Origin of the sequence: Arthrobacter sp. UYEF36, assembly GCF_040547025.1 — a bacterium.
Taxonomy (GTDB): Bacteria; Actinomycetota; Actinomycetes; order Actinomycetales; family Micrococcaceae; genus Arthrobacter.
The window spans coordinates 56773-169809 of record NZ_JBEPOX010000005.1 but is presented as its reverse complement, the minus strand read 5'-3'; the positions used below and the strand labels follow the sequence as shown (position 1 = coordinate 169809).

The 113037-nt window shown below is 67.0% G+C and carries 104 protein-coding genes and 3 pseudogenes (2 of these 107 cut by a window edge); 53 read left to right on the top strand and 54 right to left on the bottom strand.

The window, feature by feature from the left end; all coding sequences use genetic code 11:
- Both ABIB29_RS09870 and ABIB29_RS09865 read left to right on the top strand, forming a co-directional pair.
- Nucleotides 1-235 carry the 3' end of a sugar phosphate isomerase/epimerase family protein gene (locus tag ABIB29_RS09870; protein WP_354172311.1) on the top strand. The gene continues 641 nt to the left of window position 1, outside the view, so the window shows 235 of its 876 coding nt (coding positions 642-876); its start codon lies beyond the left edge, outside the window; its stop codon occupies nt 233-235.
- The gene (locus tag ABIB29_RS09865) at nt 232-1653 is read left to right on the top strand and encodes a sugar porter family MFS transporter (protein ID WP_354172309.1); all 1422 of its coding nucleotides are present in this window, start codon (nt 232-234) and stop codon (nt 1651-1653) included. Before ABIB29_RS09870 ends, ABIB29_RS09865 begins: the two co-directional genes overlap by 4 nt.
- A gap of 30 nt (nt 1654-1683) precedes the next feature.
- Here the strand turns inward: ABIB29_RS09865 and ABIB29_RS09860 are convergent, their stop codons facing one another.
- Nucleotides 1684-2133 carry a MarR family winged helix-turn-helix transcriptional regulator gene (locus ABIB29_RS09860; protein ID WP_354172307.1) on the bottom strand — a complete coding sequence of 150 codons (450 nt, stop codon included), beginning with the start codon at nt 2131-2133 and terminating at the stop codon, nt 1684-1686.
- 173 nt (nt 2134-2306) lie between these two features.
- On the opposite strand from ABIB29_RS09860, the gene ABIB29_RS09855 reads away from it, so the two are divergent.
- From ABIB29_RS09855 to ABIB29_RS09820, 8 genes are all read left to right on the top strand, one after another.
- On the top strand, nt 2307-3542 hold the full coding sequence (locus ABIB29_RS09855; protein ID WP_354172305.1) for an MFS transporter: 1236 nt from the start codon (nt 2307-2309) through the stop codon (nt 3540-3542).
- Between the two features lie 70 nt (nt 3543-3612).
- Nucleotides 3613-4914: a hemolysin family protein gene (locus ABIB29_RS09850; protein WP_354172303.1), complete on the top strand. Its 1302-nt coding sequence runs from the start codon at nt 3613-3615 to the stop codon at nt 4912-4914.
- A gap of 278 nt (nt 4915-5192) precedes the next feature.
- Nucleotides 5193-6188, top strand: a complete 996-nt coding sequence (locus ABIB29_RS09845; protein WP_354172301.1) for a substrate-binding domain-containing protein — start codon at nt 5193-5195, stop codon at nt 6186-6188.
- 52 nt (nt 6189-6240) lie between these two features.
- Nucleotides 6241-7290, top strand: coding sequence for an ABC transporter permease (locus ABIB29_RS09840; protein ID WP_354172299.1), 1050 nt, complete (start codon nt 6241-6243; stop codon nt 7288-7290).
- A gap of 13 nt (nt 7291-7303) precedes the next feature.
- Nucleotides 7304-8218: an ATP-binding cassette domain-containing protein gene (locus ABIB29_RS09835; RefSeq protein ID WP_354172297.1), complete on the top strand. Its 915-nt coding sequence runs from the start codon at nt 7304-7306 to the stop codon at nt 8216-8218.
- A 136-nt stretch (nt 8219-8354) separates the two neighbouring features.
- Nucleotides 8355-9470 carry a Gfo/Idh/MocA family oxidoreductase gene (locus ABIB29_RS09830; protein ID WP_354172296.1) on the top strand — a complete coding sequence of 372 codons (1116 nt, stop codon included), beginning with the start codon at nt 8355-8357 and terminating at the stop codon, nt 9468-9470.
- Nucleotides 9470-10264 (top strand): TIM barrel protein, encoded by a 795-nt coding sequence (locus ABIB29_RS09825; RefSeq protein ID WP_354172294.1) that lies wholly within the window; start codon nt 9470-9472, stop codon nt 10262-10264. Before ABIB29_RS09830 ends, ABIB29_RS09825 begins: the two co-directional genes overlap by 1 nt.
- Nucleotides 10261-11295, top strand: coding sequence for a Gfo/Idh/MocA family protein (locus tag ABIB29_RS09820; RefSeq protein WP_354172292.1), 1035 nt, complete (start codon nt 10261-10263; stop codon nt 11293-11295). Before ABIB29_RS09825 ends, ABIB29_RS09820 begins: the two co-directional genes overlap by 4 nt.
- A gap of 171 nt (nt 11296-11466) precedes the next feature.
- Here the strand turns inward: ABIB29_RS09820 and iolB are convergent, their stop codons facing one another.
- The 3 genes from iolB to ABIB29_RS09805 form a co-directional block, all read right to left on the bottom strand.
- Nucleotides 11467-12363: a 5-deoxy-glucuronate isomerase gene (gene iolB, locus ABIB29_RS09815; RefSeq protein ID WP_354172290.1), complete on the bottom strand. Its 897-nt coding sequence runs from the start codon at nt 12361-12363 to the stop codon at nt 11467-11469.
- A gap of 87 nt (nt 12364-12450) precedes the next feature.
- Nucleotides 12451-13191, bottom strand: a complete 741-nt coding sequence (locus ABIB29_RS09810; protein ID WP_354172288.1) for a GntR family transcriptional regulator — start codon at nt 13189-13191, stop codon at nt 12451-12453.
- A 131-nt stretch (nt 13192-13322) separates the two neighbouring features.
- Complete coding sequence (locus tag ABIB29_RS09805; RefSeq protein ID WP_354172286.1) at nt 13323-14126, bottom strand: gamma-glutamyl-gamma-aminobutyrate hydrolase family protein; 804 nt, start codon at nt 14124-14126, stop codon at nt 13323-13325.
- A 91-nt stretch (nt 14127-14217) separates the two neighbouring features.
- Here ABIB29_RS09805 and ABIB29_RS09800 point away from each other — a divergent pair, with 91 nt between their 5' ends.
- Together ABIB29_RS09800 and ABIB29_RS09795 are read left to right on the top strand one after the other, a co-directional pair.
- The gene (locus tag ABIB29_RS09800; protein WP_354172284.1) at nt 14218-14718 is read left to right on the top strand and encodes an SRPBCC family protein; all 501 of its coding nucleotides are present in this window, start codon (nt 14218-14220) and stop codon (nt 14716-14718) included.
- A gap of 9 nt (nt 14719-14727) precedes the next feature.
- Nucleotides 14728-15861, top strand: coding sequence for an LOG family protein (locus tag ABIB29_RS09795; RefSeq protein ID WP_354172282.1), 1134 nt, complete (start codon nt 14728-14730; stop codon nt 15859-15861).
- Between the two features lie 4 nt (nt 15862-15865).
- Here the strand turns inward: ABIB29_RS09795 and ABIB29_RS09790 are convergent, their stop codons facing one another.
- Entirely contained in the window at nt 15866-16783 is a 918-nt protein-coding gene (locus ABIB29_RS09790; protein ID WP_354172280.1) for a matrixin family metalloprotease, read from the bottom strand.
- The gene (locus ABIB29_RS09785) at nt 16783-17949 is read right to left on the bottom strand and encodes a VIT1/CCC1 transporter family protein (RefSeq protein WP_354172279.1); all 1167 of its coding nucleotides are present in this window, start codon (nt 17947-17949) and stop codon (nt 16783-16785) included. The genes ABIB29_RS09790 and ABIB29_RS09785 overlap by 1 nt, the downstream gene beginning before the upstream one ends.
- 263 nt (nt 17950-18212) lie before the next feature.
- Between ABIB29_RS09785 and ABIB29_RS09780 the strand changes: the two genes are divergently transcribed.
- Entirely contained in the window at nt 18213-18449 is a 237-nt protein-coding gene (locus tag ABIB29_RS09780) for a hypothetical protein (RefSeq protein ID WP_354172278.1), read from the top strand.
- A 112-nt stretch (nt 18450-18561) separates the two neighbouring features.
- Here the strand turns inward: ABIB29_RS09780 and ABIB29_RS09775 are convergent, their stop codons facing one another.
- Nucleotides 18562-20085 (bottom strand): sodium:solute symporter family protein, encoded by a 1524-nt coding sequence (locus ABIB29_RS09775; protein WP_354172276.1) that lies wholly within the window; start codon nt 20083-20085, stop codon nt 18562-18564.
- A gap of 308 nt (nt 20086-20393) precedes the next feature.
- Between ABIB29_RS09775 and ABIB29_RS09770 the strand changes: the two genes are divergently transcribed.
- Nucleotides 20394-20969 (top strand): helix-turn-helix domain-containing protein, encoded by a 576-nt coding sequence (locus ABIB29_RS09770; protein WP_354172274.1) that lies wholly within the window; start codon nt 20394-20396, stop codon nt 20967-20969.
- A 124-nt stretch (nt 20970-21093) separates the two neighbouring features.
- On the opposite strand, the gene ABIB29_RS09765 is transcribed toward ABIB29_RS09770, so the two are convergent.
- The gene (locus ABIB29_RS09765; RefSeq protein ID WP_354172272.1) at nt 21094-21918 is read right to left on the bottom strand and encodes a DUF559 domain-containing protein; all 825 of its coding nucleotides are present in this window, start codon (nt 21916-21918) and stop codon (nt 21094-21096) included.
- 308 nt (nt 21919-22226) lie between these two features.
- Here ABIB29_RS09765 and speB point away from each other — a divergent pair, with 308 nt between their 5' ends.
- The 4 genes from speB (at nt 22227) to ABIB29_RS09745 (ending at nt 27337) form a co-directional block, all read left to right on the top strand.
- Nucleotides 22227-23315 carry an agmatinase gene (speB, locus tag ABIB29_RS09760; protein WP_354172270.1) on the top strand — a complete coding sequence of 363 codons (1089 nt, stop codon included), beginning with the start codon at nt 22227-22229 and terminating at the stop codon, nt 23313-23315.
- A complete protein-coding gene (locus ABIB29_RS09755) occupies nt 23312-24988 on the top strand; it encodes a thiamine pyrophosphate-binding protein (protein ID WP_354172268.1) in 1677 nt (558 codons plus the stop codon). The genes speB and ABIB29_RS09755 overlap by 4 nt, the downstream gene beginning before the upstream one ends.
- Nucleotides 24989-25155: 167 nt before the next feature.
- A complete protein-coding gene (locus ABIB29_RS09750; RefSeq protein ID WP_354172266.1) occupies nt 25156-25635 on the top strand; it encodes a MarR family winged helix-turn-helix transcriptional regulator in 480 nt (159 codons plus the stop codon).
- Between the two features lie 10 nt (nt 25636-25645).
- On the top strand, nt 25646-27337 hold the full coding sequence (locus tag ABIB29_RS09745; protein WP_354172264.1) for an MFS transporter: 1692 nt from the start codon (nt 25646-25648) through the stop codon (nt 27335-27337).
- Between the two features lie 44 nt (nt 27338-27381).
- Here ABIB29_RS09745 and ABIB29_RS09740 read toward each other — a convergent pair whose 3' ends face one another.
- Both ABIB29_RS09740 and ABIB29_RS09735 read right to left on the bottom strand, forming a co-directional pair.
- Nucleotides 27382-28152, bottom strand: coding sequence for a class F sortase (locus ABIB29_RS09740; RefSeq protein WP_354172262.1), 771 nt, complete (start codon nt 28150-28152; stop codon nt 27382-27384).
- A gap of 74 nt (nt 28153-28226) precedes the next feature.
- Entirely contained in the window at nt 28227-28958 is a 732-nt protein-coding gene (locus ABIB29_RS09735) for a hypothetical protein (protein ID WP_354172260.1), read from the bottom strand.
- Between the two features lie 443 nt (nt 28959-29401).
- Here ABIB29_RS09735 and ABIB29_RS09730 point away from each other — a divergent pair, with 443 nt between their 5' ends.
- The 6 genes from ABIB29_RS09730 to ABIB29_RS09705 all read left to right on the top strand — a co-directional run bounded on the left by ABIB29_RS09730 (nt 29402) and on the right by ABIB29_RS09705 (nt 37702).
- The gene (locus tag ABIB29_RS09730; RefSeq protein ID WP_354172258.1) at nt 29402-31135 is read left to right on the top strand and encodes an ABC transporter ATP-binding protein; all 1734 of its coding nucleotides are present in this window, start codon (nt 29402-29404) and stop codon (nt 31133-31135) included.
- A gap of 179 nt (nt 31136-31314) precedes the next feature.
- Entirely contained in the window at nt 31315-33258 is a 1944-nt protein-coding gene (locus tag ABIB29_RS09725; protein WP_354172451.1) for an ABC transporter ATP-binding protein, read from the top strand.
- 59 nt (nt 33259-33317) lie between these two features.
- Nucleotides 33318-33746, top strand: coding sequence for an acyl-CoA thioesterase (locus tag ABIB29_RS09720; RefSeq protein ID WP_354172450.1), 429 nt, complete (start codon nt 33318-33320; stop codon nt 33744-33746).
- Between the two features lie 95 nt (nt 33747-33841).
- Complete coding sequence (locus ABIB29_RS09715) at nt 33842-34120, top strand: hypothetical protein (RefSeq protein ID WP_354172256.1); 279 nt, start codon at nt 33842-33844, stop codon at nt 34118-34120.
- Between the two features lie 92 nt (nt 34121-34212).
- Nucleotides 34213-36444 carry an McrB family protein gene (locus tag ABIB29_RS09710; RefSeq protein WP_354172254.1) on the top strand — a complete coding sequence of 744 codons (2232 nt, stop codon included), beginning with the start codon at nt 34213-34215 and terminating at the stop codon, nt 36442-36444.
- Nucleotides 36431-37702, top strand: a complete 1272-nt coding sequence (locus ABIB29_RS09705; protein ID WP_354172448.1) for a 5-methylcytosine restriction system specificity protein McrC — start codon at nt 36431-36433, stop codon at nt 37700-37702. Before ABIB29_RS09710 ends, ABIB29_RS09705 begins: the two co-directional genes overlap by 14 nt.
- A 21-nt stretch (nt 37703-37723) precedes the next feature.
- On the opposite strand, the gene ABIB29_RS09700 is transcribed toward ABIB29_RS09705, so the two are convergent.
- From ABIB29_RS09700 to ABIB29_RS09690, 3 genes are all read right to left on the bottom strand, one after another.
- Entirely contained in the window at nt 37724-38026 is a 303-nt protein-coding gene (locus ABIB29_RS09700; RefSeq protein WP_354172252.1) for a hypothetical protein, read from the bottom strand.
- A 161-nt stretch (nt 38027-38187) separates the two neighbouring features.
- Nucleotides 38188-38619, bottom strand: coding sequence for a very short patch repair endonuclease (locus tag ABIB29_RS09695; protein ID WP_354172250.1), 432 nt, complete (start codon nt 38617-38619; stop codon nt 38188-38190).
- Between the two features lie 51 nt (nt 38620-38670).
- Nucleotides 38671-39105, bottom strand: a complete 435-nt coding sequence (locus tag ABIB29_RS09690; RefSeq protein ID WP_354172249.1) for a pyridoxamine 5'-phosphate oxidase family protein — start codon at nt 39103-39105, stop codon at nt 38671-38673.
- 221 nt (nt 39106-39326) lie between these two features.
- On the opposite strand from ABIB29_RS09690, the gene ABIB29_RS09685 reads away from it, so the two are divergent.
- Both ABIB29_RS09685 and ABIB29_RS09680 read left to right on the top strand, forming a co-directional pair.
- Nucleotides 39327-39980: a DUF6318 family protein gene (locus tag ABIB29_RS09685; protein WP_354172247.1), complete on the top strand. Its 654-nt coding sequence runs from the start codon at nt 39327-39329 to the stop codon at nt 39978-39980.
- On the top strand, nt 39977-40927 hold the full coding sequence (locus tag ABIB29_RS09680; RefSeq protein WP_354172245.1) for a hypothetical protein: 951 nt from the start codon (nt 39977-39979) through the stop codon (nt 40925-40927). The genes ABIB29_RS09685 and ABIB29_RS09680 overlap by 4 nt, the downstream gene beginning before the upstream one ends.
- 46 nt (nt 40928-40973) lie before the next feature.
- Here the strand turns inward: ABIB29_RS09680 and ABIB29_RS09675 are convergent, their stop codons facing one another.
- Nucleotides 40974-42311 carry a GAF domain-containing protein gene (locus ABIB29_RS09675; protein WP_502915586.1) on the bottom strand — a complete coding sequence of 446 codons (1338 nt, stop codon included), beginning with the start codon at nt 42309-42311 and terminating at the stop codon, nt 40974-40976.
- 204 nt (nt 42312-42515) lie between these two features.
- Here ABIB29_RS09675 and ABIB29_RS09670 point away from each other — a divergent pair, with 204 nt between their 5' ends.
- From ABIB29_RS09670 to ABIB29_RS09660, 3 genes are all read left to right on the top strand, one after another.
- On the top strand, nt 42516-44306 hold the full coding sequence (locus ABIB29_RS09670) for an NAD(P)-binding domain-containing protein (protein WP_354172241.1): 1791 nt from the start codon (nt 42516-42518) through the stop codon (nt 44304-44306).
- Between the two features lie 136 nt (nt 44307-44442).
- Complete coding sequence (locus tag ABIB29_RS09665; protein WP_354172239.1) at nt 44443-45498, top strand: 2,3-butanediol dehydrogenase; 1056 nt, start codon at nt 44443-44445, stop codon at nt 45496-45498.
- 82 nt (nt 45499-45580) lie between these two features.
- Nucleotides 45581-46654 (top strand): alkene reductase, encoded by a 1074-nt coding sequence (locus ABIB29_RS09660; RefSeq protein ID WP_354172237.1) that lies wholly within the window; start codon nt 45581-45583, stop codon nt 46652-46654.
- A 268-nt stretch (nt 46655-46922) separates the two neighbouring features.
- On the opposite strand, the gene ABIB29_RS09655 is transcribed toward ABIB29_RS09660, so the two are convergent.
- Nucleotides 46923-50540: a TM0106 family RecB-like putative nuclease gene (locus ABIB29_RS09655; protein WP_354172236.1), complete on the bottom strand. Its 3618-nt coding sequence runs from the start codon at nt 50538-50540 to the stop codon at nt 46923-46925.
- Between the two features lie 255 nt (nt 50541-50795).
- Between ABIB29_RS09655 and ABIB29_RS09650 the strand changes: the two genes are divergently transcribed.
- The 5 genes from ABIB29_RS09650 to ABIB29_RS09630 all read left to right on the top strand — a co-directional run bounded on the left by ABIB29_RS09650 (nt 50796) and on the right by ABIB29_RS09630 (nt 57544).
- A complete protein-coding gene (locus ABIB29_RS09650; protein ID WP_354172234.1) occupies nt 50796-51401 on the top strand; it encodes an SOUL family heme-binding protein in 606 nt (201 codons plus the stop codon).
- 152 nt (nt 51402-51553) lie between these two features.
- The gene (locus ABIB29_RS09645) at nt 51554-53989 is read left to right on the top strand and encodes a Tex family protein (protein ID WP_354172447.1); all 2436 of its coding nucleotides are present in this window, start codon (nt 51554-51556) and stop codon (nt 53987-53989) included.
- Nucleotides 53990-54158: 169 nt separating this feature from the next.
- Nucleotides 54159-55553, top strand: a complete 1395-nt coding sequence (locus ABIB29_RS09640; protein ID WP_354172232.1) for an OFA family MFS transporter — start codon at nt 54159-54161, stop codon at nt 55551-55553.
- A gap of 1 nt (nt 55554) precedes the next feature.
- Nucleotides 55555-55683 (top strand): MFS transporter small subunit, encoded by a 129-nt coding sequence (locus ABIB29_RS09635; protein WP_354172230.1) that lies wholly within the window; start codon nt 55555-55557, stop codon nt 55681-55683.
- Nucleotides 55684-55783: 100 nt separating this feature from the next.
- The gene (locus tag ABIB29_RS09630; RefSeq protein WP_354172446.1) at nt 55784-57544 is read left to right on the top strand and encodes a gamma-glutamyltransferase family protein; all 1761 of its coding nucleotides are present in this window, start codon (nt 55784-55786) and stop codon (nt 57542-57544) included.
- Between the two features lie 78 nt (nt 57545-57622).
- Here the strand turns inward: ABIB29_RS09630 and ABIB29_RS09625 are convergent, their stop codons facing one another.
- The 8 genes from ABIB29_RS09625 to ABIB29_RS09590 form a co-directional block, all read right to left on the bottom strand.
- Entirely contained in the window at nt 57623-58552 is a 930-nt protein-coding gene (locus ABIB29_RS09625) for an alpha/beta hydrolase (RefSeq protein ID WP_354172228.1), read from the bottom strand.
- Between the two features lie 351 nt (nt 58553-58903).
- Nucleotides 58904-60844 carry an HNH endonuclease signature motif containing protein gene (locus ABIB29_RS09620; protein WP_354172226.1) on the bottom strand — a complete coding sequence of 647 codons (1941 nt, stop codon included), beginning with the start codon at nt 60842-60844 and terminating at the stop codon, nt 58904-58906.
- 95 nt (nt 60845-60939) lie between these two features.
- Complete coding sequence (locus ABIB29_RS09615; protein WP_354172225.1) at nt 60940-61815, bottom strand: YqjF family protein; 876 nt, start codon at nt 61813-61815, stop codon at nt 60940-60942.
- A 13-nt stretch (nt 61816-61828) separates the two neighbouring features.
- Nucleotides 61829-62617 carry an isocitrate lyase/PEP mutase family protein gene (locus ABIB29_RS09610; RefSeq protein ID WP_354172223.1) on the bottom strand — a complete coding sequence of 263 codons (789 nt, stop codon included), beginning with the start codon at nt 62615-62617 and terminating at the stop codon, nt 61829-61831.
- Nucleotides 62618-62657: 40 nt separating this feature from the next.
- Nucleotides 62658-63047, bottom strand: a complete 390-nt coding sequence (locus ABIB29_RS09605; protein ID WP_354172222.1) for a DUF1622 domain-containing protein — start codon at nt 63045-63047, stop codon at nt 62658-62660.
- 42 nt (nt 63048-63089) lie between these two features.
- Entirely contained in the window at nt 63090-64016 is a 927-nt protein-coding gene (locus tag ABIB29_RS09600) for an SDR family oxidoreductase (protein ID WP_354172220.1), read from the bottom strand.
- A 47-nt stretch (nt 64017-64063) separates the two neighbouring features.
- Nucleotides 64064-64786, bottom strand: a complete 723-nt coding sequence (locus tag ABIB29_RS09595) for a nuclease-related domain-containing protein (RefSeq protein ID WP_354172218.1) — start codon at nt 64784-64786, stop codon at nt 64064-64066.
- Nucleotides 64787-65078: 292 nt separating this feature from the next.
- On the bottom strand, nt 65079-65981 hold the full coding sequence (locus ABIB29_RS09590) for an MSMEG_6728 family protein (protein ID WP_354172216.1): 903 nt from the start codon (nt 65979-65981) through the stop codon (nt 65079-65081).
- A gap of 216 nt (nt 65982-66197) precedes the next feature.
- Here ABIB29_RS09590 and ABIB29_RS09585 point away from each other — a divergent pair, with 216 nt between their 5' ends.
- Nucleotides 66198-66725: a hypothetical protein gene (locus ABIB29_RS09585; protein ID WP_354172214.1), complete on the top strand. Its 528-nt coding sequence runs from the start codon at nt 66198-66200 to the stop codon at nt 66723-66725.
- Between the two features lie 174 nt (nt 66726-66899).
- On the opposite strand, the gene ABIB29_RS09580 is transcribed toward ABIB29_RS09585, so the two are convergent.
- Nucleotides 66900-67571: a transglycosylase family protein gene (locus ABIB29_RS09580; RefSeq protein ID WP_354172212.1), complete on the bottom strand. Its 672-nt coding sequence runs from the start codon at nt 67569-67571 to the stop codon at nt 66900-66902.
- A gap of 226 nt (nt 67572-67797) precedes the next feature.
- A complete protein-coding gene (locus ABIB29_RS09575; RefSeq protein WP_354172210.1) occupies nt 67798-70407 on the bottom strand; it encodes an excinuclease ABC subunit UvrA in 2610 nt (869 codons plus the stop codon).
- A 48-nt stretch (nt 70408-70455) separates the two neighbouring features.
- Between ABIB29_RS09575 and ABIB29_RS09570 the strand changes: the two genes are divergently transcribed.
- Nucleotides 70456-71547, top strand: a complete 1092-nt coding sequence (locus tag ABIB29_RS09570; RefSeq protein WP_354172208.1) for an adenosine deaminase — start codon at nt 70456-70458, stop codon at nt 71545-71547.
- 74 nt (nt 71548-71621) lie between these two features.
- Here ABIB29_RS09570 and ABIB29_RS09565 read toward each other — a convergent pair whose 3' ends face one another.
- From ABIB29_RS09565 to ABIB29_RS09545, 5 genes are all read right to left on the bottom strand, one after another.
- On the bottom strand, nt 71622-72026 hold the full coding sequence (locus tag ABIB29_RS09565; RefSeq protein WP_354172207.1) for a helix-turn-helix transcriptional regulator: 405 nt from the start codon (nt 72024-72026) through the stop codon (nt 71622-71624).
- 9 nt (nt 72027-72035) lie between these two features.
- The gene (locus ABIB29_RS09560; protein WP_354172205.1) at nt 72036-73076 is read right to left on the bottom strand and encodes a TerC family protein; all 1041 of its coding nucleotides are present in this window, start codon (nt 73074-73076) and stop codon (nt 72036-72038) included.
- Nucleotides 73077-73377: 301 nt separating this feature from the next.
- Nucleotides 73378-73812, bottom strand: coding sequence for a DUF2177 family protein (locus ABIB29_RS09555; RefSeq protein WP_354172204.1), 435 nt, complete (start codon nt 73810-73812; stop codon nt 73378-73380).
- A complete protein-coding gene (locus ABIB29_RS09550; protein ID WP_354172203.1) occupies nt 73809-75677 on the bottom strand; it encodes an AMP-dependent synthetase/ligase in 1869 nt (622 codons plus the stop codon). The genes ABIB29_RS09555 and ABIB29_RS09550 overlap by 4 nt, the downstream gene beginning before the upstream one ends.
- Entirely contained in the window at nt 75674-76135 is a 462-nt protein-coding gene (locus ABIB29_RS09545) for a MarR family winged helix-turn-helix transcriptional regulator (RefSeq protein WP_354172202.1), read from the bottom strand. The genes ABIB29_RS09550 and ABIB29_RS09545 overlap by 4 nt, the downstream gene beginning before the upstream one ends.
- A 166-nt stretch (nt 76136-76301) precedes the next feature.
- Between ABIB29_RS09545 and ABIB29_RS09540 the strand changes: the two genes are divergently transcribed.
- From ABIB29_RS09540 to ABIB29_RS09530, 3 genes are all read left to right on the top strand, one after another.
- The gene (locus tag ABIB29_RS09540) at nt 76302-77168 is read left to right on the top strand and encodes a DUF1295 domain-containing protein (protein WP_354172200.1); all 867 of its coding nucleotides are present in this window, start codon (nt 76302-76304) and stop codon (nt 77166-77168) included.
- A gap of 250 nt (nt 77169-77418) precedes the next feature.
- Nucleotides 77419-78324 (top strand): pullulanase X25 domain-containing protein, encoded by a 906-nt coding sequence (locus ABIB29_RS09535; RefSeq protein WP_354172198.1) that lies wholly within the window; start codon nt 77419-77421, stop codon nt 78322-78324.
- Between the two features lie 149 nt (nt 78325-78473).
- Nucleotides 78474-79268 (top strand): alpha/beta fold hydrolase, encoded by a 795-nt coding sequence (locus ABIB29_RS09530; RefSeq protein ID WP_354172196.1) that lies wholly within the window; start codon nt 78474-78476, stop codon nt 79266-79268.
- 269 nt (nt 79269-79537) lie between these two features.
- On the opposite strand, the gene ABIB29_RS09525 is transcribed toward ABIB29_RS09530, so the two are convergent.
- Both ABIB29_RS09525 and ABIB29_RS09520 read right to left on the bottom strand, forming a co-directional pair.
- Nucleotides 79538-81322 carry a glycoside hydrolase family 13 protein gene (locus ABIB29_RS09525; RefSeq protein ID WP_354172194.1) on the bottom strand — a complete coding sequence of 595 codons (1785 nt, stop codon included), beginning with the start codon at nt 81320-81322 and terminating at the stop codon, nt 79538-79540.
- 113 nt (nt 81323-81435) lie between these two features.
- Nucleotides 81436-82713 carry a mechanosensitive ion channel family protein gene (locus ABIB29_RS09520; RefSeq protein ID WP_354172193.1) on the bottom strand — a complete coding sequence of 426 codons (1278 nt, stop codon included), beginning with the start codon at nt 82711-82713 and terminating at the stop codon, nt 81436-81438.
- A gap of 187 nt (nt 82714-82900) precedes the next feature.
- On the opposite strand from ABIB29_RS09520, the gene ABIB29_RS09515 reads away from it, so the two are divergent.
- Entirely contained in the window at nt 82901-83632 is a 732-nt protein-coding gene (locus ABIB29_RS09515) for a hypothetical protein (RefSeq protein WP_354172191.1), read from the top strand.
- 1 nt (nt 83633) lies between these two features.
- Nucleotides 83634-84428 (top strand): hypothetical protein, encoded by a 795-nt coding sequence (locus ABIB29_RS09510; RefSeq protein WP_354172190.1) that lies wholly within the window; start codon nt 83634-83636, stop codon nt 84426-84428.
- A 15-nt stretch (nt 84429-84443) separates the two neighbouring features.
- Here the strand turns inward: ABIB29_RS09510 and ABIB29_RS09505 are convergent, their stop codons facing one another.
- Genes ABIB29_RS09505 through ABIB29_RS09495 form a run of 3 tightly spaced genes read right to left on the bottom strand, consistent with a single transcriptional unit; the run spans nt 84444 to nt 86996 of the window.
- Nucleotides 84444-85718, bottom strand: coding sequence for an ABC transporter permease (locus ABIB29_RS09505; RefSeq protein WP_354172188.1), 1275 nt, complete (start codon nt 85716-85718; stop codon nt 84444-84446).
- Nucleotides 85719-85722: 4 nt separating this feature from the next.
- Nucleotides 85723-86679, bottom strand: coding sequence for an ABC transporter ATP-binding protein (locus tag ABIB29_RS09500; RefSeq protein WP_354172186.1), 957 nt, complete (start codon nt 86677-86679; stop codon nt 85723-85725).
- A gap of 53 nt (nt 86680-86732) precedes the next feature.
- Nucleotides 86733-86996, bottom strand: a complete 264-nt coding sequence (locus ABIB29_RS09495; protein ID WP_354172185.1) for a YegP family protein — start codon at nt 86994-86996, stop codon at nt 86733-86735.
- Between the two features lie 202 nt (nt 86997-87198).
- Between ABIB29_RS09495 and ABIB29_RS09490 the strand changes: the two genes are divergently transcribed.
- The gene (locus ABIB29_RS09490) at nt 87199-87504 is read left to right on the top strand and encodes an acylphosphatase (RefSeq protein WP_354172183.1); all 306 of its coding nucleotides are present in this window, start codon (nt 87199-87201) and stop codon (nt 87502-87504) included.
- An 80-nt stretch (nt 87505-87584) separates the two neighbouring features.
- Here ABIB29_RS09490 and ABIB29_RS09485 read toward each other — a convergent pair whose 3' ends face one another.
- Nucleotides 87585-89312, bottom strand: coding sequence for a RecQ family ATP-dependent DNA helicase (locus ABIB29_RS09485; protein ID WP_354172181.1), 1728 nt, complete (start codon nt 89310-89312; stop codon nt 87585-87587).
- Between the two features lie 199 nt (nt 89313-89511).
- On the opposite strand from ABIB29_RS09485, the gene ABIB29_RS09480 reads away from it, so the two are divergent.
- Together ABIB29_RS09480 and ABIB29_RS09475 are read left to right on the top strand one after the other, a co-directional pair.
- A complete protein-coding gene (locus tag ABIB29_RS09480) occupies nt 89512-89847 on the top strand; it encodes a cupin domain-containing protein (protein WP_354172180.1) in 336 nt (111 codons plus the stop codon).
- An 89-nt stretch (nt 89848-89936) separates the two neighbouring features.
- On the top strand, nt 89937-91289 hold the full coding sequence (locus tag ABIB29_RS09475) for a diacylglycerol/lipid kinase family protein (protein WP_354172178.1): 1353 nt from the start codon (nt 89937-89939) through the stop codon (nt 91287-91289).
- Nucleotides 91290-91301: 12 nt separating this feature from the next.
- Here the strand turns inward: ABIB29_RS09475 and ABIB29_RS09470 are convergent, their stop codons facing one another.
- On the bottom strand, nt 91302-92939 hold the full coding sequence (locus ABIB29_RS09470; protein ID WP_354172177.1) for a PucR family transcriptional regulator: 1638 nt from the start codon (nt 92937-92939) through the stop codon (nt 91302-91304).
- A 133-nt stretch (nt 92940-93072) separates the two neighbouring features.
- Between ABIB29_RS09470 and ABIB29_RS09465 the strand changes: the two genes are divergently transcribed.
- The 6 genes from ABIB29_RS09465 to ABIB29_RS09440 all read left to right on the top strand — a co-directional run bounded on the left by ABIB29_RS09465 (nt 93073) and on the right by ABIB29_RS09440 (nt 99370).
- Complete coding sequence (locus ABIB29_RS09465) at nt 93073-94344, top strand: alpha-hydroxy acid oxidase (protein WP_354172176.1); 1272 nt, start codon at nt 93073-93075, stop codon at nt 94342-94344.
- An 84-nt stretch (nt 94345-94428) separates the two neighbouring features.
- A complete protein-coding gene (locus ABIB29_RS09460; protein ID WP_354172175.1) occupies nt 94429-95331 on the top strand; it encodes an ABC transporter substrate-binding protein in 903 nt (300 codons plus the stop codon).
- A 6-nt stretch (nt 95332-95337) separates the two neighbouring features.
- Complete coding sequence (locus ABIB29_RS09455) at nt 95338-96375, top strand: amino acid ABC transporter permease (RefSeq protein ID WP_354172173.1); 1038 nt, start codon at nt 95338-95340, stop codon at nt 96373-96375.
- Nucleotides 96372-97139, top strand: coding sequence for an amino acid ABC transporter ATP-binding protein (locus ABIB29_RS09450; protein ID WP_354172171.1), 768 nt, complete (start codon nt 96372-96374; stop codon nt 97137-97139). The genes ABIB29_RS09455 and ABIB29_RS09450 overlap by 4 nt, the downstream gene beginning before the upstream one ends.
- 86 nt (nt 97140-97225) lie before the next feature.
- Nucleotides 97226-97828, top strand: a complete 603-nt coding sequence (locus ABIB29_RS09445; RefSeq protein WP_354172169.1) for a class I SAM-dependent methyltransferase — start codon at nt 97226-97228, stop codon at nt 97826-97828.
- Nucleotides 97829-98008: 180 nt separating this feature from the next.
- Entirely contained in the window at nt 98009-99370 is a 1362-nt protein-coding gene (locus tag ABIB29_RS09440; RefSeq protein WP_354172167.1) for an MFS transporter, read from the top strand.
- On the opposite strand, the gene ABIB29_RS09435 is transcribed toward ABIB29_RS09440, so the two are convergent.
- Complete coding sequence (locus tag ABIB29_RS09435; protein WP_354172165.1) at nt 99306-100460, bottom strand: sigma-70 family RNA polymerase sigma factor; 1155 nt, start codon at nt 100458-100460, stop codon at nt 99306-99308. The genes ABIB29_RS09440 and ABIB29_RS09435 overlap by 65 nt on opposite strands.
- Before the next feature lie 338 nt (nt 100461-100798).
- Between ABIB29_RS09435 and ABIB29_RS09430 the strand changes: the two genes are divergently transcribed.
- Entirely contained in the window at nt 100799-101218 is a 420-nt protein-coding gene (locus ABIB29_RS09430; RefSeq protein ID WP_354172163.1) for an ester cyclase, read from the top strand.
- A gap of 179 nt (nt 101219-101397) precedes the next feature.
- Here ABIB29_RS09430 and ABIB29_RS09425 read toward each other — a convergent pair whose 3' ends face one another.
- From ABIB29_RS09425 to ABIB29_RS09375, 11 genes are all read right to left on the bottom strand, one after another.
- Nucleotides 101398-101979 carry a histidine phosphatase family protein gene (locus ABIB29_RS09425; RefSeq protein WP_354172162.1) on the bottom strand — a complete coding sequence of 194 codons (582 nt, stop codon included), beginning with the start codon at nt 101977-101979 and terminating at the stop codon, nt 101398-101400.
- Between the two features lie 47 nt (nt 101980-102026).
- Complete coding sequence (locus tag ABIB29_RS09420; protein ID WP_354172160.1) at nt 102027-102494, bottom strand: SRPBCC family protein; 468 nt, start codon at nt 102492-102494, stop codon at nt 102027-102029.
- A gap of 156 nt (nt 102495-102650) precedes the next feature.
- Nucleotides 102651-103730 carry a glycerophosphodiester phosphodiesterase family protein gene (locus ABIB29_RS09415; protein ID WP_354172158.1) on the bottom strand — a complete coding sequence of 360 codons (1080 nt, stop codon included), beginning with the start codon at nt 103728-103730 and terminating at the stop codon, nt 102651-102653.
- A 176-nt stretch (nt 103731-103906) separates the two neighbouring features.
- Nucleotides 103907-104110: a PhzF family phenazine biosynthesis protein gene (locus ABIB29_RS09410; RefSeq protein ID WP_354172156.1), complete on the bottom strand. Its 204-nt coding sequence runs from the start codon at nt 104108-104110 to the stop codon at nt 103907-103909.
- Nucleotides 104111-104153: 43 nt separating this feature from the next.
- Nucleotides 104154-105299, bottom strand: a complete 1146-nt coding sequence (locus ABIB29_RS09405) for a flavin-containing monooxygenase (RefSeq protein WP_354172154.1) — start codon at nt 105297-105299, stop codon at nt 104154-104156.
- Nucleotides 105300-105338: 39 nt separating this feature from the next.
- Nucleotides 105339-105638, bottom strand: coding sequence for a hypothetical protein (locus ABIB29_RS09400; protein ID WP_354172152.1), 300 nt, complete (start codon nt 105636-105638; stop codon nt 105339-105341).
- Between the two features lie 164 nt (nt 105639-105802).
- Nucleotides 105803-107503 (bottom strand): helix-turn-helix transcriptional regulator, encoded by a 1701-nt coding sequence (locus ABIB29_RS09395; protein ID WP_354172150.1) that lies wholly within the window; start codon nt 107501-107503, stop codon nt 105803-105805.
- Nucleotides 107504-107676: 173 nt separating this feature from the next.
- Nucleotides 107677-108426: an ArsR/SmtB family transcription factor gene (locus tag ABIB29_RS09390; RefSeq protein ID WP_354172148.1), complete on the bottom strand. Its 750-nt coding sequence runs from the start codon at nt 108424-108426 to the stop codon at nt 107677-107679.
- A 33-nt stretch (nt 108427-108459) separates the two neighbouring features.
- Nucleotides 108460-109359: a potassium channel family protein gene (locus tag ABIB29_RS09385; protein ID WP_354172146.1), complete on the bottom strand. Its 900-nt coding sequence runs from the start codon at nt 109357-109359 to the stop codon at nt 108460-108462.
- 94 nt (nt 109360-109453) lie between these two features.
- Nucleotides 109454-109807 carry an MATH domain-containing protein gene (locus tag ABIB29_RS09380; RefSeq protein WP_354172145.1) on the bottom strand — a complete coding sequence of 118 codons (354 nt, stop codon included), beginning with the start codon at nt 109805-109807 and terminating at the stop codon, nt 109454-109456.
- A 117-nt stretch (nt 109808-109924) separates the two neighbouring features.
- Nucleotides 109925-110134 (bottom strand): hypothetical protein, encoded by a 210-nt coding sequence (locus ABIB29_RS09375; protein WP_354172143.1) that lies wholly within the window; start codon nt 110132-110134, stop codon nt 109925-109927.
- Between the two features lie 160 nt (nt 110135-110294).
- On the opposite strand from ABIB29_RS09375, the gene ABIB29_RS09370 reads away from it, so the two are divergent.
- Nucleotides 110295-110654, top strand: a complete 360-nt coding sequence (locus ABIB29_RS09370) for a ParB family protein (protein WP_354172444.1) — start codon at nt 110295-110297, stop codon at nt 110652-110654.
- Here the strand turns inward: ABIB29_RS09370 and ABIB29_RS09365 are convergent.
- The 3 genes and pseudogenes from ABIB29_RS09365 to ABIB29_RS09355 form a co-directional block, all read right to left on the bottom strand.
- Nucleotides 110630-111139, bottom strand: coding sequence for a hypothetical protein (locus ABIB29_RS09365; RefSeq protein ID WP_354172142.1), 510 nt, complete (start codon nt 111137-111139; stop codon nt 110630-110632). The genes ABIB29_RS09370 and ABIB29_RS09365 overlap by 25 nt on opposite strands.
- Nucleotides 111140-111414: 275 nt before the next feature.
- Nucleotides 111415-111729: pseudogene (locus ABIB29_RS09360) on the bottom strand (transposase); the annotation flags it as partial.
- Nucleotides 111725-111901, bottom strand: a pseudogene (locus ABIB29_RS09355) (transposase); the annotation flags it as partial. The pseudogenes ABIB29_RS09360 and ABIB29_RS09355, both read right to left, overlap by 5 nt.
- 83 nt (nt 111902-111984) lie before the next feature.
- Here ABIB29_RS09355 and ABIB29_RS19980 point away from each other — a divergent pair.
- Nucleotides 111985-112260: pseudogene (locus tag ABIB29_RS19980) on the top strand (DUF4357 domain-containing protein); the annotation flags it as partial.
- Here ABIB29_RS19980 and ABIB29_RS09345 read toward each other — a convergent pair.
- Both ABIB29_RS09345 and ABIB29_RS09340 read right to left on the bottom strand, forming a co-directional pair.
- Nucleotides 112200-112487, bottom strand: coding sequence for a cold shock domain-containing protein (locus tag ABIB29_RS09345; RefSeq protein WP_354172443.1), 288 nt, complete (start codon nt 112485-112487; stop codon nt 112200-112202). The pseudogene ABIB29_RS19980 and the gene ABIB29_RS09345 sit on opposite strands and share 61 nt — an antisense overlap.
- Before the next feature lie 417 nt (nt 112488-112904).
- Nucleotides 112905-113037, bottom strand: the 3' end of a protein-coding gene (locus tag ABIB29_RS09340) for a hypothetical protein (protein WP_354172140.1). Its footprint extends 182 nt past the window's final position; the window shows 133 of its 315 coding nt (coding positions 183-315); its start codon lies off the right edge, out of view; it ends in the stop codon at nt 112905-112907.

Below are 113037 nucleotides of genomic sequence, written 5' to 3'. Positions count from 1 at the left end.
GCGCTACATCACCAACCCGCCCGGCAACCCGGTCCGGGTGCACCAGCACCTGAAGATCGGCGACGGCGACGTCAACTGGGACGAGTTCTTCGGCGGTCTGAAGGAAATCGGCTTCCTCGACCGGGAGGACACCGTGATGGTCTCCAGTGTCTTCGCCGAGGACGACAACGCCGCCGAGGTCTCCCGCTACCAGCTGGAGACCATGAAGCAGCAGATCCAGAAGGTGAGCGTATGACGTCGGCGGCAGCCGCCCAACAGCGGAAGGCGCCCGGAAACCACAAACGGGCACTGCGCACCGCGACCATCATCTCCACCTTCGGCGGGTTGCTCTTCGGCTACGACACCGGCGTCATCAACGGCGCCCTGCCGTACATGCAGGAGGACCTGGGCCTCACGCCGCTCACCGAAGGGCTCGTGACCTCCTCGCTGCTCTTCGGCGCAGCCTTCGGCGCCCTGTTCGGCGGGCGGCTCGCGGACCGTAACGGACGACGCAAAATGATCATGGTGCTCGCGGTCATCTTCCTGATCGGCACCCTGGCCTGCACCTTCGCCCCGAACACCGAAGTGATGATCCTGGCCCGCTTCGTCCTCGGCCTTGCCGTCGGCGGCGCGTCCGTCACCGTCCCGGTGTACCTCGCCGAAGTCTCGCCGAGCGCCCGGCGCGGCCGGATCGTGACCCAGAACGAGCTGATGATCGTCACCGGCCAGCTGCTGGCCTTCATCTTCAACGCCTACCTCGGCAACACCTTCGGCGAATCCGGCGGGATCTGGCGCTGGATGCTGGTGATCGCCACTCTTCCGGCGATCGCGCTCTGGATCGGCATGAACTTCATGCCCGAAAGCCCCCGCTGGCTGGCCTCGATGGGCAGCTTCGGCGAAACCCTCAGCGTGCTGCAGCGGATCCGCTCCCAGTCCGAGGCCCGGGCCGAGTTCGAGGAAGTCAAGGCCATGGCCGTGGAGGACTACAAGTCCAAGATGGGTTCCTGGAAGGACCTCGGCGTCCCCTGGCTGCGCCGCATCTTCGTGGTGGGCGTCGGCCTCGCCGTCATCCAACAGATCACCGGCGTGAACTCGATCATGTACTACGGCACCCAGATCCTCGCTGAGTCCGGCTTCGGCAGGGAGGCTGCGTTGACGGCGAACATCGCCAACGGCGTCACCTCCGTCGTTGCCACCTTCGTGGGGATCTGGCTGCTGGGCAAGGTGGGCCGGCGCAGGATGCTCATCACCGGCCAGCTCGGCACGACGGCGGCGCTGCTGTTGATCGGCTTCTTCTCGCTCATCCTGCCCGAAGGTACAGCCCGCGGCTTCGTGATCCTCGCCCTGACCGTGACGTTCCTGGCGTTCCAGCAGGGCGCGATCTCCCCGGTCACCTGGCTGATGCTCTCCGAGATCTTCCCGCTGAAGATCCGCGGCCTGGGCATGGGCGCCTCAGCCTTCGTGCTGTGGACAGTGAACTTCCTGGTGGGGTTCGGCTTCCCGCAGCTCCTTGCCGCGATCGGGCTCTCCAACACCTTCTTCGTCTTTGCCGTGCTGGGCGTCGGTGCCATCGCGTTCGCCGCGAAGTACATTCCGGAAACCAAGGACAAGAGCCTGGAAGACGTGGAGCACTACTTCAAGAACGTGGGCGGCAGGCAGCCCGCCACCGCGTAGCTGTCCGTGTCCGGAAGCCGGGCGGCGGCCCTACACGTGCGAGTGCAGCTTCGGGAGCGCATCGACCAGCGGCGCCAGCTCCGGCACCTCCTGCGCCTCGGCCAGCGCCCGCTCCAGCGTGGCATCATGGCTGGGCCGGGCCTCCTCCAGCAGCTTGATGCCGCCGGGCGTGAGCTCGGTGTAGATTCCGCGGCGGTCATCGGCGCACAGGATCCGGGTCAGCAGGCCCCGGTCCTCGAGCCGGTTGACCAGGCGGGTGGTGGCGCTGGCGCTCAGCGCGGTGGCGCGGGCCAACTGCTGCATCCGCATGTGCCAGCCGTCCTGGCGGCTCAGCGCATCCAGCACGGTGTACTCCACGACGGACAGCTGCGCCACCGCCTGCAGCGAGCGTTCCAGCTCCGCCTCGATCAGTGCGTGCAAGGCCGCCAGGGTCCGCCAGCCTTGCGCCCGGACCTCGACGGCGTCGTCCTTGATGCCCATCAGTTCTTCCCTTCAGATCGGCCTGCCCCGCCCCGACAAATCCCGGAACACCGACAGTCCACAATTTAGTTGCTTGCGCGGCATAGTTGCTTGTGCAACAATAAATAACGCGTCTGCAACTAATAGCTTACGCTTCGACTTTCTTTCCGTACAGTTTTTGAAGGAGCTCCGCCATGCCCATTGGCCTGATAGCACTCGCCCTCGGCGGGTTCGGGATCGGACTCACCGAGTTCGTCATCATGGGCCTGCTGCCCGAAGTGGCCGCGGACTTCCAGGTCAGCGAGGCCACCGCGGGCTGGCTCATCTCCGGTTACGCGCTCGCTGTCGTCGTCGGGGCCCTGCTACTGACCGCCGCCGTAACGCGCTTCGAGCGCAAGCCCGTCCTGGCCGTACTGATGGTGCTGTTCATCGCCGGCAACCTGGTCTCCGCCGTCGCGCCCGACTATTCGCTGATGATGATCGGCCGCATCATCGCCGCGCTCGCGCACGGCGCCTTCTTCGGCATCGGCGCGGTGGTCGCCGCGAGTATGGTCGCCCCCACCAAAAAGGCCGGCGCGATCGCCATTATGTTCACCGGGCTCACGGCGGCCAACGTCCTGGGCGTTCCCTTCGGCACCATGCTGGGACAGGCTGCCGGCTGGCGGTCCACCTTCTGGGCGATCACCGGCATCGGCATCATTTCCCTCGCGGGCATTTTGACCCTCGTCCCCAAAACAGGGGCAGGGGAGGTCGCCCCCGGCGGCCTGCGCGGGGAACTCCGGGCCTTCCGCTCCGGCCAGGTCTGGCTCTCCATCCTGGTCACCATCCTCGGCTACGGAGGCATGTTCGGCGCCTTCACCTACATCGCCTTCACCCTCACCGAGGTCACCGGCTTCTCCGCCTCCACCGTCCCGTGGCTGCTCATCCTCTTCGGCGTAGGCCTCTTTGTCGGCAACACCGTGGGCGGTAAAGCTGCGGACCGGAACGTGGACCGCACCCTGCTGGTCGCACTCGCCGTGCTGGTAGTGGTCCTCGTGGTCTTCGCCCTCACCGCGGGCAACCAGCCGATGACCATCGCCTCCATGGTGCTGCTCGGGGGCTTCGGCTTCGCCACGGTCCCCGGGCTGCAGATGCGCGTCATGAAGTACGCCACGACCGCCCCCACCCTGGCATCCGGCGCCAACATCGGAGCCTTCAACGTGGGCAACGCGCTCGGCGCGTGGATGGGCGGCGTGACCATCACAGCCGGCCTCGGCTACACCTCGCCCATCTGGGCCGGCGCCGGGATCACCCTGCTGGGCCTGGGGGTTATGGTCTTCGCGGCGGCCGCTGCGAAGCGGCACGACGCCGGACGTGCCGGCGGCACGTCCGGAACCGGCGTCGCCGGTGCAGACAGCGAGCGGGAAAGCGTGGAACTCCAGCGGGCCTAGCACTGACCGGTCCGGCACTTTGCCTCAGACCGGCTGTCAGCTAGGCGTGGGGGTTCGGTAGTGTCGGTTCATGGACAGCGGCACCTTGGTCAATTTCTTGTTGGTTCTCTTTTTTGTGCTGTTGGGAGGGGTCTTCGCCGGAACGGAAATGGCGTTGGTGTCCCTTCGCGAGAGTCAGGTGCGTCAGATAGAGAAGCTGGGGAAGGGCGGGGCCAGGACTGCCGCTTTGGCCCGGAATCCCAATCGGTTCCTCTCAACCGTGCAGATTGGTGTCACGCTTTCGGGCTTCTTCTCAGCCGCCTACGGGGCTTCCACGATCGCACCCGATATAGAACCCCTCCTGGAAGGCTTGGGGTTGGGCCCCACGGCAGAGCCGGTGTCCTTTATAGGAATGACGTTGCTGGTGGCATATCTGTCCCTGGTGCTGGGTGAACTGGTGCCCAAGAGGTTGGCGATGCAGAACGCGGTTGGCTTCACGAAGGTTCTGGCCCCGCCGCTGATCATCCTTTCGCAGATTATGCGACCGGTCATCTGGATGCTGTCCGTTTCAACTAATGCGGTGGTGAAGCTGTTGGGCGGGGATCCCCATGCAAAACAGGACAGTGTCAGCTCCGAGGAACTTTGGGACATGGTTGCGGAGAGCGACATGCTGGAGGAACACAGCCGAAGCATCCTCAACGATGTATTTGGGGCAGGAGACCGTTCGCTGCAGGAAGTCATGCGCCCCCGCACTGAGGTTGCTTTCATCGACGGCACACTGAGCATTGCGGCCGCACGCAGTATGGTCAGGGACGGCCCATACTCGCGTTATCCCGTGATTGGCCGGACCCCGGACGACGTCCTCGGTTTCGTCCACATCCGTGACCTGATGTCCCGGGGTGACGAGAGTGACAAGGGGACAGTGAAAAACATTGTCCGCGAGATTCTTCCGCTGCCGGGAACGAACAGGGTGCTGCCTTCGCTGGCCAGAATGCGCAGACTGGGTCATCACATAGCGCTGGTGGTTGATGAGTATGGGGGCACGGACGGCATCGTCACCCTGGAGGACCTGGTCGAGGAACTGGTGGGTGAAATCTACGACGAGTACGACACCGGGGCCGACCACGAGGACCGCGTTACCGTGGCCAACGGATCCGTCGAGGTCGACGGCGGCCTGATTCTGCAGGAGTTTGAGTCAGTGACCGGCATAGCACTGCCTGACGGGCATTACGAAACAGTCGCCGGATTTGTCCTGGATCGTCTCGGCCGCCTGCCCCGGAGTGGGGACCGGGTGAAAGTGCCGGGGCACGTGTTGGCGGTGGTCGCGATGGACGGCCTGCGCATCGGACGGATTCGGGTGACACCCGCGAACTCTCAGGCGGAGGAACTTTGAGAAACTTCGGGCCAGGTAAACGCAACGGGCGATAGCCCCAGTGAAGACGACGACGGCGGCCCCCGGCTGCCGTCGTCGTCGTTCTTGGGCCGCGGACGCCCTGGCGGCGCCCGAAAACCGGCGGTTCTTTACGCCGACAATCACCATCATTACGTGATTACATCCTAATGTCAGGACAAACTATTGACATGAGTGAGCTAAGTCACCATGATCGGAGTAGGCATTATTCCGGCGGCTGCAAGATAGCAGCCCGGAGCTGAAATCAAAGGAGATTCACGGTGGCTAAATTTTCCTGGCGCAAGGCGACCCTGGTGGCGGCTGTTGTGCCGATGCTGGCAATGAGTGCGTGTTCAAGCACCGGCGGCAAGCCCGGAGATTCCGGCAACGCGGCCGGCGGCGGGCAGGTCGCCACGACGGAACGGATGAAGATTGCCCTGATCACCCACGCCGCAGCGGGTGACACCTTCTGGGACATCGTTCGCAAGGGTGCCGAGGAGGCGGCGGCGAAGGACAACGTCGAACTCCTCTACACGTCCGATCCCGAAGCCGGGCGCCAAGCCCAGCTCATCCAGCAGGCTATCGACCAGAAGGTTGACGGCATCGCGGTCACGCTCGCCAAGCCCGAAGCCCTCAATGACTCACTGAAGAAGGCCGCCGACGCAGGCATCCCGATTGTGAGCCTCAACGCCGGCGAATCAGTCGCCACCCAGCTCGGGGCCTTCACGCACTTCGGCTCGAACGAAAAGCTCGCCGGTGAGGCCGTCGGCACGCGGCTCGCGGCGGAGAACTTCAAACACCCGGTCTGCGTGATTCAGGAACAGGGCCACGTTGGCCTGGAAGCACGTTGCGCCGGCGTCAAGGCGAAGGTGCCTGGAACGGAGATCCTTTACGTCGAGGGCAAGGACATGACGTCCGTCCAGTCCACCGCGACGGCCAAGCTCCAGGCTACGAATGATGCAGACGTCATCATCGGACTCGGCGCGCCCATCACCCTGACGCTCCTCAAGTCGGTCGCGGACGCCGGCAGCTCTGCGAAGGTGGCAAGTTTTGACCTGAACGCGGATCTCGCCCAGAAGATCGTGGATGGTGCAGTTCTGTTCACCGTGGACCAGCAGCCGTGGCTGCAGGGCTACGGCGCCATCGATGCGCTGTGGCAGAACAAGCGCGGCGGATTCAGCATCGGCGGCGGCCAGTCGGTCCTCACCGGCCCGAGCCTCGTCGACAAGTCCAATGCGGCCGATGTCCTGACCTTCGCCCAGCAGGGTATCCGCTAACAGCCCGCTGGCCGGGCCGGCTCAGGCCGGTCCGGCAGCAAGGAGATCTATCATGACCATGACCCAGGCCAAGACAAAGTCACCGGCGCCCGATGAGCGCGTCGCCAAGCGCAGTCCGTTCCAGAAGCTTCTCGGACGCCCCGAGGTCGGTGCCCTGGTCGGCGCCATCGTCCTTTTCGTTTTCTTCGCGGCAGTTTCCCCGACCTTCACCCAGCCCAATGCGCTGGCAACCATTCTGTACGGTTCCTCCACAATCGGCATCATGGCCGTGGGGGTGTCCTTGCTGATGATCGGCGGGGAGTTCGATCTGTCCACCGGGGTGGCCGTAATCAGCTCCGCGCTGACGGCGTCGATGTTCAGCTGGTACTTCAGCACGAACGTCTGGGTCGGAGTCCTCCTGGCGCTGGTGGTCTCCCTGGGCATCGGCTACATCAACGGCTGGATCCTGATGAAGACCAAGCTGCCCAGCTTCATCGTCACCCTGGCCACCTTCCTGATGCTGACCGGCCTGAACCTGGGCTTGACCCGCCTGATCGGCGGCTCGGTGTCCTCACCGTCCATCTCCAACATGGACGGTTTCGCCTCGGCCCGGGCCGTGTTCGCCTCCTCGGTGACCATCGGCGGCGTCGACGTCAAAATCACGGTGTTCATCTGGATCGCGCTCGTCGCGGTCGCCACCTGGGTGCTGATGCGGACCCGGGTGGGGAACTGGATCTTCGCCGTCGGCGGGGACGAGAACGCCGCCCGCGCCGTGGGTGTGCCGGTCAAGGCCACCAAGATCGGGCTGTTCATGGGCGTGGGCTTCTGCGGCTGGATCCTGGGCATGCATAACCTCTTCGCCTTCGACACCGTGCAGTCCGGTGAAGGCGTGGGCAACGAATTCCTCTACATCATCGCCGCGGTCATCGGCGGCTGCCTCCTGACCGGCGGCTACGGCTCGGCGATCGGCGGCGCGATCGGCGCGTTCATCTTCGGCATGGCCAACAAGGGCATTGTCTACGCCCAGTGGAACCCGGACTGGTTCAAGTTCTTCCTGGGCCTGATGCTGCTGCTGGCCACCATCGTCAACCTCATCGTCAAGCGCCGCGCGGAACTCAAGTAAAGGGGCCTGAGAAATGAATGCCAACGAAATCGACCAGCAAACGCTGCTCCAGAACGAAAAAGACCCCCTCACCCACACCCCCGTCCACCTGCTCTCCCTCGAGCGTGTCGGCAAGCACTACGGCAACATCATCGCCCTGTCCGATGTCACGATGGCCGTGGACAACGGCCGCGTCACCTGCGTCCTCGGCGACAACGGCGCCGGCAAGTCCACACTGATCAAGATCATCGCCGGCCTGCACCAGCACGACGCCGGAGTCCTGAACATCATGGGCGAGGAACGGAAGTTCGCCTCCCCCCGCGACGCCCTGGATGCCGGCATCGCCACCGTTTACCAGGACCTCGCGGTGGTGCCCCTGATGCCGATCTGGCGCAACTTCTTCCTCGGCTCGGAACTGACCTCCGGCTTTGGCCCGTTCAAGAGCATGGACGTCGAGAAGATGAAGGAGATCACGCTCAAGGAACTCGCCGCGATGGGCATCGACCTCCGCGACGTGGAACAGCCCATCGGCCAGCTCTCCGGCGGTGAACGCCAGTGCGTCGCGATCGCCCGGGCCGTGTACTTCGGCGCGAAAGTCCTGATCCTGGACGAGCCCACCGCCGCCCTGGGCGTGAAGCAGTCCGGCGTGGTGCTCCGCTACATCCTGCAGGCCCGCGACCGCGGCCTCGGCGTCATCTTCATCACCCACAACCCGCACCACGCCTTCCCCGTCGGCGACCGGTTCCTGCTGCTCAAACGCGGCAAGTCAATCGGCTACTACGACAAGAAGGACATCACCCTCGACGAACTCACCGCCCAGATGGCCGGCGGTGCCGAACTCGCCGAACTCGCCCACGAACTGGAACAGCTCGGCGGTCACGGCGACGTGGTCAAGGAAGTCCAGAGCGAAGTGGCCGGGGTGGCCCAGACCACCGGCAAGACCTACTAGCAGCACAGGGGAGCCGGCCCGCCCGTCCGGGCACGGTCCTGCTCTTTCCTGCCGGCCAAGGAAATGCCTGGTCCGCGGCCCGACACGGGCCGGCTCCGCCCCCACCCAGTTGTGAAAAAATCGAAAGGACGAGCCCATGGCTTACCTGAACCGGAACTCCACCGAACTTCCCCTGCCCGTGCGGATCGGGCTCATCGGCTCGGGCTGGATGGGCGCTTTCCACGCCGAGAGCATTGCCCGCCGGGTTCCCGGCGCCGAGCTAGCGGCCATCGCTGATCCCAATGTGGAGTCCGCCGAGGCACTGGCCTCTGTCCTGGGCGCCGGCAAGGTGACGGCAGACGCCGCCGACATCCTGGCCGACCCGGAAATCGACGCCGTAATCATCGCGAGCCCGGCGCGTTTCCATTCCTCGCTGATCGCCCAGGCCGCCGCCGCCGGAAAGCATGTGTTCTGCGAGAAGCCGGCCGGCCTGGGGCTCGACGAGCTCGACGCCGCACTGTCCGCCGTGGAGACCGCCGGTGTGCATTTCCAGATCGGCTTCAACCGCCGGTACTCGGAGGACTTCCAGGCAGCCAAGAGGGACCTAGCCGCCGGCACCGTCGGGACGCCGCAACTGCTGCGCTCCCTGACCCGGGATCCGGGAACGGGACGCATTCCCAACGCGGCCCGGGTCCCGGCCTGGACCGTGTTCCTGGAAACCCTGATCCACGACTTCGACACCCTGAACTGGTTCAACGAAGGCGCCGAACCGGTGGAGGTCTACGCCATTGCCGATGCACTGGTGGAACCCGGGCTGCGCGACCAGGGCTTCCTGGACACCGCCGTCGTGACCATCCGCTACAGCAACGGTGCCATCGCCGTGGCCGAGGCGAACTTCAGCGCCCTCTACGGCTACGACATCCGTGGGGAAGTCTTCGGCTCCAAGGGCATGGTGCAGGCCGGCCGGGCCACGGAAACCGCGGCCAGCCGCTACACCGCCGACGGGATGTCAGCCGACACCCCGCGGCTTAACGTGGAGCTCTTCCGGCAGGCGTACACGGATGAACTCGTCGACTTCGCCGATGCCGTGCGCGCGCGGCGGGACGGCCGCAGTGACAAAACGGCGCCGTCGTCAACCGCGTACTCACTCACGCCCGGCGCGGCGGACGCCCGGCGCGCACTGGCCATGGCGCTGGCCTGCATCGAATCGGTCCAGCGCGGGACTCGGGTCACCGTCAACACGGTTACCGCCAACGAGACGGCTGTCCTCTGATGCGCCTTGCCGTCTGCGCCGAGATGGTCTTCACCGAGCTGCCATTCACGGAGCGGGTGCGCCGGATCCACGAAGCCGGCTTCGACGTCGAACTCTGGGATTCGCGGACCAAGGACATCGGCGCGCTCAAGGCCACCGGGGCGGTGTTTTCCTCCATGACCGGCTATACCGCCGGCAGCCTGGTGGATCCAGACACGGCAGATGACGTGGTGCGGACGGCAGAGTCGCTCATCCCGACCGCACTGGAGCTCGGGGTGAGCCGGATGGTGGTGCACCCGGCTGAACTTATCGACGGCCAGGCGGCCCGTCCGGTCTACCGGTCCAGCGGCATCATGTGGTCCACCGGTGCCCGGACCCTGGAACGGCTCGGCAAGCTCGGCGAGAAATACGGGGTGACGTTCTGCCTCGAGAACCTCAATACCATCCTCGACCACCCCGGGATCCCGCTGGCGCGCGCCAAGGACACCCTGGCGCTCGTGCAGTCCGCCGGGCACCCGAACGCCAGGCTCATGCTGGACCTTTACCACGCCCAAATGGGGGAGGGGAACCTGATCGAGCTCGTCCGGAGCGCCCTGCCGTACCTCGGCGAAATCCAGGTGGCGGATGTTCCGGGCCGCTGCGAACCCGGTACCGGGGAAATCAACTACGCTGCTGTCGCCAAGGCGCTCGCGGAGGCCGGCTACGACGGGACCGTGGGCATGGAGGCCTGGGCCAGCGGTGACAGCGATGCGGCGCTGGAGGCGTTCCGGGCAGCCTTCACCGTGCCCGCGCTGCACTTGAAAGTTGGAGTATGAAAGAGGTCATCCTCGGACTGGTCGGGGTGGGGCGGATCGGCGTGATGCACGCCAACAACATCGCCGCGCTCAACGACGTCCTGAATCCGCAGGGCGTCAACGTCCGGCTCCGGCTCACAGACGTCGCCGGGGACCACGCCCGGGCTATCGCCGCCGGCCTCGGCGCCGAGTTCCTGCCGTCGGTGGAGGCGCTCCTCGCTTCCGGGCTGGACGGACTCGTCATCGCCACCGGAACCGGGACCCACCCGGAGCTGATCAAGGCCGGGGTCGACGCCGGCATCCCGGTGTTCTGCGAAAAACCCGTCGCCCTGAACGTGGCGGACGCCCTGCCCGTGCTCGACTACATCCGGGACCGGAACGGTGTGGTCCAGATCGGGCACCAGCGCCGCTTCGACGCCGGCTACCAGGAAGCCCGGCGTGCCTACCAGGCCGGGGAACTGGGCTGGATCCACTCGCTGCGCGCCGTGACCTGCGATATGGCACCGCCGCCGGTCGAATTCCTGGCCGGCTCCGGCGGGCTGTTCCGGGACTGCTCGGTGCACGATTTCGATATCCTGCGCTGGCTCACCGGCCGGGAAATCGTCGAGGTCTACGCCCGGGGCTCCAACAACGGGGACCCGGCCATCGGGGAAGCCGGCGACGTGGACACCGCCCTGGCGCTGGTGACGTTCGACGACGGCACTGTGGGAACGGTCTCGGCCACGCGGTACAACGGGGCTGGCCACGACGTGCGGCTGGAAATCCAGGGCTCCCGGAGTTCGCTCATGGTCGGCCTGGACAACAAAACGGCCCTGGCCTCGGCCGAAGCCGGGGTCCCGTTCCCGGCCGGGGAACCGCACCGGACCTTCGCCGAGCGGTTCGAGGCTGCCTACCGTTCCGAGATGTCTGCCTTCGTCGAGCTGATTCTGGGCCGCCGGGACAATCCCTGCACGCCGGAGGATGCCGTGGCCGCTTCCCGCGTGGCGGATGCCGCCCAGGAATCCCTCGTGAGCGGTGTGCCGGTCCGGGTCGTCCAGCCCGTGGCCGGCTGAACGGACGCTCCGCCCCGGTTCCGTCACCGGGTGGAGTTGCCAAAGAACCCGGGGCCCAAGGGCCCCGGGTTCTTTTTGTCTGGACTGGGCGGACTTGTCTGGACAGCGCGGTCTTCTCTGGACTGCGCGGTCTTCTGGTTAGCGGTGCCGTCAAAAAAATCCGCGGTGCCGTCAGGCGCCGAAGGGCAGCCGCGGGTCGAGGTCCTGGCCGTCCCAGGTCTGGCGGATCCAGCCGTGGTGCGGGTCGTCGCTGATGAGCCAGTCGCGGACCGGGCCGGGGCCCGCCATCACGTTGAGGTAATACAAGTCGTAGCCCGGGGCTGCCATGGCCGGGCCGTGCCAGCCGTAGGGCACTAGGACGACGTCGCCGGTCCGCACTTCCGCGGAGACATCGATGGGGCGCTCGTCCGAGGCGTACACGCGCTGGTAGCCGATCGCATCGTCGGATCCCGGCCTGGCCGGAGCCCCGGGCGTCACCCGGGTCTCGAAGTAGTAGATTTCCTCGAGTCGGGTCTCGCCGTCCTTCTCCTCGTCGTGCTTATGCGGGGGGTAGGAGGACCAGTTGCCAGCCGGCGTCAGGACCTCGCACACAATGAAACGGTCCGCCTCCAGCGCGGCGGGGGTCCCGAAATTGTGGACCTGGCGGGAGCAGTTGCCGGCCCCGCGCAGCTCGACCGGCGTCTCCGCGGCCGTGATCAGGCGCGTCGGGTAGGCCGCTTTGGCCGGGGCGGTGGCCACGGCGACGCGTCCGCCGTCGGCCGAACTGATGGTCACGGCCTTGCCGGTCCCCGTGTAGAGGACGTCGCTGGGGCCGCCGAAGACGCTCTCCCGGCCGGCCAGCCGGTACTCCTCGCCGTCGACGGACACCGTGAAGGACCCATTGAGCGGGACCACGATGCGTTCCTCGTCCGCGGCGGGAAGTTCGACGGCGGCCGCGGCCCGCAGTGCGGTGACCTTCAGCCCGGTGTGGGCCCAGCCCTCCACCTCCAGGGTGGAATCGGAGGTGCCCAGGGACACGTCCCACGTGCCTTGGGCGGCGGTGCCGAGCGGATAGACCCAGTTGGCCATGAGTTCAGCCCTTTCGTTGTCGCGCCGGAGGAAGGCGCGGGTGTGGACGGGGGGAGGTTCGCGCTGATGCCTGCGCCCTGGTGGCGCCTAGCGCTGGACCAGCGTCATTTCGAAGCTGTAGGAATCCGCGCGGTAGACGTGGTGGCCGGTCTCCACCTGGCGCCCGGTGTCGTCCACGGCGGTGCGCTCCATGGTGACAAGGGCCGAGCCGGGGGTGGTTTCCAGCAGGGTCGCCTGGTAGTCGTTGGCGATCATGGCGCCGATCCGCTGTGAGGCGAGCCGGAAGTTCACGCCGCCGTTGCGGAGGATCGCGTAGAGGCCTTGTGAGCCCAGGAGCGCTTCGTCGATGGGGGTGATGTCGTCGCGGACCCAGTTCTCCATCAGCGCCAGCGGTTTTCCGCCGACCTTCCGGAGCCGGGTGAAGTGGTAGACCTTCGAGCCCTCGGGAATCTGGAGTGCTGCCCGGGTGGCGGCGTCGGCCTCGTCGTGGGAGAAGCTCAGTACCTCCGTGGTGGGCTTGCTGCCGTTGTTGCTGAGGTCGTCGAAGAGGCTGGAAAGTTCAAGGGGGCGCCGGACCTGGCTGGAGACGACCTGGGTGCCGACGCCGCGCTTGCGCACCAGCAGTCCGGCGCGGACCAGCTCGTCCATGGCCTTGCGCATGGTGGGGCGGGAGAGGTTCAGCTGTGCGGCAAGGTCGATCTCATTGTCGAGACGGCTGCCGGGGGGAAGGACCCCGCCGTGGATCGCGGCCTCGATGCCCTGGACCACCTGGTGGTAGAGCGGCACCGGTGAGGACCGGTCGATGTTGAGATTGAGTTGATTCGCCACTTTTTGCATAACCACTGTTGAAGCGCTCCCTTGTGCCCCGGACCCGGGCCCAAGCAGGGCAGCAGGTCACATTCTTCAGCATATGTTCGCTTGATAGGACATACTGCCTAAGTTCATGATAGCAGGGCCGTTCAGGCCTGGGGAGAGCCGCGACACACCTCAACGAAGGCGCGGAACGGGGCTAGCCGTTCTTCGGCCGGGAGTTCCAGGGCCTCGGGATGCCACTGCACAGACGTCACCCAGCGCTCCGGGTCCTCCAGCGCCTCCACCGTCCCGTCCTCGGCCACCGCTGTCACCACGAGCCCAGCGGCCACCCGCGCCACGGCCTGGTGGTGACCGGAGGCAATCTTGACCGTGACAGCTGGAGAAGTGCTGCCGTCGCCTTTCCCGCCGTCGCCATTGCCGCTGACCCCATCCCCGCCGTACAGGCCGGCAACCTTGCTTCCGCCCTGCACCTCAACCTCATGCCAGGCCCATGGTCCGGCACCGTGCACCGGTGCGGGTTCCCGGTGCGCCACGGTCCCCGGATCCATGTCCTGGATCAGCGTTCCGCCATAGAGGACGTTGAGCAGCTGATGCCCCCGGCAGACCCCCAACAGCGGCAGCCCGGCATCGATCGACCGCCGCGCTATGTCCAGGTCCAGCTCGTCCTGGGCCTCGCTGACGTCGTAGCAGGCGTCGCCGGGTATCTCGTCGTAGCGCCGGGGGTCCAGGTCGCCGCCGCCCGGAAGGACGACGCCGTCGAGCGACTCAAGCGGCTCTCCGGGCGCGGTGAGCAGCACCGGGTCGCCGCCGCCGTCGCGCACCAGTTCCACGATGTAGTCGAAGAGCGCATTGGCCTCCGCCACCCGGGGATCCGGGTCCGCGGAACTGCTGAGCCGGACGGGAATTCCGATGCGGGGACGTCTGCTGCGGGGGAGGGGCGGAGTCTGCATGATTTATTCTGCAACACATCTTCTCTGTTACATCCCAGGGCCGCTTCCCGCCGTCCTCTTGACAGCATCGATGACATATTAGGATTGCCGGATGACCAACAGATATCTCGTGTCCCGCAGCCGCTTCATCGCTGCCACTCCGGAAGCCATCTTCGAGGTGCTCGCCACCCCGGCGCTGCACAGCGTGATCGACGGTTCCGACACCGTGAAGGGTGCCCAGCCGCGCGGCCCCGAGCGGCTCGCCCTCGGTGCGAAGTTTGGCATGGAAATGAACATCAAGATGGACTACAAGATCCTCAACACGGTCTGCGAGTTTGAGGAGGGCCGGCGGATCGCGTGGCGGCACTTCGGCGGCCATGTCTGGCGCTATCTGCTGGAGCCCGCGGCCGACGACGCCGGCAACCCGGGCACCCTCGTCACCGAGCAGTGGGACGCACGGGAAGTGCGCGCCAGGATCCTCCTGCGCCTGGCCGGATACGTCCGGCGCCACCCGGCCAACATCGAGCAGACCCTGGCCAAGCTTGACGCCTACCTGAATTCCGACGCCGTACCCGGCACCGGGACCGGTTCCGCCCCGGACCACCACCACTAGGCGCGCCCGATGAGCGCTGCCCGCAGCCTGCACCCGAGCCCGCGCACGCTGGACGTCGAAAGCCTGGACAGCTTCGACCGGCTGGTCGCCGCCGGGGCCAGGACCATGCAGGGCTGGCACGCCCAGTCGCTGGACCTGCGCGGACGGACGGCACAGCTGGAGGGCATGCAGGCGCAGGGCGGGATCTTCCTCGGATGTACCTTCGACGACGGTGTGGAGGAGTCGCTGCGCAGCCGCGGCGCCCTCATCTTTCCCAAGCTGGAGGCCGTGCCGTTCAACCCGTACCGCGGGGGGCTGTACACCCCGCAGGAGCTGTACGCAGGAATCTCCGACTCGCGCTATGAGGACACTCCCGACGCCAGGGTGTACCAGTGGAGTATCCGGCCGGGACAGCGCCACCGCCTGGATGCCACCCTGGCCGCGGCCCTGCACGACCATTCGATCGGCGATGCCCTCGATGACCTGACCCGCTCGGAACTTTGCGCCGGCCGGACCATGGTGGGCGTCATGGGCGGGCATGCCGCAAGCCGCGGATCCGCCGTTTTCGAGGAGGCCGCGCTGCTGGGGAGGTTGCTGGCCAGGGACGGCCGGGTCGTTGCCACCGGCGGCGGTCCCGGCGCCATGGAGGGCGCCAACCTCGGCGCCTACCTGAGTGAGGCACCGGACAGGGACTTCCGGCGGGCCTTGGCCGACATTGCCTCGGTTCCCGGTTTCCTGCCCTCCGTGTCGGCGTGGGCGCGGTCCGCCGCCGCCGTCGTCGAACGCCATCCTGAGGGGACGCCGTCCCTGGGGGTCCCCACCTGGTTCTACGGGCACGAGCCGCCGAATTTCTTCGCCACCCACATTGCCAAGTACTTCGCCAACGCCATCCGCGAGGCCATCCTGCTGGAACTGTGCAACGGTGGCATAGTGTTCCTGCCCGGTTCCGCGGGCACCGTGCAGGAAATCTTCCAGGATGCCTGCGAGAACTACTACGGCACCCCGGCGACCATCATGCCGATGGTGCTGGTGGGGCAGGAGCACTGGCTGCGGCGCTACCCGGCGTGGCCCCTGCTGCAGAGCCTCGCCGCCGGACGGCAGATGGAGAGCCGGATCTTCCTGGTGGACACCGTGGAGGAAGCGCTCGCCGTCCTGGACCGCTGAGGGCTTAAAGGTCCTTGCGGCACTGCGCCGAGCCCAGCTCGTACAGGCCGTTCAGGTCCCCGGCGGCCAGACCGTCCGGGGTGCCGATCTCGGGGTACATCAGCTGCGTAGGGTCGTCCACATGCTCCAGGCCCATGACATGGCTGAGCTCGTGCAGGATCACCGCGGTAGCGTACGCGGCCCCGTCCGTCCGGCTGAGGTCCTCGCCGATCTGCGGCGCATCGAGTTCCAGGCTGCCGGTGACGAAGCTCTTGGGCCCGTTGCCGAAGCTGAAGTGGGTGCTGCCTCCGGTGCCGATCACCGGTCCCGCGAGCTGCGAGGCCTGCTCCGGGGTGGTCCACGCGATCAGCAGCGGCGCCCAGCGGTCCCCGTAGACGTCCTGCTGGTACGGGACGCGGGACGGCGAAGGCTCTTCGGTGGTGGGCCCGTCGTCGATGAACCTGATCCCGGTCGCGCGGGATATCGTCCCGATCGCCTCCCCGACCAGACGCTCGGCGCCCTCCGGAGCGAGCGCCGCGTTCACCACGTAGTGCAACGGACGGCACGGCGAGTAACCCACCGGAGTGCCGTCGTCGTTCAGGGCCAGGAACCGGTAGGAGCTGCTGGCAACCGCCGGTTTCTGCGGGCGCCCCAGCGGCTCGTCCTGCTCCCCGACTCCGGGCGGGGGAGTGTCCGGGCGCACGGCCTCGACAGCCGCCGGCTGCCCGGGCTGGCCGGGCTGGCCCGCCGTGGCCTGGCCCGGCCCGGGTCCGCGGCTGACTTCGAAGAGCCCGTCGAAGCGCGGATCCGCGTAGATGACGCCGGCGGCCAGGAACGCGGCGCCGGCGATCAGGGCGGCGGCGGCGAGGCCGCGGACGATCCGCCACGCCGTGCGGGAGCGGCTGTGCCGCGGTGTCCGGTCCCGGAACTCAGGACCGTCCACTAGGCGACCACGGCGCCGAAGGCCAGGCCCAGCAGATACGTCACGCCCGCCGCACCCATGCCGATGGCCAGCTGGCGGAGCCCGCGGGAGGTGGGGGAAGTGCCGGAGAGGAGCCCGACGACGCCGCCGGTGAACAGGAGCGCCACGCCCACCAGGACGGCCGACAGCACGAGCGCCGCGACGCCGGTCATGCCCAGCACGAAGGGCAGGATCGGCACGATCGCGCCGGAGGCGAAGAAGCAGAAGCTCGACGCCGCCGCGCCCCAGGCGGTCCCGACGGCTTCGTGCTCGTCACGGGCTTCCGGCAGTCCAGGCTGCAGCGAGAGGCTGGGATCGCAGTCGCAGTCGCGCAGGCCCATCCGCTCCGCGACGCGGTGTTCGGCGGCCTCCCGGGACATGCCGCGGGCCAGGTAGACCAAGAGGAGTTCGTTGTGTTCGATGTCCAGGGACGGCGCGGCGGCAAGGGTGATCTGGGTGGGGCGGGTCGCGGCGAGGAGTTCGCGCTGGGAGCGCACGGAAATGAATTCGCCCGCTCCCATGGACAGCGCCCCGGCCAGGAGCCCGGCGACGCCGCTGAGGAGCACCACGGAACTGCCCACGCCGGAGGCGGCCATGCCCATCACGAGCGACAGGTTGCTGACCAGCCCGTCGTTGGCGCCGAAGACGGCCGCGCGGAAGGTGCCCGCCAGCCGGTTGCGGCCCCGGGTGGCGAGCCCGCGTACGACTTCCTCGTGGATCTGTTCGTCGGCGACCATGGCCGGGGTGGCGGTGGGGTCGGTGGCGTACGGCGATCGGCTTTCGGCCCGCTGGGCGAGGGCCAGGACGAACACCGAGCCGAAGTGGCGGGCCAGGAAGCCCAGGAGCTGGCTCCGGAGCGAGGCGGGGCGGGGCCGGCCGGCGTGGTCGCCGAGCAGTTGGAGCCAGTGCGCCTCGTGGCGTCCCTCGGCTTCGGCCAGGGCGAGCAGGATCTCGCGCTCCTCGCCGCGGCGGTTCTGGGCCAGGTCGCGGTAGACGGCTGCTTCGGCGCGTTCGTCGGCGAGGTACTGCCGCCACCGCTTGATGTCCCCGGGGCCGGGTGTCGTGGCGGGCGCCGCGTGGCGGGGTTCGGGCCGGTGGGATTCGCGGGGTTCGCGGTCGAATGAGTCAGATGTGGCGTGCTGGGACACGGAAGCTCCTGGGCTGGAAAGGGCATGGTTCGGCCCCATTGCGTATCCAGCGTACCCCGTCTTTCCGCGGATTTTCGGCTGGCCATCCTCAGTGCAGAGTTTAGGCAAACCGTAAAAAACGCCTGCGCCGCGGAGGCAGTCACAGCCGTCGGAGTTCCGCCCGGGGGGAGACCTTGACCGCCCGGGCTCGCGGTGTTCGAATGAAACCCAGGGCGGGCTCTTCGGGGCCCCTGCCGCCACCCCAGTCACACGGAGGTTGCATCATGGACAACATCGGCTCACGCCCCATCCAGCCGGCCCGGGATTCCCTCGAGTCCGATCCCGCGTACGACTACGCCGAGGACGCGCCCGTGAGTGATGGCGGGGAGACCGAGGAAGAGGAGCTTCTCGAAGAGGCAGATCGGCTCGTTCCCCTGGACGAGGAGGACTTCCTCGGCGACGAGACGCCCGTGGTGCCCCTCGACGGTGAAGAATTCCTGGCGCCCGAGGAAAACGAATGATGCTTCGAGCGGCTTAGTGGTCGACGGCTTAAATCTCCGACGGCGGCGCCCCTCAGTGGGAGCGCCGCCGTCGACCTTTAACTTGCCGTCAGGACCCTGGTTGGTGGGGGTCTCAATGGGTCAGGACGGGGACCTGTTCTTCCTCGGCAGCGCCGCCGGCGACCCGGCGGTGCCAGTTGGCCATGACGGCCGGATCTGTCGGCTTGGTCAGCAATGACACCGCGATGTAGACCACTGCGGAGGCCAGCAGGCCGTAATAGATCGGTTCATTGGCGTAGATGCCGTCCAGCGGGACCTCGGCGTTGATCTCCAGGATGATCATGGTGCCGAGGGTGATGACCGAGCCCACGGCCATGGAGGCAGCCGCGGCGACACCGGTGCCGCGCTTCCAGAGGAGCCCGCCGAGGATGGCGACGAGGAGCCCGCCGACGAGGATGTCGTAGGCGATGGTGAGCGCCGCGACGACGTCCTTGGTGATGATGGCGATGACGATCGCGACGATGCCGAGGCCCAGGACCCACATGCGGTTGGCCTTGACGTCGTGCTCCGGGTTGTCCGTGTCATCGGTGTTGATGTCCTTGCCGAACCAGCTGGCGACGAACGGCAGGACATCCGCGCGGGCCACGGTGGCGGCGGCGATCAGGGCGCCGGAGGCCGTGGACATCATGGCGGCGACGGCCGCGGCGAGCACCAGGCCGCCGATGCCGATCGGCAGCAGGTTGGTGGCGACCTCGGCGTAGACCACGTCTTTGCCGAGTGCCTTGACGTCGATATCCGGCAGCGCAACACGGGCGCCGAGGCCGATCAGGGCGCCGGCCGCACCGTAGAGGATGCAGTAGATGCCGGCGGTGGCGCCGCCCCAGCGGGCGACTGTGGGGGTCTTGGCGGTGAATACGCGCTGCCAGATGTCCTGGCCGATGAGCAGGCCCAGGGTGTAGACGACGAAGTAGGTGATGATCGTCTGGATCCCGATGCCGTCGATCTGGAAGAAGCTGGCGTCGACGCGGGCACGGATGCCCTCAAAGCCGCCGGCGGCGTTGAGCGTGAACGGCAGCATCAGGAAGAAGATGCCGATCGTCTTGATGACGAACTGGACTTGGTCGGCCAGGGTGATCGACCACATGCCGCCGATAGTCGAATAAACCAGGACGATCGCGCCGCCGATGGCGATGGCGAGGGCGCGGTCCCAGCCAAAGAGCACCACAAAAATGGTGGCGTAGGCGCCGGTGGAGGTGGCGCAGAGCATCAGCGTGTAGGCGAGCATCACGATGCCCGAGGTCTGGGTGGCGTTGCTGCCGTACCGCAGGCTCAGCATCTGGGACACTGTGTAGATCTTGAGCTTCTGGATGGTGCTGGCGAAAAGCAGGCTGAGCAGCAGCACGCCGGCGCCGATCGCGACCACGAGCCACATGCCGGAGATGCCGAACTTGTAGCCCAGGCCGACGCCGCCCACGGTGGAGGCGCCACCGAGCACGACGGCGGCCATGGTCCCGGTGTAGAGGAACGGGCCGAGGCGGCGGCCGGCCACCAGGAAGTCGCTGTTGTTCTTGGTGCGGGATTTACCCCACCACCCGAACGCCAGCATGGCGATCAAATACACCACCACGATGGCGATATTGACGAAACTTGCGTCCATTGAGGGCTCCTCGGAGCTGTTCGGAGCAGGGCTGAACCGGCCGGGACTCGATAGGGTGCCGGGGTCAGATGCTCCATGACGGGTACGGAGACGAGTTGCCGGTGGGGGCCCTGGAACAGGTGGTTCCAGTGCATCCACGTGGCGATAATTGCCCTATAGGCAACGCTTGTTGCCAAACAGTATGTTGTGACCCGGGTAACAGTCAAGACGCATTACGCGGCGCGGGTGGATCCGGCCTCCGGGGCATGCCGTCCCGCTAGTATTGCTCCAACGATGGGGCCAAGCGGCCGGCCGTGAAAGGTTCCAAAATGAAGGCTCTACCAGTTGAACCGAGCAACGTTCCCGTTGCTATCGGTTCCAGGATCCGTGCCGCCCGGCAGTCGCAGCGGCTTACCATCGAGCAGGTGGCCGACGCCACCGGGCTGACCAAGGGCTTCCTGAGCCGGGTCGAGCGGGACCTTACCTCACCCTCGGTCGCGTCCCTGGTGACGCTGTGCCAGGTGCTCTCCATTTCGATCGGCGACCTTTTTGCCGCCCCGGAAACGCATCTGACCAAGAAGAACGAGGGCCCGCGGATCTCGCTGGGCGGCGAGGGGATCGTGGAGCGGCTGCTGACTGCCCGGTCGGAGCGCCGCGTCCAGATCATCCAGGCCGTGATCGAGCCCCACGGGCGCGGCGAATCGGAACTCTATGCCGTGGACTGCGACGTCGACGTGCTGCACGTGGTCAAAGGCAGCATCCGGCTGATCCTCACCAACGAGGAATACGAGCTCCACACCGGCGACACCGTGACCTTCCCGGGCCGCGAGCCGCACACGTGGGTCAATCCGACGGACGACGCCGTCGAGGTCCTCTGGGTGCTGGTCCCCGCCGCGAGCCGTTAAGTCCCCATGGGTCGGGGCCGCGTTCCCGCCCAGTTACTTGTTCCCTGGCTGCCTGTTGGACGTGGCGAACCCCGGAAATCCGCGGGGGCCCCGGCGGGAGCGTGCCGGTAACTGGGCTGGAGAGTCAGGGCATTGGCCGCGGGCGCTGATCCAGCACCGCCCGGATCTCGGCCAGGACGCGCTGGGGTTCGAACCAGATGTGCTCGGGCATGTACCGGAGCACCGCAAAACCGCTCAACGTCGAGGCATTGTTCCGGCCCAGGTCCCGGCGCATGGCCTCGCGGCTGGAGTGGAACGCGAAGCCGTCCACCTCGACGATCAGGAACCCTTCGATGAGGAAGTCGACCCGGCCGATCCCGGGCAGGTAGACCTGGGCGTCGTAGCCAATTCCGTTGGCACGGAACAAATGCTGGGCGTCGACCTCCACGATGGATTCGGCCCGCAGGTCCAGCTGGTGCAGCGCCTTGCGGACTTGGCCGGACCGGTCAGCCGTGAGCTGGGCCTTCAACAATTCCAGCGGCACTCCATGCAGGCGCATCGCCGATGTCGCGATGGCCGTTGACGCCGGGGGCGCAAGGCACGACATGGCATGCAGCACCACATCCTCGACCGCGGCCAGCGGCAGCGTCGGATGCCCGTCAAACCGCACCGTGCGGTGCCGAACGAAGCCCGCCCCATGGCCGTGGTTGCAGGCCAGGTGGTGCTGCGCCGGCGGCTCACGGAGCCAGAGCCCATAGTGCCCGGCCGCGCTGGCGCACGTGACGCGGGCGTTGTGCCGAAGCGCTGCCTCGAATTCCGGGCGGCATTCCGGGAGGGCCAGCACACCGCGTCGCGGTCGGCGGACAAGTGCGGCCAGCTGGGCAATATCCGTCCGGGAAAAGCCGGCTGCCAATAGTTGGCCGGTCCGGGCGACGCCGCCGAGCTGGGTCAGGTAGTCCAAGGGGTCCATCAAGCCAGTACAGGGGGTGGCGGATGCCCGCGAAACCCGGGAACCGGGCTATCTGGACAACCGGGATTGAGGCCGGCCTGCGCTCCTGCCCAGTTACCCGCCGCGGCACCGGGCCGGTCTGCGGTGGAGGCCCCTATGTCCGCGGTTCCGCGGCGTGGAGGCGTGCTCCGTAGGGAAGTAACTGGGCTGGAACGCACAGGCCCGCCGGCGCTCGCACTGTCAGGTAAACATTTGATGCACACGGGGCAACTTCGAGTGTATGATGGCTGTCACACCCGTCGGTCAATCCTCGAAGGAGAGGCTTTCTTTTGGAAGAGCTGCGCATCGAGGCCAATGGCAACCTTGGCCCCATCGATTCATCCCGCATTCCGCGCTACGCGGGAGCCGCCACCTATGCGCGCCTGCCGCGGCTGGACCAGGTCGCCAAAGCGGACGTCACCGTTGTCGGGGTGCCGTTTGATTCGGGCGTCTCGTACCGCCCCGGTGCCCGCTTCGGGTCCAACCACATCCGTGAGGCCAGCCGGCTGCTGCGTCCGTACAACCCGGCCTGGGATGTCAGCCCCTTCGAGAACATCCAGGTGGCTGACGCGGGCGACATGGCCGTCAACCCGTTCAACATCCACGAAGCGATCGAGACCATCCAGCAGAACGCGCTGGACCTGACCGCCTCCGGCAGCAAGCTGGTGACCCTCGGCGGAGACCACACCATTGCGCTGCCGCTGCTGCGCGCCGCCGCCGAACGTGCCGGCCAGCCCATCGCCATGCTGCACTTCGATGCGCACCTGGACACCTGGGACACCTACTTCGGCGCTGAATACACCCACGGCACCCCCTTCCGCCGCGCCGTCGAGGAAGGCATCCTGGACACCGAGGCCATCAGCCACATCGGCACCCGCGGTCCGCTTTACGGCAAAAAGGACCTCGACGACGACCACCGCTTCGGCTTCGGCATCGTCACCTCCGCCGACGTCTACTACCAGGGCGTCCTGGAAACCGTCGCCAAGGTTCGCGACCGAATCGGCAACCGACCGCTCTACATCTCCGTGGACATCGACGTGCTGGATCCCGCCCACGCCCCCGGCACCGGAACCCCGGAAGCCGGCGGCATCACCAGCCGTGAGCTGCTGGAAATCATCCGCGGCTTCCGTGGCATGAACCTGGTCGGCGCCGACGTCGTCGAGGTCGCCCCCGCCTACGACCATGCCGAGATCACCGGCGTCGCCGCCAGCCACGTGGCCTACGAACTGGTCACCCTGATGGCGGACCGCGCGGTGGAAGGCGACCGTTTCGGCACGGCCAACGGTTACGCCGCCCAGGCCCTCGGGCAGGAATCCCGTCGACCGGCCGGCTTCGCGGCTCCGGCGGACCAGCGCGTCGATAACGGGCTCTCCCGGTGACCGGCGTGCGCAACGGCGGCGACCTTGTTGTCGAAACCCTTGAGGCGCTCGGCGCGAAAACCGTCTTCGGCATTCCGGGCCAGCACGCCCTGGGTCTCTTCGACGCGATGGGCCGCGGCAATCTGCACTTCGTCTCCTCCCGGGTGGAGAACAACTCGGCCTTCGCCGCGGACGGCTACTCCCGGGCCACCGGCGAGGTCGGGGTCCTCTTCCTCTCCACCGGCCCCGGCGCGCTGACGTCCCTGGCCGGGCTGCAGGAGGCCTACGCGACCGGCGTTCCCATGGTGGTGATTGCGAGCCAGATCCCGCTCGAGGGACTCGGCGCGCGCCGCAAGGGCATGCTGCACCAGCTCGATGACCAGAAGGCCTCCGCCGCCAACGTCACCAAGAGCCAGCGGCTGATCCAGCACGCGTCCGGCATTCCCTCCGCCATCCAGGACGCGTGGACCGAAGCGATTTCCTCGCCGCAGGGCCCCGTGTGGCTGGAAATCCCGCAGAACGTGCTGCTGGACCCCATTATGGTGCCGCCGGTGGAGGACGCGCTCGCCGAAGCAGCCGACAATCCGCCGCGCGTCGAACTGGTCCGGGAGGCCGTGAAATGGCTCGCGACGGCGGAACGTCCCGCCATCATCGCCGGCGGTGGCACCCGCCGCGGCCAGGCCGAGAAATCGCTGCTCTCCATCGCCGAGAAGCTGCGCGCGCCCGTTATCTGCACCCCCGGCGGCAACGGCGCGTTCCCGTGGAACCACGAGCTCTCACTGCAGTCCTGGATCGAGGACCAGTACATGACGGAGATGCTCGAGGATGCCGACGTGCTGATCGTGGTCGGCTCCTCGCTGGGCGAGGTCACATCCAACTACTTCACCTTCGAACCGCGCGGCAGGATCATCCAGATCGACGCCGAACCGCGCGTCCTCGAATCCAACCGCCCCGGCCTGGGCATCCGGGCCGATGCCGGCCAGGCGCTCGCCGCCCTCGACGCCGAGCTCGACGCCGCCCTGACGCAGCCGCACGGAAAACGCGCGGACTGGCACGGCACCCCACCCGAAACCCTGGTCAAGGACACCCTGGCCAAGGTCAAGGACCGGCTGGAATCCCAGGATCTTGGCAAGGAACTGAAGTTCATGGCGGACATCCGCGAGGCCGTTCCCGCCACCATGCAGACGTTCTGGGACATGACCATCTCCGCGTATTGGGCCTGGAGCTGCTGGGACGCCCGCGAGGGCCAGTTCCACTCCGCCCAGGGCGCCGGCGGGCTCGGCTTCGGCTTCCCCGCGGCGATCGGCGGCGCCGTCGGCCTGGAAACCACCGGTAATCCCGGCGGCTCGGCCCGGGTTCTCGCGGTCTCCGGCGACGGCTCGGCGATGTACTCCATCTCCGAACTTGCCACGGCCAAGCAGCACAACGTTCCCGTCACCTGGCTGATTGTCGACGACGGCGGCTACGGCATCCTGCGCGAATACATGGTCGGTGCCTTCGGCAAGGCCACGGCCACGGAACTCGCCCGTCCTGATTTCGTCAAGCTGGCCGAGGCTTTCGGGGTGCCGGCCGTCCGGGTCGCCCCCGACGGTGTCGGGGACGCACTCAGGGCGGGGTTCGCTGCGGACGGACCCAACGTCGTCGTCGTCGAGACGCTGCTCAAGATGTTCGCCCCCACCCACCTGGAGGCATAAGCACCACGCTCCCCGCCCCCGCGAGGACAAGCAAGCGCGGCCCGGCAGCACTGCTGCCGGGCCGCGCTTGGCATTTAAACCGAAAGTGCCGCCGGAAAGGGTTAGTTTCCCAAAGTAACTAAATTCCTGATATATTGTTGCCTTAGGCAAGCAAAGAGGGGGCTCTCATGGCAGTTGCGCCGGACACCGCAGCCAGACTCGTCCACCAAATCTTCGATCTGCAGCGCGCCGTGCGGTGCGTTGCCGCGGTCAAGCTCCGCGGGGAGGACACCGGCGTGGCGCTCCAGGGTGTGCTGCGCTTCGTGGGGGAGGGGGAAACCCGCGCCACCGCACTGGCGGAACGGCTCGGGGTCAGCGCGCCCGTCCTCAGCCGGCACATTGCCGAGCTGGAGGAACAGGGCTATGTGGTCCGCCGGCCCGACCCGCTGGACGGGCGGGCCCAGCTGATCGCGCTCTCCGCCTCAGGCGTCGCGAAGCTTCGCTCCATCGAGGACCAGCGCGCCGCAACGCTCCTTGGCTTCCTGCAGGACTGGAGCGAGCAGGACGTCGAAGAGACAACGAACACCCTGCAGAAACTTGCTGAGTCCCTGCGGACCTCAGCCCGGGCAACGACGGCCGGATCCACCCATACGACCGACATTGTTTGAGGAGCGCCCCATGGCAGTAACCGCAGAAAAGCCCCCCGCCCCGCCGGCGGTAATGACCCACCGCCAGATCATGGAGGCCCTCACCGGCCTGCTGGCCGCGTTCTTCACGGCCATTATCAGCAGCACGATCGTCGCGAACGCACTGCCCACGATCATGTCCGAGCTCAACGGCACCCAGACGGACTTCGCCTGGGTCATCACCGCGGCCCTGCTGGCCAACGCCGCGACCACCCCGATCTGGGGCAAGCTCGCCGATCTCTTCGACAAGAAGTTCCTGGTCCAGCTCAGCATCGTGATCTTCGTGGCCGGGTCCGTCATGGCGGGCCTGTCTGGGACGATCCCGCTGCTGCTGACCGCCCGCGTTATCCAGGGTGTCGCCATGGGCGGGCTCACCGCACTGGCCATGGCCATCATCGGCTCCATCATCCCGCCCCGCGACCGCGGCAAGTACTCCGGCTACATGGGCGCGGTGATGGCCGTGGGCACAGCCGGCGGCCCGCTGCTCGGCGGCTTCATCGTGGACAGCCCGCTGGGCTGGCGCTGGACCTTCTTCGTCTGCGTTCCGCTGGCCGTTGTTGCGCTCATCCTGCTGCAGGTCACCCTGAAGCTGCCGCACGTCCGGCGCCCCGCCAAGATCGACTGGCTCGGCTCCATCCTGCTGACCTTTGGCGTGAGCCTGCTGCTGATCTGGGTGTCCTTCGCCGGCAACCCGGACTACTTCGACTGGTGGTCCTGGCAGACCGTGGCCATGGTCGGCGGCGGCATTGCCCTGCTGGGCCTGCTGGTGCTGGTCGAATCCAAGGTGCCGCAGCCGATTATTCCGCTGAAGATCATTTCGCAGCGCACCACCGCCCTCGCCATCCTTGCCTCGATCGCCGTCGGTGTTGGGATGTTCGGTTCCTCCACGTTCCTGGGCCAGTACTTCCAGGTTGCCCGCGGCGCATCACCCACCGAGGCAGGGCTTCTGACCCTTCCGATGATCGCCGGCAACCTGATCGGGTCCGTCGTCTCCGGGCAGCTGATCAGCCGGACCGGGAAGTGGAAGCGCTACCTGATTGCGGGCTCCATCCTGCTGGTCGGCGGCCTCGGACTGACCGGAACCATCGATCACACCACCGACCTGTGGCTGACCGGTCTCTACACCGCGATCCTGGGCCTCGGCCTGGGCCTGCTGATGCAGAACCTCGTCCTGGCGGTGCAGAACACCGTGCGGGCCAGCGACATCGGAACCGCCAGCGCCTCGGTGGCATTCTTCCGGTCGGTCGGCGGCGCCATCGGTGTCTCCGTGCTGGGCGCCATCATGGCCAACCGGGTCAAGGAACTCGCCGCCGAGGCCCTGGCCGCCGCGGGGATTCCCGCCAGCGGCGGAGCCGGCGCCAGCATGGACCTCAAGGACATGCCGGAGCCCGTTCGCGAGATCATGCGGGCCGCCTACGGTGACGCAACCGCGCAGATCTTTATGGTCTCCGCGATCGTCGGCCTGGTCGCCCTGGTTGCAATCCTCTTCATCAAGGAAGAGCCGCTGCGGCGCACCGTGGACATCGTCAGCCCCTCTGCCAAAGCCGACGACGGCGGCCCGGCCGCCGGGTCCGGCCTGGCCGCCGGGTCCGGCCCCGTGGCCGGGACCGGAATCGTCGACCTCGACCGGGAATTTGTCGAGGTGCTCAGCCAGCAGCGTGAAAGCCAGCGCCGGGGCCAGTAATCGACGGGGCCAGTAAACGGGCCCAGCAAAGCGGCGGGGCGGACTTATGGTGCTGACGCCGGGGCGGGAGATGCCACAAGCACAACGTTTTTCCCGAACAGATCTTCCGTGTAGCAACTGATGAGGACCAGACGGTTGGGGACGACCTGCCAGATCTGATGGTCCTTGAGCGTGGACTTGTTCTCGGTGGAAATGGAATCCACCCGGTAGCTGATCCTCCCCGCGGTTGTCCTCACGTCGAGAATGTCCCCGGGGGCGGCGGCTGAACTGAGCCGATTGAACGGGGCGTCCTGGTCTTCCCAGCTGTGGCCCATGATGTAGGTGGTATTGACGGATCCCGCACCTGGCGCGCCGAAAGTCGTCACCCAGTATCCATCGAAGGAGACGGGCGGAACGATGGTCTGGGATGCGATGTCGCCCGGGCTCGGTTCCAGCGGGTGGACGGCGACGTCAATGCCGGCGGCGGGATAAACGATGCGCAGGGGTGCTGCCGCAGGGGGCAGTGCGGGCGGTTGCCCCGCTCCCGCTTCCGCTGCGGCTTCCGCTTGCGATCCGGCGGTGCCGGGGACGCCATTGCCCAGTCCCGCGACGCCGGCCTCTGGCGCGCCGCGGGTGGGGCTTTCTGCAACTACGGCCGACGCGGCCGCCGGCGGGGCGCCGGCCACGCCGGACCGGACGGAAGGGCCCGGGCCGGACAGGAAAGCCAGGATGAGGAAAGCGACGAGACCGCACGCCAGAATCAGCAGATCGCCGCGGTTCCAGGTGCGCGGCTTCGCGGTGGTTGAACCGCTGGCCGGGGAGGGGTGGAAGGGCATCGGAGCTCCTTCGTGGGTTCGGAAAGGTCGGGGCACCGGTCCATAAGGTCCGGTGCCCCTTAGTCATGCAGCCCCTAGACGGTTGGGTCCGCGCCCTGGCTGCGTCCTCTTCGCCGCAGGGCGACCACCGCACCGGCCGTGAGCAGTGCCGCCAGGCCTCCCACCCATCCGGGAAGACCGGCATCAGAGTGGCTGGCCACCGCGGTCTGGGCATTGAATCCCCGGTTCACCGCAGCCGCAGCACCGGCGCCGGCAGGTACTACGGCTGCTGTTCCAGCTCCGGACGGAACCACTGCGCCCTCCGCGGGCGGCACCGCTGCACCCTCGCCGGGCGGAACGACAGCGGGCGGCGCCGTGGTGTCTTCGCCCGGATTCTCCCCGTCGTGGTCGTCGTCAGCTCCGCCGCAACCCTTCGCCGGGAGCGGGTAGATGTCGGCATTGCCGTTGTGCCCGTCCTTGTGACCGTTAACCCACGCCTGTTCGGCAATGGTGATGACAACGTAAGGATTCTTCTCAGATCCCGTCGCATGACAAATGGTGACCTTCTTCGAATCCGATCCGTTGCCCCCGTGCTCGGCCCCGGGGCAGCCCCCGGACGGCGCCGGAACGATGTCGCCGTCGTGCCCTCCCTGGGCGTAGTGTCCGTTGAGTCCGTTCTCGCTGATCGCGATCTCAACGTACGGATTCGAGGCCGAGCCGGTCGCATGGCAGATGCCGATTTTGTCGTCTGGGCCGGCACTTGCGGGGGCGCTGGTAGCTAGTAGGGCCAGGCCGGCAATGCCGGCCGCTGCAAGGACTTTCTTCATGGCGGTGCTCCATCTGGATCATTGTTCATTGACCAGACTGCGGGAGATGGCGGATCTTGGCAGAGCCGGCCGTTAACGCGGGTTCCCAGATAACCTCTGTTTCCCCAGCAGCGTTGTCCAGTAACTGACAACTTCACGCTAGGCGGAAGAGCGCCGGCGGGCACGAGTAATCGCTACCCGGGGGACTACGGGTTCTTTTCCGGCACTACTGTGGCCGCGGGTGATTACTGTGACCAAAGGTGACGACGTTAGTCCCAGCGTTCGAAATGTACGCCGTATGGATGATTTTCAGTGTCCGATGTTCCACGCAGGCCGGTCGTTTCGTAGAGTTGGATGGCTACGGCTGTCAGCCCCCTCTGCTAGAACTGGGGCATCCGGTTGATGTTCCCCACCAGACTCTTCTCCAGCCTCATTTACTCGGTATTTCCTAAGGACTCGTGGGCATGCTTGTCACTCTCATACGGCGCTATTCGAAGCCGTATCTGCCATATATCTGGGCAGTCATTTTCTTCCAGCTCGCCTCCACTATCGCGGCGCTGTATCTTCCCAGCCTGAACGCCCAGATCATTGACGAGGGCGTCTCCCGCGGCGACACGGATTACATCTGGCGGACCGGTGGCGTGATGCTCGTCGTCGCCCTGATCCAGGTCGCCACGGCGATCGCCGGGGTCTATTTCGGGTCCAAGGCCGCCATGGCGTTCGGCCGCGACCTGCGCCGTGGGGTCTTCCGCCAGGTCACGAGTTTCTCCGCCAAAGACGTCAACGTCTTCGGCGCCCCCACCCTCATCACCCGCGGCACCAACGACGTGCAGCAGGTGCAGATGCTGATGCTGATGGGGCTGAACTTCATGGTCGCCACGCCCATCATGTGCATCGGCGGCATCTTCATGGCACTCCGCGAGGATCTCAACCTGTCCTGGCTGGTCTGGGTTTCCGTTCCGGTGCTGGTAGTGGTGGTGGGCTACCTGGTGGTCCGCCTGATGCCGCTCTTCCGGTCCATGCAAAAGAAGATCGACCGGCTCAACGGCATCCTCCGCGAGCAGATCATCGGCATCCGCGTGGTCCGGGCCTTCGTCCGCGAGCCCCACGAAGCCGAGCGCTTCGGTGCCGCGAACAAGGACCTCACCGATGTTTCATTGAAAATCGGTGCCCTGTTTGTCCTCATGTTCCCCGCCATCGGCATGATCCTGCACGTCTCCACCGCCGCCGTGCTGTGGTTCGGCGGGCAGCGGGTCGAAGCCGGCGAAATGCAGGTCGGCGCCCTGACAGCCTTCCTGCAGTACCTGTTGCAGATCCTGATGGCCGTCATGATGGGCACCTTCATGGCCATGATGATTCCTCGCGCCTCGGTCTGCGCGGACCGCATCGGCGAGGTGCTCGACGTCGAGCCCTCCATCCACGAGACGCTGACCCCGGTGGCGCCGGCTGAAAAGGCCGGCCGCGTCGAGTTCCGGAACGTCTCCTTCGCCTACCCCGGCGCCGAAGCGCCCGTCCTGAGCGACATCAGCTTCACCGCCGAGCCCGGCCAGACCGTGGCCATCATCGGTTCCACCGGCGCCGGCAAGACCAGCCTGCTGGCCCTGCTGCCCCGTCTGTACGACGCCGCTTCCGGCGAAGTGCTGCTCGACGGCGTCCCCGTCACCGAGCTGGACCGTTCGGAGATCACGCAGCGAGTGGCGATGGTTCCGCAGCGGCCGTATCTGTTCTCCGGAACCATCGAGCACAACCTGCGCTTCGGAAAGCCGGAAGCCACCGACGAACAGCTCTGGGACGCGCTGACCGTGGCCCAGGCCGCGGACTTCGTCCGCGAGAAGAAGAACGGGCTCGGCTCACGGATCTCCCAGGGCGGCACCAACGTCTCGGGCGGGCAGCGCCAGCGCCTCTGCATCGCCCGGGCCCTCGTCACCGAGCCCAAGGTGTTCCTCTTTGATGATTCCTTCTCCGCCCTCGACGTCGCCACTGACGCACGGCTCCGCCGCGCCCTCAAAGCGAAAACCGCGGACGCCACCGTCATCATCGTCGGGCAGCGCGTCTCCACCATCGCCGACGCCGACCAGATCCTGGTGCTCGACAACGGCCGGATCGTGGACCGCGGCACACACGAGGAACTGTTGCAGAGCTCCAGCACTTACCAGGAAATTGTTGAATCCCAGCTGACCGCGGAGGCCGTGGCATGAGCACCAACGAGAAGACCAAGCATCAGCCCATGGGTGCCGAACCCTCCTCCGCCGGGACCTCCGGCACGGAACCATCGGGCACAGGGCCCTCCACCGGGCCGGCCCGCGAGTCCTCCGCCACCGAGCCTGACGATGATTTCTACGAAGAGGAGTACACGCCCGGCGAAGCCGACGGCGGTATGTTCGGCGACTTGCCGGCGAAGAAGGCCCAGCACTTCTGGCCCTCCGCGAAGCGGCTGATGGGCCTGCTGAAGCCTGAACGGGCCGGCATCGTCGCCGTGCTCGCGATGGTGACGGTCGCCGTCGTCCTCAACGTGGTGGCGCCCCGGATCCTCGGCCAGGCGATGGACGTGATTTTCGGCGGCGTCGTCGGCAAACAGCTGCCGGCCGGCGGCACCAAGGAGGAGTTCGTCGAAGGCCTGCGCGCCCAGGGCCAGGACAACTTCGCGGACATGCTCTCCAAAATGGACGTTATCCCCGGCGCCGGCATCGACTTCCAGCAGCTCGCCTTCCTGATCAGCGTGGTGCTGGTGATGTACTTCGTCGCCAACATCTTCCTCTGGCTGCAGGGCTATGTCCTGAACATCCTGGTCATGCGGGTGGTCCGCCAGCTGCGCGACGACACCGAAAAGAAGCTGAACAGGCTCCCGCTGAACTACTTCGACACCCGCCAGCGCGGCGACATCCTCTCCCGGGTCACGAACGACGTGGACAACATCCAGCAGGCGCTGCAGCAGGCCTTTGCGCAGCTTGTGAACTCGGCGCTGACGGTGATCGGCATCGTCATCATGATGTTCATCGTGTCCTGGCAGCTGGCCCTCATTGCCCTGGTCGCCCTGCCGCTCTCGGCGGTCGCCGCCGGCATCATCGGCTCGCGCAGCCAGAAGCTCTTCGCAGCCCAATGGAAGAACACCGGCGAGCTCAACGGCCAGATCGAGGAGTCCTTCTCCGGCCACGACCTCGTCCGGATCTTCGGCCGCGACGCCGACATACTGGACCGCTTCGACGAACGGAACGAGGCCCTCTACAAGGCCAGCTTTGGGGCGCAGTTCGTATCCGGCATGATCATGCCGGTCATGCAGTTCGTGTCGTACCTCAGCTACGTGGGCATCGCCGTCGTCGGCGGGCTGCGGGTGGCTTCCGGCGGGATGAGTCTGGGCGACGCCACCGCGTTCATCCAGTATTCGCGCGAGTTCACCCAGCCGCTGGGCCAGATGGCGGGCATGGCGAACATGCTGCAGTCCGGCGTCGCCTCGGCGGAGCGGGTCTTTGAATTCCTCGACGCCGAGGAACAGGACGCCGAGACCGCCACGGAGCGGTTGCCGGCCAAGACCGACGGCCACGTCGAGTTCCGGCGCGTCACCTTCAGCTATACCCCGGACAAGCCGCTGATCGAGGACCTGTCCTTCACCGCTGAGCCCGGGCACACCGTCGCGATCGTCGGCCCCACCGGTGCCGGCAAGACCACCCTGGTGAACCTCGTGATGCGCTTCTATGAGCTCCAGGGCGGCAGCATCACCCTGGACGGCGTGGACATCACCCACCTGAGCCGTGCGGAACTGCGGGCCAAGGTGGGCATGGTGCTGCAGGACGCGTGGCTCTTCGGCGGGACCATCTACGACAACATCCGCTACGGCAAGCTGGACGCCACCGAGGAACAGGTGATGGAAGCGGCGAAGGCCACCTTCGTGGACCGCTTCGTCCGCGCGCTCCCGGACGGCTACAACACCATCATCGACGAGGAAGGCAACAACGTCAGCGCCGGCGAGAAGCAGTTGATCACCATCGCCCGGGCTTTTGTGGCGAACCCCTCGCTGCTGATCCTGGACGAGGCCACCAGCTCGGTGGACACCCGCACGGAAGTGCTCGTCCAGAAAGCGATGGCCGCCCTGCGCACCGATCGCACGAGCTTCGTGATTGCCCACCGCCTCTCGACCATCCGCGACGCCGACACCATCCTGGTGATGGAGGCCGGCCGGATCGTGGAGCAGGGCGCCCACGCCCGGCTGCTGGACCTCAAGGGGGCTTACTACCGCCTGTACATGTCGCAGTTCGCCGGGGAAGACGCCGAGACGGCCTTTTCGGAAAACACGGCCAACGACGCGACGGCGGTGCACAGTTGAGCGCCTCCGGCCGTGCCGCAGAGCCCGCAGAGTCCCGGCGCATCGAGGTGCAGATCCCCATGCGCTGGGGCGACATGGACGCCTACGGCCACATCAACAACGTCCAGGTCGTCCGGATCCTGGAGGAGGCCCGCATCGCGGCCTTTGGGCCGCCGCGCGGTCCCGGGCTGCCCGGGATCGAGCCCCCCGTACCGCTCTTCAGCGAGGTCCCGGAGGGGACCCTGGCCCTGATCGTGGAACACAAGATCCGCTACGTCCGCACGCTCGAATACCGCAACGTGCCGGCCCTGGTACAGCTGTGGATCGGCGCGGTCAAGGGCGCCAGCTTCGACATCCACTACCTCGTCCAGGACCCTGTGACCCGCGAGGACTGTGTCAGGGCCACCAGCCATCTGGCATTCGTGGAGGAGTCCACCGGGCGGGTGCTGCGGCTGTCCCCGGAGCAGAAGGAGAAGCTGGCCCGGTTCACGCCGGTTCCTGCGGGCTGAGCCAACCGGTCCGATAGCCTCTACCTCGGCCCACCCATCGTCCCTAGAATGAACAACCCGCGGGCAGTCAGCCCCGAGACCAAGGAGCACAGATCATGGTGAACAAACGAGCACAGATGATGGCGAACAAGCGCAAGAAAAACGCGCGGAAGAAGTCCTGGAAGGAACTTTCGCCGATGGCGAAGTTCGGCACCATCACCGCCGCCGTCGTCCAGCTCTCGCTCCTGATCGCCGCGCAGCGGGACATTTCGCACCGGCCGGCGGAGCAGATCCGCGGCAGCAAGATGTTGTGGCGGGTGGCGACGCTGGTCAACTTCGTCGGCCCGGGCAGCTACTTCACTTTCGGCGTCAAGCGGGGCCCGGCGGCCAAGTAGCAGCAGGCTCCGCCTCCGCGCCGGGCTACCGGACAGTAACTTTGGAGCTCCCGCTAATGCGGGCGTCCAGCTTAAGCCTGTAAATTGAACGCATGACCCCAGCCAAAAAGCCTGCCATGCACCGCGCCCTCGGCATCTCCAAGGAGATTGAGGACGCGGCGTGGTTTGTTTTGGGGCCAGGGCTGTTGGGCAAGGCATCAGCCCTGGACGGCCGCACCAAAACGTGGTCGGTGCAGGCCGCCGCGGAGCTGCTTGGCCGCCTCGAACGGGGCGTGCCGGATCCCAAAGCTCCCATGATGACCAACCTGCGGCAGAACCTGGCGGACGCCTCCCGGGGCGCCAAGCAGTTGGCCGTCGAGCTCCTCTTCCTGCAGTCCCTGCCGTTGGCCCACGAGGTGAAATCCCTCAAGGTCAAGCGCGCGCGGGTGGCCGAAGCCGCATCCTGGCTGGAACCGCCGCTGGAACTCCCGGAGGAGCTGTTCGCCGGCATCACGGACCACGGCGTCATCCGGGACCGCACCGCGGAGTTCAACTGGACCATCTGGGACCACCTGAAATGGTTGTGCCGGCTGGTGCAGCACGTCGCCCGGCGTCCGGCCGGGGAAGTCGCGGCCGCCGTCAAGGATCCCCTGGCCTTCCACCGGCTGGTTGCCGGCACGCCCGATGATCAGCCAGCCATCCGCCGCAGCATCGAATTCCTGGTCTGGCCCAGCTACTTCGAGCCCGTTGTGGCCGACGTCGAGCGCCAGGAGATCCGCGACGCCTTTGCCTCCCTCGTCGGCGGCGCGAAGGGCGACAGCGACGAGGACATCTCCGCCGACATCCACCGCATCCGGCTGCACCTCGACGAACAGGCCGGCCAGCGGATCGACTGGTACTCCCGTCAGCTTGTGAGCCAGTGGCGCAAGGTGGGCGACCCCGGGCGGCGGGCGTGGCTGCTGCGCACCCACCACGACAACACCGAACTGCTGAGCTCCTGGCAGGCCGAGGAATCGGTAACGCTCGACGTCGAGCACCTGCGCCTGCTGGACCCGGGCGTCACCGCCGGGCTGGTCCAGCATGCCGTCGATGAGGACTATAAACACCTCGGCTACGTGGAGCGCGAGGACACCAAAACCGCCGTCTTCGCCTTCTTGACCGTGATGAAGCCCGGAGACCTCGCCCTGTATCAGAGTTCCGGGACCGTCCGGGTGGGCGTGGTCCTCGGTGAGCCTGAGCATTGCGAGGACAACCGCCGGCTGCGCCGCAAGGTCCGCTGGTTCGACGAAACCCACAACATGACGGAACTGCCGCGCCACGTGCAGCGGCAGCTTGCCACCTCCGGCATCGTTGTGGACGTTACCCGCGTGATCCAGGCCCTCGAAGCGCTGCTGCCCGCCGAAGCGGAAGCACAGCCGGGCGACGGCACCGAGCCGGCCGCCGTCGTCGAACCTGCCTGCGAAGGCTTCCGCCCCTTAACGCAAGAGTTCGCCGCGTCGCTACACATGGACCTGGAGCCGCTGCAGGAGATCGCCGAACTGCTGGAGGAGAACCGTCAGCTGGTGCTGTACGGCCCGCCCGGTACCGGCAAGACGTACCTCGCCAAGCACCTGGCCGCCCAGCTCGCCGGCGACACCACTGACGAACGCGTCAAGCTGGTCCAGTTCCACCCCTCGTACGCCTATGAGGACTTCTTCGAGGGCTTCCGGCCGGACAAGACAGAAGAAGGCCAGGTGTCCTTCAAACTCGTGGCCGGGCCGCTGCGCCGGATCGCCGAGGAGGCCGCCAAGCCCGGCAACGAGAGCAAGCCGTATTTCCTGATCATCGATGAGATGAACCGGGCGAACCTGGCGAAGGTCTTCGGTGAGCTGTACTTCCTGCTCGAATACCGCGACGACCGGATCTACCTGCAGTACAGCCCCAACGAGCCCTTCACGCTGCCGGACAACCTCTACATCATCGGCACGATGAACACCGCCGACCGGTCCATCGCGATGATGGACGCCGCCATCCGCCGCCGCTTCTCCTTCATCGAGCTCCACCCCAAGACTGAACCCGTGCAGGGATCGCTGTTGCGGTTTCTGCAGGCCCGGGACCTGGACACGACGCCGGCCCTGCTGATGGACGCGCTCAACGATGCCATCGATGAATGGGACCGCGACCTGATGATCGGCCCGTCGTACTTTATGAAGCCGTCCGCGCAGACGGCCAAGGGCCTGCGCCGGATCTGGAAGTACGAGCTGATGCCGCTGCTGGAGGAGCACTACCACGGCCAGCTGAACCGCGCGCAGCTGGAGGAGCGGTTCGGACTGGAACAACTGCTTGACCGCCTTGCGCGCGTCTAGCCAGCAGAGACCGGCCGGCCGGTACGGGGCGCCGGGGTCACGGGCGGTCCGCCGGGTCGTCCTCGACGAGCTTTCCGGCGGCGTCGTCGAGCGGCTCGACCCTGCCAGCGCGGCCTTCCTCAACGGCAGCGGCCTGGCCAGGGCGTCGCCGATGGGCATGGGCTTGTACCGGATCGAGCCCGTGGGGAAGGTCGGCTCGGTGCGCACCCCGACGGTGCAGCTTGAGGTGCGGCCCAAGGATCGGCTCGGCCTGGACCGGCTCCTGTTCCTGCTGGGCTACGCGGGGGACCAGGGCTTCCGGGGGGATTCCGTCGCCGCGGTCGAGGAAGCGGATTTGTGGAGTGCACTGGCCGAATCAATGGCCCAACTGGCTGACCGGGCGCTCAGCCGCGGTGTGCTGCAGGGCTACCTGACGGTCGACGAAGCGCTGCGGACGGTCAAGGGGCGGATCCGTATTTCGGACCAGATCTCGCGACGGCCCGGCATGCTCGTGCCACTCGAGGTTTCTTACGACGAATACACCGAAGACATTGCGGAGAACCGGATCCTGCGGGCGGCGCTGGAACGGATGTCCCAGGTCCCGGGCGTGCGGCCGGAGGTGCTCAGTCGGCTCCGCCAGCTCAAAGGCAAGCTCGGCGCCGTGACCCGTCTGCAGTCCGGTGCGCCCCTGCCGGTGTGGCGGGCCAGCCGGATGAACACCAGGTACCAGGGCGCACTGCGGCTCGCCGAGGCGATCCTGCGCCACTCTTCGGCGGAGGCCGGCGACGGCACGCAGCAGTCGGCGTCGTTTGTGGTGGACATGTCCATTGTCTTCGAAGACTTCGTTGGGACGGCGCTCCGCGAGGCCATGGCGGCCTACCCGGGGGAGATGCGGCTGCGGTACAACGCCCTGCTCAACGAAGCTGTGCGCGACTCGGACCGGATCGTGGTGCAGCCCGGCGCCGTGCACCTGCTGGGCGGGCGGCCGGTGATGGTCTACGACGCCAGGTACCAGGCCGCGGCCGACGCCGGGGCGTCACTTTCGGGGGACCACTACCGGATGTTGGCCTACTGCACCTCGTTGCGGGTGCCGACGGCCTGGCTGGTGTATCCGGGCGCCGGGGAGATCAAACTGCGCCGGATCCTCAATACTGACATTGACGTGGTGGAGTTCCCGCTGGACCTGTCGAGGCCGCCGTCGGAGATCCTGGCCTCCGTTGCCGACCTCGCGCAGCAGTCGTGGGGCGAAGTGGTGCGTCAGGCAACGATCAGCCGCTGACTCCGCCCCCGCGGGTCGCTGCTAGCCGGCGGCCTGTTCCACGGAAACGGACAGCAGGTGGCTCAAGAGAGCCTTCTCCGGCTGGCCTGGATTGTTGGCGACGTGCCAGCGGAGCTTCTCGCGAACCTGTGCCTCTTCGGGCTTGGTGTCGGAGAGAATCGCATCGATGATCGCTGATACCTGCCCGCGCAGGGGGGCAAGATCGGGATCGACATGGTCGGCCTCGGTGGATCGCCGATGTTCCGGTGGCCGGGAACCGGGGGATGACTTCGAGGGCCGAGTTGCAGGCCTCAGCGACGTGGTGGACCTCAGCAAGTGCGGCATCTGGCGCTCTCCCGTGGAGTAGAAGTACGAGTAAGTACGGACCCGATAGAGTCCTTGTCCCCAGAATCGGATAATACCCGAGACAGCCCAGTCTGTCTCGGCTAGCGCTGAGACATTTTTATGTCGCTGAGAACCAAGTCCGGTCGTTCAGTGGCGCCGGCCTATTCGGCTCTTCCCTGCAGGAAGTCATCCAGGTGCTGCTCCAGCGCAGAAACATCTTTGAGTTCGCACTCCCAGACGGTCAGCACTTCCCAGCCCGAGTGCTCCAGCTGACGGCGTTGTTCGGCGTCGCGGGTTCGTGTCCGGGTGCGCTTGGTTTCCCAGAACTCCGCGTTGGCCTTGGGCGCGTGCTGCCCGACCCGGCAGTCATGGAAATGCCAGAAGCAGCCATTAACGAAGATGACTTTGTGGCGGCCGGCGAACACCAGATCCGGGTTGCCCGGGAGCCGCCCACCGCGGGCGGTTCCGTGCAACCGGTAGCGGTAGCCCTTGGCATGGAGCAACTTTCGGACCAGGAGTTCGGGCTTGGTGTTCTTCCCGCGGATGCGGGACATGTTCCAGCTGCGCCTCTCGGGGGTCAGCTTGTCCGCCATGGATTAAGTCTAGGCGGCGCTGGGCGGCAAGGCCGCGGCCGCTAAAGGCTCCTAGATCTCACGCTCCGGGTGCTCGCCGAACTGGAAATGGCGCCCGCTGACCGAGATGGGCTCGATCTCGACGTAGAAGTCCTTCAGGGTCGGCACCCACGGCTTGAGCCCCAGGGATTCTGCCGCTGCGATGTCGGCAGACTGGTCCAGGACCCGGGCCGTGCCGCGCAGGACAACCGACCAAGCCTCGTCGGAGAGGATGCCGTCGGTTTCGAACAGCACTTTGGAATTGATGGTCACTTCAGCGAGTTTGTTGCCGGGGGCTGTACGGAGGTAGAGCTTCCTATCGCTCACGGCGTAGTTCACCGGAAAGATATCGGGTTCGCCGCCCACGATAACCACGAGCCTGCCGTGTTTGGTTCCTTCAATCAGCTTCCAGCTCTGATCTTCATCGAGGACAAGGATGGGGTTTTCGTCTGCATGTTCGAACATCATGGGTTCATTGTTCTGGGCGGTGTAGAAAAACGCCAGAGGCTTAGGCGGGAAAGTCGGTGTGTGTCGGTCCGAGAGGGTGTGGGGCGAACTGACCTGGAGCCGTGGCGCTGGGCAATCGAGTGCCTGTGGATAACTTAGATGCCCAAAATGTGATGTCGGTTACCCTTAAGGCATTGTTTGGCTTCAGGCGTCTTGATTTCTATCGGGGGGAATAGCTGACCATGACATCCCGCACTCCAACTTTCGACCGCCGCAGACGCATTTTTGCCGCCGCGGTTGCTCTCAGCCTGTTGTCGGTCACGGCCTGCACCGGCGGGGGAACAACGCCCGGCGCAACGGCTGCACCCGAATCTTCGAGTCCCACGGCGTCGCCAACACCGACCGCAACCCCCGCCCCAACGGCGAGCTACAAACCCGCCGATGCCTCGGGCAGGGCCCAAAACGTTCCGGTTCCCGTGCTGCCGGAAGCTGCGAAGGCGGAGACGAAGGAAGGGTTAGAGGCGTTCGCGCGGTACTGGTTCAGCCAGTTGAACTTCGCTTACGAAACGGGAAATTCTTCGGGATTGGAATCCGTAACATCTCCTAGCTGTGAGTTCTGTTCCAACATAACTAGATCTTTGGCCGCGAACTATGAGGGCGATCGCTGGCTGGCCGGGGGACGCATCGAAACCCCAGCAATCAGCACGACATTCGAAGCTGAAGAGAGTGGCCAATACCAGGTCATAGTGCAGGTACAGCAGGCGACAATAATCTATTTTGAGCCGCCGGGGACCGAATTCCGTGAACCAACGCAGGCTTCCGATACCGGAAACGTCATGCTCGTGACATATAAGAGCGGCGCATGGCAGCTCGTCGGTCTACATCCAATCCGATGAACGAAACGGGCTTGCTTGGTCGGCGCCACGTCCGCCGGTTCCTTGCGGTTGCGTGCTTAGCCGTGGGATTTGGCTTTTTTCCTCACGCTGCACTCGCTGAGGGTGATGGCATCGACGCCGGTTTCGGCAATCAGGGTGTCAATGTCGGAGGCTGGAGGCTGGATCCAGCAACAGGGAAGTTTGTTGCGCTTCAACCGGGCGTCCCACGAGCCGATCCCTACCAATACAAGTACGAACTGCAGTGCCACCTGGGTGGCGGCGACTTCGACACGGAATGCCTTGCTGTCCTCGTGGACTGCAAGAACGGTCCGGACGGCGAGGACGGCATTCCGGTTGTGTGGCTGAAAGCTCCGGCGGGCGTGCCGAATCCAACGTGGAGCTTTCACTCCGGGCCCACGTGTCTCTTCGATCCCAGACCTGAAGACTTGCTGCCCCGGATCGCGGCCACGATCAAAACGGAGTTCCAGCGGTTGCCGATCGCCGCAGGTTCTGTCACGGCCCAGCCCAGTCCGCACACACTTCGGGGAGCTGAGACCAATTTCTTCGCGGAGGCCGTCGAACAGCAATTCGATATCACCATCCTGGCCCAGGACGTGCGCGTCGTCGCCAAGCCTGTCCAGTACACCTGGAGTTACGGCGACGGAACCTCTCTTGGGCCGCAGACGGCAGCCGGTGGACCCCTCCCGCAGGAACGCTGGGGCGAAAAGACCGCCACCAGCCACGTCTACACCCAGACCGGCGATTTCTCGGTGGTGCTGACGACCCATTTCCAGGGCACGTACTCGGTCAATGGCGGGCCGCCGCTGCCCATCCCGGGGCAGGGCCAATTCAGTTCGCCGGCGCAGACCGTGAGCGTCTGGCGCTCTATCACCCGGAACTACGCTGACGACTGCCTCCGCAACCCGCAAGGCCAAGGATGCCCCGGCGTCGTACCTCCCGCTCCCTAGCGTGGGGCCCGGCTGTCAACACGCAAGGGCGCCGATGGCACCGGATCTACGCTCGCAGCTCCCGGTCGAGCCGTTCCATCCGGGCGCTCACCAGTTGACAGCGTGGATCCTGCGGCCCCATCAGTGTGGCCGCCGTTACTGCGGCTGCCGTGTCCGAGGAGCCCATGTCGCTGGTGCACCACTTCAGCATCAACCCGGCGTCACCGCTGGCCCGGACGGACGCGCCGACGGCTTCATTCAGCTCGTCACGCATGAACCCGATCGCAAGGTTGGTCGAACGGTTGAGGAATTTGGCCCGATACGCCGCAAAGGCCTCGGCAACCCGGCCGTCGCGCAAATGGCCAGCCACGCGTGAGGCATCCGTAACCACCCGGACGGCCGACAAGAAACGGTAGGGGTTCGCTTCCACCACGTTGCCCAGGATGCTGCGAATCCGGTGCATCTCGGTCCGGATCGCCGCAGCCGTACCGGAGTCGCCATGAATTTCGTAGGCGAGTTCATCGGCGCTCCACCCCTGGGTCCGGGAGGCCAGCAGGGCCAGGATCTCGGCACGGCGCAGTGTCAGCGGCCGGCTGGGACCGCCGTCGAGCGCCGCAGACGGCTCGTCACCCAGCAGCCGAAGGGTCAGCTGCGAGCGGACCCCTGCTTCGGAGGGCCCCGTAGCAGCAAACCCTGCGGACCTTCCGGGCCCGGGGCCGGTCCAACCGGGAGGGGTGGCGGATTTCAACAGCTCCTCCGCCAGCCGCACCCCACAGCGCACCAACCGCAGACTGTCGGGCGTGACGGATTCGAACGGGCCGGAAACATCCAACACGCCGATGACTTCCCCCGTCAGAGGGTCACGAATCGGAGAGGCGGTGCAGGCCCAGTCGTGATGCGTCCGCACCAGGTGCTCGGCCGAGAAGAGTTGCGCCGGGGCACCCGTCACGAGGGCTTCGCTGATGGCGTTGGTGCCAACGCCCGATTCGGACCAGTCGGCCCCCTCCACGAATTCCAGGGAGTCCGCAAGTTTCAACGCCTGCTTGCTGCCAACCCGCCACAGCACTTCGCCCTCATGATCGGTCACGATCAACAAGTGGCGCCCGGTTGCGGTCTCGTCGGCCAGCAGCTGTGACAGCGCGGGCATCACGGCGGCCAGCCGGTGGCCGGCACTGAGCGAGCGTGCCTCGGAAACCTCATGCCGGTGGATCGGACGATGCTGGTCCGGATTGATGCCCAGCGCGAGCGAACGCTGCCAGGACTTGACGAGGGACGGCGACAAGTGCGGGTTCGGAGTGCCGGACACCGTGGCCTCGTGTGCTTTCCTCAGGGCGCGCGCATACTCCGCGGGAGCCGAAAACCTCAGGTCCGAGAGCTGCGTGATCGAGCGACTGCCCTGCCGCATGCTCATTGTCCCAACTCGCCATCGCATCGTCGCGCTCGGTCAGCTACCGCCCACCCCGACCAGCGTAGGCACCGGCCAAGAGCTTGAGAGCTCTGTGTAACCCGATTGTAACCCCCTGCGGACTTTACTTGTGATGCGGGTCACTTCATGGTCTGGACGCCATGCAACGGGACCGGCCCACAGTTAGCAACGGAAAGAGGAAACATGCCTGAGACTCCAAACGGCGTGGTCGAGGCGTGGCTGGCGCAGTTCGATGCGGCGCTGCGCAGCCACAACACGGACGACGTGCTTGAGCTATTCGACGACGATTCGTACTGGCGCGACTTCGTCTCCTTCACCTGGAACCTCAAGACACTTGAAGGCAAAGAGGACATCCGGCGCATGCTGGATGCGACCCTGGATGACGTGCAGCCCAGCAACTGGACGCTGGCCGAGGACGCCACCGGGGACGCTGCCAACGCCGAGGCGTGGGTGAACTTCGAGACCGCCCAGGCCCGGGGCTACGCCCATCTGCGCCTCCGGAACGGCAAATGCTGGACGCTGCTCACCACCATGCAGGAGCTCAAGGGCTTCGAGGAAAAGAAGGGCGTCAACCGGGAGAAAGGGGTCGCCCACCAGATCACCAAGGGCCGCAAGTCCTGGCTGGAGCTGAAGGAAGAGCAGGAAGCCCGGCTCGGCTACGAGGACCAGCCGTACACCGTCATTATCGGCGGCGGCCAGGGCGGGATCGGGCTGGGCGCACGGCTGCGCCGGCTCGGCGTACCCACCATCATCATCGAGAAAAACGACCGCCCGGGCGACTCCTGGCGCAACCGCTACAAGTCCCTGCACCTCCACGACCCGGTCTGGTACGACCACCTGCCCTACATCAAGTTCCCCGACGACTGGCCGGTTTTCGCGGCCAAGGACAAGATCGGCGACTGGCTGGAAAACTACACGCGGATCATGGAACTGAACTACTGGTCCAAGACCGAATGCACCAACGCACGTTTCGACGAGACCTCGCAGGAGTGGGTGGTGGAGGTGGTGCGCGACGGCGAACCGGTCACCTTGCGCCCCAAGCAGCTCATCTTCGCCCTGGGCGTCTCGGGATATCCCAGCGTTCCCGCGTTCGACGGCGCCGAATCCTTCCAAGGTGAGCAGTACCACTCGTCCAAGCACCCGGGCGGCGGAGACTGGACCGGGAAGAAGGCCGTGGTCATCGGATCCAACAATTCGGCACACGATATCTGCGCCGATCTCTGGGAACACGGCGCAGACGTCACCATGGTCCAGCGGTCCTCGACGCACATCGCCCGCAGTGAATCCCTTATGGACCTGGCCCTCGGCGGCCTGTACTCCGAGCAGGCACTCGCCAACGGGGTCACCACCGAGAAAGCCGATCTGCTGTTCGCCTCGCTGCCGTACCGGATCCTGCCCGAAGCCCAGATCCCGGTCTACGCGGAGATGGCCGAGCGGGACGCGGAGTTTTACTCCCAGCTGGAGGCCGCCGGCTTTGACCTGGACTTCGGCGTCGACGGCTCCGGCCTGTTCCTCAAGTACCTGCGGCGCGGCTCCGGCTACTACATCGACGTCGGCGCCTCGCAGCTGATCATTGACGGGCGGGTCAAGCTCGCCAACGGCGAGGTCGGCAAGATCACCGGAAATGCCGTCGTGCTGGCCAACGGGACCGAGCTGGAAGCAGACGCCATCATCTACGCCACCGGCTACGGGTCGATGAACGGCTGGCTGGCCGATCTGGTCTCACCCGAGGTGGCCGACGCCGTCGGGAAGTGCTGGGGCTTTGGCTCCGACACTCCCAAGGACCCGGGGCCGTGGGAAGGCGAACTGCGCAACATGTGGAAACCCACCAACGTGGACAATCTGTGGATCCACGGCGGCAATTTGCACCAAAGCCGGCACTACTCCAGCTATCTGGCGCTGCAGCTCAAAGCCAGGATGGAAGGGCTGCCGACGCCGGTCTTCGAGCGTCAGCCCACGCACCACACGCGCTGACCTGGACGGGCCGTGACAATCACAGCCCTGGGAACCACACTGGGGGTGACGGCCCCCTTGTGAGAATCCAACGACATGCCGTGGATGCGCCTGACCGGGCGCATCCACGGCCCGTAATGCGAAGGAACAAATCACCATGAAAGCAGCACGATTCCACGCCCGTGAGGACCTCCGGATTGAAGACATTCCGGCGCCGGAGCTGCGCCCCGGGACGGTGAAGATCGCCGTCGCCTGGTGCGGGATCTGCGGGACTGACCTCCACGAGTTCCTGGAAGGGCCGATCTTCACGCCGCCGCCCGGCCACCCCCACCCGATTTCCCACGAGGAAGCACCCGTCACCCTGGGTCATGAGTTCTCGGGCACTGTCGAGGAACTGGGGGAGGGAGTGACCGGGCTCGCCGTCGGCGACAGCGTGGTGGTGGAACCCTATATCGTCTGCAATGAATGCGGCCCGTGCCTCAGCGGCCACTACAACCTGTGCACCAAACTCGGCTTCATCGGCCTTGCCGGCGGCGGCGGGGGCCTGAGTGAGAAGGTCGTCGTCGACACCCGGTGGGTCCACCCCGTCGGCGACATCCCGCTGGACGAAGCCGCCCTCATCGAACCCCTCGCGGTGGCCTATCACGCAGTCGGCCGGAGCGACGTCAAAGCCGGGGACGTCGCCGTCGTCGGCGGTGCGGGCCCCATTGGGCTGCTGACCGCAGCGGTCCTCAAGGGCCTCGGCGTCACCACGATCGTGACTGAGCTCTCGGCGGCCCGGAAGGACAAGGCGGTTTCCTCGGGAGTCGCGGATCATGTGCTGGACCCCAGCTCCGATGACATCAAGGCGCGGGTGCTGGAACTGACCGAAGGCGCGGGGGCAGACGCGGCCTTCGAATGCGCCGGCGTGAATGCCGTGCTGGACACGATGCTCGACGTCGTGAAGCCGGCTGGCGTCGTCGTCAACGTATCGATCTGGGGACGTCCGGCCACCGTCGACATGCAGAAGGTCGTCCTGAAGGAGATCGACCTCCGCGGCACCATCGCGTACTGCGGCGATCACGCGGCCGCGATCAAGCTCGTCCAGGAGGGAAAAGTCGATCTGAAACCCTTCATCACGGGAAGAATCGCCCTGGATGATCTCGTGGACAAAGGTTTCGATACCTTGATCCACCACAACGACACCGCGGTCAAGATCATCGTCCACCCGTAGTGATCCGGGCCTCACCCGGAATAGTTGCAGGCGCCGTGAAGTTGTAGCCAGCGAACCCAATCCCTGGTGAAAGGAACTGCGCATGCTGTTTTCCCCGATGACTCTCGGCGAGCTGGAACTGCCCAATCGACTGGTGATGGCGCCGCTGACCCGCGTCCGCTCCGGCAAGAAAGGCATTCCTGGCCCGCTGGTTGTCGAGCACTACCGGCAGCGGGCATCCCTCGGCCTGATCGTCAGTGAGGGCACGTATCCCAGCCCCGCCGGCCGGGGATTCCCGGGCCAGCCCGGCTTGGTCACCGAGGAACAGCTCAAGGGCTGGGCCGACGTCACCGCTGCCGTGCATGCCGAGGGTGGCCGCATCTTCGCCCAAGTCATGCACGCCGGACGCGTCACTCACGAGGACACCAACGGTGGCTACCAGGTGGTGGCGCCCAGCGCCATCGCGATCGACGGCGAGACCCGCACCTACCAGGGGAAGAAGCCGTTCCCCGTGCCGCATGCCCTGACCACCGAGGAACTGCCGGGCATCGTCCAGGAGTTCGTCACGGCGTCCCGCAACGCGATCGAGGCCGGGTTCGACGGCGTCGAGCTGCACTCCGCCAATGGCTACCTGCTGCACGAATTCCTGGCACCGTCCGCGAACCAGCGCGACGACGTCTACGGCGGCTCGCCTGCCAACCGTGCGCGCTTCGTCATTGAAGTGACCCGGGCCGTGGTGGATGCGGTGGGCGCCGACCGGGTCGGCATCCGCATCTCGCCCGAGCACAACGTCCAGGGCGCCACCGAACTTGACGCAGCCGATGTCAACGAGACCTACAAGGTTCTGGTGGATGCCTTGGCGCCCCTGAAGCTCGCCTACCTGAGCGTGCTGCACAAGGACCCGACCACCAGCGAGTTGGTGCAGGATCTGCGCACCCGTTTCGGCGGAACTTTCCTGCTGAACTCGGGCTTCGGCGTCATCACCACCCGCGAGGAGGCCACGACGCTGGTCGCGGACGGCCACGCCGACGCCGTCGTGGTGGGACGCCCGGCCATCGCCAACCCGGACCTGGTCCGCCGCTGGCGTGAAGGGCTCCCCACCAACGAGCCGGACCCGTCGACCTTCTACACCGACGACGCCAAGGGCTACACGGACTACCCCGCGTACCAGAACTAGCACCGGCCGGCGGTACCCGCACCGCTGGACATGCCCCGCCGGAGCCCCGGTTCCCACTGGACATGTCCCTCCTGGGCCACCCGCACCGCTGGACATGCCCCGCCGTAACCACGAACAGTGGACAGAATGCCATTCTGTCCACTGTTCGTGTTTAAGAATGGATATGTCCCGTGGAGGCGGGGGTGAAGAATGGGCATGTCCCGTGGAGGCGGGGGTGAAGAATGGGCATGTCCTGTGGGTGGGAGCGCGAAGAATGGGCATGTCCCGTTTAGCTGGCTGCGACCGACCTCTGGCACAGCCCGATGAATCCGCCCAGCTGCTCCAGGCCCTCGGGATGGGTGGGGAGGTAGTTGGTCAGCTCGGGCGCGCGGACGACGACCGCGCGCCATTGGCCGCGGGACACCGCGACATTGATCCGGTTGCGTGAGAGCAGGAATTCCATGCCGCGTGGAGCTTCGGCCACCGCTGAACATGCCATGGACACGATCACGACGGCGGCCTCCTGGCCCTGGAACTTGTCCACAGTTCCCACCCGGACGCCGGCCAGGGAAGCGGCATCGAGCGTCTCGCGGATCACGTTGACCTGTGCGTTGTAGGCGGCGACCACCAGGATGTCCGCCACGTCGAGCGGCCGGGTGCCCTGTTCCGAGTGCCAGCTCAGCCCCAGATGCCGGCGCACCTGGCGGACGACCTCGGCGGCCTCCTCTGTGGACGACGTGACGTTGCCGCCGTGCTCCACCATGACGGTTTCGATCCCGGCCGGTACTCCGTCGAGCCGCCGGAGGTCCGCCGCCGGAGCGGAGCGCAGCTTCCCCTCATAGGAGAGCTCGGAGACGGCGCGGCACAGCTCGGAATTCATCCGCCACGAGTCGGCCAGGAAATAGCCCAGCTCCGGCGGCAGCGTGGCATGACCGGCGGAAACCCAGCCCAGAGCTGACTCGTCCACGGGCTCGGGGTGCGCGCCCTGGCTGACCTGCGGCAACTGCTGGGGATCACCGAGCAGCAGCAGGCGGCTGCTGGCCTGCGCCACGGCCAGGGTATTGGCCAGCGAGAACTGCCCGGCCTCATCAATCACCAGCAGGTCCAGCGACCCCGCAGGGACGTTGGCGCCCGTCATGGTCCACGCGGTCCCACCGATGAGCGCCCCGCCCGGCGAGCCCAGCAGGCGTGCGACATCCCTCGCCGAGCGCTGCTCCCAGGGGAGTGGCTCCGCGTGTTTCACTTCCTTGGCGACCAGGGACGGATCGACGCCGGCTTTGGCCACAGCGGTCTTCAGCAGATTCTCCACCACCGCATGGGACTGCCCGACGACGCCGACTTTCCACCCCCGGTCCACCAACCGGGCAATAACATGCGACCCCACATGGGTCTTGCCGGTCCCGGGCGGCCCCTGGACCGCGACGTAGGAATGATCCAGGGCCCCGACGGCCTCGGTAATCGCGTCGACGAACCTGTCCGGACCCTCACCCGGCACCGGAAGCGACGCCCCGGCGGCGAGCCGCGGCGGAACCCGGCGGATGAGATCCAGCGCCGGATGGCGCGGGAAACCGGAGGGCCCGCCCCGCACTCCCGCGGCGACGCCGGAGGCCAGGGCGGCCAGCGCGTCCTCGAGGCTCTGGGTCCGGATCGGTTGGTCCTCGGTCAGCGCGACAGGAACCTGGAAATACGGTTCGATGTTCTTGCGGAGCTTGTCCCGGATGATGACGGTGTCCTTGCCGTCCTCATGGCCCAACTCCAGGACCTCGGTGCCGAACCACCCGTTGCGTCCGGTCCCGTTGATCCCCGTGCCCTCCAGCCCGGCCGGCAGCGGCGGCTCATACATGCGGAACCACGTGCTGCCTTCACGAAGGTCCGAGCCCGGACTGACCGTGCCGATCAGCTTCACTTTCCGCTCCGGAAGCTTGGCGCCGTCCTTCCACCAGTCCTCCAGCACCTCCGCATCCTCGACGAGGAAGACGTTGCGGTCCTGCAAGTGATGCGTGTCGGGACCGTTCTCGCAGCGGTCGAAGTGCGCCCACCAGAACGCCTTGCGTTCCCGGCGGTGATAGCTGACCGCCGCCGCCAGCATGGAAACCGCCTTCCGGTCATCCTCTGACAGCCCGTCGTCGGCACTTGCCAGCCCGGCCAGCGCCACTTCCAGCGGGTCCAGGTCAGCAACACCCAGCGCGGCGTCCGCACCGGTGTCGACTGCCTGGGTGGTTACGGCGGACGCGACGCCGTCGCCGCCCGGCTTGATCCCGCGCTCCCGGGCCAGGCGCAGAAGCCAGTTCCGCAGCTCCAGTGTGGAGAGGCAATCGTATTCGTTGTAGTCGGAGATCCCCGCGAGGATGGTGGCCGCTTCCTCAGCCCGGCCGTCGTCGCGCGCGTCGCAGTAGTGGGCGTAGGCAACCACCGAGGCGCCGGCGTCCTTCACATCCCCGGAGCGCAGATTCGTCCCCATGTAGAGCGGTTCGAGTTTTTTGATGCTGTAGGAATTCTCCGAGATCCGGATGCTGGTGCGGACCGTCTGGTAGAGATCCACCAGGAGGCCTTGGCGCAGCCACTCGTCCACGGTGTCCTCGCCCGCCACGTGCATCACGGAGAGCTTCCGGAGCGCGGTTTTCTCGTAAGCCGCGTAGTGGTAGACCTTCATGTCCGGGTACTCCAGCCGGCGTTTTTCCACATAGTCGAGGAAATCGAGGAAGGCCTGCTTCTCCGCTTCCCGGCTGTGCGCCCAGAACGGCCGGAACACCCCCGGGTCGCCGGGACCTGTCGGCTCTTCGACGACCCCGAACAGATACTCCAGTCCCCACACCCCTGTGGCGCTTTCCTGCCACAGGGGATCACCCTCGAAGTCGAAGAAGATGTCGCCGGCGCTGGGCGGTGGCAGTTCGGCGAGCGAGTTTTCCGGGACCACCTTGTAGCTGATGGTGTGTTCGATGCTGTCCTTGACGTACCGGACACCGCCGTCGGCAGCACCAACCCCACTCTGCATCCGGGCCTGGTCCTGCAAGCGAAGCAGTGCCCCGTTCGCCCCGGGCAGCTGGGCTTCCGCGAGTTCTTTTACCGTGAAGATGCTCCGCACATGGAGTGCCTTGCGCTGTGCCGAGTTTATCCGCGCCACGAGCAGCAGATCGTCGGTGGCCACGACCTGCTCGTGGCAGTAGTCGCAACGGCCACAGACGCTCAGCCCGGGCGTGCCCCACTGCACGGTGCCGGGCTGCGCCAGATGCGCCGAGGTCAATGCCAGGAAGCGGTCCCGCCGTTCGCGGAAGACCGGCAGGATTTCCGAAAGTTTGTGGTGGCTTCGGACGTAGTCGAAGCCGCCGCCCGGGAGCGGGACCGTGGCGCCGAGGACCAGGGTCACAACCGGGGACGGTGTTATCCCGGCCTTGAACAGCTGATCGCCGTAGGCGGCAAGCTGGAGCAGCGCGGTCACCTTCGCATGGCGGGCCAGCTTGGTGTCGAACACGGCGTAGCTGCCGTCGGCCTGGCGGACCAGGAAGTCGGAACGGCCATGGAACTGGCCGTCAAAGAAAGCGGCCTGGAACACCACGTCGGCGCCGGATTGCAGGGCGTCGAGGGATTCCCGGTGCTTGGCCTGCAGGGTGGTGCGGTCCATGGACTGTGCCGGTATGACGTCGTACACGCCGCGCCCGGAGGCCGGATCCCAGGGTCCGAACTCCTCGACGAAACCCTCAAGGACTTTGTGCTCGTGGCGGTCACCCAACACGGCTGCATGCTTGAGCATCTCATCGTCGTCGAAGGCAGCCTTGGGCGAGCGGCCGAGCTTCTCGTCGAGTTTTCGCAGCAGCTGGTACTCGCAACTGGCGGCCGTGACGAGGTCGCTCGCGGAGAAGACCAGGTCCTGCGCGGTACCTGCTACTTCCGGTTCAAGAAAAAACACTGTGCCCCCGATGTTGATGCCCCGCGGTTGCAGCGGCTTGCCGCCTGAGACTTGCCGCCTGAGACTTGCCGCCTGAGACTTGCCGCCTGAGACTTGCCGCCTGAGACTTGCCGCCTGAGACTTGCCGCCTGAGACTTGCCGCCAGCGAAACCTGGCCTTGTGTTCTTCAAGCTATCAAAGCCCTCTGACAACCAAGCAGGAAGCAGGAACCGCCCGCTGGTTCCCGCCGCAGGATCGGCGTATGGTCTGAGGACCATGACCGAACAGCAACCCTTCGAGCTGGTCCAGCGCTTCGCGCACTTCGAGCTGCGCCGCTATCCCGCGCACGTTGTGGCCGAAATACAGGTCCACGCGACGTTTGACCGAGCCGGGAATGCTGCCTTCCGGCACCTGTTCAACTACATCAGCGGCAGCAACAACGCCCGTCAGAAGATTGCGATGACGGCCCCGGTGATCCAGGAGCTCGGTCCTTCGCAGAAGCTGGCGATGACCGCCCCGGTGATCCAGAGCGGTCCGCTGCCGGGAAGCGACGAAACCGCTGATTTTGTGATTGCCTTTGTGCTCCCCGCAGGTTTGACGGCGGAGACGGCCCCGGTCCCGTCGAACCCCCAGGTCAGGATCCGGACCATCCCCGAGTCTCTGACTGCTGCTCTTCGGTTTTCGGGCAGCGGATCGCGAGCTTCCTTTGAACGGCGCAACAGTGGCCTCCAGGCGGCACTGATGCTGGCCGGGCTGAGGGCCGTGGGGCCGCCGCGATTCGCCGGCTTTGACCCTCCGTTCAAACCTTGGTTCCTGCGACGCAACGAGGTCGTCCAGGACGTGGAGCAGCCCCCTCCCGCGGCCGGCACCGCGGGCCCCTGACCCCGGTAAGGCAAAATGGCAGGGTGACCCAACTCCCGCAGCGCCCCGCCAGTTCAGCCTCCGCACCGCCGCCCCGGACTCCGTCCGGCAAGACCCCGGCTCCGCACACCCCGGCTCCGCACACCCCGGCTCCGCACACGCAGGAGTCCGGCATCGCCGCCCAGATCGCCGCCGAGCTCGGCGTGCAGACCTGGCAGGTGAAGGCGGCCGTGGACTTGCTCGACGCCGGCTCCACCGTGCCGTTCATCGCCCGCTACCGCAAGGAAGCCACCGGGACGCTCGACGACACCCAGCTCCGCGAGCTGGACGAACGGCTGCGCTACCTCCGCGAGCTGGAGGACCGCCGTCGGACCGTTCTGGAGGCGATCGCCGCGCAGGGTGCCCTGACTCCGGAACTGCAGGCCGCCGTCGTCGGTGCCGATACGAAGTCGCGGCTGGAAGACATATACCTGCCGTTCAAGACCAAGCGGCGGACCAAAGCGCAGATCGCCCGCGAGGCCGGGCTGGAGCCGCTCGCCGACGCCCTGCTGAAGCGGCCGGACCTGGATCCGGAACGTGAAGCCGCCCGGTACCTCAACACCGAACACTCCATCGGCGACGCCGCCACGGCACTCGCCGGCGCCCGCTCCATCCTGGTGGAGCGCGTCGCGCAGGACCCTGACCTGGCCGCCACACTGCGGGAGCGGCTTTGGACCCAGGGCCGGATGGTGTCCCGCGTGAAGAAGGGCAAGGACGCCGAGGGGCAGAAGTTCAAGGACTATTTCGAGTTCTCCCAGCAGCCGTCCGGGATGCCCTCGCACCGCGTCCTGGCGCTGCTGCGCGGCGAGAAGGACGGGGTGCTGGAGCTGGATCTGGCCGAGGCTGAACCGAACGACGACGCCGCGCTCACCGCCGCGCGCGGCCGCTACGAAGCCGCCGTGGCCCGGTTCCTCGGGGTTGCCGACCGCGGCCGGCCCGCCGACGCGTGGCTGCTGCAGACCGCGCAGCTGGCCTGGCGCTCGCGGGTGCTGGCCCGGCTGACCGCAGACCTCCGGAGCCGGATGTTCGCCGCCGCCGAGGACGAAGCAGTCAGGGTCTTCGCCGCCAACCTCCGCGACGTGCTCCTCGCGGCGCCGGCCGGGAACCGCGCCACCCTGGGCCTGGACCCGGGACTGCGCACCGGGGTGAAGGTCGCGGTGGTGGACGGCACCGGCAAGGTGGTTGCGACGGACACGATCTACCCGCACGCCCCGGCGCGGAAATGGGATGAGGCGCTGCGGACGCTCGTGAACCTGGCGCGGAAACACAACGTCGAACTCGTGGCCATCGGCAACGGCACGGCGTCGCGGGAGACGGACAAACTCGCCGCGGAACTGCTCAAGCAGCTCACGGCATCGGGCGCTGACGCCGGCGCTTCGAACGATGGAGCCAAACCCCAGAAAATTGTGGTCTCCGAAGCCGGCGCCTCGGTGTATTCCGCGTCGGCGCTGGCCTCCGCGGAGCTGCCCGGCATGGATGTGTCCCTGCGGGGTGCCGTGTCCATCGCGCGGCGCCTGCAGGATCCGCTGGCGGAGCTCGTGAAGATCGAGCCGAAGTCGATCGGCGTCGGGCAGTACCAGCACGACGTCACCGCCGCCAAGCTCGACCGCAGCCTCGATGCCGTCGTCGAGGACTGCGTGAACGCGGTGGGCGTGGACGTCAACACCGCCTCCCCGGCGCTGCTGAGCCGGGTGGCCGGCGTCGGGCCGCTGCTGAGCGAGAACATCGTGGCGTACCGGAACGAGCACGGTCCGTTCAACAAACGCAGCGAGCTGAAGAAGGTGCCCCGGCTCGGCGCCAAGGCGTTCGAACAGTGCGCCGGCTTCCTGCGGATCACCGGGGGAGCGGAGCCGATGGACGCCTCCAGTGTGCACCCGGAGGCGTACCCGGTGGCGCGGATGATCAAGGCTGCCGCCGGCGGGAAGGGGGCGGCTGCGGGAAGCTACGCCGCCCTGGACCCGCAGGACTTCGTCGATGGGTCCTTCGGCCTGCCCACGGTGCAGGACATCATCGCCGAGCTCGAGAAGCCCGGCCGTGACCCGCGTCCGGCGTTTGCGGCGGCAACGTTCTCGGAGGGCATCGAGAAGATCTCTGACCTCAGGCCGGGGATGGTGCTGGAGGGGACCGTGACCAATGTGGCGGCGTTCGGCGCATTTGTGGATGTCGGCGTTCACCAGGACGGCCTGGTGCACGTCTCCGCACTGGCCAACCGCTTCGTCTCCGATCCGCGGGAAGTGGTCAAATCCGGCCAGGTGGTGCGGGTGAAGGTGCTGGAGGCCGATCCGGACCGGAAGCGGATCTCGCTGACGTTGCGGCTCGATGACGAACCGGCTGTCTCGGGTGGAGCTGCCTCGGGTGGACGGGCCACGGGTGGACGTGCGGCTGAGCGGCCGGAACGTCCGGGACAGGCGGCTCCTCAGGCGGCTAAGCAGCCGTCCGGCAAGCCGGCGGCCGGACGGGGGGCTTCCGCCAGGCAGCCGCAGAAGCAGCCACCGAGGCAGGCGCCGGTTCCGGCGCCGGCCAACACCGCGATGGCCGAGGCGCTGCGGAAGGCGGGACTCGGCACGTAGGGCCTGCAAGTGACGCGACCGTTCATCGCGGATTTCCTACCGCTCGTCGCACAGATAGTACGTTTGCTGACTTTCTGCACCATGATTGCCGGAGGCACCGGCCCACTTTGGGGCCCTTCGCCTCTACGCCGTTGGGACACCGACGTCTTCGACAAGCAAGGGAGCACTTATGGGCTGGCTGGACCGAGAACGAACGATCGCCCCACCCGGGTTCAACCGGTGGCTGGTGCCGCCCGCAGCGCTCGCCGTGCACCTGTGCATCGGCCAGGCCTACGCCACGAGCGTCTACAAAACGGCGCTGGTGAAGCACTTCGGCGCCAGCCTGACCGAAATCGGCGTGATCTTCTCGATCGCCATCGTGATGCTGGGCCTCTCCGCCGCCATTATGGGCACCTGGGTGGACAAGAACGGCCCGCGCAAGGCGATGTTCACCTCGGCGATGTTCTGGGCCAGCGGCTTCCTGATCGGTTCGCTCGGGATCTTCAGCAGCCAACTCTGGCTGGTCTACCTGGGCTATGGCTTCATCGGCGGCATCGGCCTGGGCATCGGCTACATCTCACCGGTCTCCACCCTGATCAAGTGGTTCCCCGACCGCCCGGGCCTCGCGACAGGCATGGCCATCATGGGCTTCGGCGGCGGCGCCCTGATCGCCAGCCCGGTCTCCACCGCACTGCTGAAAATGTACGACCCCAACTCCGGCGCCAAGGGCTGGGTGGCCAGCGGGGACTCCGTCGGCAAGCTCTTCCTGACCCTCGCCGTCGTGTACCTCGCCTACATGCTGTTCGGCGCGTTCACCATCAAGGTCCCGGCCGAGGGGTGGAAGCCGGCCGGCTTTGACCCGGCCAAGGTCAAGACCGCCACACTCGTCACCACCGACAACGTGTCCGCCAAGAACGCGGTCAAGACCAGGCAGTTCTGGCTCGTCTGGATCGCCCTCTTCTGCAACGTCACCGCCGGCATCGGCATCCTGGAACAGGCCGCCCCCATGATCCAGGACTTCTTCCGCCAGTCCGACGGCGTGTCCCTGGTCAGTGCCGCCGTCGCCTCCGGCTTCGTCGGGCTGCTTTCGATCGGCAACATGTCCGGCCGCTTCGCCTGGTCCGCCACCTCGGATGTGACCGGCCGCAAGCGCATCTACATGATGTACCTCGGGGTCGGCGCCGTGCTCTACCTGGTGCTGGCACTGGCCGGCTCCACCAGCACCTTCCTCTACGTGGCGCTCGCGTTTGTCATCATCTCCTTCTACGGCGGCGGCTTCGCGACCGTCCCGGCCTACCTGCGCGACCTCTTCGGCACGTTCCAGGTCGGAGCGATCCACGGCCGGCTCCTCACCGCATGGTCCGCGGCCGGGATCGCCGGGCCACTGATCGTCAACGCGTTCCTGGATGCCCAGGGCAAGCCCGGCCAGCTGACCGCCGCGTCCTACCAGCCCGCGCTGCTGACCATGGTTGGGCTGCTGGTCATCGGCTTTGTGGCCAACCTGCTGGTCAAGCCGGTCGATGCCCGGTTCCACGAACCACGCCCGGACAGCGTCCGGGCCGACGAACCCGCCATGGAGGCCTGAGATGAGTACTGCACAAACAGCGGTGAAACCGTCCACCGGAAAACTGGTCGTGGCCTGGGCACTGGTCGGCGTGCCCCTGGGGTACGGCGTGTACGAGACCCTGACCCGAGTGGCGGCCCTGTTTGGCTGACATCGCTGTAGGTTCAGGGTCACCCGGACAAGCCGTTTCCGCGGCGTTCACGAGCCCGGCGACGTTCACCACCCGTCCCACGCTGCAGGGCACCTTCGGGATGAGTACCTCCACGCATTGGCTTGCGACGGCGGCTGCCCAGGCCGTGCTGGAACGCGGCGGGAACGCGTTCGACGCCGCGACGGCGGGTGCCTTCGTGCTGCACGTTGTGGAGCCGCACCTGAACGGTCCCGGCGGGGACATGACAGGCGTCTTCGTCACCGCGGAGGAACCGGGCACGCCGGTTGTCCTCATGGGACAGGGCCCGGCCCCGGCCGGGGCTAGCGTGGAGCACTTTCTCGCCGAGGGCCTCGAACTCGTGCCAGGCTCGGGGGCGCTGGCCGCCGCGGTGCCCGCCGCCGTCGACGCCTGGCTCCTGCTCCTGCGCGACCACGGGACCTGGGAACTGGATGAGGTGCTGGAATTCGCGATCGGCTATAGCCGGGACGGGCACCCGATGCTGGGCAGGGTCGGGGCAACGATCGCGGCCGTGGCAGAGCTGTTCCAGACGCATTGGCCCACCTCGGCCGAACTCTGGATGCCCGGCGGACGGATCCCGGCCGAGGGGGAGCTGGTCCGGAACCCGGCCTACGCCCGGACGTTGCAACGGCTGATCGACGCCGGGGGAGCCGACGCGGGTGGGCAGTCCCGCGAGGGCAGGATCGACGCCGCCCGCCGCGAATGGCGCGAGGGCTTTGTGGCCAAAGCCATGGTGGACTCCGTCCAGACCCCGCACCGGCATTCCTCCGGCACGGACCACCGCGGTGTCCTCACGTTGCAGGATCTCGCGGGGTTCGAGGCCGGCTACGAACCGGCAGCCACCGTGGAGTTCTGGGAGCACACCATCGCCAAGACGGGTCCGTGGGGCCAAGGCCCGGCGCTGCTTCAGACGCTCGCGTTGCTCGAGGGGTTCGACGACGAGTACCTCGACCCGTCCACCGAGCTCGGGGCGCACACCATCCTGGAAGCCCAGAAACTGGCGCTCGCGGACCGGGAAGCGTACTACGGCGACACGGACGTGCCGCTGGAGTACCTCCTGTCCGAGGAGTACTGCGCCGCCCGCCGGGCCCTGATCGGCGAGCGGGCCTCGCACGAGTTCCGGCCCGGTTCGGTACCCGGGCGTGAGCCGTTCCTGCCGCCGCTGCGAACCCATTACACGCTGCCGGCGCTCGCAGCCGAGGGCTCTGCAGGGCTCGGGGCGGGGGAACCCACCGTGGCGCCGAGCGGGGAGACCCGCGGTGACACGTGCCATATCGACGTCGTGGACCGCTGGGGCAACATGGTCTCGGCCACGCCGTCGGGCGGCTGGCTACAGTCTTCGCCCGCCATCCCGGAGTTGGGCTTCTGCCTCGGTACCCGGCTGCAAATGACCTGGCTGGAACCGGGCACACCGTCCACGCTGACGCCGGGCAAACGGCCGCGCACCACGCTGACGCCGACTCTCGTGCTGCGGGACGGCACGGCCGTCACCGCGCTCGGTTCGCCGGGCGGTGACCAGCAGGATCAGTGGCAGTTGCCGTACCTGCTGCGCACGATCGTCGGCGGCTACTCGCCGCAGCAGGCCATTGACGCCCCCACCTTCCATACGACGTCGATGCCCGGTTCGTTCTGGCCGCGCACTTGGGAGCCCGGCGGGGCCGTCGTCGAGGACCGGCTGGGCGAGGACGTTATTGCCGGACTCGAACGCCGCGGTCATGTCGTCACCCGCGCGGGCGGCTGGACGCTGGGACGGCTCTCGGCGGTGGTGCGGGATCCTTCAACCGGTGTCCTGCAGGCGGCGGCTAATCCCCGGGGCGCGCAGGGGTACGCGGCGGGGCGTTAGCGCGTGGAGTCCTGAGGTCTGCCATACGCTGCTTGCAGCCGGTCGCAGTATCGCTGGCGTGGGCCTGACCCTCGCGGGTCAGCCGGTCGACACGTGCCGGTCCATAAAGCGGACCGACTCCGCGGCGATCTGCTGCTGGGCCTGTTCGCGGGAGATGCCCGGCACGCCGTCCCCGGGTTGCTCGCCATAGTCTCCGAAGAAGGCGTGCACGCCACCCACCACGGTTGCGTGGATGGTGATCGGCGGGAGCAGGGGCTTCGACGCCGCGATCTTGTCCGGAGTGGAGAGGCCGTCGTTTGAGCCGAAGATGGAGAGCACCGAAAGGTCGCCGGACTCCGCCATGCTGTCCGCGGGGTACGAGGCAAACAGCAGGAGTCCGGAGACGTCGGGGTTCGACTTCGCGAAGGCGGACGCGCTCACTCCTCCCAGCGAGTGGCCCCCCACCGACCAGGTGGTGATCCCGGGATGTCGGTCCATGGCTCCGCGGGCCTGGTCTGTGTGCAGCAGGGAGGTGCCCAGCGGTACTTTCAGGATCACCACTAGATGCCCTGCGTTCGCGAGCGGGCGCAGGATGTCCTGGTAGGCGCGTGCATCAACCCGTGCCCCGGGGTAGAAGACGAGGCCCGCACTGGCTGTACCTTGCGGGGCGAGGGTGATGGTGGTGGCGTCTTCGGTGGTGGTTGTCCTCGTGGTCCCGGTCGTCCCCATGGCCTGGCCGGGAGGAACCCCGGGCTGGTACGTGAACGGGTTGAGCCACGCGAGAGCCGCGACGAGGCCCAGGGCAGCGATCCGGCCCGCGAGGCCGCGGAGCAGTTGCCAACGTGACACCCTGCGCTGTGGCCGTTGGTGTTTAGTCGCGTATTGGTGGTTATGCAGGCCCAAACGCTCGAGCAGGGCCGAGCGTTTGACCAGTCTGAACATCCAGAAGCTGCCCAGTACGACGGCGGCCCCCAGCAGGAGGGGCAGCGCGGGATGGCCGCCGAGGACTGCGCTGTTGCCAAGTAACATCCAGAGCGGGACCAGAATCATCGCCAGAGCGGTTAGGGCGCCGCTCCGGTCCAGGACCGCAGATCTGAGGCGCGTCGACTTGGGACCCTCGGATGGGAAGTGCGCGGACTTCAAATCCGCGGTAGTCAGCGGCAAGCCCGGGGCTCCCAGCCTGCGTGGTCCATGCCCGGGGGCTTCCGTCGAGTCGTCCGGCAGGGCGGCACTACCGGAGTGGCCGGGGTCCTCCGGTCTCGCATCCTTCACAGTTCGATGATATCTCCATGATCGAGATATCTGGACCATGAGGGTCCCCCCACGTCACCTTTGCTCTGTCTGGCCCGTTGCCTGCTATCACTCTTTCTCGACCGCAGGTCAGGCGGCGCGGCCGAGGTCTGCGGGGCGGAAGTAGTAGTTGCGGCGGGGATTTTGGCGTGGGTCGATGTGGGGTGGCGGGATGAACCAGGGGATGCCGGTACGGACCTGGATGGTCCATTGTTCTTTGTGGATCAGATGGTGGTGGTGGTAGCAGAGCAGGGTGCCATTCTCGGTGCCGGTGGTTCCGCCGCGGGACCAGTAGGTGATGTGGTGGGCTTCGCACCAGGGCGCCGGGATGGTGCAGCCGGGGAACGCGCAGCCCTGGTCGCGGGCGGTGAGGGCTTTGCGGATGTGCGGCGGGAAGACCCGGGAGGCCCGGCCGATGTCCAGGATCCGGCCTTCGCTGCCGAGCAGGACCGGGATGATGTCCGCATCGCAGGCGATCTTGCGCACCGTGGACGCGGTGATGGGTCCGGTGAACAGCAACGTTCCGGTCTGCCCCGTCGCCTGGCCGGCGCGGAAGGGACCTATGGCGGCAGTGCCCTGACTGGCCGTCGTGTCGTCGTGGCTGTCTCCGGGCCGGCCCGGTTGGGCCAGTTGGCCGAGCCGGGCTAGGAGGTCGCTGTCGCCGCTTCCGAGCCGGGCAAGGAGGTCGCGGTAGTCGATGGTGACCATGACCTGCGGGCGGAGCCCTCCCGCGGCCGGGAGGGTGCCGGCGGCGAGGGCGGCCTTGCAGGCGCCGACGAGGCCGTCGAGGTGTTTCTGCGGGCGCGAACGGAGATCCAGCGGGACGTCCACCCCAGCACTTCCGCCGTCATTCCCGCCGTCATTCCCGGCGTCGGCCCAGGGGCTGGCTTCGGTGGAGGCTCCGGCGGAGAGGGTGGCCGCCGCTGCGGCAGGCCCGCCCGCGGACCCCTCACCGGCGGCCGCGGTTCCGGGTGCCTCCGGGGTTCCGGGTGTCTGGGGTGCGCCGGTGCGCGGGTTGGTCGCGGTGTTCATGACGGTGAGGAGGTGTTCGAACTGTTCGGCGGTCGCGAAGATCTCCAGGTGCTGGAGGCCGTGGCGGGGCTTGCGGATGAAGGCGCCCTGGAGCTGGCGCAGGAGTTCCTCGGAGGGCTCGGCGCCGTCCTGGTCCAGCGCATCGGTCCAGCTCCGGGCCACCCGGGCCAGGAAGTCCGGATCGTTCTCGGCCGCGGTCCGGGTCAGGGCGTGCTCCATCCGGGCGGACGCCTCGGCGTCGCAGACGTGCCGGACCCGGTCCAGCGCCAGGGTGACGAGGGTCGCGGCCCGGGACGCGACCTCCCCGGCGGCGACGGCGGCACTGAGTTCCCCATGCACGGGCGGGAGGGGTTCGCCGGTGAATCCCTCCCGCGGCAGGAGGCTCCCGGCCAAGGCCAGCCGGCGCCGGGCCTCGGCGGCGCTGATCCGCAACCGCGCCCGCAGGAACTCCGTGGTGTTCCGGTACCCGTCATCCACAGCCACACCAACAGCAATGGCAACAACCTGTGCCTCAGCGTCAGCCGGGGCGTTCACAGCAACGGCAACCGCCGGGGAGTCAGTGTCAGCCGGGGCGTTCACAGCTTCCGATGCCGCCGCGGACACGCTGACGGGCCCGACACTCCCGGCCCCGGTCCCGGCCTCCGTGAAAGCGCCGGGGCCGGAGCTCTCACGCCAGCCGGTGGTCCACGAGGTGCTGGCCTTCGAGGGGGCGGCCGTGGCCTGTTTCCGGGTCCGGTCCACGGCTCCGGCGGCCACGAGCTGCAGGTACTCCACGACCCGCGCGGCCTCCTCCACCGTGCCGGCGAAATCCGACGCGGCCTGGAAGCCCAGCAGCGCCGCGTCGTCGACCGCCGTCAACCCCACGTTCCGGAGTATGGTGAGGGCGTCTTCCATACCGTCCATGCCGGGCTGTCCGGCCCGGGAGGTACCGCGGCCGGTGCTGTGTTCAGCGTCCCGCGCCGTGTCCTCGAAAGCAATGAAATCCCTCACGGTTTCCATGAATCAAAATTTACCGCCGAGCTCCGACATTATTGGCGGCCATTACCTAGCCTCAGAATCCCGTCGCCAAGAGATTCAGGAAGACTCAGGGAGGCTCAGGACCCGCCATCCAGGAACCGCGGCCGGCCAAACTGGGTGCGAACCCCGGGCGAGAAGAGCACCGATTCGGGCGGACCCGTGACGTTGATGCCGGCCGCGGCGACCAGCTGATCCTCAAGGACAGTCAGTTGTGCCCGGTACAGCGGCCACGCAGTGTGGGTGTTGGGGACGTACAGGGTCCTGCCGCGGAATCGGGTGTGCAGGCCGAACCGGGCAGTGAGGTGGAGAGACAGCGGATCGGTGGCTTCGACGTCGAACTCAGGGGCAACCGCAAAGTCGCTCCGGGCGCTGCCCCGGAACCGCCGCACCCAGTACCCGGCTCGGGGGTCCGCCGCGCCCGCCGGCACTGTCTGCCGGGCTGCCGCCCCCGCCGGCGGCACGGACGCTGCCCCCGGCGGCGACACCGCCTGCCGGGCTGCCGGACCAGCCGCCTCAGCCGGACGTCCGCCCTCCAAAGAAGCCAAAGGATCCAAATCGCCCACCCCGCGGAAGCCCGCCCGCGACCACACATAAGGAATCCCTGCCGCCCGCGCAGCCAGCACTACCGCCAACCGCGTCGCATCCAGGCTGAGGAAAACCACACCCCGGGTGCCGTCCGGCTCCCGGGAGTAGAGGCGCACATTAATCTCGTTGAAGCTCCCGAAGTAGGGGATCCCGGGCCCGCGGCCCAGGCCGGCGCCCTGCATGCGGAACCCGATCAGCCCCACCCACGCGGATCCGTCGAAGTCGTCCGGCACCACCCCCGGGGGCATAAACGGCGCCGCGACGGCATGAGGGATGCGCCAGTGGAGAAAGACCGCGTCCGTCCACCGCTGATCCATGATGATCGGGGTCGGAAGTTCAGGGGCATCAGGCCAGGGGTCAACGACCATGAGTCGGCGCCGGCTAGTTCAGGGGCCGGGTGTTGTCCGGAAGGGCCCCGCCAGCGAGGAGCTCTCCGGTCGCATCGGCCAGAGCCGTCAGCGCGACGCGCTGGGTCCACGGGCCGTAGGAAATCCGCGCCACCCCAAGCTCCTGGAGTTTGACCGGAGCCAGCGAACCGGGCACGTTGATGACGGACACCTTGTTCCAGCCGATACCGTCCACCAGGGCGGCGACTGTGGCCTCGTCCAGCAGGCCAGGCACAAACACGGTGGTCGCGCCGACGTCGAGGAAGGCGCGGCAGCGCTCGATGGCGTCAGCCAGCACCGCAGCGGGGTCTCGGTCTTTGCCTTTCAAAAAGGCGTCGGTGCGGGCATTGAGGACGAAATCGATGCCCTCGGCCTCGGCTGCGCGCACAACCGAGCTCATCTGCGCCACGGCGTCGCCGAGCGGGCGCATCTGGTCCTCGATGTTGGACCCAACAATCCCGGCACCAATGGCTTGGCGTACCGTCTCGCCGGGGTTGCCGTAGCCCGCTTCGAGGTCGGCACTCACCGGAAGTGTTGTAGCGGCGGCGATCCGCCGGACGGCGTCGATCATTTCTTCCAACGGAATATTCTCGCCGTCCGGGTAGCCCTGCGACGCGGCGATGGAGTGGCTGGCCGTGGCTAACGCGGCGGTGCCTGGTACGTCCGTCACCACCTTGGCGGAGACGGCGTCCCAGACATTGATGACCTGCAGGATTTCGGGCGCCTGGTGGAGCCTGAGCAACTCGGTGGCTTTGGGCGCAAGGGAAGCAACGGATTCAGTCATGCCCTGAGCCTAACGGGAGCCCGTGACACCCGGAAGCGGTTCAGCCCGCTGTAGAAACGGACGGGGAGTCCTCGGGCTGTTTCTCCCAGGGCCAGCGGCCGGTAATTTCGAGCTCCAAGGAGAAACTCAGGAAGGTCCGGATCAGCACGATAATGGCGAGCACGCCGACGCTTTCGAACGTCGGTGTGACGGCGACGGTCCGGATAATGTCCGCCGCGACCAGAAGCTCCAGACCGAGCAGGATCGAACGGCCCAGCAATTGCCGGTAGGAACGGTAGACGGAGAGCGGCTCTTCCCCTTCCGGCCGCCTGCGCGGCTGGAAGCCACGCAAAGCCATGGGCACGGACACGACGGCGCCGATCACCATAACGGCCACACCGGCGACGTCCATGTACCCGCCAACTGCCTGAATCATTTCCTGAAAATCCATGGTTCCCCTCAAAGAAATGTGTGGTGAAACCGCAGCACCCGCCTAAGGGTGCCGGACCCCCGCTCCGGCAAGAATAGCGCGGTAACCCTCGCGGTAGGTGGGGTACCGGAACTCGAATCCCGTGCTCCGCAGCAGCGCATTGCTGCAGCGTTTGTTGCCGCCGCGGGACGGCTCGCCGCCGCCCTTCGGCGAGGCGCCGCTCGGGCCGCCGTCAGAGACGCCGCCCTTCCGGCCGCCTTCAGCTGTGCCCGACGGCGGCTGGGGAAGTCCCAGCTCGGCGGCCAGGAAGCTCAGCACGTCGCCGAGCTCGGCGGGCTCGTTGTCCACGCCCAGGTACACCGGTCCCGGGACGGGTTCCATGGTGCACAGGTGGACGATTGCGGCCGCGGCGTCGTCACGGTGGATCCGGTTGGTAAACCGTGACTCGGCGGGAATGACGGCGGACCCGCCGCGCACCTGGTCTATGAGCCGGGTCCGCCCGGGACCATAGATGCCGCCGAGCCGAAGCACCACCGGGGTGATCCCGGCGCCGCTCAACCGGCTGGCGAGGAGGTCCTCCGCCTCGCGGATGGTGCGGCCGGAAAACCCGCCGGGTGCCGGCGTCGTGGTTTCATCAATCCAGCCACCGTCGGCGTCGCCGTAGACGGCGGTGGAGGAGACGAACAGCAGGCGCCGGACCGGGGCACCGGAATCCAGCACGGCGTCCACAACGTTCGATAACCCGTCCACATACGCCGCACGGTAGGCAGCCTCGGTGGGGGAGTCCGCCGCAATCGCGACGACGACGGCGGTGGTGTCCGCTGGAATGGGCGGCAGTTCACCGGCGCTCAGGTCAGCCGCGGCACCATCGATGGCGGCGGGAAGCTTCTCGGGCGAACGCCGCCAGCCCACCACCCGGTGGCCGGACGCGGCGAACCGCAGCCCGGCCTCGGTGCCCAGATCGCCGCAACCGGCCATAAGTACAGTCATGCTGGCCAGTCTGCCAGTATTCGGCGGCCAGAGCCGCCGCACCCGGGTTAGCGCGCCGGAATAGTCTGGCTGATGCTCGGAGCTGGGCGGGGTTCCGTCGGATTAACCGGACGGTAGTTTGCAGCGAAATTCATGAGTATTGATACGCCTACGATCAACAATGCCATCTGCAGCAATACCTTTGCGCAGCCCGGACCTTTCGACCGCTGTCGAGGTTTCCGCGGGGGAGCGGCGTCGCGGGCCACCGTCAGTGGCCGCGTCCGCCACTGCGCCAAGGACGCGGAAGGGGCGTCGTGCCGATCAAGGTGCGCCGTGGTCAGAAGCCGGGGACTCAGCCTGCCGCCCAATAGCCCCTGCAAGTAGGCGTGGACAGTAGGAATGAGGCCCGGATCGAGGACAGGCGGCAGTCCAGCCACCGCACTGCTCAGAGCGTTAAGGCCAAGGATTCTAATTCCACTGCTTGTAGTGCCCTGGAACTCCGGCTGGCCGACCAAGCAAATCCATCCTTGGACCATGCACCGGTGATGCGGTTCCAGGACCGCTGCCACCGCAGCGCACTGGTCCAGGATTCCCGAAAGCTCTTGTTCCCTGGAATAGCCGTTTTGGCGAAGGACTCCATCCCGCAACCGGACGTCGCCGCTCCAGTTCTTAGCATCAACAATCAAGACACCGCCGGGACCGACCAGGATGTGATCAATGTTGGCCTTCGGCCGTCCCGGCCAATGAACGTCATGAAGGGCAAGCCAGCCAGCGGGCTCCAGCTCGGTCATTCTGTCCGCGACCATGGCCTCGCCGGCAGCACCTACCGACCACGCGTGCGCATTCCGCTCAGCCTGTGCCAGCTGTTTCCGCAGTCGCTGAACGCGTTCCGCGGCCAGTCTCGACTGCTCGGCAGCCCTGTCACCTGCAGCCATGTATTCCCCCAATTAATGATGGCCTTTCCGCGCTGCAGCGAATCGACGCATACGGATGGCAGCCACCCTAATCCAGCGGACGGCCGAATTCCCGGAAATCCAGCCCGCTCATTCTGAAACAGGAGCGAACCGACACGCCTCTCCCGGGTTAGCGCGCCGGAATCGGGAAGAAGACCCGCGGATCCTGCAGCAGCGCCGGGTAATCAAAGTCCGATCGGTTCAGGATCTCGTCGACCTTGAAATTGCGCGCGAAGCGGCCCTCCACGGTGATCGGGCGGCCCAGGACCTTGCCCACGGCGAAGGACGCGCCGCCGTCGAACGGGATGGCGACGGTTGAGTTGCCGGGAAGCGTGGTGAACGCTTCCTCCTGCTGCTGGCGCTTGCGTGTGGGCTTTTTGACAAGCTGCTTCGGCGGGAGCTTGCGCTGCTTCGCCGGCCGGCGGGCACCAGAGTCGGCGTACACGAACTGGTAGTCGTCTTCCCCGGCGGCGGCGGCCTTCGCCTTTCCCACGAGGGGCAGGCTGACGGTGTCCAGTTTTTCCGGCTCGACGTCATCGAGCGGCAGGCGAAGGACCCACATGCGGTCGCCCGAAGGATCCTCCGGCACCAGCTCGAGTTTGGGCTCGGGCCAGACGTATTCCAGGTCAGGCTCGGTATCCGGGAACAGCTCCGTATAGAACCGCGGGTCCTTGGCGATCAGCCGGGAGCGATGGCTCAGGTGCAGTTCGGGAGCACCGAGCCACGGCGGCATGGGGATCTTCGCGGCGTAGTCGGGGTGCGCAGCCTGGGGTGCGAATTCCATGATCTTCTCGCGGGTGGTGTCCTCGCCGCCGCGGGCGGTCCATTCATCGACCATGGCCAGGCCGTAGAGGGTCAGCGCGGGAACGTACCCCATCCACATCCGGATGGCCGGGTGCGACTGCCAGCCGTACTCCGGAATCACCAGCGCACGCAGGGTCTGCAGCGCTTCAACGCGCTGCTTGCCGAGCCGTGCGCGGTCCAAAGCCGCGGCGCTCTGCTGGAAATCGGGGAACGGGAGAAAAGTCTGCATCTCTCCAGTTTGAGGCCAAGATGCCAATGCACCAATTGCGGGCGGCTGCGGGTGTGCGTGTTCACATTTTGGAATGGGACAGACAGTCCGCAACATCGGCGCGTAAACTAGCACAAACCAGCCCTGCTGCACGGAAGACACGCGCCCATGTCGACGAATCACGTACTTGCACCTGCGGCGCCGACTGCGCCCGCCCACCTGCCCAAATATGGACAAATGCTGAGCCCCGACGCGCATGGCGTCCTGGTCCTGGAGGAGTTCACCATCGACCCGGCGGCTGCGCGCAAGGAGCAGAACGGGTTCCGGAACGCACTGGCCTCCGTGGCCCTGACCATGCGCCGTCTGCTAGCGCTCAGGTTGTTCATCGCGGTGGTGGCGATCGGTAATCTGCCCCTGTTCCTGCTCTCCAGCGGCTGGGAGATCTACGTCATCTCGCTGACCCTCGTGGTGGCGGTCCATGCCGCGGTGTCCTGGCTGAACCGGCACGAGCCGAAGATCCGCCAGCAACGGATGCTGGAGCTGCACCTCAACCGCGAAAAAAGCGACAACTACCGCAAAGTCCGCGATGCCGTGAAGTATGTCATCGACGCCCCGGCCCGCATGAACGAAAGCCTGTACCTCGAGCTGCTCGCGGCCAAGCGGGTGGCGCTGCACCTCGCCATGGGCACCGTGGCCCTGCTGGACACCAGCGACGACACCGCGTGGAAAGTGCGGATCGTCCGCGAGATTCCGGGGACCGCCTAGGCCTGGCGGTTAGGGCGCACGCAGCATCACCAGCGAGCGGCAACACCGGCCAGAACCCACAGCAGGACTTACAAAAGAAGACAGCACGACGCCGGAGGCTCCCCCTGGGGAACGCTCCGGCGTCGTGGGTTAAGCGTTGCTGCCAGAACCGGCCAAAAGCCTGCCGGGCACCGATCAGGCAGGCAGCTGCAGCACCTGGCCCGCGAACACCACATCAGGATCGCTGATGGTGGACGCGTTGGCATCGGCCAGCAGCTGCCAGCCGCCGGCGATGTTGAGCTTCTCGGCGACCTTGCTCAAGGTGTCGCCGCTCTGGAGCGTGTAAGTCTCGCCGCTCAAGGGAACTTCCGCCACGTGGCGCGCTGCCGGGGCGGCTGCTTTGGGCGCGGCGGCCTTCGGGGCTACGGCCTTGGCCGGCGCTTTGGCCGCCGGGGCAGGAACGGCAGCGGGCGCCTGCGGCACCGGCACGCTCTGCGGAGCGACTGCGCCGCCGGTCAGGCCCAGCTTCGCGGCGCAGGACGGCCACGCTCCCCAGCCCTGGCCGGCCTGAACCCGCTCGGCTACGGCGATCTGCTGCTCACGGCTGGCGTTGGCCGCCGAGCCGGTGCCGCCGTACGCGGCCCAGGTGCTGGGGCTGAACTGCAGCCCGCCCGCGTAGCCGTTACCCGTGTTGATGCCCCAGTTGCCGCTGCTTTCGCACTGCGCCAGGGAATCCCAGACGGTACTGGACGTGGCGCTGGGGACGGCTGCGTTGGCAGCCGAGGCGGACAGTGCGACGCCGGCGATCGAGACGGCGGCAAGAGTGGCGCCGCGGCGCGCGACAGTGCTGTAGGTGGATTTCTTCATGGGGTAGATGCTCCTGAGGGCCACCGGTGCTCGGTCCGTCCCCGGACGTTGTCGCACTACTGCCCGCCCCTGACAATAGAGGTCGTTGCGGTGGCTACCGGTCGGGCAGTATGTGGTGGTGGTAGCACCGGGCATTCATGCCCGGTGTCCGGGCATGACCACTAGGCTAATTCAGGCTGGCGCCGTTATCAAGCCGTTATTTTTGTGAGGTCCTGACGATGAGCCGTCAGCCGCCGAGCACCGCGGCCAGATACGGCGCGGTCCGGCTCTTCTTGGACCGGGCGACGACGGCGGGTGTCCCCACCGCGATGATCTTGCCGCCGGCGTCACCACCGGCCGGGCCCAGGTCAATCACCCAGTCGGCGGCGGCTACCACGTCCATCTCGTGCTCCACTACGATCACGGTGTTCCCCGCATCGACCAGCCGGTGGAGCTGGGCCATGAGGAGTTCGACGTCGGCCGGGTGCAGCCCGGTGGTGGGCTCGTCCAGCAGGTAGAGCGAGTGCCCGCGCTGGGCACGCTGCAGCTCCGTGGCGAGCTTGATGCGCTGGGCTTCGCCGCCGGAGAGCTCGGTGGCGGGCTGGCCGAGCCGGAGGTAGCCCAGGCCCACCTCGCGGAGGGTCTGCAGGCTGCGTGCGGCAGCGGGGACCGCGTCCAGGAACTCGGCGGCGGCGTTGACGGTCATGCCGAGGACCTCTGCCACGGTCTTGCCGCGGTAGGTGACCTCGAGGGTTTCCGGGTTGTAGCGCGAGCCGTGGCATTCCGGGCAGGGGCCGTAGCTGCCGGGCAGGAACAGCAGCTCGACGGCGACGAAACCCTCGCCCTGGCAGGTCTCGCAGCGTCCGCCCGCGACGTTGAAGGAGAAGCGCCCGGCGCCGAAACCGCGGGCCCGGGCCTCGTCGGTGGCCGCGAACTCCTTGCGGACCGCGTCGAAGAGCCCCGTGTAGGTGGCGAGGTTGGAACGCGGGGTGCGGCCGATCGGCTTCTGGTCCACCTTGACAAGGCGGTCCAGCTGGTCCACTCCGGAGACCGGGCCAACGCTGAGCGGACCGGCGGACTCGGTGGCCGCCGACTCGAGGTCCACGGTGGCCTGCGCGGCGGCGTCCGCCTCCGGATGCAGCCGGGCTCCGACGACCTCGGCGAGGACCTGGCTGACCAGCGTCGACTTGCCGGAGCCGGAGACGCCGGTGACAGCGGTCAGCACGCCAAGCGGGAAGTCGGCGTCGAGTTCACGCAGGTTGTGGCGGGTGATGTCGCGCAGCTCCAGCCAGCCGGCAGCTTCCCGTCGGGCGGCTTCCCGCCGTGCTCCAGCCGCGGAGGAACCGCCGTCGTCCGCTTTCTTCGGCCCGTCCGGTTTTCCTGGCCCGTCCGGGAACAGGAACGGCCGGGTGACGGACTCGTCCACCTCGGCGAGCCCGGCGACGGGGCCGCTGTAGAGCACTTCGCCGCCGCCTTCGCCGGCGCGCGGGCCGACGTCGACCAGCCAGTCCGCGCGTCGGACGACGTCCATGTTGTGCTCCACCACGAACACCGAGTTGCCGGAGGACTTGAGCTGGTCCAGGACCGCGAGGAGGGGCTCGGCGTCGGCCGGGTGCAGACCGGCGGAGGGCTCGTCGAGCACGTAGATCACGCCGAACAGGCCGGAGCGCAGTTGGGTGGCGATCCGGAGCCGCTGCATCTCGCCGGGGGAGAGCGTCGGGGTGGACCGGCCCAGCGCGAGGTAGCCCAGGCCGAGGTCCAGCAGCACAGTGACCCGTTGCAGCAGGTCGCGGGTGATGGCGACCGCCACCTCGTTGGATTCGCCGGAGCTCTGTTTACGCGAGGCGGTCCCGGCCTCCGTGAGCTCGGTGGTGGGACGGATGATCTCGGCCAGCTCCGCCATGGGGACGGCGTTGAGTTCGGCGATGGTGCGGCCGGCGAACGTCACGTCCAGCGCGGCCGGGGTCAGGCCGCTGCCGCCGCAGACCGGGCAGGGGCCGGTTTCCATGAAGCGCAGCACCTTCTCGCGCATTGTGGTGCTCTTGGAATCGGCGAGGGTGTGGAGCACGTAGCTCTTGGCGCTCCAGAAGCGGCCCTTGTAGGGCTTCGCGACCCGGTCGCGCTGGGGTGTCACTTCCACCACGGGCTGTTCCTCGGTGAAGAGGATCCAGTCGCGGTCCTTCCTGGGCAGTTTCCGCCAGGGGGTGTCGACGTCGTAGCCCAGATGGGTGAGGATGTCGCGCAGGTTCTTGCCCTGCCAGGCGCCAGGCCACGCGGCGATCGCGCCGTCGCGGACGCTCAGTGAGGTGTCGGGGACCAACGAGGACTCGGTGACGGTGTGCGCGATGCCGAGGCCATGGCACTCCGGGCAGGCGCCGGCGGCGGTGTTGGGGGAGAACGCGTCCGAATCGAGCTGGCTGGCGCCCTCCGGGTAGCTGCCGGCGCGGGAGAAGAGCATCCGGAGCGAGTTCGACAGCGTGGTGACCGTGCCGACCGTGGAGCGGGAACTGGGCGTCCCGCGGCGCTGCTGGAGTGCGACGGCGGGCGGCAGCCCGGTGATCATTTCCACCTTGGGGTTGTGGCCCTGCTGGATCAGCCGGCGGGCGTAGGGTGCCACGGACTCGAAGTAGCGGCGCTGCGCCTCGGCGTAGATGGTGCCGAACGCCAGCGAGGACTTGCCGGAGCCGGAAACCCCGGTGAACGCGACGATCGCGTCGCGGGGCACGTCGACGTCCACGTTCCGCAGGTTGTTCTCCCGGGCGCCGCGCACCCGGACAAAGCCGTCCGTGGAAGGGTCGGCGCCCAACCCTGGAAGGGTCGGGCCGGAAAGATCGGAAGCATGCTGATCACTGTGCATCAGATCGACTCTATCGGTGTCTGCGGTTCACGGGCATATCCTTACCGAATGGAAACTAACGACGGCGTCGCTGCCACCGGGGACGCTGCACCGGACAGCCCAGTACCTCCCACCCCCGAGAGTCCCGCCTTCGCCGAGGTTCCCGAGGAAGTGCACGGTCCGCTGCCGGTCGCTGAACTCCACCTGCACATCGAGGGAACCCTCGAGCCCGAGCTGATCTTCGCCCTGGCGGAACGCAACGGCATCCAGCTGCCGTACGCGGACCTGGACGAGCTGCGTTCCCGTTACGAGTTCACGGACCTGCAGTCCTTCCTGGACCTCTACTACGCCAACATGGCGGTGCTGCGGACGGAGCAGGACTTCGCGGACATGACCCGGGCCTACCTGACCCGGGCCGCGCTCGCCGGCGTCCGGCATGCCGAGATCATGCTGGATCCGCAGGCGCACCTGTCCCGCGGCGTGGCCCTGGAGACCTGCGTGAACGGCGTGGCGTCCGTGCTGGCAGGTTCGGAGCAGGAATTCGGGATCTCAACCCTGCTCATCGCCGCGTTCCTGCGGGACCTGTCCGAGGACTCAGCCCTGGAGGTGCTGGACAAGCTGATCGCCATGGACGCGCCGATTGCGGGCATCGGCCTCGACTCGGCCGAGGTGGGCAACCCGCCGGCCAAGTTCGAGCGGCTGTTCGCCCGGGCGAAGGACGCCGGGCTGCACCGGATCGCGCACGCCGGCGAGGAGGGCCCGCCGTCGTACATCATCGATGCGCTGGACATCCTGGACGTCGAGCGGATCGACCACGGGATCCGCTGCATGGAGGACCCCGACCTGGTGGAACGGCTGGTGCACGAGCTCATGCCGCTGACCGTGTGCCCGCTGTCCAACGTCCGGCTCCGCGCCGTGGACACCCTGCAGGAGCACCCGCTGCCGGCCATGCTCGCTGCGGGGCTGAACGTCAGCGTGAACTCGGATGACCCGGCGTACTTCGGCGGGTACGTGGACGACAACTTTGCGCAGCTGAAATCGGTGATCGGCCTGTCCGAGTTCGACTGCGTGCGGATGGCGGCGAACTCGATCCGCTCCTCCTTCGCGAGCGAGGAACGCAAGGCGGAGCTGCTGGCCGGACTGGCCGCGTCCGGGCACTGACCCCGCAGTTGCCCCATCACTCCTGGTGGTTAAAACCGGGGAATGGGAACCATAACTGACATGGCAACGCGGGGTCACTTACGGGGTGAGGGGGCCTCCTTCGGTGGCACCGCTTCGGCTGACGGCGCGAAGAGGCCGATCATTTCGTCGACTTCCCGGGTTGCGGTGGTGGGGTGACGGAAGTGCTGGTGGGGTTCAATGGCGTAGCGGGTTCGTCGGCCGTCCCGGATGCGGTGAAGGTATCCGCCCTCTTCGAGATCCTTGAGGATTTGGAGGGTTGAGCGCGGGGTGATGCCGACCCTCGCGGCGATGTCGGTAATGCGGGCCTGAGGGTCGGCGGCCACCGAAAGCAGGACGTGCCCGTGGTTCGTGAGAAAGGTCCACGTGGGACGTGGGGGTGCCGGAGGAACGGGTGGATCCGTGCCCTTTCCCGGGCCCTTGTCCGGTCCCTTGTCCGGTCCCTGCGGGGAGGCTGTCATGGTGGTTCCTTACTGACGTTTCGACGACGACGCTTTCGTGTCGGGGCGTTTGCGCCACAGTGGCTCCAGATCGGCGATCTCCTCGGGTGAGGCGGTTCCGAACGGGGAGTGCGACGGCCCCTCGGGAGCCCTGCGTTCTTGGCCGCGGGTGGCCCAGAGGCTTGCGCCGATGGACACCCCAAGGATAGTGGCGATGACGGCCAGGGACAGCGGGGTGGGGATGTAGTAGATGTCGATTTTGAGGAGCATTTTGATGCCGACCCAGATCAGGACGAGTGCGAGTCCGATCTTGAGGTAGATGAAGCGGTGGATCATGTCGGCGAGCAGGAAGTACATGGCCCGCAGGCCCAGGATCGCGAAGGCGTTGGCGGTGAAAACCAGGAACACTTCGTCGGTGACGGCGAAGATCGCGGGGATGGAGTCCACGGCGAAGATGATGTCCGTGACCTCGATGAGGACCAGCACCGCGAGCAAGGGGGTGGCCAGCAGGACGCCGTTCTTGCGGATCAGGAAACGCTGGCCGTGGAAGTCGTCGGTCATGGGCACACGCCGGCGGAAGAGTTTCAGGGCCCGGGACTTCTCCGGGTCCAGCATGTCGTTGCGGTGGCGGATCATCCGGTAGCCGGTGAGGAGCAGGAACGCCGCGAAGATGTACAGCACCCACCCGGCGCTGGCGATGATGGCGGAGCCCGCGGCGATGAAGACGCCCCGGAAGACCAGGGCGCCCAGGACCCCGAAGAACAGCACCCGGTGCTGGTATTCGCGGGGTACTGCGAAGTACGTGAAGATGATCGCCCAGATGAACACGTTGTCCACTGCCAGGGATTTCTCGATCAGGTATCCGGCGAAGTATTGCTGGCCGAACTCCGCTCCGTAGATTTGCCAGATCAGGGCGCCGAAGCCCACTCCGAAGGCAACCCAGAGGCCGGACCACAACGCGGCTTCACGGACACCGATGACGTGCGCCCTGCGGTGGGCGAACAGGTCCACGGCCAGCATCAGGACAATGACAGCAAGAACGGCCAACCAGGCCCAAAAAGGAACATTCATCAGGGAGCACCCGTTTCCAGTCAGTTCAAACCAACTGGAGGTCTTTCCCGGCCCAAGGGACCTGTTCCGCCGGGCCGCTCAGGGTCGGCCGTACTGACGACGGGACATCTCGGGGATACTCCCCTCCGTCCAATTAGTGAAACATATTTCACCTATGACGACAAGGGGGTGGCGGTCGGCCGGCGTCGCCGAACCCGCCCGTCCGGCACTAACGGCCAGCAACGCGGGGTCACGTACGGCCCATCCCAGGGTCCGGGATGGGCCGTTAGTGACCCCTCGTTGCTATGGCTGCCCGCGGGCGCTACGTTGCCTTGACGGACCGCGTGAGCATGCGCCGCAGGAGGGTGGCCGTCAGCCAGGTGACGGCGCTGCATACCGCGACGCCCCAGGCAATGTCGGTCAGCGCCACCACGGCGGGGAAATCCTTGAGGACGGCGAGCGCGGTCAGGGCCCAGGTTGCGTAGGTGAAGAAGCCGAACAGGGCGGCTCCCGTCACCCGTTGCCGCAGGGTGGCGTCCGGGTCGTTGGGCCGGATGCCGTAGTGCACGATTCCCACGACATAGATCAGGTAGAAGACGACCGCGCCGGCGAGGTTGACGCTGGGCGCCAGCAGCTCGCCGATCTGGCTTTCGTACTGGTTGTTCGCCACGGTGCCGATCCAGACCACGTCGACGACGGCAAAGATGACGGCGGCGACCGCGTAGGAAAGCAGCCACCTCTTGACGTGGGTGCTCATGCCTGGCTCCTTTTGTCCGCGTAGAGGTTGTCGACGATGTGGCGGGCGCGTTCGGTGAAAGCGCCGCGCTTGAGCTTCATGGTGGGGGTAACGATGCCATTGGACTCACTGAGATCGGTGAGCAGCAGCACGAAACGGCGTACCTGCTCGGAGCGCGCGATCTTCGCGTTGGCGGCGCTGACCGCCTCGCCGATCGCGGTGAGGAGCCGCGCGTCGTCGATCTGGACGGCGCCGCCGTCGTCCGGAATCCGCAGGCCGGCCAGATCGGCGATGCCCTCGCGTTCCGCCCATGCCGCGACGGATTCCGGGTCCAGCAGCACGAGCCCGCCGAGGAAGGGTTTGCCCTCTCCCACCATCACGGCGTGCGCCACGAGGGGGTCGCCCTCGACATAGCCTTCCCAGATGGCGGGGGAGACAGTCTTGCCGCCCGCGGTGACGATGACGTCCTTGATCCGGCCCTTGAGGGTGAGCCGTCCCAGCTCGTCGAGCTCCCCGAGGTCGCCGGTGCGGAAGAACCCGTCCGTGAAGGCGTCCGTGTTGTCAGCCGGTTTGCGGTAGCCGGCGAACACGCCGACGCCGCGGGCGAGCACCTCGCCCCGGTCCGAAAGGCGCACGGTCGTTCCCGGCATAGGGACTCCCACCGTGCCGGCCCTGATCGATCCGGGCATATTCCCGGTCAGCGGTGCGGTCGTTTCCGTGAGCCCGTAACCCTCGATGACCGGCAGGCCAAGGCCGCGGAAGAAGAGGGCCAGTTCGGCGTCGAGCGCGGCTGCGCCGGAGAGCAGGTAGTCGAGGCGGCCGCCCATCAGCTTCCGGAGCCGGGCGTAGAACAGCCGGTCGAACAGCGCGTGCCTGACCCGCAGCCCCAGCGCGGCCCTGGCCGCAGGGTCGGCGTCGCGGGCTTCGGCGAACCGGCCCCATGCGACCGCGGTGCCCTGCGCTGCCGCCCACACCGGTCCGAGGTGTTTCTTCGTCGCGGCGGCCGCGGCGGACGCCTGGATTTTCTGCAACACGCGGGGGACCACTACGAGGAAGGTGGGCTTCAGGACGCCGAGGGCGGGCACCACGTCCCGGGGGTCGGACAGGTGCGCAATGCGCATGCCGTTGGCCAGGCAGGTCAGCTGCAGTCCGCGGGCCAGCACATGGGCCATCGGCAGGAAGATAATCGTGTTGCCGCTCTCACGGACCACCCCGGTGTAGGCGGCGGCCACGTTCAGCACCTGCCCCACGAAATTGCCGTGGGTGATCAGGGCACCCTTGGGCGCGGCCGTGGTGCCTGAGGTGTAGACGATGGTCGCCACCGAGTCGAGATCTGCCAGCAGGCGCCGCTCCTCGACCGCACTGTCGGAGATCCCGGCGCCGCGGAGCACAAGGTCGGACAGGTCCGCTCCCGGGCGGGCGTCCATCGTCCAGATCCCCAGGCTTGGCATCCCGGCCTGTTCGAATCCCTGCTCCAAGAGGAGGGCATGCTCGGTGGTGCCGGCGATCGCGAGGCGCACGTCGGCGTCGGCGAGGATTGCGATCACCTGGGGAGCGGCCGAGGTCTCATAGATCGGGACGACGACGGCGCCGGCGAACCACGCTGCCATGTCCGCCAGTGCCCACTCGTACCGGGTGGGGGACATGATGGCGAGCGACTTTCCGGGCTGGAGGCCGGCCGCGATCAGGCCCCTGGCCAGGGCGCGGACCTCGTCAACGAACTGCCGGGTGGTCACCTGGCGCCAGGGATCCGTGATCGCGGCATCCGCGGCCCGGACCTCGAAGGCAACGTGTTCGGGGTAGGTCCGGAACCGCTGCATGAGCAGTTCGGTCGCGTTCCGGTGACCCGACGCCTCAGCCAGCAGCGGGGTGGTGAACTCTCTCATCGGGCGTCCTTCTCCGAAAGTGTGTGCAAGTGGTCTCGCATCAGGTGCTGGGCGACGTCGAGGAAGTCCGCGACGACGGCCCGGTGGTCGGCGGGCAGGGCCTTGATGTGTTCGTTGGTGGCGGTCATAAGAGGCCGGATCAGGTTCATGATTCCACGGTTGGCTGCGGGGGTGACGCTCACCTGGACGTGGCGCCGGTCATCGGTGCTGCGGTGGCGTTCCACGTAGCCGCGGGACTCCATCCGGCTCACGATCGCGGTGGTGGTGGCCGGGGTGGCACCCAGATCCTCCGCGAGCTTGCCCACCGTCACCGGTCCCGTCTGTGCGAGCGCCGACAAAGCGCGGTAATCGGTGAGATTCAGCCCCAGTATCCGCGCGACCTCACGCTCGGTCTCGTTGGCCAGCGTGAACAGGCCCTGCAAGGCCGACGCGGCCGGGTGTTGCTGCGGCGCGGTCATGTCCACTCCTTCGGTTCCGATTTCCGTTATTAATCAATCTTGTTCGATGATCTATTATTCAATCTTATTTGATCATCTAATAGGATTGCCACAACTGCTGATGCCCGGCGGTACCACTTGTGTCGTGCCGGCCGCGGCTTGCCCCGCGTGTGAAAGGAACTTCCTGATGAAGGAATCAGACCGTAAGGCGCTCATCGCCCTCCCCGTGGTAGTGCTGATCGGAGCGCTCGTCGCCGTGGCCGGGAGCCAGGGCGGCGCCACCCTGGGCGGGATACCCATGTTCGCGATGGCGGTCGGGGCGGCGTTCCTCATTCAGTGGCTGGCGTTCATCCCGTCATTCAAAGCCCAGACCGAGAAGTTCTACGACCTGACCGGCACCCTGACCTACACCGCCATCACGCTGCTGCTCATCGTGCTCACGCCGGGAGTCGACGCCCGCGCCGTGCTGCTGGCTGCCATGGTGCTCGCCTGGACCCTGCGGCTGGGCACCTTCTTGTTCCGCCGCATCAGCAAGGCCGGCAAGGATGACCGCTTTGACGAGATCACGCCCTCCTTCGTCCGGTTCCTCAACGTGTGGACCATCCAGGGACTCTGGGTCATCTTCACCGCGGCCGCAGCGTGGGTGGCGATTACTTCTTCGACCAGGGTGGCGCTGGACTGGTTCGCGCTGGTCGGTTTCCTGGTGTGGGCCGTCGGTTTCGGCATCGAGATCGTCGCTGACGGGCAGAAGAGCCGCTTCAACGCCGACCCCGCCAACAAGGGCAAATTCATCTCCACCGGGCTGTGGTCCAAATCCCGCCACCCGAACTACTTCGGCGAGATCCTGCTCTGGATCGGTGTCGCGATCGTCGCCGTGCCCGCGCTGCAGGGATGGCAGTGGGTCGCGCTGATCTCCCCGGTGTTCGTCACCCTGCTGCTCACCAAGGTCAGCGGTGTGCCGCTGCTGGAGAAGAAGTCCGACACAAAATGGGGCGGCCAGGCCGATTACGAGGCCTACAAGAAGGACACCCCCGTCCTGATCCCCAAGCTCTGACCCCAGCGGGCCAGCCGTCAGCAACCAGCAACGCGGGGTCATTTACGGCCCATCCCGGAGGCCGGGATGGGCCGGAAGTGACCCCGCGTTGCTTTTACTACCCGCGAGTACCCCTGTTCAGGGCCCTCGCGCCCGACGCCATGGGGTGTAATAGTGGGTCACGACACACGGAGTTAACCGTTACCGACTCGCGGAAACTCGACGATCCTTGGCAAAATGCAGGTGGATCAATTGCTTCTAAAGGAGACCCATGGGCGAGAACACTGCCGAAAACACCACCCGTCGACTGAAAGCCGTACTGGACGTTCTGGCAGAGGGGGTGTGGACGGGCGAGAAGCTGAACGCCGGAGCGGTGCTGGGCGAGGCCATCGCACGCGTGCCGCTCAACGAGTTCGAGCGTGAATTGCTCAGCGGGGGAATTCCCCGCGGCCACAAGACCCTGACCACCGCCACCGCGAAGCTGGTCAAGGCAGGCTGGCTGGTTAAGGGCCGTGCCGGCTGGACCATCACCGAGGACGGCCAGCGCGCCACCGTCGCGTTCGCGGACCCTGCCGCGTTCGCCGCAGCGCTCGACGCCGGAACTCCCGTTCCCGCCGACACCCCGCTTCCGTCGGCGCCCCCCGCCGGAACCCCGGCTCCGAAGGCTGCCGCTCCCAAGGCTGCTCCGAAGGCCGCCAAGGTGGCCGAAAAGGTCGCCGGCAAGGCGGCCAAACTGGTCGAAGAAGCCGTTGCTCCGGTCGCCAAGGCGGTCCGCAAGCGCAAGGCAGCCGATCAGCCCGCCGAGGCACCCGCCGCGGCCCCGGCTGCCGCGGCCCCCGCAGCTGCCGCCGCCCCCGCCACCAGCGTGGAAACCGTCGAGCAGCCTGAGGCAGTCGCCGTCGCAGGTGACTTCAACATCCTGCTGGGCGCCCCCGCCAACTGGGCTCCGCAGTACGACGAATCCCAGATGGAACTGGACCTTGTCGATCAGCTCTGGAAGCTCGCGGCGGATCTGCCGGCTGGCACGTACAGCTTCAAGATCGCGCTCAACCGCTCCTGGGATGAGAACTTCGGTGCTTTCGGTGCCTTCGATGGCGCCAACCACCAGGTGCACCACTCCGGCGGCCAGCTGGTCATCCACTACGATCACCGGACCCGCGACATCGTCCTGCCGTAGCCCGGCGACGCGCATTTTTCCTGCCGAGGCGTAAAAGACCCTTCGACACCGGACTTCGGGTGTCGAGGGGTCTTTCGCGCGTCGCGGGCGGTTTTGCGCGTCGTGAACCTTCCCTGACCGGCGACCGCGGACCGGCCTAGCATTGGATTATGGAAACCGTCGAGGTTGATGGCCTGCGGATTGCGTACCAGCGAATCGGCCAGGGACCGGCGCTCGTCCTGTTCCACGGGGCCGGGGAAGACAGCCGGATCTGGCGCGCCCAGCTGGAGGGTCTCTCGGACGAGTTCACGGTGTTCGCCTGGGACGCTCCCGGGTGCGGCCAATCGGACGACCCCGCCCCGGAGTTGTCCGCCGAGGAACTCGGAGCCATCACCGCCGGCTTCCTGCGCGCAGCCGTCCCCGCGAAGCCACACCTACTGGGGCTGTCGTGGGGGTCCATGGTCGCCCTGGAGCTGTACCGCGGCTATCCGGGGATACCCGCGTCCTTGGTGCTGGCCTCCGCCTATGCGGGCTGGGCGGGATCGTTGCCTCCCGAGGAAGTGGAGCGGCGCTACGCCCAGGTGCTGGCCGAGATCGATCAGCCCCCGGAGAAGTTCATCGACGAGTGGCTGCCGACGCTGTTCACCGGCAAGGCCGATCCCGCCGTGGTGGCCGAAGCCAGCAGGATCATGGCGGACGTGCGCCCGGCCGGGATGCGGGCGCTGCTCTCCGCCAGCGGCCGGGCCGACTACCGCCCGGTGCTGCCCACCATCAGCATTCCCACGCTCCTGCTCTACGGCGCAGACGACCAGCGGTCCCCGTTGAACGTCGCCCACGAGCTGAACCGCCGGATTCCGGGCTCAACACTCGCGGTGATTCCCGACGTCGGGCACCTGGCCCAGCTGGAAGCGCCCGAGGCCTTCAACACGGAAGTGCGGAGCTTCCTGCACGGCATCGCGGAGTGAGCCGGCCGGGGGCTGGCCCCATTAGAACCGCGTCGGGTCCGGCCGTGGTGGCGGGAACGGGCCGGGGTCGGGAATCGGCAGCGGCCCCGGCGTAGGGAACGGGCCGGGAGTTGGTGCGGGGCCCGGCTCCGGAATCGGCGCCGGGGGCGGGACCGGGCCGGGTTCCGGCGGAAACGGGTCCCCGGGCTGGGGCTCGGGCGTGGTCGGCCCGGGTTCCGGCGGAAACGGCTCGGGTTCTTGTGGCGGTGGGATGGTCATGCCGGGCTCCCTCACTCGTGGTGGATGATGCGTGTTGCTCCGGCGCGCAGAACCTTCAGCTCCCACGGCCGCAGATGCAGGCGGGGCACCGCGGCATCGGCAGGGTAGTTGCCCAGGACCAGTTCCGCGCTGTCCCACACCACGGGAACATCGGCGTCGTCGAGCGCCACCTCCTGGTCCTGGCCGGAAAAGTTGCCCAGCACCAGCAGCTTGGACTCCGGCAGCGAACGGACGAAGGCGTAGACGTGTTCGTCCCGCGGCAGCAGCATGGTGAAGTCGCCGTGCGACACCACGGGTTCGCGGTGCCGCAGCGCGATCACCGCCCGGTGGAAGCTGTACACCGAGTCCGGGTCGTCCACCTGCGCGGCGGCGTTGATGTGGTTGGCGTTCGGGTTCACCGCGATCCAGGGGGAACCGGTGGTGAAGCCTGCGTGCCGCGAGGCGTCCCATTGGACCGGGGTGCGCGCGTTGTCGCGGTTCAGCGGCGCGAGTGCGGCGAGGACGTCGGCGTCGGTGTGGCCCAGATGCGTGGTGGCCTCGCGGTGGTGGTTGAGGACCTCGATGTCCCGGTAATCGCTGATCGCCCCGAAGGTCATGTTGGTCATACCGAGTTCTTCACCCTGATAGACGTAGGGCGTGCCGCGGTGCAGGTGCAGGACGCCGGCGAGCATCTTGGCGGAGAGCTCGCGGTACTTCCCGTCGTCGCCGAAGCGCGAGACCGCCCTTGCCTGGTCGTGGTTGCCCCAGTAAAGGCTGTTCCAGCCGCGCTCCGCCAGGCCGGTCTGCCAGTGGCCCAGGGACTTCTTGAGGTCCGTGAGTTTGAGTTTCTTGGGCCGCCACTTGTTGCCGTCCTCCTGGTCCAGGGCGACATGCTCGAACTGGAAGACCATGTCCACCTCGGCGCGCTCCGGATCGGTGAACAGGACGGCCTCCTCCACGGTGACGCCGGGCATTTCGCCCACGGTCAGCAGCGGGCCGGGGCGGCCGGCGAAGACCTCGCGGTGCATCTCCTGCAGGAATTCATGGATCCGGGGCCCGCCGATGTAGAACGGGGTACCGTCGCCGTAAAGCTTGCCGGCGGCGATCGGCCCGTCCGGCAGGGCGGCGTCCTTGGAGATGAAATTGATGACGTCCATCCGGAAGCCGTCCACACCCCGGTCCAGCCACCAGTTCATCATCTCGTAGACCGCCGCCCGGACCTCCGGGTTTTCCCAGTTCAGGTCCGGCTGCTTCCGGGAGAAGAGGTGGAGGTAGTACTCGCCGGTGGCCTGGTCGAACTCCCAGGCCGGGCCGGAGAATGCAGAACCCCAGTTGTTCGGCTCCGCGCCCGGGCCACCGGCGGAGCCCTCAGTGGATGCCTCACGCGGGGGACGCCACCAGTACCAGTCCCGCTTGGGGTTGTCCTTCGAGGAGCGTGACTCCACAAACCAGGGATGCTCATCCGAGGTGTGGTTGACCACCAGGTCCATGACCAGCTTCATGCCCCGGGCGTGCAGCCCGTCCGTCAGTTCCCGCAGTTCCTCCAGGGTGCCGAAGATCGGGTCCACGTTGCGGTAGTCGCTGATGTCGTAGCCGTTGTCGTCCTGCGGGGAGGTGTAGATAGGGGACAGCCAGACGACGTCGACGCCGAGCCGGTGCAGGTAGTCCAGCTTGCTGATGATGCCGCGCAGGTCCCCGATGCCGTCCCCGTTGGAATCGGCGAAGCTGCGCGGATAGATCTGATAGACGACGGCGCTTTGGAACCAATCGCGGGCAGGAACCTCCACGGATTCTTCTGTCGGCTGTTCTACCGTCATGGGGACTCCTCAGCTGCTCCGGCGGCCAGCACCGACGCTGACCCACCAACGTCTGATTATTGAACAGTTCCCGCGGGCAGGGAAGACCCCGGCGGTGCTATGTGGACGGCGCCCTAGTTCTGCGAAGCGATGCTCTTGTCCCGGTCCTCGAACACTTCCTCGCCGGGGCCGGTGAAGGCCCGGGAGCGCTGGATTGCCTCGATTGATCCGGTGAACAGCTGGGAGTCGTGCGGATCGGCCGGGTGCCGGCCGGGCTCGTCCGCGGCCGGGACCTTGCCCCGCGGCTTCGCGGCGGGGGACATGCCGGACGGGTCCGGGGTACCGAGAGTGCCGGACCCCAGCGCAGCGGCGCCGAGCGGTTCGAGCCGGACGTGGGGGAGCGCCGTCGGGTGTTCCTGCTGCAGGAACAGCACCAGCTCCTCGCGGATCAGGCAGCGCAGGTCAAAGAGGGTGGCGCTGTCCGCGGCGCTGACCAGGATGCGGACCCGGACGAAGCCAGCGGTCGCGTCGGTGATTTGCAGGATGCCCACGCGCTCATCCCAGAGTTCGGTGCCGGCAAGGACCCGCTTGAGTTCGGCGCGCATGTCCTCCACCGGGGCGCGCCAGTCGAGGTCGAACTCCACGGTGCCCATGACCTCGGACTGCCGCCGGGTCCAGTTCTCGAAGGGGGTGGTGGTGAAGTAGGTGGACGGCAGGATCATCCGCCGGTCGTCCCAGATGTGGACCACCACGTAGGTCAGGGTGATCTCCTCGATCCGGCCCCACTCCTTCTGCACCACCACAACGTCGTCCACCCGGATCGCGTCGGTGAAAGCGAGCTGGATACCGGCAAAGACGTTGACCAGGGACGTCTGCGCGGCGAGGCCGGCGACGATCGAGATCACGCCGGCGGAGGCCAGCAGCCCGGCACCGAGGGCCTGGATCGCGGGGAAGGTCAGCATCGCGATGCCCAGCGCCACGATGACGATCAGCGCGACGCCGATCCTCCGGGCGAGGATGACCTGGGTGCGGAGCCGGCGGGCGCGGCGGTTATCCGCGACGTCCACCCGGTAGCGGGTGAGCACCATGGTCTCGATGATGAGGAAGACGGCGATGGCCAGCCACGCGAGTGATCCGATGAGTGCGATCTGGAGCGCGTGGTCCAGGTCGCGGCGCCAGTCGGCGTCCTCGGTGGTGAGGCCCAGTGCGATCCGGACGAAGATCAGGCAGAGCGCCAGCCGCAACGGCACGCGCGCCACCCGGGAGGTCTCGCGGAGGGCGGGCTGGTTCCGGTTGAGCCGGAGCACAACCCGGCGCACCAGCCAGGAAGCGAGGAGGCCGCCGGCCACGGCGAGGGCCACTGCGAGGACGGGGGCCAGGAAAGGCATGGCGGGATCGAGGACGTCTTGCATTACTTAAGCTCTAGCAAGCTTCCGCGGGCAATTGAAATTGTCAGGGGGCAACGTGGGAAGCATCACGGCGGGGCGGCAGGACCGGCGCCCGGGAAGGCCGGGGCGCCAAGGGCCCAAAGGCCCTAGTTTCCTCGCGGAAAGATCCGAGAATTGTCCAACCACTTTATTTTCCCAGGGGGAGGGTGCCATGCGACGCGTCGCGTCGTTCGCCACAGCTTTTTCCGCGTTCTGCGCTGTTGCCGTTCTGACCGGATGCGGGTCGCCCGCAGCAGCCCCGGCCACCAGTTCCCCGCCGGCCCCGCCGGCCACGACGGCCACCGCCACCGCCACCGCCCCGCCGAGCACAGCAACCCCGCCCGCCGTCACGGCGCCGGCAGGGTGGAAAACCTTCACGACGTCGGACGGCTCGCTGGCGTTCGACTACCCGGACTCGTGGACCATCAAGGACCCGGCCGGCCAGCCCGCTGAGGGCGGCGCCTTTGTGGAGCTGGTGAGTGACTACGGCAAGACGATGGCCACCCTGCGGACCAACATGGTCACAGGCGCCGAATGCATGGAAAAGTTCCCCTTCATGATGTACGACTCCGAGCCCGTCCCCGCGCTGGCCCGGGGCGGGGCGACGCCGCGGTTCGTCTACGAGGGCCGGACCAACCCGGCGTCGAGTGATCCGTCGGCCTCCCTCACCCTGGCCTACGGCCTCACCGCCGCGCCGGAGCCCACCGGGGACACCGCTTGCCCGATCTTCCACTTCTTCACCTGGCCGCCGAGCGGCGCCATGTTCGGCGGGGTCTACGACCCGTTCGACACGACCCCCGGAGGTCCCATACACGTGGATACCCCCGAGGTGTACATGGACACCACCGAGTACAAGTACGTCAAGCAGGCCATCACCTCACTGCGGCCGGCCGGAAAGCCATGACGTGAGGAGGCCGCCGGGCTCACCCGGCACTGTCCCCGGCACCACCGCAGCCGCCACCCTGTGCACCTCGCTGGGGCTGGTCCTGCTGCTGACGTCTTGCGGATTGCTCCCGGCCGCGCCGGACGGCCCCGCAGTTTCGGCGAGCCAGACCCAGGGCGGCACCCCGGCTCCGTCCTTAACGCCGTCCACCACGACGTCGGAGGGGCCGTCGGCGTCGGAGGGGCCGACGTCGGGCTGGAAGACGTTTACGACGACGGACGGGGGACTGTCGTTCGACTACCCCGCGGGCTGGACGGTGAAGGACCCCGGCGGCGCCCTCGGTGGCGAGTTCGTGGACGTGCTCAACGCTGAGGGGAAGCCGATGGCGGGCCTGCGGACCAACATCGTCACCGGGTCCGAATGCGTCGGCAAGACCCCGTACGAGGTCTACGATTCCGAGCCGATGGTCGCCCTCGCCGAGGGCGGGGGCGCCGACGGCGGGGTGCCCCGCTACGTGTTCGAGTCCCGGGGTGACGATACCGATCCGGTGGCCACACAGTCCACCATCGCGGCGTACGGCATCACCATGGTCGCCGAGGAGGCCGGCGAGCTGGCGTGCCCCATGTTCCACCTGTTCCTGTGGCCGCCCAGCGGCGCCTTCTTCGGCGGGACGTACAACCCGGAGCACAACGAAACGCCCGGGGGCCCGGCGCTGCCGTACCTGGAGAAGGCCGACCTGTACGCGTCCACCCCGGAATACCAGGACGTCCGGACGATGATCACGTCCCTGCGGCCGGCGGAGACGCCGGCGGGTTAGGAGCCGGGACCGCCCTTAGCGGGACGTCGTCGTCGGGGGCTGATCCGCAACAGGGTGCCGCGACCCGGCACGCAGCGCGGTCCGGACGTTGACCTTCGAGGTGTAAGAGATCGAGCCGTACTGGAAGAGCCGCACGGCGAGGCGGAGCATCACGGCCGCACCGACGAAGAGGATCGCGATCACAATGCCGGCCTCGGGCAGGCTCAGGGAGCCGAAGCCGTTGCGCAGCAGGGCGGTCACCGGGGCGGAGAACGGGAAAAAGGTGAAGATCTGCACGATCACGGACTGCGGATCGGACACCACCAGGGCCACGGCGTAGAACGGCACAAAGATCAGCGCCATCATCACGCCCATGAAGTTCCCGGCCTCTTTGGCGTTGGGCATCACGGCGCCGATGGCCACGAGGGTGGTGGTGAACAGGGCGAAGCCGCCGACCAGGATCAGCAGGCCCACGGTCATCCGGACCGGGTCCAGAATCAGCGGCGGCAGGTCCAGGGCCGCGAGGCTGAGCTCCTCCGGGAAGAACAGCCGGGCGATCATGATGGGGGAGAGGAACACAATCATCTGCACCAGGCCGATCGCGAACAGCGCGATGACCTTGCCCGCGATGAGGGTCGTCGGTTTGAGCGTGGTCAGGATCATCTCGGTGACGCGGTTTTCCTTCTCTTCCAGCGTGGAGTTGAGCATCTGACCGGCCAGGAGCACGATCAGCCCGTAGAAGATGACCAGGAAGACCAGCGGCGGGATCACCGAGCCCAGGCCGCCGGATTCCTCGGCGCCGTCATAGGTTACCGTCTCGATCTGCACCCGACCGGCAGCGATGGCGGACAGTTGCGGGGAGCCGATCCTCTGTTCGACGGCGTGCGTCAGCATGGCCTGCGCGACGGCGGCGTACTTGCCGTTCTCGAAGAGGCCCTGGTCGGCGCCGTAGACGCGCACGGCCGTCACCTCGGGCTGGGCCGGGTAGTCGAAGTACGCGTCCACGGCGCCGGACTGCACGGCGCCGATCCCGGCGTCGGGGGAATCCGCGCCGGTGGCACCGAAGAGCGCCGCGTCCGCGGCGGTGATCAGTCCCGAAGCGTCCGTGTAGGAAATGCTGAACTGGGCGCGACTCTGCGCCGCGGCGGCGGTGTCCGTGGTGGTGTTGCTGAGGAAGATCAGCCCGAAGACCACGGCAATGATGAGCGGGACGGACAAGGTGCCGATCCAGAACCGGCGTTTGGTCACGGTGCGGATGAACTCGAAGCTCAGAACCGTACCTAGATTGTGATGCGGATTGTGCTGAGCCACGGCACTACGCCCCGTCCCGGGCGGGGGACCGTGCGGTGCCGAAGGTCCCTGCCGTGGCGGGCTTGTTCTGGTCGCCGTAGACCCGGATGAAAATGTCCTCGAGGGAGATTTTGGTGGTGGTAAAGCTCCGGACGGTCACGCCGGCGTCGATCAGGTCCTTGAGGATGGCGGCTTCGTCGGTGGCGTCGGTGATGGAGAGCTCGGTGTAGTTCGTTTCCTGGAGCATCGCCTCATAGTGCGGTGAGGGCGGGATGGCGCCACTGTGCCTGATCCGGATGATGCGGCCGCCGTACTTGTTCTGCACCTCGTCGATAGTCCCGTAAGCCTCGGCGGTCCCGTCCTTGAGCAGGATGACCCGGTCGCAGAGCCGCTCCACTTCCTCCATCTGGTGGGTCACCATGACCACGGTGGCACCGCCCTGCTTCTGCTCGGCGATGATGTCCATCAGCAGGCGCCGGTTGACGGGGTCGAAGCCTTTCGTGGGTTCGTCCAGGATGAGCAGTTCGGGGTTGTTCATGATGGTGACTCCGAGCTGGACCTTTTGCTGCTGCCCGCTGGAGAGCTTGTCCAGCACCGCGGAGGCCCGGTCCGCCAGCGCCACCCGGTCCAGGTATTCGAGCGACCACTGCCTCGCGGTGCGCCGCTCCATCCCCTTGAGCCGGCCGAAGTAGGTCATGATGTCGATGACCTTTTCCTTCTTGTAGAGCCCGCGCTCTTCGGGAAGATAGCCCAGCCGGTCGCCGTGCTCGGGTTTGAAGTCCCGGCCGTTGATGTGGAGGATCCCGGCGGTGGGCTCGTAGATGCCCAGCAGGGCCCGGATGGTGGTGGTCTTGCCGGAGCCGTTGCTGCCGAGGAAACCGAAGGTCTCGCCGGCGTGCACGTCAAAGGACAGGTCGCGGACCACGGTGGTGTCGTCGAAGTCCATTCGGAAGCCGCTGATGTGGACCCGTGCCTCGTCCATTGCGGCTCCCGATAGTGCCGGGCTGCCCGCCCGGGGTGTTGCTTCTTCGCCGTCTAGACGGCGGGGATATGCCGGTGCCGGCGGTGCGCCGGTTTCGGCAGGCCTGCCCTGGTGTTGCCGGTGCCGCCCCAGGCGCTGGAGCGGGCTTCTTTGATCAGACCGGTGCCGGCGCATTCGCGGACCGCCATGATGCCGTCCGCGGCGGACTGCTTGTCCTCAAAAGCCTTGGATATCGCCAGAACCGTGCCGTCGGCGCCGAGGAGCCGGAATCGGACGTTGGCCTCAGCGTCCGTGAAGATCTCGAATTGTCCTGCCATCTTGTATGTCCTTTCGGGCATTGCAGTACGGCGGGAGGGTGAGGCACTTCCATGTGCCATGCCGTTTTCTCGACACGTCCCCGCAGCGCACCTAACTATCCTTCCCGCTGGGGTCGGCGGAAGGTAAGGGGCGAAGGTCCCTATGTGGAAAGTGCACGATTCCTCTGGCGGCGGGCTCCGCGATGGGCGCTAGATTGGGAGCATGGCTGAGTTTCCGAAGGGTGATTCCGGCGAGTGGGTCCGGTTGACGGCGCGGGTGGACGGTGTGGTGCAGGCCGTTGGCTTCCGCTACTGGACGGTGAACCAGGCCGGTGAGCTGGGGCTGACCGGCTCGGTCCGGAACAACACCGACGGCTCGGTGGGCATCGTGGCGGAGGGACCCCAGTCGGTGGTGCTGGAGTTCCGGCGCTGGCTGCGCTCACCGGAAGCGCCGGGACGGGTGGAGAACGTGGAGGAGTCGATCTCCCGGGCCACGGGGGCGTTCAGCAATTTCCGGGTGGTGTACTAGGCGCCGTAAACCGTCCCAAAAAACCTAAGTCCGTCGCCGCGTGGGGTCGGTCCGCCCCGCTGTTCGGGCCCCGCCGGGCGTCAGGCGCGGGTGAGCAGGCCGTGGCCCAGGACGGCTTTGCGGGACAGCGTCCGGTAGCCCTCGCGGTCGAACAACACGGTGAGGACGTCGCCGTCGTGCCCCATCACCAGTCCCGGGCCCCAGAGGGCATGCTCCACGCGGGAGTTCAGCGGGAACGCACCGGCCCCGACGCCGGCAGCACCGTCACCGGCAGCACCGCCTACGGCAGCCCCGACACCGGCAGCCCCGCCGTCGTGCCCGCCGCTGTGCTCCTGCAACGCGGTCCCGTCGGTGCAGGTGTCGCAGTTCCCGCAGGGCGCGGGCAGGTCCTCGCCGAAGTAGCCGAGCAGGAACTGGCGGCGGCAGCGGTGTGTTTCGGCATAGCTGCGGATCATCGCGATGCGCGACTTGTCGACGCGCTCGCGGGCGGCAGCGAGACCGACGGCGCGTTCCACCACCAGGGCGGGCTCCGCCGCGGGGTCAAGCCGGACGCCGTCGGGGGTTACCGTGACGGCGCCGGTCTCCTGCAACAGGTTCAGCAGGCCGGTGATCCGCCGGGCGGGGAAGACAGTCCATACGGCCAGTGTCCGTGGCGGGAGCGGCCGGCCTGCCTCGCGCAGCATGGTGAGGACCGCCAGCAGTGCGGCTTTGTCGGGGGTGTGGGTGGCGAAGAACCGCCGCAGGCCGAGGTCCTCGGAACGGTAATGCAGCACGGCGACGGCGGGCTGGCCGTCCCGTCCGGCCCGGCCGATCTGCTGGTAATAGCTGTCCAGGGATTCGGGGATGTCCGCGTGCACGACGAAACGGACGTCGGGTTTGTCGATGCCCATGCCGAACGCGGTGGTGGCCACCACCACGTCCAGGCCGCCGTCGAGGAACTGCTGGTGGACAAGCTCCCGCTCGGTGGGCGTGCGGCCGGCGTGATAGGCCGCGGCGCGCAGGCCGCTCCGGGCCAGTCGCGCGGCGTACTTTTCGGTGTCCTTCCGCTTGGCGGCGTACACCAGCCCGGGCCCGCGCCTCCCGGTGACCAGCTCGGTGACCTGGCTGACGACCGCCCGGCGTTTCTCCTTGTCCTCGTGGTGGCGGAGCACCTCCAGCCGGATGTTGGGCCGGTCGAAGCCGTGAACCAGGACCAGCGGGCCGGCCATGCCGAGGCGGGCCAGGATTTCCTCGCGCACCGGGGGAGAGGCGGTGGCCGTCAGCGCGGCGGTGGCCGGGTTCCCCAGGCGCTCGCGGACCTCGCCCAGACGCAGGTAGTCGGGCCGGAAATCGTGGCCCCAGGACGAGACACAGTGGGCCTCGTCCACCACGAACAGGGCGATGTTCAGCGCCGCGATCCGTTCCACCGTGCGGGGTTTCGCCAGCTGCTCCGGGGCGAGGAAGAGGAACGCCGCCTCCCCGCTTTCCACCGCCTGCCAGGCGCGTTCCTGCTCCGCGGCGCTGTGCGAGGAGTTGACGGCGACGGCGGCGCCCGGCCCCGCCGCTTCCCGCAGCCCGTCCAGCTGGTCCTCCTGCAGGGAGATCAGCGGGGACACGACGACGGTGGGCCGCTGCTGGTGGCGGTGCAGCAGGAGGGCGGGAACCTGGTAGATGGCCGACTTCCCGTAACCGGTGGGCATAACGGCGAGGACGTCCCGGCCGGCGGCGAGGGCGCGCATCCCGGTGAGCTGGCCCTCGCGGAGGTGCGGCAGGCCAAAGGTGACGTCCGCGAGCCGGCGGAGTTCGGCGTCGTCGTGCGCCTCGGTCATGAGTGCGGCTCCGTTGCGACAGGTTGAAGTGAGTGAGTGAGTGAGGCGAGGCGGGGCGGGCTGGTGCCGGCCGTTGGTTTCAGGGTAGGACTTCCCGGAAAAGTTACAAAAATTTCTGGGAGTCGCAGCACACCACGTCCAGGCCCGACCGGGGCAAAGGTCCCTCGGCAGTGGGCCTGATTATGGGTAGGGTGGCCCCATGCAGAAGATATCGCTCGATGCCCTTGCCCGTCAGCAGCTCGCGGCGGCGGTGGCGGCACCCAGCGGGCGTGCTGCGGATACGGCCTTTGGCGGCCATGAGAAGACGCTCCGCCAGACGGTGATGGCGTTTCGGGCCGGGACACGGCTGAGCGAGCACCAGAACCCCGGCGAAGCGACCGTTTTTGTGCTCCGCGGCTGCGTGCGGCTTCGTGCGGGCAATGAATCCTGGCAGGGCAAAACCGGGGACCTGCTGATCGTGCCGGACGGCCTGCACAGCCTGGAAGCGGAAGAGGACTCGGCGATCCTGATGACCGTCGCGAAAATCAAGACCTGACGAACCGGCCGCAGGCTGCTGGCCTCGGCGGGGGCCGGGACACCAGTCGAAGCGATCGGCCCGGGCCGGATTACCGCAAGGAGCTGGATATGACTGTCGTTCCCTTTGACGAGGTTCCACAGATCCGGCGGTGGTGGGCGCGGGCCGCCTATCTCGCGGTCTTCTGTGCAGCGGTGGTCCCGCTGGTGGCTGCGGGATTGGCAGGCACCGTGGCACTGCTCCTGACCGGTGCCGGCGGCGTCGTGGTGACCGTGGTCGGGATCTACTGGTTCCTCATCAGCCGCGGTTTTCTGCGCTGGTGTGCTCTTGCGCTGGGGGTGCTCGCGCCGCTGGTGGTCCTGTTCCTTTTCCTTCAAGCGGGCCTGCTGTGGGAGGTCATGGTCACCGTGGGACTGGTGTTTGTGGCGTTGGTCTGTGCCCGCGTTGCCCTCCGGGAACGCCGGGAGGGCTCAAAGATGGTCGAGTACCCGGCCCCCACCCCGCGGCGTCCCTTTGTCGTGATGAATCCGCGCTCCGGTGGGGGGAAGGTGGTGAAGTTCGAGCTGCAGCGGAAGGCGGAGGAACTCGGCGCCGAGGTGGCGTTGCTGGAGGGGCCGGGCAAGGTGGATGTCGCGGCACTGGCCCGGGATGCGGTGGAGCGGGGAGCCGACCTGCTCGGCGTCGCCGGCGGTGACGGAACCCAGGCGCTGGTGGCCGGCATCGCGGCCGAGCACAATCTTCCGTTCCTGGTGATCAGCGCCGGCACCCGCAACCATTTCGCCCTGGATCTTGGCCTGGACCGGGAGGACCCCACGGGCTGCCTGGATGCCCTCCGCGACGGGGTGGAGCTCCACGTCGACCTGGGCAGGATCAATGGCCGCACCTTCGTCAACAATTCCTCCTTCGGGGTCTACGCCGAGGTGGTGCAGAGCCCGGAGTACCGGGATGACAAGGCCGGTACCGTGCTGCAGATGCTCCCGGATTTGATCAAGGGCGATAAGGGTGCGCGGCTGCACGCCACGCTTGACGGCACCACGGTGGACGGGCCGCAGGCGGTGCTGGTGAGCAATGGCCCGTACGGCAGCCACGACCTCGCCGGCCTGGGCCGCCGCACCCGGCTGGACCGCGGCGTGCTCGGTGCGGTGGCGCTCTCTGCGTCCAGCACCCGGGAAGCTGTCGGCCTGCTGCGCCGGGCGACGAATCGTGGCCTGATCCAGCGCGCCGCGGTGGAGGTGGTGGTCGACGCCGATGTGCCCGAGATCCCGGTCGGAGTGGACGGTGAGGCGCTGCTGCTTCCCACCCCGGTGCGGTGCACCATCGAACCTGCCGCCCTGCGCGTCCTGGTTCCGCGGAATCGTCCCGGTGTACCGCCCGCCCAGCCGGCGCTGGACCTGGTTCGGCTCCGCGAGCTGGCGTGGGGGCGCCGGCCGGCGACGCACGTCGCGGAGGCCGCCGGCGGCTGACGGCGCGGAGTGCTAGTTGCGCCTCGCCCATAGCTGCAGCCACACCAGCAGGCGCGTCTCGGGATCGTCCAGGTCAATGCCGAAGAGGGGCTCCACACGGGACAAGCGGTAGCGGACCGTGTTGACGTGCACGTCCAGGGACTTGGCGGCTTCCACGGCGTTCCCGCTGCAGCTCAGGTAGGCGTAGATGGTTTCTTCGAAAGATTTCTTCTGGGCTTCGTCGTACTCGGCGATCCGGAGGGCGTGGGTCCCGGGCAGCTGGCCGGACGCCGTCAGCGACGTCACCATCTGGCGCAAATGCAGACTGGAGCCGAGGGATTCGTCGTCGGCGACGATGTCGTCGGAATCGGCCGCTATGCGTCCCTCGGCGACGTTCCGGACCAGCTCTGACAGGACCAGTTCGGCGTTGAGCCGGGACTCCTCAAGCCTGTCGATCGTGGCCGCCACACCCAGCGCGGCCAGGACCGGCCGGGAGAGCAGCCGCCGGGCGTTCTGCACAATCTTCAGAATCGAGCTGCGCTGGAATTGCCGGGACGATCCCGTGGTCTGTGGCAGGACGATGTAGACGATGTTGTCCGAGAATCCGCAGACCGCAGAAGGCAGCCGGATGGCGCAGGCGGTTCGGATGGCATCGAAGAGCCGCAGCCGGGATTGCAGGGTTTCTGATGCCATGGCGTCCGAGGGCCAGATGCCCAGGGCAGCAACGCGGATCGAGGGCGCCGATATCCCAAGCCGGATGGCGGCCAGCTCGGCGCGCTGCGGTTCGAACAGCAACGGCTGGACCAGATCGATCTGGCGGGTCAGGTTTGAGACGTAGGTGGTGCGCTTGTGCAGGATGTGGAGTGCCGCAACATTGGCGGCTTCCCGCAGGATCCGGTTCGCGTCCTCGTTGTGGTGTTCCGCCCGTTCGAGCAGCCAGAGCGAGCCCAGGACGGAGTCGCCGGCCCGGATGGCAATGGCCGTGCGCCGGAGCAGCAGGTCCGCCGTCTGAACCTGCAACACATCTGCGGCGGCGTGGACGCGGCGGTAGTCCTTGTCGGTCTCAAGGGAAGGCGGCACATGCAGGCGCAGGATGGAGCTCCGGCGCGTCTCGTCGATGGGCTGGTCCGGAAGGGTCGAATACGCCAGGATCGTCTGATCGGGGGCCGCGATCGCAATGGCACCGCCCGACTGGGCCGCAACCATGTTGGCCAGATCAAACAGGTCACCTGGCCGGATGTCCACCAGGGTGCGTCCCGACTGCCGGTGCGGGACGACGGCGGCATCCATGATCTCCGCGAGCTGGTTCCACGGGACCGAGTCCGAGGCCCGGAAGAGGGCGATCCCCGATTCGCGTGCGGCCGCCCGCAAGGCCTTGTCCGAGCTGCCGTTGGCTTTGTAGACAATGGCCACGTACCCGGCATCACTGAGTTCCCGGACCCTGGCGCGCAGACGCTTCCCTGTCAGGGACAGGCCGATGGCCAACGCAACGGCGCCGGGGAACCTGGCAGGCAGGGCCGTCGAATCGTAAAGCACAGCGCCCGCCACGACCTGCTGGTCATCGGCCGGCATCTCGACCAGGCTGACAATTTCCGACCCCGCCGAACGGGCGACGTCCGCCAGCGTAGGCAGCGGGTGCGCCCCGGCCGCCGTCGCCGCAGCCGCCGTCACCGTTCCCCCAGAGGACGTTTGGTAGTTGCTACTAATGATGGACCCCTCAATTTGTCGCTATCTCCATAGTGGCGCCGCATTCCAGTTCCTACGCTGAACCATAACGCAGGACAGCAGCAGGGAAAGGCCCTCATTGAAAATCAGCGACGCCAGGCAGCTCATCCAGGTCAAAGCGCCGGTCCTCTCACGCCGGCGCCGGGTGCTGGCCAATGCTTTCAATGTGGAGGAATACCGGAAAGCGGCACAGCGAGTCCTGCCGGCCGGGATCTTCGATTACCTCGACGGCGGCTCTGAGGATGAAGTGACGCTTCGCCGCAACCGCGCCGTCTTCGATTCCTGGGCGCTGATGCCCAGTTGGGGCCCGGTCTCCGGACCCGATACCAGCACGACCCTGCTCGGAAACAGCAGTGCCCTGCCCCTGACGTTGACGCCCACCGGCGCCACCCGGCTGTTCCATCCCGAGGGCGAGCTGGCCGTCGCGGCTGCCGCGGACCGGGCCCGCATCCCCTACGGTCTGGCCGGGCTGAGCACGGTGTCCATGGAATCGATTGCGCAGAGCCACCCGGCCCTCGACCGCTGGTTCAACTTCGGGCTCACCTCCGACGCCCGGGCCTTGAAGGACAAACTGGCGCGCTGCGAAGCCGCCGGATTCACCACGCTGATTGTCGGCGTCGACACGCGGGCCCTCGGCGCCAGGGAACGGGACCTGCACAACGGCTTCACCGCCCCTCCGGCCCTGACGCTGTCAACCATTGCGGACATCGCCCGCCGACCGTCGTGGTGGATCAACTTCCTGAAGTCGGACGGCATCAGTTTCCCGAACCTGGACCCGCGCAGTGCCGCGGCCACCTCCGTGGTCACCCCGTCCATGTGGCAACACATCCTCGGCCACTCGGATGCGACCAGCGGATGGAATGAACTGGAAGCGTTGCGGCAGGCATGGAACGGCAAGATCGTGCTCAAAGGCTGCGTCAACCCGGCCGACGTCGACAAGGCCGCCCGGATCGGCCTGGATGCCGTCCAGCTGAGCAACCACGGCGGCCGCCAGCTCGACCACATGTTGAGTCCGATGGATGTGCTGCAGGAATCCCGGCACCGGGTAGGGGATTCAATCGAGATCTATGTGGACTCGGGAATCCGCCGGGGCAGCGACATCCTCAAGGCGCTGGCACTGGGTGCCGATGCCTGCTCGATCGGCAGGGCCTACCTGTACGGATTGGTGGCGGCCGGCTCGCCCGGCGTCGGGCGCATCATTGAGATCTTCGGTGACGAGCTGCGGCGTACGATGACGTTAGTAGGCGTTTCCAGCATTTCCGAGTTGAAAGCTCGGGGCGGGGAAATTCTTCGGGACATCCGTCATTCCGGAGAAATCCTTGAAACAACAGCGTCAGGCACCACGCACTAACGAGTTCTGAACTTGCAGGCACCCAGTGCCCTCCTCCCGCAGACTGGCGGGAACCAAGGGGCATTCTGAACAGCTAAGGAAACCATGCGCACCCGATACGTTCTTCCCGTTCTGACCATAGCCACAGCGCTCGCACTCTCCGGCTGCGTCGACAACAGTGCACCGGCCGCCACCGGCGGGGCATCCGGAACCGCTGACGCCATTGACGTGAAAAAGAATGACTCCGTTGCCGCGATGCTCCCGGAGAAGATGAAGACCGCCGGCGTGCTCAACGTCGGCATGGCCAACAACTACCCGCCGAACGAGTTCAAGGACGACAACGGTCAGCCGGCCGGCTGGTCTGTGGACCTCACCAACGCCCTCGGCCAGGTGATGGGATTGAAGGTCAACTTCGATATCGGCACCTTCGACAACATCCTTCCTGCCGTCCGCGCCGGAAAGGATGACATGGGCATGTCCTCCTTTACAGACACGCTGGAACGCGAAGAGCAGGTGGACTTCGTGAACTACTACTCGGCCGGAATCCAGTGGGCAGCCCCCGTGGGCAAGACCGTGGACCCCGACAACGCCTGCGGACTCAAGGTTGCCGTCCAGGCAACCACCTATGAGGACACCCACGAAGTGCCCGCGAAGTCGAAGGCCTGCACCGACGCCGGCAAGCCGGCCATCACCATCTTCAAGTACGACGCGCAGGACCAGGCGACCAACGCCCTGGTGGTCGGACAGGTCGACGCCATGAGCGCCGATTCCCCCGTCACGCTCTATGCGATCTCCAAGACCAAGGACAAGCTGCAGACCGCGGGCGACGCGTTCGAGGTGGCGCCGTACGGCATCCCCGTGGCCAAGGGCAGCGAATTTACACCGGTCCTCCAGAAGGCACTCCAGACACTGATCGACGACGGTACCTACAACAAGATCCTGTCCAAGTGGGGAGTGGAAGCCGGCGGAGTAGAGACGGCGGCACTCAACGTGGCAGCCAAAGGGTGATAGCACATGAGCGAGCCGGAATCCGACCGGATGATTGAGGCGGAACCCGGCAGCAACCGGGACTCCGGCAGGCCGCCGCGGGCCCGCCGGGGACGGCAGGACGACGACGCGCCGCCGGAGGAGATCGTTGCCATCCCGCTGCGCCACCCCTGGCGGAACGTGGTGGCGGTGCTCCTCGTCCTCGGCCTGGCGGTCTTTGTGCTGGACGCCGCCCAGCGCTCGGACTATGGCTGGCCGGATGTGGGCAAGTACATCTTCGACCGCCGGATCAGCCAGGCAGCGTGGGTGACGTTGTGGCTGACCATCTACGCGATGATCGGCGCAATCGTTATCGGCCTGCTCCTGGCCATCATGCGGCTCTCGCCGAACCCGGTGCTGAAGAGTATTGCCTGGCTGTATATCTGGATCTTCCGGGGAACCCCGGTCTACGTGCAGCTGGTCTTCTGGGGCATCGTGTCCCTGATCTATCCGGTGTTTACACTCGGCATTCCCTTTATGGATCCGTGGGCCACCATCCCGAATGAGATCTTCACCAACCTCTTCATCACCGCAGTGATCGGGCTGGCCCTGAACGAGGCCGCCTACATGTCCGAGATCGTGCGTGCGGGGCTGTTGTCCGTGGACGAGGGCCAGGAGGAAGCCTCGACGGCGCTGGCCATGTCCTGGGGGCAGACCATGCGGTTCGTGGTGGTTCCCCAGGCCATGAAGATCATCATTCCGCCCACCGGCAACGAGGTGATCTCGATGCTCAAGACCACCTCCCTGGTGGCGGCGATTCCGTTGAGCATCGACCTCTACGGGGTGTCCCGCGGTATTTCGGCGGTGACGTTCACTCCGGTGCCGCTGCTGATTGTGGCCTCCCTCTGGTACCTGCTCTTCACCTCCATCCTGATGGTGGGACAGCACTTCATTGAGAAGCGGTTCTCCCGCGGCACCGGACGGGTCAAGACGGGCAAGGAACCTGCGGCGCCGGGAGCGGCGCCGGCGGCGGTCCCCGGCGAGCCCGCCCCACCGATCAGCACAGACTTTGGAGGAAAAGGATGACGGACGCGCCGATGGTGCTCGCGGAGCGGGTCTCCAAGAATTTCGGCACCAACAAGGTGCTGCGCGGGATCAGTCTCGAGGTCGACCCCGGCGAGGTGCTCTGCATTGTGGGCCCCAGCGGTTCGGGCAAGTCGACATTCCTGCGGTGCATCAACCACCTGGAACGGGTCGACGGCGGCCGGCTGTCGGTCGACGGGCAGCTGGTTGGCTACCGGCAAAAGGGAGACAAGCTCTACGAACTCAAGCTTAAGGAAGCAGCCTTCCAGCGCCAGGAAATCGGGATGGTGTTCCAGCGGTTCAACCTGTTTCCACACCTGACCGCCGTGGAGAACATCACCCTGGCCCCCATGCGGGTGAAGGGCCTGTCCAAGGCCAAAGCCACCGCCCGGGCCATGGAACTGCTGGAGCGGGTGGGCCTGGGCGACAAGGGGGACGCCTACCCGGCGCACCTGTCCGGCGGGCAGCAACAGCGGGTGGCCATCGCCCGTGCCCTGGCCATGGACCCGAAGCTGATGCTCTTCGACGAGCCGACCAGCGCCCTGGACCCGGAACTGGTGGGCGAGGTGCTCGACGTGATGAAGGAACTGGCCAAGAGCGGCATGACCATGATCGTGGTGACGCATGAGATGGGGTTCGCCCGCGAAGTGGCGGACACGCTGGTGTTCATGGACGAAGGCGTGGTCGTGGAAGCCGGACCACCCCGGGAGATCCTGAGCAATCCGCAGCACGACCGGACCAAGGCGTTCCTCTCCAAGGTCCTCTGACACCGGCAGCTGACCGCGCGGCGGCGGGCTTTGGCCCGGCGCCGGGACCTGTGGCGTCGCCGCGGCGCGAGTGGAAAAATGAAGTCGTGGAAAGCCTCGCGGACAGCAAGGTCTGGGCTGACTATAACGCGGCCCAGGCGGACCGTCCCGTGCGCTCCCTCTGCCTCGACGCCATGGCTTATGCCGGTCCGGGCAACGGCCGCTGTGCCATCGACCTGGGCTGCGGCGCCGGAAAGGAAACGCTCGCCCTGCTGCGCGCCGGCTGGCACGTGCACGCCGTCGACGCGCTTCCGGACACCCGGGAACGGCTGATGGGAATCACTCCGGCGGACGCGGACGGACGGCTCACCATCGAGGTGCGGGCCTTCCAGGACCTCCGGGTACTCCCGCCGGCGGGCCTCATCTTTGCCGGCTACTCGCTGCCTTTCATCCACCCGGACAGGTTCGGCGGGTTTTGGGCCGTGATGTTCACGGCCCTTCAGCGCCCGGGCATTCTTGCCGTGAACCTCTTCGGGGACCGGGATTCCTGGGCCGATATCGCCGAATGGAACTTCCACACCGAAGCCGGGGCGCGGCAACTCTTCGACGGGCTGGAGATCCTGAAACTCGAGGTGTACGACGACGACGGGCAGTCGTTCCGGGGACCCAAGCACTGGCACATCTTCGACGTTATCGCCCGCAAGCCGTGATGCCGGCGTCACGGGCGGCAGTCTTTTCCGTCACCATCGCGGGGGCTTCCGCGGTATTCCGGGGGTTCCCCGCTGACGCAGGGCTAAAAGCCTGCCCTGCGTGACGCGTGAGACGGCCCGTCGCCGCGGAATTGGTCCTCCGGTTCGATTTTGCCGGTCCCCGTGGGACAGACTGTTGCCGTGAGCAACTCTCCCCGGACGGGCCTCGCCGTCGCAGGACTCAGCCTGGGCACGGCCTTGAACCCGCTGAACTCCTCGATGATCGCCGTCGCCCTGGTGGTGCTGCGCGCTGACTTCGGGCTCGACGTCGCCACCGTCACCTGGGTGATCACCTCCTTCTACCTCACCTCCGCGGCGGGCCAGCCGCTCATGGGCCGGCTGGCGGACCGCTTCGGTCCGCGGCGGCTGTTCATGATCGGCATGGCCCTGGTGGCCGTGACCTGCGCCCTGGCCCCGTTCGCACCGAACTTCGCGGTGCTCTGTGTGGCCCGCGCCTTCATGGCCCTCGGCACGGCGGCCGCGTACCCGAGCGCCGTCGTGATGGTCGGCGCCCTGGCGAAACTGGCGAACGTGAAGTCCACCCGGCCGCTGGGCCGGATCCAGATGGCCAACACGTCCGCGGCGGCAGTGGGACCGGTCGTGGGCGGGCTCCTGGTGGGGTTCGTCGGCTGGGAAGCCCTGTTCCTTATCAACGTCCCGCTGGCCGTGGCGGCGATCATCCTGGTCCGCCGCTTCGCCCCGGCGGACGAGGACCGGGAACGCGGCCGGGCATCGGAGCTGCTGCGGGACTCGGACCTCCCCGGCATCCTCGCCTTCATCGGATCCATGGTCCTGGTGATGATGGCGCTGCTCAACGTGCTGCCGGCCTACCGCTGGTGGCTGCTCGGCGGAGGCACCCTGCTGGCGGTGCTCTTCGTGTGGCGCGAACTGCGCTTCGCCCCGCCGTTCCTGGACCTGCGGCTGCTGGGCAGGAACCGGCCGCTGCTGCTGGTCTATCTGGGGTTCGCACTGTTTAGCGCCGTCTACTATTTCGCGTTCTTCGGCCTGCCGCAGCTGCTGCAGGAAGCCGGCGGTTACGAGCCCGGGGTGGTGGGCCTGCTGATGTTGCCGCTCGCCGCGATGTCGGTGGTGGTGACGCCTTTGGCGGTCCGCGCCATCGACCGGATCGGGGTCAAGCGGGTGCTGGTCTCCGGCGTCGTTCTTCTCATCGTGGCCTCCGCGACGATGTGGCTGCTGACCGCCTCGTTCGCCATACCGTTGGTGCTGGCGATGACGGCGTTCCTGGGTGTGCCGTACGGGGTGGCCAGTATCGCCTACAACCAGGGCATGTACCTCTCCACCCGGCCGGAGGAACGCGGTGTGGCCGCCGGGATCTTCCAGACCTGCCGGTACCTCGGGGCGATCACGGCCACCGTCCTGATCGGCATCTTCTACGGCACGGGCGTGAACCAGGCCAACTGGGGGCTTATGGTTTTTGTCATGCTGGGACTCGGCGCGGTGGTGTTTGTGGTGTCGCTGCTGTGGCGGGAGCGGCGGAGCTAGGGATCCGCCGGCGCGGACTCCACGCCGCCTCCCCGCCCGGTGGACCCTCGCAGACAAGGTGATACTGCCGCAGGATGTTGGACCGGGACGGGTGCCTGAGCTTCGCCATCGCCGCGACCTCGATCTGCCGGATGCGGTCGCGGGTCATGCCGCAAGATTTCGCGACGGCGTCCAATGTTTTCGCTTCGCCGCCGGTCAGGCCGAAGCGCATGGCAATGACCCGGGCCTCCCGGTCCTCGAGCGTGCCGAGTACGGAATGGAGCTGCGCCTTCAGCTGTTGATGGAAGAGCGCATCGGCCGCGTCAGGGTAGTAGGAATCCCACAGCTTTTCGGCCACGGCCTCGGTTCCGCCCTTGCCGTCCGGCACCCGAGCGTCCAACGAACAGACTGGCTGGTCCAAGGTCAGCAGGCACTCAATCTTTCCGATCGAAGTGTCCATCAGCTGGCTAAGATCCTCGCTGCTGCAGATAGCCCCTGTCATCGCGGCCGTTCGTTGAGCTGACCGGACCTTCCGCAGCTGGTCGATGACGTTGGCCGGCAGCCGGATGAGTCTTGACTGATTGGCCAGCGCCTGGGTGATGCCGCTCCGGATCTGCCACGTGGCATGCGAGGAGAACCTGAAACCCTTGGTGAAGTCGAACGTGCGCACGGCCCTGTACAGTCCCAGGTTTCCTTCCTGGATCAGGTCCTGAAAGTCGAGTCCCCGGCGGGTGTAGTGCTTGGCGATGGACACCACCAGCCGGAGGTTGGCGTGGAACAGCCCGTCGGCCGCACGCCGGCCCAGCAGGACGATAGTCCGAAGCTCTGCTACGTCCTGGCCGGGCAGCGCCGCACCGGCCGCCAGGAGGTGTTCCGCGAAAAGCCCTGCCTCAATGTCCTGCGCCCGTTCCACTTCCTGGTCGGCGGTGAGCAAGTCGTAGCGGCGCAGCCGGCGCAGGTAGTCAGCGACGGCGTCGTCGGTAAACCCGCCGCCGGTTGGCAGTATTTCCGGCCAGCCAGGGTCATTCGGCTCGAAAGATTCAGGGACCGAGACCGTCGTCGCAGGAGGGAAAGGCGTCCTGCCGGTTGCCTCGTGGATCGGGTCAGCCATGTCATCCCCTGTCGGACGGATCAAGCTCTGAAGGCAGACTACGTGGCCGGTGTGACACTTTTTGGGGGTGTGGGCGGCCATTTAGATGGCCTCTTCTGATCTCCAGGACCAGGGCGGCCAGGCGGCAGTCAAGACACCTTGACACGCGCGAAACGCCGGAATAGGTTCTGCCTTAACAGGGCGCTTCGCCCGCCCCACACTACTTTTTCACAGTCTTTTCTCGGCGCTCCGCACGGCCCCCTTTCCGGAATGGCAGCCTGGCGGCGTGGGTTCGTGCGGCATGCCCGAGCAACGCGCTGGGGGATCCAATTCGGTCTCTCGCCTACAAGGAGTCGGAAATGTCTGAAGGTATTGGACTGATAGAGCGGTTTTACAGGGAGGTCATGGAGAGCGGAAACCTCGCCCTCATCGATGAGCTGGCGTCGGACAGCTATGTGGATCATGAGGAAGCCCTCCCCGGGCAGCCCTCCGGCAAAGATGGAGTGCGTTTCTTCGTGAACACGATGCGGTCGGCTTTCCCGGATATCAAGGTCAAGGCGCTCGAGCCCTCCCTGATCGCCGGAAACATGGAGGCATGCCACGTGATCCTGACGGGCACCCACCGTGGGGAACTGGCCGGCATCCCGGCCAGCGGCAAGAGCGTGGAGTTCGACTGCACTGACATCATCCGCGTCGAGGACGGCAAGGTGGCCGAGCATTGGGGCACCACCGACAACATGAGCCTCATGCAGCAGATCGGCGCCGTTGCGGTTGCCTGAATCAAACCGGTGCACGACGGCGGCCGGCACTGCCGCCGCCGGGCACAGAAAAGGCTGTCCACGTTCCCTCTGGAAGCGCGGACAGCCCCTTGCCGGCCCGGTTACGTCAAGCTTTGCCCGTTGAATCCCGCCTCGATCGCCTCGAGATCGCGGACGGCGTGAGGCTGAACAGGCCCGGGTCAGACGGCGTCAGCGGTCAGCCGTTCCCCGTTGAGGTATTCCAGTTCCCAGCCGTCGACGGCGTGGTGGTGGGCCAGGTTCAGCACGGCGTTGCCGATGCTCGGCAGGGTGCGGCCGACCGCGCGGCTGAGGCTCAACCGGAGGAGCGATCCGTGGGTAATCACCAGGAGGCGCCGGCCCGGGAACTCCCCGGCCAGGGCTTCCAGCGCGGCCAGCCCGCGGCCGGCTGCGTCGTCGTCGCTTTCGGCGCCGCGGAAACCGTCCGGCGTGCGCAGGGCGTCAAGTTCGGGGCCGTCCTGCAGTCCTTCGGCGGGCCCGAAGCTACGCTCGGTGAGCTCGGGGACGCGCCGGACCACGCTGAGTCCGAGCCCCGCGGCGATCAGGTCGGCGGTTTCCGCGGCACGGCTCAGCGGCGAGGACACGATCGCGTCCCAGGCGTAACCGGCCAGGCCGGCAGCCGCGTCACGGGCCTGGCCGCGGCCGACGTCGTTCAGCGGAATGTCGGTGGATCCCTGCAGCCGGCGCTGCACGTTCCAGTCGGTCTGGCCATGGCGGATCAGCGCGAAGGTGGTCAGGGTCATGCTCCCATTCTGCCCTGAGAGGGTGCCGGCCCCGGAAACGGGTGTCCTCAGGAGCGACTAACCAATACCGCCTGCAATTTTTCGAACGACTCGGTCCATCCGTTGCGGTGCAGGGTCAGCCGTTCTTCGGTCAGGAACGGTCCCTGCGAGAGCACCAGGCGCGCGGCTTCGCCGGTACTTCCCAGTGAGAGGTCGACGACGGTTTCCCGGTCGTCGGGCGTCGGTTCCTCCCAGCGGAAGGTGTACACCAGGCGCCAGGGAGGATCGATCTCCAGGAACTCGCCGGAGAGATGGAACGGTTCACCCTCCGGTGGGGTCATGGCGAAGCGGTAGCGGCCGCCTTCGGCGAGGTTGACTTCGGCTGCAGGGATGGAGAAGCCGTGCGGACCCCACCATTTCACTAGTTCGGTCGAGTCCGTCAGCATCCTGAAGACTTCTTCGGGGGGAGCATCGAGCGTGCATTCCAGATTCAGGGCCAGCCCGCCAGTTTCCACATTCCCAGTTTCCTCATTCATGATTCAACTCTGGCATCCTGCGGACGCTGACGGAAGCACTTCGGGCTGGCGAGAGGCCCGCGCTAACCGCAACGCGGGGTCACTTACGGCCCATGTTTTGGCCCGGAATGGGCGCTACGTGACCCCGCGTTGTGCTTCTAGCTCGGAGACATGCTGCTAGCTCTTGGACGCGTACGCCTTGGGGAGCTTCATCCCGCGCCCTTCCATAACCGCGCGCAGGCGGGTGGGGTAGTCGCTGATGATGCCGTCCACGCCGAGGTCCATCAGCCGTTCCATGTCCGCCGCGGTGTTGACGGTCCACGGGACGACGGGCAGGCCCAACTCGTGGGCTTCGGCGATCATCCCGGGGGTGACGGAGCGGAAGGCGGGGGAGATCGCGTCGTAGCCCTGGGCGGCCGCTGCCTTGGCCAGGGATCCGCCGTAGGTGTCGATGTCGATGCCGCCGAGGTTGGGGCTCGCGCCGGGCTTGCCGACCTCGAGCCAGGCGTCGCCGCTGGACAAGGCAACGAGCGGCAACTGCGGAGCAATCTTCCTGGTCAGGTTCAGCGAGGACCAGTCGAACGACTGCACGGTGCTGCGCTCGGCCATGCCGGAGGCGTTGATCTCCGTGACCACGGCCCGGGTGAGGGCCACCATGCCCTCGCCGCCGGACCGGCCGTCCTCCACTTTGGTTTCGATGTTGAAACGGACCTTCTTGGCGTCGGTATCGCGCACCAGTTGGAAGACGTCCTTGAGCTCAGCGATCCGGTTTCCCTCGACCACGTCCTGCTCCGGGTACCCCTTCAGCTGGGTGAATCCGCAGTCCAGCGTTTTGATCTGAGCGAGCGACAGTTCGGCGACCCGGTCACCAACGTACGGGAAACCGGGGTCGCCGGAAGCCGCCGGTGCGGTGTCGCGGCACTTGTCCGCTTGGATGGTGTCGTCATGCCAGACGATGATCTTGCCGTCCGCGGTCAAATGCGTGTCCAGCTCCAGCGTCGACACCCCGAGCCTCAGCGAGTTGGCGAAGGCGGCCAAGGATTCCTCGGTCCACTCGCCGCGGCCCCCGCGGTGGGATTGCAGGTCAAAGGAGCCGTTGCTTTCGTTCGTCTTGATGCTGGTTATTGCTGTGCCGGCACCGGTTCCGGCAGCGTTCGACGACGGCGCTCCGGCGTCGGGGTTTGAAGCGGCGGCGGCGGGGCTGGCCAACGAGGCGATGAGCGCGGCGGCGGCCACGGCAGTCAGGGGTGTGCGCATGGTGATGGGTCCTCCCGGGTGACGGTTACCGGCGTTGCGCCGGCGACCCGACCACCGTAGGGAGGTGAGATGGACTGCTGTCTGCGGGGAGCTGGACCGGGAGTGAACACCAGGAAACCGGACCCGGCGCCACAGGCCGCCCATTGCGTGCGCCTCCTCGAACAGGCCCGTACGATTCAACTGATCTCGACGGCTTCACCGCTCACGGTGACAAAGGCCGATTCCGCATAGCCAATGTCGGCCGCGATGGCCTGCATCCGGGCATCGCCGAGCCGGGTGGCGTCCAGGACTATTCCCGCCGGATTTCCCCATCGGGGGTGGTGGTGAAGGCGGCGTAGCGCAGTACTTCCGTGGTCTCTTCCATTCCGACATGGTTGCACAGCGGCCCAGCTGGCGGAGGCTGCCAGGAGAGATGGTTCCGGCTTACGACGCCAGTCCGCTCTGGACTCCCGCTGCGGGCTGCGGAGTCCGGGTGGCGGCGAGCCGCTTCGCCAGATACTTGGCGTCCCGGCCCACGCCGGGGAGCGTTTCCGATGCTTCCGCGAAGATGAGCTCCTTCCCCAGCAGGTACAGGCCCGGCAGGGCCTCCACGATCCCGCGGTGCTGCTGCTCCCGCCAGTTCGCAGGCAGCGCCGGGATGTCCAGCCACGGGTAGGCCTCGGTGAAGCCGGTGCACCAGATGACATTTGCCACCGGGAGTCGCTGGCCGTCGTCGAGCATCACTTCACCGTCCCGTACTCCGCTGACCCGCGGCACCAGGTGGACGCCGGCGGCGCGGAGGTCCGCGAGCTTGGTGCGGATCAGCGGCCTGGCCATGGCCGCAATCTTGGGCAGCATCTTGCGCCCGACCGGCGTGCTGGTGGTCAGCACATGCAGCCCGGCGAAACGGATCACCGGGAACACGAAGCGGGCCGCGGTCCGGCCGTGCCGGAACGGGAGCTCGGCACTCGGCTTGCCGGCCAGCCAGGTTTCATGCGTGCGGCTGGTCTCCAGCGCGATCTCCGCCCCGGAGTTGCCCACCCCCACCACCAGGACGGGACCGGGCTTGAGCTGGGCCGGGTTCTTGTAGTTGCGGGAGTGGAGCTGCACGACGTCGGACGGCAGTTCCGCCGCGAAGCCCGGCGTCCTGGGCTGCTGGCAGGCGCCGGTGGCGAGGACGACGTTCGCCGCCGTCCAGCGCTGCGTCCCGGCCGTGACCTGGAATCGCTGCCCGTCGTGGCCCAGCCGGGTGACGGCCGTGCCGGGCCGAACCGGCAGGTGGAACCGGGAGGCGTAGTCCTCCAGATAGTCCGCCTGCTCGTCCTTGGTGGGGAAGGCGAGGTGGTCGCCCGGGAAGGGCCGGCCGGGCAGGCCGTTGTACTTGGCGGGGGTGAACAGGCGCAGCGAGTCCCAGCGGCCCCGCCACGCCTCGCCAACCCGTGTGCCGGCGTCGAGAATGACAAAGTCCCGGTGCTGCTGCGCCAGGAAGTAGCCCAGCGCCAGGCCGGACTGTCCGGCGCCGATGATGACGGTGTCGACGGCGGCAGGTCCGGCGACGGCGCCGGTGTCAGTTGCTGGGGTGGTGTTCATGGTGGTGCCTCCTTAGGTGTTGCAGGTGCGGTGGGGTGGTTATGAACGCTGTGCCTGCTGCGGAGCCGGGTGGCCGGCGGGTCCGGACCTGAAGCGCAGGTACCAGAAGAGCAGCAGCGCGGAGGCGACGACGTAGAAGGAGTGCAGCAGCCAGATCGGCCCCAGCGGGAGGCTGAAGACGTACACGGAGTGCACCGCGTTGGCGACGTTGCTCAGCGCGAGGTAGCCGAGGCTGTAGGAGTCAAGATCCCTCGTGCGGAGGGCCTTGAGCAGCATGGGCAGGTAGCTCACCGCGAAGAGGCCGGTGGACACCATTCCTGCGAGCACTGAAACGTTCATGCCATTAACGCTATTTTTCGTCGCGCCGCGGCGAATCGGGCGAATCACCCATTTCCCATCGGCCGGGGAGGAATCCGGCGGGCGGGGAATGGGTAATTTTATGCAGGGAGGCAGACAGGCAGGTCAGGCAGGCAGGCAGGCATGCAGGCATGCAGGCAGGCAGGTCAGACGAGTCCGTGCCGGTAGGCATAGGCCGTGACCGCGGCCCGGGAGGTCAGGTCCAGCTTGGTGAAGATGTTGCTCAGGTGCCGGGCCACCGTTTTTTCGCTGATGAACAGCTCGGCGGCGATGTTTCGGTTGCTCAGTCCGGCGGAGACGAGCCGGACCACCTCGGTTTCGCGGGCGGTGAGCGGCCCGGCGTCGGCGGCGTGATGAGCGTCGTTCCCGGTGGGTGGCGCGGGTGCTGTCCGGGTTTCCGGCGCTGCGGGCACCGATTGCCCAAGCTCCGATTGCTCAAGGTCCGCCTGCTCAAGGTCCGCCAGCGCCGGCGCGGCGCCCAGCCCGGAAAATACTGCGCGGGCCGCCTCACGCTCCAGCCGGGCGGATTCCGCATCGCCGAGCGCGGCGCACAGCCTGGCCAGGAGGGCGCGGCAGCGGGCCGCTTCGAACGGTGTGTCGAGGCTGAGCCAGCGGGACCACGCGCGGCGAAGCGGGACCAGGGCCGCCCCGGGGTCGCCGTCGTGGAACAGGACAGCGGCCTCTGACTGCTCGGCGAGGGCGTGCAGCATGGGCATGTCGATCGAGGCGCACAGCGAGGCCAGCTCCTCCGCGGCGGCCCGTGCTGCCAGTGCGTCGCCTGCTGCAAGTTCGATCTCCACCCGCGCGGCGAGCATCCGGCGCCGGTAGGCGGCGTCGAGGCCGTCCATGGCCTGCCGGAGCAGGGACTGGGCGTGGGCCGGCCTGCCTTGGGCCAGGCGGAGGAGCGCCAGCCCGGGCTGCGGCGGGAAACCGGTCTCCTGGGCTTGCAGGTAGGCGGCTTCGGCGGCGTCGAAGTCGCCCCGCAGCCGGTGGATTTCGCCCTGTTCGTAGAAGCCGCCATAGGTGGCCATCCGGTCGCCGCGGAAGGCGAGGTCCTGCGCCGTTTTGGCCGCGTCGATCGCCTCGGTCCAGGCGCCGTGCAGCCGATACAGCTCGGCCCGGTGCATCTGGCACTGGCCGCTGAAGGCCACCAGCTTCTGTTGCGCGTCGCACCACCGGTCCAGCGCCCGTGTCCACTCGTGGGCGCGGTGCAGGTCGAAGGCCAGATGGCAGGTTTCGATCACTGCGCAGTAGATGATCCCGGCGGGGATCGGGGAGATTTCCCCGACGGTGACGGCGACCATGGCTTCGTCGAGCAGCGCCAAGCCGTCGTCGAACTCGCCCAGCATGACCTTGGCCTGCCCGAGGCCCAGCGTGCCGAGTGCCGCCGAGTCGGCGTCGCCACGTGCCCGTCCGAGGTCGGCGGCCCGGGTGAAGGCTGCCGCGGCGGCGGCGCCGTCGCCCTGGTAGAGGGCGCCCAGCCCGGCAGGAACAAACAGCAGGCCCTCGAAGGGGCAGGGCTCGGGCAGGTCCTCGACGATCCGGTGGGCGCGGGCGAGCCAGCCGGCGCTGCGGGCCGGTTCGCCCAACAGGATGAGGTTCATCCCGGTCCAGACGGCGCAGCGGGCGGCGGCGGGGTAGTCGCCGTCGGCGAGGTACTTTAGGTGCGCCCGGGCCAGGATGTCCACCCCCTCGGAGCCCCGGCCGGTGAGGATGACGGAGGTGGCCAGCTGTTCCAGATCCCCGGCCGGAAGCTCGGCGTCGTGGTCGGCCGCGGTGTATTGCCCGACGGCGTCCGGCCACCGCCGTTCGGCGTAGGCTTCCCGGCCCTGTGCGAGCGTAGACATCGCGCCTCCCCGTTCCCGGTGGCGGGTCTGAGCCTGTGGGCGCTGCGCGGCCCGTCATCTGCTTTTCAGGCTACCGCCGCCGGTTATAGGGCGGCAAGATGCGGTCCGAAGCGCCACCAGGGCCTGGGCATTTGACCACGACGGCGGCGACCGGGGTGCGCCCGTCGGCCGCCTCAGGTGTACATAAGGGAGCCGGGAGTGGTGAGGAGTTCGCCGGTTTCCAGCCAGGTCTTCAGGCCGGAGAGGATCATCGGCCAGCCGCCGTAGAGCTGGTCGTTGGCGCCTTCGCGGAGCTGGTCGTGGGTGACGGTCAGGCGGCAGGAATCGCCCACCGGTTCAATCTCCCAGGTAACCCAGGACGTACCTTCGGCCTTGACGTCCTCGCCCCAGAGCGCGCGCATGCTCTGGACGAGCCGGCGGGGCGGGTCCACCTCCAGGTTCTCGCCTTCACCCAGGGGTGCCCCGCCCCTGGGAGCCATCTGGAACCGGGATCCCGGTGTCCAGTCCGAGGTGATGACGGACCCGAACTGGTACTTGCTGCGGATCTCGCCGTCCGTGATGGCCTCCCAGAGCCGCTCCGGAGTGGTCTTGATGTAGATTTCGAAGATCTTTTCCATGGGACTTTCCAATCTGGTTTTGAGGTCGCTGAGGCCAGCGGCCCATGGTTCGGCATATTTGCTCACCCAGCGGTCGTGGACCAGCCGGATGGGCACCGGATTCAGGAAGTGGAGTTTCTCGCGCCCCCGACGGCGGGTCACCACCAGGCCGGCGTCCTCCAGGACCCTGAGGTGCTTCATGACGCCGTAACGGGTCATCGCGAAGCGGGCTTCAAGGGCGTGGAGGGTCTGCCCGTCGTTCCGGAAGAGCTCATCCAGGAGATCGCGGCGGGTGGCGTCGGCCAGGGCCTTGAATACGGCGTCCACAGCCCCAGAATAGGTGACTGATTGGTCACATGTCTAGGGCTGGTTTGTGTCCGGTTGTCCACGACGCAGGTGGCGGTGGTGCAGCTCGTAGCTGTCGAACACGTCGGAGGACGTGGCTCCGGAATGGCCGAATTTGCCGCGAAGGACCTCCGCGAGTGCCTCAAGCGACGCGTGGAGCATCCGGCCGGCGAACTGGAGTTCGGGGCTCTCGCTGCGCTGGGCCTGGGAGGCCAGCTCCTGGGCGTAGGCCACCGTGGCGGGCAAGGAGCCGCGCTGCTCTATTTCACGGAAGTAATAGGTTTCATGGAACGCAAGCAGGTCTATGCTCACCGAGGCCACGCTTCCGGCCATGGATTCCAACAGTCCGGCCGCATGCCCGGGATCCAGCGACGATACACCCGCAGGACCCGCTGCCTCCCTGAACAGGCTCAGCTGGTGGGCAAGGGTCCGGCGGCGGTTCAGGGCCGGGTACGTCTGCAGGATCCAAGTGACCGTTGCCGTCAGCAACCCGAAACCGGTGACGGCCTCGAGGGCCACAACCAGCCGGAGCAGCGGATGCGCCGGCACGATGTCGCCGAACCCCACCGTGGAAAGAGTGACGAGGGAGATGTAGAGCGCTTCGGCAAAGTCGCCCCGCTGTGGCACCCCGGCTCCGTGAACAAAACCGGCCGGCAGATGGGGCAGATAGAGCAGGGCCCAGCCGATGGCCGCCAGGCCTGCCCAGGCGCCAATGACAGCCGCCATGGCCAAAGGTGCTGCGATGAAGGAGCCCCGGCCCCGCAGTTTTCTGGCCACCAGCCAGAATCCGCGCATGATCGCCCGGCCGACGGGACCAGTACCGTGCGGGTAAAGGAGCGTACGAAAGACGTCAATGAGCATCAGCAGAACCAGCCCGGCCCCCAAAACCGTCCAGAGCGTGCCCTCGAAGTCCATGCCTCATCTTAGAGGCGGCGCCCTGGGCACGGTGACAAACAGAGGAACCCCGCCGTGCTGGGCACTGCGGGGTTCCTCGCTGGCTGGATGCCGGTTACTCGGAACCGGGTTTCTGTTCCCGGTCCCGGAGGTTCTTCTTGATCTCGTCGAACTTCTCCTTGATGACCCGTTCCGCGTCGGCGAGCGTTTTACCGGCGGTGCTCAGGGGATCCATCTGGAGATAGACGTTCTGACTGACAGGCAAGTCGTACTCGTCCTTCAGATGGGTGCCGCCGCCGACGCCCTGAAGAGACAGGTACACCATGGCGTCCGTCCGGGCCACGCCGGAGATGGTTCCGAAGACAACTGTGAAGTCGTTGGATTCAAAGCTCACAGTCTGACCGATATGGCTGCGGTCCAGGTCGCCGGCTGCGACCGGCTTCTCGGACTGGCTTGCGCTGTAGCTCATGAACTTCTCCTAATGGTCGAGGTAGCCGTACCCCAGCAGTCTATCTACGGTGCCAGTGACGTTCCGGCGGTTCCGCGGCCGGCAAGGGTGCTTCGTCGGGCCCGGTGCGCGGTCCTCTCAGAGTGCTGACCGCGAGGCCCGCATCGTCAGGATCAGCCACACCGTTCGCGGGACCGGCCACAGGATAGCCAGCGCAAGAACCGGCACCAGGAAGACGCCGACGTCGGGGAATTGGCGGACGATGACGAAGAGGTGGGTGTCGAACCGGGCGGGGGCGTAGATGAGGCACAGCCACAGCGCAAATCCGTCGAGGGCGACCCGGAGCACCAGCCACAGGCTCAGCAGCTCCGCCAGCAGCAGTCCGAGAGCGACCGCCCAGCTGTAGCGCTGGAGCAGTCCTCGTGCACCACCGCCGGCACCGGCGCCTGGCCCTGGAGAATCCGCAGGACGTTGGTGTCGATCAGCGGGTGTCGTGACTGCGGCCGGAATGGTGCATAGGAGCGCCGGATGGACGAAGGTTACGAGGTCTACTGCGGGCTGGATGTTGGCAAGTATCCCCGCCGCGCTGCGGAACCGGGCGCGGGCCGCGTACCGGGCGACCAGCTACGCCGAAGGAGATAACACCTGGAGTCACTTCGTGGCGAAGGCGATCGAAGCGGAGACAGCCCACCGTGAAGCCGAACACAACGGGGTGCCCCTATGTTCTTTGTCAAGTTGCAGGGCATGCTCCCGATCGCTCTGGTACCGCCAGGGCGGTCGCCCGGCCCCGGCTCTAAAAGAAAGCAGAGCCGGGGCCGGGTTTCTAGGAAACTCTGGTCGGGGTTACGGTGCGAGGGGGTTGGTGTAGGTAAAGGTCTTGTTGCCAAACGAGAAGGTGGCACCGGACGTTGAGTCGGTGATCACCACATTCGAGTAGGTGACGGAGACGAAGGTGACGGTCTGCCCGGGAGGGCAGCTGAAGCCCAGCGTTGTGGCGCTCGGCGGCGTCAGTGTCAGAGATCCGGTGATGTTCCCGCTTTGGTCAGCAGTGAACGTTCCACTCGTGCTGACATCCGTTTCTGTGGTGGTCTTGTTAGACGCTTTCGGGTTGTTGCCGCCGTTGTTGACGCACTCGTAGGTGGTTGTTGCTGTTGCCGTGACCGTAACGGTCTCGACGGCCCCGGATGACAGACCTGCTTCCTTGAAGCTGACGACCAGACTCGAGCCCGAGAGGGTGGCGCTTGTTGCGTTTTTAATGAAATGTGGATTTCCGTTGGCAGCCGTTGCCGGGCTGCCGAACATGAAAAGCGCCGTAACGATTGCGGCGATGATTGCAAAAGTGCGCTTGTACATTGGTGACTCCTGTAGCAAAAGTGGTCAGACATGGTCTCCGCCAATCAGCGGAGGAAAAGGATCCCCCAGCCAGTCCCAACAGTTGCTTGTCGGACGTCTTTGCTCTCAGCCGGCCCGACCCTCCAAGAGCACACCCTCCCTGTCATAAGCACAAGGGCAATAGGTACCTTTGGGTCTGAAATCTCGACTCGCCGCCCGACGGCAGAAACGGGGCAGTCCCCGCTTCAAGCATCGGGGCCTGCAACACCTGGTCGAAATCCCGTGGACGCACAGGCCTACGTTTGAGCGGCCCCGGGAATCCTTGGGTGGTAGAGGGTTCCGTCCCTGAGCATGGCGTAGAGGGTGTCGCAGCGTCTTCGGGCCAGTGCCACCAAGGCCTGGTTGTGTCGTTTTCCTTCGCTGCGTTTCCGGCCGTAGTAGGCCCGGCAGGCCGGGTCCTTGAGCGAGGCGAACGCGGAGAGAATCAGGACACGTTTGAGTGCCTTGTTCCCTCTACGTGAGGCGTGATCGCCGCGGATAGAGGACCCGGAGCGCCAAGTGACGGGGCAGAGGCCGGCGTAGGAGGCGAGGTGGCCGGCTGTGGGGGCCGCTGTGGGCGTCGGAGATCACCAGTTTCACGCCGTCCAGTCCGCGGGCCTTCAAGGACCGCAGGAACGCGGCCCAGAATCCCTCGTTCTTGCTGTCGCCGACGTCGAAGCCCAGGACTTCCCGCCGCCCGTCCGCGGCCACGCCGAAGGCGACCACTACAGCCTGGGACACGACGCAAATGGACTTGTCTGGAGGCCATCTCCGTCCTCCTAACAACCCTCGGCTACCCAATTCTTGAGCCTGTCGGGGAGATCCGGTTGGCGTGCCCCAGCGACGGCGGCAACGATGCGGCCGAGACGCTGCTCTTCCGGGAAGGCGGGACTGAAGCCCGAGCACTGCCAACGACGGAAGGTCTCCTTGTTCTCGCTGGGTCGGCGGGCAGGGCCGTGGCTCGCCCCTCGCTGCCGGCCTCACTCCTGCGCCGGTGCCTTGACCTAGTTGAGCAGGGCGTTGTCGATATTCGCGGTGATGATTACGTCTTGGTTAAGGACCAGCTGTTCAGCAGTCCTAGCACCGCTGGTGCGGTGGTTTTAGGCGGCAGCATCAACGGAAGGATTTCCTGGAAGACCGCGACGGGCCGGACCTTCCAGCAGCCCTTGGGGCCCTGGGTGATGTCGAACTGAACCTTCTGGTTCTCCTCCAGGGACTTGTAACCGCTGGATGCGATTGCCGAATAGTGTGCGAACACGTCAGTGCTTCCGTCGTCAGGGGCAATGAAACCAAAGCGGCGATTGCACGGAATGTAAGGAGTCCTCTGCACACATAGCCCGCCGCTGGCGATCTCATGAGCTGGCATGGTCGGCAAAGACTGTCCCATCTTCAGGTGCTGGCCCTTTCCAGCCCTAACGCTCCCATGATAATGAGACGAGAGCGGAAGTGTTGGGACAGGCGGCCTGTTGCCGTTTCATTTCTGGCGGACAAATAGGGAAAGCCCCTTGGGAGGGGCTTTCGGCGGGTTGGACAGGTGATCGCTGGTGTTGGTCAGCGGTGATTCGCGCCTCCTCCCCGGGCGCTGTGCGCGCGCCCCTGCCGGTTTCCGTAGTTAGAGACTCTAATAAATGTCCCGGCTGATCGTCCAGCGACTCGACCAGGAATTTCCGGCGGCCAACCTGGCCCTCGTCCGCTCGGACCGGCGTTCTGCCGGGCGGCGGGGCACCCAGCCGCGACTGCCGGTCGCTCAGGCGTCTGAGCTGACGCCACGCACTGCGGTGCGCAACAACTCGGCGGAAGGAAGCCCCGCCATCCTGTCTTCCAAGCGATACACGCGACAGCTCAGGGCAGGGGCTGAATCGGCAGGAAACAGGTCCCGT

Coding starts and splice junctions, on each gene's coding strand:
- ABIB29_RS09865 (WP_354172309.1), top strand. CDS start 232: ATGACGTCGGCGGCAGCCGCCCAACAGCGGAAGGCGCCCGGAAACCAC.
- ABIB29_RS09860 (WP_354172307.1), bottom strand. CDS start 2,133: ATGGGCATCAAGGACGACGCCGTCGAGGTCCGGGCGCAAGGCTGGCGG.
- ABIB29_RS09855 (WP_354172305.1), top strand. CDS start 2,307: ATGCCCATTGGCCTGATAGCACTCGCCCTCGGCGGGTTCGGGATCGGA.
- ABIB29_RS09850 (WP_354172303.1), top strand. CDS start 3,613: ATGGACAGCGGCACCTTGGTCAATTTCTTGTTGGTTCTCTTTTTTGTG.
- ABIB29_RS09840 (WP_354172299.1), top strand. CDS start 6,241: ATGACCATGACCCAGGCCAAGACAAAGTCACCGGCGCCCGATGAGCGC.
- ABIB29_RS09835 (WP_354172297.1), top strand. CDS start 7,304: ATGAATGCCAACGAAATCGACCAGCAAACGCTGCTCCAGAACGAAAAA.
- ABIB29_RS09830 (WP_354172296.1), top strand. CDS start 8,355: ATGGCTTACCTGAACCGGAACTCCACCGAACTTCCCCTGCCCGTGCGG.
- ABIB29_RS09825 (WP_354172294.1), top strand. CDS start 9,470: ATGCGCCTTGCCGTCTGCGCCGAGATGGTCTTCACCGAGCTGCCATTC.
- ABIB29_RS09820 (WP_354172292.1), top strand. CDS start 10,261: ATGAAAGAGGTCATCCTCGGACTGGTCGGGGTGGGGCGGATCGGCGTG.
- iolB (WP_354172290.1), bottom strand. CDS start 12,363: ATGGCCAACTGGGTCTATCCGCTCGGCACCGCCGCCCAAGGCACGTGG.
- ABIB29_RS09805 (WP_354172286.1), bottom strand. CDS start 14,126: ATGCAGACTCCGCCCCTCCCCCGCAGCAGACGTCCCCGCATCGGAATT.
- ABIB29_RS09800 (WP_354172284.1), top strand. CDS start 14,218: ATGACCAACAGATATCTCGTGTCCCGCAGCCGCTTCATCGCTGCCACT.
- ABIB29_RS09795 (WP_354172282.1), top strand. CDS start 14,728: ATGAGCGCTGCCCGCAGCCTGCACCCGAGCCCGCGCACGCTGGACGTC.
- ABIB29_RS09780 (WP_354172278.1), top strand. CDS start 18,213: ATGGACAACATCGGCTCACGCCCCATCCAGCCGGCCCGGGATTCCCTC.
- ABIB29_RS09775 (WP_354172276.1), bottom strand. CDS start 20,085: ATGGACGCAAGTTTCGTCAATATCGCCATCGTGGTGGTGTATTTGATC.
- ABIB29_RS09770 (WP_354172274.1), top strand. CDS start 20,394: ATGAAGGCTCTACCAGTTGAACCGAGCAACGTTCCCGTTGCTATCGGT.
- ABIB29_RS09765 (WP_354172272.1), bottom strand. CDS start 21,918: ATGGACCCCTTGGACTACCTGACCCAGCTCGGCGGCGTCGCCCGGACC.
- ABIB29_RS09750 (WP_354172266.1), top strand. CDS start 25,156: ATGGCAGTTGCGCCGGACACCGCAGCCAGACTCGTCCACCAAATCTTC.
- ABIB29_RS09745 (WP_354172264.1), top strand. CDS start 25,646: ATGGCAGTAACCGCAGAAAAGCCCCCCGCCCCGCCGGCGGTAATGACC.
- ABIB29_RS09740 (WP_354172262.1), bottom strand. CDS start 28,152: ATGCCCTTCCACCCCTCCCCGGCCAGCGGTTCAACCACCGCGAAGCCG.
- ABIB29_RS09735 (WP_354172260.1), bottom strand. CDS start 28,958: ATGAAGAAAGTCCTTGCAGCGGCCGGCATTGCCGGCCTGGCCCTACTA.
- ABIB29_RS09730 (WP_354172258.1), top strand. CDS start 29,402: ATGCTTGTCACTCTCATACGGCGCTATTCGAAGCCGTATCTGCCATAT.
- ABIB29_RS09725 (WP_354172451.1), top strand. CDS start 31,315: ATGTTCGGCGACTTGCCGGCGAAGAAGGCCCAGCACTTCTGGCCCTCC.
- ABIB29_RS09720 (WP_354172450.1), top strand. CDS start 33,318: ATGCGCTGGGGCGACATGGACGCCTACGGCCACATCAACAACGTCCAG.
- ABIB29_RS09715 (WP_354172256.1), top strand. CDS start 33,842: ATGGTGAACAAACGAGCACAGATGATGGCGAACAAGCGCAAGAAAAAC.
- ABIB29_RS09710 (WP_354172254.1), top strand. CDS start 34,213: ATGACCCCAGCCAAAAAGCCTGCCATGCACCGCGCCCTCGGCATCTCC.
- ABIB29_RS09700 (WP_354172252.1), bottom strand. CDS start 38,026: ATGCCGCACTTGCTGAGGTCCACCACGTCGCTGAGGCCTGCAACTCGG.
- ABIB29_RS09695 (WP_354172250.1), bottom strand. CDS start 38,619: ATGGCGGACAAGCTGACCCCCGAGAGGCGCAGCTGGAACATGTCCCGC.
- ABIB29_RS09690 (WP_354172249.1), bottom strand. CDS start 39,105: ATGATGTTCGAACATGCAGACGAAAACCCCATCCTTGTCCTCGATGAA.
- ABIB29_RS09685 (WP_354172247.1), top strand. CDS start 39,327: ATGACATCCCGCACTCCAACTTTCGACCGCCGCAGACGCATTTTTGCC.
- ABIB29_RS09680 (WP_354172245.1), top strand. CDS start 39,977: ATGAACGAAACGGGCTTGCTTGGTCGGCGCCACGTCCGCCGGTTCCTT.
- ABIB29_RS09675 (WP_502915586.1), bottom strand. CDS start 42,311: ATGCGGCAGGGCAGTCGCTCGATCACGCAGCTCTCGGACCTGAGGTTT.
- ABIB29_RS09670 (WP_354172241.1), top strand. CDS start 42,516: ATGCCTGAGACTCCAAACGGCGTGGTCGAGGCGTGGCTGGCGCAGTTC.
- ABIB29_RS09665 (WP_354172239.1), top strand. CDS start 44,443: ATGAAAGCAGCACGATTCCACGCCCGTGAGGACCTCCGGATTGAAGAC.
- ABIB29_RS09660 (WP_354172237.1), top strand. CDS start 45,581: ATGCTGTTTTCCCCGATGACTCTCGGCGAGCTGGAACTGCCCAATCGA.
- ABIB29_RS09650 (WP_354172234.1), top strand. CDS start 50,796: ATGACCGAACAGCAACCCTTCGAGCTGGTCCAGCGCTTCGCGCACTTC.
- ABIB29_RS09640 (WP_354172232.1), top strand. CDS start 54,159: ATGGGCTGGCTGGACCGAGAACGAACGATCGCCCCACCCGGGTTCAAC.
- ABIB29_RS09635 (WP_354172230.1), top strand. CDS start 55,555: ATGAGTACTGCACAAACAGCGGTGAAACCGTCCACCGGAAAACTGGTC.
- ABIB29_RS09630 (WP_354172446.1), top strand. CDS start 55,784: ATGAGTACCTCCACGCATTGGCTTGCGACGGCGGCTGCCCAGGCCGTG.
- ABIB29_RS09625 (WP_354172228.1), bottom strand. CDS start 58,552: ATGTTACTTGGCAACAGCGCAGTCCTCGGCGGCCATCCCGCGCTGCCC.
- ABIB29_RS09620 (WP_354172226.1), bottom strand. CDS start 60,844: ATGGAAACCGTGAGGGATTTCATTGCTTTCGAGGACACGGCGCGGGAC.
- ABIB29_RS09615 (WP_354172225.1), bottom strand. CDS start 61,815: ATGGTCGTTGACCCCTGGCCTGATGCCCCTGAACTTCCGACCCCGATC.
- ABIB29_RS09610 (WP_354172223.1), bottom strand. CDS start 62,617: ATGACTGAATCCGTTGCTTCCCTTGCGCCCAAAGCCACCGAGTTGCTC.
- ABIB29_RS09605 (WP_354172222.1), bottom strand. CDS start 63,047: ATGGATTTTCAGGAAATGATTCAGGCAGTTGGCGGGTACATGGACGTC.
- ABIB29_RS09600 (WP_354172220.1), bottom strand. CDS start 64,016: ATGACTGTACTTATGGCCGGTTGCGGCGATCTGGGCACCGAGGCCGGG.
- ABIB29_RS09595 (WP_354172218.1), bottom strand. CDS start 64,786: ATGACCGAGCTGGAGCCCGCTGGCTGGCTTGCCCTTCATGACGTTCAT.
- ABIB29_RS09590 (WP_354172216.1), bottom strand. CDS start 65,981: ATGCAGACTTTTCTCCCGTTCCCCGATTTCCAGCAGAGCGCCGCGGCT.
- ABIB29_RS09585 (WP_354172214.1), top strand. CDS start 66,198: ATGCTGAGCCCCGACGCGCATGGCGTCCTGGTCCTGGAGGAGTTCACC.
- ABIB29_RS09580 (WP_354172212.1), bottom strand. CDS start 67,571: ATGAAGAAATCCACCTACAGCACTGTCGCGCGCCGCGGCGCCACTCTT.
- ABIB29_RS09575 (WP_354172210.1), bottom strand. CDS start 70,407: ATGCACAGTGATCAGCATGCTTCCGATCTTTCCGGCCCGACCCTTCCA.
- ABIB29_RS09570 (WP_354172208.1), top strand. CDS start 70,456: ATGGAAACTAACGACGGCGTCGCTGCCACCGGGGACGCTGCACCGGAC.
- ABIB29_RS09565 (WP_354172207.1), bottom strand. CDS start 72,026: ATGACAGCCTCCCCGCAGGGACCGGACAAGGGACCGGACAAGGGCCCG.
- ABIB29_RS09560 (WP_354172205.1), bottom strand. CDS start 73,076: ATGAATGTTCCTTTTTGGGCCTGGTTGGCCGTTCTTGCTGTCATTGTC.
- ABIB29_RS09555 (WP_354172204.1), bottom strand. CDS start 73,812: ATGAGCACCCACGTCAAGAGGTGGCTGCTTTCCTACGCGGTCGCCGCC.
- ABIB29_RS09550 (WP_354172203.1), bottom strand. CDS start 75,677: ATGAGAGAGTTCACCACCCCGCTGCTGGCTGAGGCGTCGGGTCACCGG.
- ABIB29_RS09545 (WP_354172202.1), bottom strand. CDS start 76,135: ATGACCGCGCCGCAGCAACACCCGGCCGCGTCGGCCTTGCAGGGCCTG.
- ABIB29_RS09540 (WP_354172200.1), top strand. CDS start 76,302: ATGAAGGAATCAGACCGTAAGGCGCTCATCGCCCTCCCCGTGGTAGTG.
- ABIB29_RS09535 (WP_354172198.1), top strand. CDS start 77,419: ATGGGCGAGAACACTGCCGAAAACACCACCCGTCGACTGAAAGCCGTA.
- ABIB29_RS09530 (WP_354172196.1), top strand. CDS start 78,474: ATGGAAACCGTCGAGGTTGATGGCCTGCGGATTGCGTACCAGCGAATC.
- ABIB29_RS09525 (WP_354172194.1), bottom strand. CDS start 81,322: ATGACGGTAGAACAGCCGACAGAAGAATCCGTGGAGGTTCCTGCCCGC.
- ABIB29_RS09520 (WP_354172193.1), bottom strand. CDS start 82,713: ATGCAAGACGTCCTCGATCCCGCCATGCCTTTCCTGGCCCCCGTCCTC.
- ABIB29_RS09515 (WP_354172191.1), top strand. CDS start 82,901: ATGCGACGCGTCGCGTCGTTCGCCACAGCTTTTTCCGCGTTCTGCGCT.
- ABIB29_RS09500 (WP_354172186.1), bottom strand. CDS start 86,679: ATGGACGAGGCACGGGTCCACATCAGCGGCTTCCGAATGGACTTCGAC.
- ABIB29_RS09495 (WP_354172185.1), bottom strand. CDS start 86,996: ATGGCAGGACAATTCGAGATCTTCACGGACGCTGAGGCCAACGTCCGA.
- ABIB29_RS09490 (WP_354172183.1), top strand. CDS start 87,199: ATGGCTGAGTTTCCGAAGGGTGATTCCGGCGAGTGGGTCCGGTTGACG.
- ABIB29_RS09485 (WP_354172181.1), bottom strand. CDS start 89,312: ATGACCGAGGCGCACGACGACGCCGAACTCCGCCGGCTCGCGGACGTC.
- ABIB29_RS09480 (WP_354172180.1), top strand. CDS start 89,512: ATGCAGAAGATATCGCTCGATGCCCTTGCCCGTCAGCAGCTCGCGGCG.
- ABIB29_RS09475 (WP_354172178.1), top strand. CDS start 89,937: ATGACTGTCGTTCCCTTTGACGAGGTTCCACAGATCCGGCGGTGGTGG.
- ABIB29_RS09460 (WP_354172175.1), top strand. CDS start 94,429: ATGCGCACCCGATACGTTCTTCCCGTTCTGACCATAGCCACAGCGCTC.
- ABIB29_RS09455 (WP_354172173.1), top strand. CDS start 95,338: ATGAGCGAGCCGGAATCCGACCGGATGATTGAGGCGGAACCCGGCAGC.
- ABIB29_RS09450 (WP_354172171.1), top strand. CDS start 96,372: ATGACGGACGCGCCGATGGTGCTCGCGGAGCGGGTCTCCAAGAATTTC.
- ABIB29_RS09435 (WP_354172165.1), bottom strand. CDS start 100,460: ATGGCTGACCCGATCCACGAGGCAACCGGCAGGACGCCTTTCCCTCCT.
- ABIB29_RS09430 (WP_354172163.1), top strand. CDS start 100,799: ATGTCTGAAGGTATTGGACTGATAGAGCGGTTTTACAGGGAGGTCATG.
- ABIB29_RS09425 (WP_354172162.1), bottom strand. CDS start 101,979: ATGACCCTGACCACCTTCGCGCTGATCCGCCATGGCCAGACCGACTGG.
- ABIB29_RS09420 (WP_354172160.1), bottom strand. CDS start 102,494: ATGAATGAGGAAACTGGGAATGTGGAAACTGGCGGGCTGGCCCTGAAT.
- ABIB29_RS09415 (WP_354172158.1), bottom strand. CDS start 103,730: ATGCGCACACCCCTGACTGCCGTGGCCGCCGCCGCGCTCATCGCCTCG.
- ABIB29_RS09405 (WP_354172154.1), bottom strand. CDS start 105,299: ATGAACACCACCCCAGCAACTGACACCGGCGCCGTCGCCGGACCTGCC.
- ABIB29_RS09400 (WP_354172152.1), bottom strand. CDS start 105,638: ATGAACGTTTCAGTGCTCGCAGGAATGGTGTCCACCGGCCTCTTCGCG.
- ABIB29_RS09395 (WP_354172150.1), bottom strand. CDS start 107,503: ATGTCTACGCTCGCACAGGGCCGGGAAGCCTACGCCGAACGGCGGTGG.
- ABIB29_RS09385 (WP_354172146.1), bottom strand. CDS start 109,359: ATGGACTTCGAGGGCACGCTCTGGACGGTTTTGGGGGCCGGGCTGGTT.
- ABIB29_RS09380 (WP_354172145.1), bottom strand. CDS start 109,807: ATGAGCTACAGCGCAAGCCAGTCCGAGAAGCCGGTCGCAGCCGGCGAC.
- ABIB29_RS09370 (WP_354172444.1), top strand. CDS start 110,295: ATGGTGCATAGGAGCGCCGGATGGACGAAGGTTACGAGGTCTACTGCG.
- ABIB29_RS09365 (WP_354172142.1), bottom strand. CDS start 111,139: ATGTACAAGCGCACTTTTGCAATCATCGCCGCAATCGTTACGGCGCTT.